This is a genomic window from Bacillus sp. AFS037270 (assembly GCF_002585305.1).
On record NZ_NUNF01000032.1, the window covers coordinates 1 to 115,343 of the forward strand.

The window sequence follows — 115,343 nt, forward strand, 5'->3', positions numbered from 1 at the left end:
TTTATTGAGGGAGGTTTGTTTAAGTGTAATTTTTCACAAATTGCATTTTTATTTTAAGTTAAGACAATTTTTCCAGGTTAATGCATCTTCCAGCAATTATCTATATCCTCTACACAGATTGACCCTACCATTAGGCAGGGGATGTATGTCTTTATCGTTTACCCCTTACGGAAATTCTACCGTTAAGTGAGAATTCTCGCTAGACCAAACGCAACTGCTGCTGCGAGTCCTCCAGTAATCATCGTTTGGACAGCACTCTTAATAGGTGAAGTTCCCGTGAACCTTCCTTTTACGTATCCAAAAATCATCAAGGCGATAAGTGTGACCATTACAGAAACCATTAATGCTGTTGCAGGATGCTTTAAGATAAAATAAGGGAACAGAGGGATTAACCCGCCGACAATATAAGAAACTGCAATGGTTATTGCACTGTTTCTTGCCCTGTAGGCTCCGGTTTCTCCAACCCTAATTCGAATCTCATCATAAAATCCACCCATTTTTCAGGGTTCTTTTTCATGGTTTCTGTAATAGATTTGATTTGTTCTTCTTCAAGTCCATATTCCCTGAAAATTTCGGATACTTCCTCTTCTTCGCGCTCCGGAAGGTCTATTACTTCGCGCTTTTCACGAGCAAGTTCAGATTCGTAATGTTCCGCATCCGTTTTTCCTGCCAAGTATCCGCCGAGCCCCATTGCAATTGACCCTGCTGCAATTTCAGCACCTCCTGCCGTGAGAATCAATGATGTTGTATCAATAGCACCAGACAAACCAGCAGCTAATGCAAACGGTACGGTTAATCCGTCTGACATACCAATTACAACATCCCGAACGAAGTCAGACCCAGAGAAATGTTCTTCTACGTGATGCAAGTGTTGATCCATTTTTTTCACCTCCATCTTTAACTGATCTAACACCAATATGCGCCTATTTTTGTAGTGCTATTGTTTTCATAACTCCTCCTAAAAAGAAAAATTTTTTTATAGTATTTACTGTCGCTTGTAAAAAATTCTACGAATAAAATGGGAACATTGATTGGTCTAATCCAATATCAAACTGGACTAGGGTAAAAGGAGAATGAAAAATGTTTGGTACGTTACTTGGAATGACTTAAAATTAACAGATTTCGTTAAATGAACCCACATTTTATTTGAAGAAGAGAAAAGCCTTGCTCCCAATCGAAGCAAGACATCCGTTAGCATAATAACTTCTATTATTTAATAGGAAATTCTTAAATTTAATAATCGTAACAAAAAAAATCTCAATAACGGCAACAGTTCATAATTAATCTGTTATGTTCCATGTATTTTAAGTATCTTCATCGGTTTTGTACTCTAAAATATCTCCAGGTTGACAATCCAAAGCCTTACATATCGCTTCTAACGTTGAAAAACGAATCGCTTTTGCTTTCCCGTTTTTCAAAATGGAAAGGTTCGCCATTGTCTTCCCAACCCTCTCCGAAAGTTCCGTTACGCTCATTTTCCTTTTAGCCAGCATCACGTCAATATTGATGATAATTGCCAAGTTAACCACCTCACACTATTAAATCATTTTCAGATATTATATCTACGACTTCATTCACAAGCCTTTGGAGGACACCAGCAAAGGTTGCGATCACACTCGAAGCAAAGGTGGAATAAAAACCCATTGCATCGACACCGGCCCTGTCACCTTCCATATATATAGCGACAAAGATGATTCCTGCTACAATAAAGGCACTTATTGTGATGGCACAGTATTTGTTAACCTTCAAAGCTTTAACAGATACTTCCGTGAAAGCCTTGTTCTGATCAATGTAAATGAAAAGTTTAAACACATTATACAATCCGCTGAAAAATGGAATAGACAATAAATAAGCAGATAGTAAAAAGGGATATTGCAAGTAAGCAGACTCTGGATGCGCTTTTGCATCTCTACTGGCTATCTCAGGCAGCCAAAATAGACTCATAGAAAGTACCACTATTCCAATAAGAAGAATAACTCCCTTTAGGAAAAACGTTGCCCCTTGGTTCATAGAAAAAACACCTCACTGATCAATGTTCATATGTTACTAAGCGTTTCATAGCAATTACCGTTATTTTTCTTTCGGTCAGCATCATATTGATTTGATTTTGCTATGTTCTCTACCTTAGACCGTTAGATCATTTTCTGATTTGATATCAATCGCTTCTTTTAAAAGCTTTTGGAGAACTGCAGCAAAAACGGCAATGACTAGTGAAACAAAAGGAACAACCATTCCGACAAAGATAGTACCAGGGGCGTCATCTATCTCCGCAAAAAGATAGAAGAGCGGCAAGACTAGCACATGTAAAATACTGATTGTGATGGCACATTGTTTGATTTTCTTTAAAGCAGTTACAGATAATTCGGAGAATGCTTTATTTTTGTCAATATAGCGTAATAGTTTGAACGACTGATACAAAGCAAAGTAAAAAGGAATTGCCGATGCATAAAAAACGATGGAAACGAGATATTTTATTATAAAAGCAAACCCTGGAAGCAATTTTGCTGCAACATTCCCTATCTCAGGCACTAAAAAGATGCACAAAGCAAGAACGGGGATTCCAATAAGAATATTAGCGATCTTTAAAAATAAAGTTGTTCCTCTTTTCATAAAAGCACCTCTCTAATTTATTGTTATTTGAATTTTAAACCAGTATTTATCGTTTTTCAATAAAATTTTATTAAATTAAATAAAGTTTTTGTTGTTATGGAAATGTTGATATTAGAAAAAAATGTGAATGGAGATAGGGGGAGGGGAGTTCTAAAAAGGGAAGAAGCGATGCTTCCTTTAAGCATCGCCCCTTTTACGTTAAATACCATTTTTCACCATGTTTCAAAATAGTTGTTTTTTAATAAAATCTATTAGTGAGTACTGTTAATTACATAGAATTATTAGTCAATGATTAAAACAAGTTTACCATTTCCTAAACCTTTTTCCAGCTGTTCAAAGCCCTGCGACGCTTGCTGGAGCGGCAAAGTTGTCCCAATAATTGGACGAAGTGCACCACTTGTTAGCATGCCGATGACACCATGTATGCTTTGTTCATATTCCTCTTTTGGTGCGTTCCAAAGAGCTGTGGCTAAAATATCACATTCCTTTTGCATGGCAAGACGTGGATTTATTTCTATTGAACCACGATTACCAATAATTACGATTTTACCAAATGGTGCAATTAGCTTTAAATCTGTTACTAAATTCTTATTTGCTAAAAACTCAATAATGACATCAGGTCCATTGCCACCGGTTAAGGCTAGCACATCTTCAATCGTTGCTTCTTTCACATGATCAATGACAAAATCTGCACCAGCTTCGTGCACCAATTTTTTACCCTCATGTCTACTTGCTGTTCCAATGACTTTAGCACTGTGGGATTTAGCCATTTGCACAGCCTGTAATCCAACTCCGCCACTGGCTCCATGAATAAGCACGGTTTGGCCAGGCTTCAGACAGGCACGTTGAAATAATGCACGATAGGCTGTTAATGCAGGTACGCCTAATGCTGCACCTTGTTCAAAAGATACATGGTCTGGTAATGGATGAACTAAGGTTGCGTCACATACTACTTTTTGTGCAAATGTGCCTGTACTATGACCTTTCATTAAGGAAGCAATAAATACTCGATCACCAACACGAACGTTTGTGACTTCTTCTCCAATCGCCTCCACAATCCCAGCACCGTCTAACCCTGGTGTATAAGGCAACTGAGGTATACTAAACGCATATGTACCTGTTAATGTGTAAGTATCACTCGGATTGACGCCCGCCGCATTTAAACGAACACATATCTCTCCCTTTCCAGCCACTACATCCTCTACGTCTGTATATACTAATTTCTCAGGTCCACCAAATTGTGTAACTTGAATTGCTTTCATGTTACCACCTCCTTATAGTTATTATATATCGAAAGAGTCCATTTACAGTAATATCTAGTTTTGGTCCTTTAGGTTAATATATATTTAAGTAAAGCCAAAAAAGTGGCAGGTAGAATTTAAGTGAGGTGTTCCTTGTTGTCAGAGAGTAGAATGAATCCTAAGGTTGATGAATTTTTAAGTAAAGCTAAAAAGTGGAAGGAAGAATATGAGAAGTTGAGACAAATCGTTCTTGACTGTGAGCTGACCGAAGAATATAAGTGGATGCATCCATGTTACACATTTGAGAAAAAAAACATCGTTTTAATCCATGGATTTAAAGAATATTGTGCGCTTTTATTTCACAAAGGGGCCTTATTAAAGGATGCAAAGGGGATACTAATCCAACAAACGGAGAATGTACAGGCGGCGCGCCAGATTCGGTTCACCAATGTTCAAGAAATAATTGCAATGGAGACCATTCTGAAAGATTATATTTATGAAGCCATTGAAGTGGAAAAAGCCGGTTTGGAAGTGAATTTTAAAAAGAATACAGATTACACTATTCCTGAAGAATTTCAAAATAAATTAGATGAGATCCCTGCCTTGAAAACTGCATTTGAAGCACTGACGCCGGGACGGCAAAGAGCATATATTCTTCATTTTTCTCAACCCAAACAATCCAAAACTCGAGTGACAAGAGTTGAAAAATATATGCCGCAAATTCTCAATGGAAAGGGATTAAATGATTAATGCTTTAAGACCACTAAGCCCGCAAATTAACCTTTGATCTTTTGGTCAAAGGTCTTTTTTGCTAGGATTTTTCTTTTTTTCAATAATAATAGAAATAGAGAAGCCCACGCTGAACATGATAAATAATAATGATCTAGTGTTTTAAAATTATATTAAAATTACTTTGTAATGAAATTATCATATTGCTGTGATGAGTCTGTCATACCTTTCTAGTATAGTGAACTTATCAAATCACACTAGGAGGAAACAATCATGCTAAAGAAATTTATCGTAGCCTTTACCATCTTAGCTTCTTGTGGCTCTTTGTTCGCCGCCAAGGGTGAAAAAGCGGAAGCAGCAACTTATAATTATCATACAGCAGCCATTTCAATTGCGAAATCAAATATCGGAGTTCCTTACCGATGGGGCGGGATTTCGCCAAGCGGATTTGACTGTTCAGGTCTTGTGAAGTACTCTTACGGAAAAGCGGGAAGAACACTAAATCGCACTGCAGCACAAATGTACTATGGAAACGGATATCGACCATCTAACTTGCAGATCGGTGATTTATTGTTCTATGGACCGAGTAAAGCAAGTGCCCCAACACATGTTGCCATCTATATCGGATACGGGAAAATGATCATGGCATCCTCCTCTAAAGGGGTTATTATCACCTACACAAGCAACCCATATTGGCATGCTAGATATATTGGAGCAAAGCGAGTATAAAGATCATTGGTGACGATGGTCTTTTGCTTTTTTTAGTCTTTTTCTTCCCTTTAAAAATTATCCTAAAATAGAATTTTTGTAGTAATTGACAATCTCGATGGTCAGAAAGCCCCTCTGATCAACTAACTCTGAGGGGCTTTTCATTATTAGATAGTTGGTTAGTCTTTGAAGAAGAATCTTTACCCAAAGCCAATATTAGAATCATTCCAATAATACAAGCTGTACCAACCCATTGGTAAAAACCAAAGGGTTCTTTTAACCAAAAGACCGTTGTTAAAACGGCAGCTAGTGGCTCTATGCTGCCTAGAAGACTGGATTCTTTAGGAGATAGACTTTGCAAACTTTCTATATAAAACCAAAATGCAAACATAGTACCAAATATGATTACGAAGACTAAATATGAATAAGCTTCTAGCGTTAAGCTTTTAAAGTCCATTTGCCAAGGCGGATGGATAAAACTTAACGCAATACCACCGATGATCATTGCCCATCCGACTATAACAAGTGAATCGTATTGTTTCAATAATGGAACGGCATATAGAGTATAAAATGCTAAAGCTATTCCAGATAAAACACCCCAAACGATGGCAAGAGTTGGCACAGATAATTGAGAGATTGATCCGTTTGTTAATAAGAAAAAACAACCAACTAAAGCCAGCGAAACAGTCAACAAATCATTTCGTGTTAAAACCGTTTGTTTACGGAAAAGTAAGTACACGATAATCATTACAGGTGCTAAATACTGTAAAAGTGTTGCAACAGCCGCATTTCCATGTTTAATGGAAGCCATATAGGTGTATTGAACCGCAAGCATACCGAGTAACCCGAAAATCATCAAATGAATCGCTATCCTTCGTGTTTTCCAGACACCAAGGATCTGGGAACGGTCTTTTCCGAAACATTGAACGGTTAAGAGTAAAAAACCAGCTATGAGCAATCGGATTGTTACCAGCCAATCTACATCGATTTGATAATGTTGAAAAAGCTTTTTTGCAACTGTGCCGCCGATTCCCCAAAATATTGCTCCCGTTATAACAAGAAAGATTCCCTTTCTTCTATTCATGTTAAATTCTCCACCTTTAAATATAAAAATAATATGATAATAATTTATATGATAAGTGAAAAATCCCTGAAATAATACCCGAATCGAATGAAAAAATATAAGTATATTGAGGTAACAATTTAGTTTTTTGAAAGTAGCCTGTGTTTTCTGGACACCGCAGAAAGGGTATTTTTTCCGTAATCCTTTTATGGAGGAAAGATTATTCGTGAATAAGTTACAACCTTTCTCACCAACTTAAGAGATATACAAACTAGAAGAAGGTGTATTATGGCGAAAAACGGTTACCGGTCATTCACGATCATTTCTTTAAGCATGGCATTATTACTAATGTCATCCTGTAGTCAGATACAAAGAAAAGAGGCAAACAATAAGAAAAACACTCCTCGTGAAGTCTTAGGTTTCTACACAGAACAGGAGGGAACATATCCAGGGTCTCAACCTACAGTGAACTCGCAATCCACCAATTTAAGCATCATTGCACCCTTTTGGTATAAGCTTGATGATAAGCGTCCAGGCAGTCTTATAGATTCCGTTACAGCAGATCATAAGAGAAAGGTTATTCAAAGTGCTCATAAAAAACATCTAAAGGTATATATGGTTGTACATAATCTCTTTTATGAAACCGTTGAGAAGGGCAAGCAGGCAGCAAGTAATGTAATCGCTAACGATAAAAACCGCAATGTTTTCATTCAGAACTTACGCAAAGAAATGAAGCAGTTTAAATATGACGGTATTAATATTGACATGGAAAATTTATTTTTGACTGACCGGGATTCCTTTAGTCTAATGATAAAGAAATTGTCGGATGCTCTGCATCGTGACGGGAAAATAGTTACGGTTTCAGTCCCAGCAAACACAGGTGATTCCCGTGCCAATCCCTGGTCTCCGTGGTTTGATTACGAAAAGCTTGGAATATACTCAGATCGGTTAATGATTATGACTTACGATGAACACAACCCAAGAACAGCACCCGGTTCCACAGCATCAGTCAATTGGACAGAAGCAACAATTCGTTATGCTTTGAAACATGGAGTACCACCATCAAAAATTTTACTTGGTATCGCTGGTTATGGATGGGACTGGGATACAACAGCAAAAAAAGCCGTGTATATCTCCTATGCACTGTTAATGGATCAGAAAACCAAATCTAAAGCTAAAGTTATTTGGGACGCCCGTTCGCAAACACCTCATTTCAATTACGTAGATGAAAAACATCATAGCCACCAGGTTTGGTTTGAGAATAGCTATAGTCTGCGGTTTAAGCTAAACCTTGTAGAAAAATATAACTTACGAGGAATCGGGATTTGGCGGCTCGGCTTAGAAGACCCCATGTACTGGACGACCATACCCGAGAAAATAAAAGTAAAAAAGTGATGGAATCGTCTTCCAAATCCTAAATTTAATAAAGAGGTTTTTTTAAAAGGGGATTTTTCAGTCCCCTCCAAAGTTATAATTCCATAGATGACAATGGTAAGAACAGCTTAATCCCCCGTTTATTAAATGGAAGTACTTTTAAGTCCGCAATCAGGTGACTGATGTACCCACCTATACAGGAATAGAAAACACCATGAATCTCAAGTGATGCCTCTAAATTGGAAGCAATAATCCCAAAGAAAACAACCCCTAAGATGGAATGGGTATAGCTGCGGTGTGAAGAAAAGGACGCAATGACAATGTAGATTCCAAGCAGAATTAACCATAGTTCGTCTAGTGAGAATCCTCCCAAAAGTATGGCAATCCCTGTAATGGTTAACATATGTTTTTGTTTAATTAAGGATGCAACCACTATAATCAAAATGCCGATTCCAATACCCAGCCATCGATCACCACTTGTTTTCTCAATGAAACTATAAAAAATCATCATCATTCCAATTATTAGGGCAGATAGCCGTATCACCTTATGAGACAAAGTAATTTTTCCACGAAGCTTACCGTCAATATCTAGATCAGGGATTAATCCTGAGACGCCTCCTAATCCAACAAACAAGAGTGTCGCTGTAGGAGAGGTTTGCAATGTATTAGCAACAATAAATCCTGTTATTGATCCAATAACTGCATGTGAGGTACCATTCAATTTAATTCCACCTTTAATAATCATAAATAGTTAAAATAAAAACAGACATTAACTATTTTACATCAAAACATCTGTTCTGTTTAGAAACTAAAATAGGTATTTAGTAGCTTTTTTCATTTGGATTAACCAAATCTTGTTTAATGTGTAAGAGTTGTCTTAATTTTCAAACTTATCAATAAAATTATTGTTTAATTCCAAGGGGGGAGTTATGTCGAATTAAAAGCTGGAGATATAAGTAGGTCCTTGCAAACGCTTTTGAAAAATGGTAATATATATAAGAATTATTTTTGTTCGGTGTAAAGGATTGTATAAGTAAAACTTTTCGTCTTGATGATCACTGAGAGCAAGGATAGTAATACACTGTGTGTTTTACACACTAGGAGGCAACAAAAATGGAAAATGGTAAAGTAAAATGGTTTAACAGCGAAAAAGGCTTCGGATTCATCGAACGTGAAGGTGGAGAAGACGTATTCGTTCATTTCTCAGCTATTCAAGGCGAAGGTTTTAAAACTTTAGAAGAAGGTCAAGCTGTGACTTTCGATGTTGAGCAAGGTCAACGTGGAGCTCAAGCAGCTAACGTTCGTAAAGCATAATAATACCAAACTCGGAGCAGGCTCTTTTTATAGAGTCTGTTTTTTATTTATTTATCAAAAAAAGGAGCCCTACTCACGAATGAGTAGGGCACATGTAAACAGTAAATCAAATGGTAATCAAAGTGTATCACATAATTACGAATTCTGCTAATTTCCATTGATAAACATTTAAAAGTGCTTTTGTACCTGATGGGAGCCAGTATTGGCTTAGAAAATAATATATTTTTTCTAAAATTAGATTAAACAATAATATTATTATGTTAACTATTTGAATTCAAAGAAGTGCTAAGTAAATTCCAACATGAGGAGATACCTAGCACTTTTTATTATTTATTTTCTGATTAAAGAGGGGCTTTGAAAAGCATATCCTATTCTACAGCTAATCTATTTACCTCACTAAAACCTGCGTTTTCTTAAATTTCATATGATGGACAAAGTTTTGCATTGCATCTGAGCAATCAATGTTGTCAAAGTTTAATTTGTTTAAAGACCGTTTGTCAATTTTAACAGAGAGAATCGTCATCTTTTTCAGATGGCCAGTGGTTGTATCCATAATGGTATCTGAGGCATGTATATAAACGGTATCCAAAGGGAGGAGGGCAAACATATCTCTTGAGATTCTAAATACACAGCTGCAAACATAATCCTGTTGGATATCGAAGTATTTACTCTTTGTCATTTGTTTTACGGATAATTTTCCCGTTTTTGTTAAAGATAACTGTTCCTTTGGAACAACTATATCACAATGTACCTCAAATTCTATCTCCATCATTTTCGGATCTTCTGCGAAGAACTCAAAGCCGCTCCCAAATTCCGTTAAGTCATCCAAAGGGTTAAATTCTTGAATGACTTCGAAGTAAGTATCAATTATCTTTTTGCCTAATCTTGGTATATTAGTTAATGCGTTTTTCGTTAGGTTATATATATTTGTTTATAACTATCCTTGAATTTACTAATTAGACTTATATAAACACGTTGGATATAATGTAAATAACAAAATAATCACAAAATTATAAAAAAACAGAATGTTATCCAGATTAAAGTTTATTCAGAAGGAAGTGGTAAGTCCTACCTATTTTTTTCTTATCAGACTAATGGAAAAAATTATATTAAAAAATACAGAATAGTTAGTATTTCCTATTCTAGGAATAATATTTAACAAATTAGATTAAGGAGGAAAATTATGTTAAGCCAAGAACAAAACGAAATTTTGACTCAAGTAGGACCTGATAAGCCAATGGGGCAGTTACTAAGAAGGTATTGGCATCCAATCGCTGTTAGTAGCGAAATTGAAAAAATTGGGACAACCAAGAGAGTAAAGATTCTAGGAGAAGAGCTTGTATTATACCGTGATAAATCCAATAAATTGGGACTCGTTGCTGACAAATGTGCACACAGAGGAGTATCTCTTGAATATGGTATTCCAACTGAATGTGGGATTCGTTGTCAATATCATGGGTGGGCTTATGATAGGACTGGCCAATGTATAGAACAACCTAATGAACCAGAATCTAGTACGTTTAAAAACAGAATTAAAATATCTGGATACATAGTAGAGGAATTAGGTGGTCTAGTATTTGCATATATGGGCCCAACACCTGCACCTGAATTACCTAAATGGGATTTGTTTGTTCGAGATAATGTCATTCGTACAGTTGGCTTTGCTAAAATACCATGCAATTGGTTGCAAATAATGGAAAACTCTTTGGATCCTACTCATTTGGAATGGTTACATGGCCATTATTTTCAACATGTATTTGAACAACAGGGTAGACCACAGAGTGATTGGAAAATTACAAAACACCATCTCAAAATTGGGTTTGATGAATTTGAGTGGGGAATTATTAAAAGACGAGTCCTCGAAGGACAAACAGAAGAAAATGAGGATTGGGCAATCGGTCACCCAATTGTTTTTCCAACGATGCTTCGTGTAGGAGACAGTGGGGCGCATTCGTTTCAAATTCGTGTTCCAATTGATGACGAAAATACCTTGCATTTTTGGTACACATGTTTTGTTCCTAAAGAAGGAGTTAAGGTGCCGGAAAATTATCAGATTACTTCATATGAATGTCCAATATATGATGACAATGGTAAATTTATTAATGATTATATTGATGGGCAAGACATGTTGGCATGGATCACGCAGGGTCCTGTTGCAGACAGAACTTCTGAACGTTTGGGAACTTCTGATAAAGGAATCATCATGTATCGTCAAATGTTGCAAAGAGAACTAAAAAAAATGGAAAATGGTGAAGATCCTAAATGTGTCATTCGAAATTCTAAAATAAATGATAATATTGAACTGCCTCAAGAAGAAAACAAATTTAGTGAGGGTGGTTTATTATCAGGAGTGGCTAAAGACTGGAATACCAGATATGCACCTAACCTTGATGAAATTATCGAGATATGTAAAGGTGGAAAGGTTTTCTCAGGGCTATAATAGTCAAAGAAGCTCCTTTGGATTTTAGAAGGAACTTCTTTGAAAGGAGATGTATGGTTTGAACAACATAAATAAATATAAAATAAGTTTAAAATACTGTCCAAATTGTGGAGAATCACTTTTGGATTCTAGAAGTCTATTAAATGAATATTGGGTATCCGATGATATTGCTTACTTTTGCTGGTGTAGCAAATGTTCATGGAGAGGTGAAATAGTAGAAATGAAAAGAGTGATTGCGCCTGAGCTAGCTAATAACTAAGGAAAGTAGGTAAAATGGTGAGTGATTCAATAAATGAATTAAAAGAAAAGGTTGCAATCTCTTGTAGAATTTTAGCCATAGAAGGATTAGTGGATGAAACTCTGGGACATGTTAGTGTTCGGATTCCAAATACAGATGAAATGTTAATTCGATGCCGTGGAGAAGAAGAAAATGGGTTAAGGTACACTACTTATGATGCAATTAGAAGAGTGGACTTTGATGGGAACAGTGAGGATCTACATGGAAATTATCAAATTCCTAAAGAACTATCCATCCATGGTGAAATCATGAAATCTCGGCCTGAAGTTGGTTGTGTTATTCATGCCCATCCACCTGCAGCTTTAATATGTGGTATTACTAATTTACCACTGCGCCCTATATTTGGTGCTTTTAACATTCCAGCAATGCGAATGGCCTTAGAAGGAATACCTGTTTTCCCTCGATCCTACCTTGTTACAAGACCTGAATTGGCTGCACCGATGATAGAACAAATGGGTAATAAGAATATTTGCTTAATGAAAGGCCATGGAATTACTGTAACTGGTGCAACCATCGAAGAGGCAACCATCAATGCTATAAACTTCAACACATTAGCGAAAATAACTTTAGAAGTAGCAAAAACTGGGCAGGAAGTACTTGAGATACCTGAAGAGGATATTGCAGAACTTCCTGATTTAGGAACGAAATTTAATGCGAAGTGGGTTTGGCGGTATTATGTAAAAAAGCTAGAAGAATCAGAGATAATGAATTGAGAGGAGATATTAAATGCCTTTACAAGATGGAATTTTCAACATAGGAATCGTAGGGTTGGGAATTGCTGGGGCGTCGATGATTCCTGATATATTAAAGCATCCAAAGGTAAGATTGACAGCCGCTTCAACTAGAAACGAAGAAAGATTGAAGAAATTTGCTCAAGATTACGATGTCGAAACCTATTCTTCTATAGATGATTTATGTAAGAGCCCTAATGTTGATGCGGTATACATTGCTACCCCAACTGAATTTCATAAAGAACATGTTAGGATTGCGGCTGCAGCAAAAAAACATATAATTGTAGAAAAACCGCTCGCAACCACTTTAGAAGAAGCGGATGAAATGATCCAAGCAGCTGAAGAAAATGGGGTTAAGTTAATTGTTGGACATTCCCACAGTTTTGAACCTCCCATTCAAAAAATGAAGGAAATTATCGATAGTGGTAAACTGGGAAGAGTTTTAATGATCCATAATTGGTACTTTAATGATTGGTTATACCGTCCAAGAACACCAGAGGAATTAAAATCGGAATTAGGCGGTGGAGTCACCTTCAGGCAAGGAGCACACCAATTTGACATCATTCGCTTGTTAGGTGGAGGGCAGGTAAGGAGTATCCGTGCAGTTACCGGTGTATGGGATTCAACTCGTCCAACCGAAGGCAATCATACAGTCTTTTTGGAGTTTGAGGATGGTACCGCTGCAACTGCTATTTACAATGGATATGATCATTTTCATACAACTGAATTGACATTTGACATTGGTGAAGGAGGGCCTTTAAAAAAGGCGGATATTTATGCACAATCCCGCCGAACCATAAAAAAAACAAGTTCCCAATCTGCAGAAGTAGCTTTAAAAGTAGCTGCAGGGTATGGGGGGACTCGGGCGAAAAACTATGAAAATACCGAAAAAAATCACCCATTCTTTGGATTGACCGTTGTTAGTTGCGAAAAAGGGGACATCCGTCAACATCCAGATGGTCTTATTGTATATGGAGAAGAAGAAAGATCTATTCTCCCTATTTCCAAAGAACAAACGGGTCGATTTAATGTAATTGATGAACTGTATCGATCTGTAGTGGAGAATGAATCACCGTTACATGATGGATATTGGGCTAAGGCTAATTTAGAAATTTGCATAAAAGCGATTCAATCATCAAAAGAGAGGAAAGAACTTACCCTGGACTATCAAGTTTCAGTAAATAGGGAAATAAAACATATCGTTTGATAAAGCATTAATTTTTTGAATGGTATAAAATCAAAATCTATAAATGGAAAAGAGGGATTATGTGAAATTTTCATTAGGGAAAATGTTAAGTACTGGTACGATAAGAGAACCAGAAGGCTGGATAAAAAAGTTTTTATTACTTTTAATATGTGGAATTTCAATCTTTCAATTTTATGTTGTTTTATTTTCTTCAATCGACCCATTTCTTCATAATTCTATTTTTATCACTTTTATGCTGGCTATTACATTCCTTGTATTTTCTTTCAATAGTATTAAAAAAGGAAATAAAGTACCATTTATAGATCTTCTAATTTCTTTAACACTAATAGGAATCGGGATTTTTATGACTGTTTACTCAGAGCGCTTTCTTACCCGTTGGCCTATGGCAGATCCATTAACTTTGATGGAAATGGTCGTAGGGGTTGTTATGCTTCTAATCGTGTTTGAAGTGACAAGGAGAACATTAGGTTTTGGTTTGCTTGTGATTGTAAGCGCTTTAGTTCTGTATGCATTCTTTGGGCATCTTATTTCTGGTCCTTTTGGACATAAACAGTTTACCCTCATGGAATTTGTAGACCAAATGGTTTATACGGTTAATGGAGTTTTTGGATCCATAGCCAGTGTGGCAGCAACTTTTGTATTCTTTTTTGTCCTTTTCGGAAATTTATTTAATGCTTCCGGTGGTGGAAACTTCTTTTATGCTCTGTCAAAAGCATTAACTGGACGAGTAGCAGGTGGTCCAGCAAAGGTAGCAGTCATTTCAAGTGGTCTGTATGGGTCAATTTCAGGTAGTCCAACCGCCGATGTTGCTACCACTGGCTCTTTCACTATACCCTCCATGAAAAGGGTGGGATACTCACCAACATATGCAGGGGCAATCGAAGCAACCGCCGCGACTGGTGGAAGCATACTTCCTCCTGTTATGGGATCAGCAGCATTTTTAATGGCTGAAATGACAGGTATTTCATACTCAGCGATTGCAATAGCGGCCCTTGTTCCTGGATTGTTATATTATTTGGCCATTTTCTGTCAGGTCCATTTCCAGGCTAAAAAATTGAAAATGGCTGGATATGAGGAAGAACACATACCGACTGTAAAAGCTGTAATGAAATCGATGGGACAATTTGTCATTCCTATTCTTGTTCTCGTTATATTTCTTGAACAAGGTTTCACTCCTGTATTAGGGGCAATTGCTGCATCCGTAGCAACAATCCTTGTAAGTTACTTAAAAAAGGAAACTCGTCTTACTCCTAGTAAACTATTTAATACCTTGATAGAAACCACTACTCGTATTTCACCATTAGTTGCTGTCTGTGCAGCAGCAGGGGTGGTTGCAGGGGTTATTCAAGTGACAGGCTTAGGAGGTAAATTTTCTGGTCTTATCCATGCAGCATCTGGAGGCAGTTTATTAATGACCATGGTGGTAACGATGATGGTGTGTGTAATTTTTGGTATGGGGATGCCTACCCCTGCTGCTTATGTTCTTACAGCCGTTTTAGCAGCCCCGATTATGATTGAAGTCGGAATCGATATGCTACAAGCTCATTTGTTTATTCTATATTATGCTTGCTTATCAGCGATTACTCCACCAGTTGCAGTTGCTGCTTATGCAGCAGCAGCCATCGCAGGGGCAAATCCAATGAAGATAGGTTTCTTGGCTTGTCGTTTAGGGCTAGTTGCTTTTATCATCCCATTTATGTTTGTTTACGATCCGTCACTGTTGCTAATTGGTTCACCAATAAAAATTAGCATTTCAGTTATAACAGCCATATTAGGTGTGATATCCCTAGCCGCTGGATTGGAAGGTTGGTTTGGCAAGACTCTAGAAAGATGGAAACAGTGGATTGTTGTAATCAGCAGTATCCTTCTTATTTACCCAAGTATTATAACTAGTATTATTGGTTTAATAGGTATTGTATTTACTTTAGTTCCAAACATACCTGATGTAGTTAAAGATTTCAAAGGTACTGGTAGATTCCAAGTAAAAGAGATTAACATGTTAAATTCAAAGATCGAAAGTTAAATTAGGAAAAGTTTAAATATAACAAACAAAGGGGAAATGAAAAGAATGAAAAAATTCTATCAATTTGTCAGCATTCTACTAGTTTTAATACTAGTTTTAGCAGGATGTGGAGGAAAGCCAACAAAGGAAGTCTCTTCAAAAGCAAAGACTAGTAGTAAAGGAGATATTAAGGTAACCATCGCTGGTGGATCGGCTGGTGGCCTATGGAGCACAATTGGTGAAGGATTAGGCGAATCAATTAAACGTTCTTATCCTAATTCAACCTTTACGTATCAACCTGGTCAGGATGGTGCGAATATCATGACAGTTATGACAGGTCAAGCAGAATTTGGAATTGTCAGTGCATCGGCAGCAAAATGGGCATATAAAGGGGAGAAGCCTTACACATCTAAAATGGATAAAGTGCGAACAGTTGCCTATCTACATTCCATGCCATACCATTTCGCAGTTAGTGAAGATTCAGGAATATCATCAATCGAACAAATTGTAAAAGAAAAGATGCCATTGGTAGCGGCTGTAAATACAAAAAATTCCCCAATGGAAATATCCAACCGCGTTGTTTTTAAAAGCTATGGAAGCAGCTATGAACAAATTGAAAAGAACGGGGGAAAGATTCAGTATTTAGCCGTTTCAAAAGCCAATGATCAGATTAAAGATAACAAGATGGATGGATCATTATCACCACTTCCAACACCTGCAGGTAACTTAATTGAATTGAATACAAGTAAGCCAATGAAAATATTACCTCTATCTGATAAAGCAATTAAAGCAATGGAAAAAGAACTTGCCGCCAAACCATATACCATAAAGGCTGGTACATATCCATTTGTAAAAAAGGATATACCTACAGCAGCAGTTGACACGATTTTGGTTACCAGTGCAGATGTACCAGATGATGTAGTGTATAAAGTAACTAAGGCAATCTATGAACATCTTGATTACCTTTACACGGTGCACAAGTCTTTTGAAGCGGTAACGAAAGACACAATTGCAGACGTACAGGGAGCTCCGATGCATCCAGGTGCAGAAAAGTTCTACAAGGAAGCAGGAATATTGAAAAAGTAAGCATTGCTTGGAAAAAACTGAAAAAAAGTCCGATCTGTCGAACAATAGAGATAACACTGAGGGAGTAAAAATATGAATGGTGCTCAGGCAGTCATTGAAACACTGCAACGTGAAGGAATAAAATATGTTTTTGGTTTACCAGGCACGACAATCATGCATTTAATTGATGCTTTATATGACAAAGATGAGATCCGCTATATATCAGTCCGTCATGAACAAATAGCTGCGTTCATGGCGGATGGATTTGCAAGATCAACAGGTACAATTGGTGTCTGTATGGCTTCAAGAGGCCCCGGTGCAGCAAACCTAACCATCGGCATTCATAATGCATACGCAGAGTCAGTTCCTATCTTAGCAATAATAGGGCAAGTTTCGGATGAAATTTACTATCGAGATGCCTTTGAAGAAATGGATCTTGTGAAATTTTTTGAACCTATCACAAAATGGTCAATTGAAATCCACCAAACGCCCAGAATTCCGGAATTACTGCAAAGAGGGATAAAAACAGCACTTTCAGGCAGACCAAGGCCTGTAGCTATTTCAATTCCGCTTGATGTTCAAATTAGTGAAATAAAAGAATTTTCGTTCAGGCCTGTTAATCGATTAAATCATCGTGTTATTGATGTAAACGGTATCAAACAAGCGGTTGAAATACTTAAAGACGCCAAGGATCCTGTGATCATTGCAGGTGGCGGGGTAGCGATTTCAAATGGGACAAATGAGTTGGTTCAGTTGGCAGAGCAGCTTGCCATCCCTGTAATAACCACTTGGAGAAAACCGAATGTCTTTCCGAATGATCATTCCCTTTATTTTGGGAATGTGGGACCAGGATGTGCCCCTGTTAGTTGGGAATTAATGAAAGAAGCGGATGTTATATTAGCCGTTGGTATGCATTTCTCGGAATTTTCAACGAATAGGTGGACAGCAATTTCGAAGAAAACAAAATTAATTCATATTGATATGGATGAAAATGAATTAGGGAAGATATACATTCCTGAGATAGGGTTATTGGGGGATGCAAAGGAGACCATGAAAGTAATCATTGACCAGTTGGACGGCTATACAGAAAAGATAGACAACCGGGCAAACTTCAACAAGTATTTACCTAATTATCTAGAGGAAACGAAGTTATCAGAGGTGACAAGCGATTGTCCTGTTTCCTCCATTTCTGCTCTCGAATCTATCAACCGTTTAATAAATGAAAAAGATGTCATTGTAGTGGAAGATGCAGCTACCTTCGGGCCATGGCTTACTCGTTATGGAAAATTTAAACCAGGTAACTTTTATGCAGCCGCGGGTGGATCCATGGGGTGGGGATTTCCTGCATCCATGGGGATTAAACTTGCTAATCCTGAAAGAATCGTTTTGAACGTCACAGGAGATGGAGCATTCTGGATGGTAGCTCAAGATTTAGAGACGGCAGTCAGAGAAAATATTCCTGTTGTCAATATTGTTTTAAATAATTTCTGTTTTGGTAATACAAGGGATAGGCAAAAAACAGCTCATGATGGGCGATATATAGGGATCCATTACAATAATATTGACTTTGCTGAATTTGCCCGTTTACTTGGTGCTTACGGCGAGCGGGTAGAATCTGCAGAACAATTAGACGGAGCAATAAATCGCGCAATCGCTTCTGGTAAACCTGCAATTATTGATGTCATCCAGGATCAATGGGAAGGATTGCCTCCAGGTGCAATACCGGCCACTGCTAGGTAATTGGTATAAGAGGATTACAGAATTGAAGAAATTTTAGTTGACTCGACGTTTAACTATATTAAGTATTAAACGTCGATTTCTTAAAACAGTTAATATTCCTAGTGTAAGGGGGTTATAGGAAATATGGAAAAGCGTATTCAAAATTTAGAATGAATAGAGATGGGGTAAATAAGAATGGGTGAAACGTTGGCATTACTTGCTTTAGTTTTATTTTCTTCTAACATTATTTTGACGAAGTTAGCAACTGCTCGACTAGATATTAATATTGGTTTTCTTATTTCTGTATGGGTAAATGTTCTTTTTGCTGCAGTTTTATTTTCAATCCAATTGTTTTTTTTTAATGAAGGCAAATTTGAATGGCATACAAAGGGATTTTTATTGTTTTTAACTGCAGGGTTTTTCAGTACCTATATGGGACGTTGGTTTTTCTTTGAAACTATTGATAGGTTAGGTCCCTCGCGTGCCAGTACATTTCAAGTAAGTAATCCTATGTTTACAACCATTATTGCATGGCTATTCATGGGGGAGAAATTAAGTTGGGTTGATTTGCTTTCAGTTGGTGTAATTTTATTTGGCTTGTTCTTAGTTTCCTATGTTGCGAAAAGTTCAGCAAAAAGAGAGATTGCAGCAAGTAAAGAAAGTTTAATGGTGCAGACTTCTAGGGAATCGTCGAAAATTTGGCTACTAAAATCAGGAATATTACTTGCTTTTTTGAGTTCCCTTTCCTATGCGATTGGAAACGTTCTTAGAGGAGCAGCCATTAAAAATTGGAATGAACCAATTCTAGGAGGGATCTTTGGTGCAGTGTTGGGCTTGATTCTGTTTTCGATAACCAATAAAAGTGCCCGTTCATTCTTGGGCCAGATTAAAGAGTCTGACCCAAAGGGCGTATTATTGTATGTCACAAGTGGTGTAATAACCATTTCAGCTCAAATCTCAGTCATTGCTTCTATGCGATATATTCCTATTTCTATTGCAAATCTTATAACAATGTCTACACCCGTTATTGTGACACCGATTAGTTTTTTCCTCTTTAAGAATCAAGAAGGTATTACCTACCGGACGCTAGCGGGGACAATTTTAGTACTTACAGGTATATTTTTAATCATTCTGGTTTAAATCATTTTTTGTTAGGTTTACAGTTGGTGATTTATTTCTACTGTTTCTTCTAAAATATAATTTATGAAATTCTCCATTGTAGGGGAAATATATGCTCCTTCTTTTATTATTAAATAATATTCTAGAGCGGGATGGTATTCATGAATTAATGGAACTGGTACTAATTCTCCGTTTGATAATTCCCTATCAATCGTTATTCGCGGCAGGAAGGCAATACCTAATTGGGAGATAACAGCCATTTTAATTGATTCAATATCATCAAGGCGCATATTGAATTTATATTCACTTGTATCTAATCCAAGCTTGCCAAGTTCGTTTTTAATAATTTCTCCATGAGAGGTCCTTGGTAAGGAGCCTACCAAAGGGGCTTTTTGTAACACATCCTGAACTGTTCCTTGCCATGTTGCCCACTGGGATCCCCCAGCACAAACTAAAGTCCAGTAATCCTTCCGTATTAGGTGTTTTTTAAAGTCAGAAGGAATGGTTTGATCCTTTGACCAAACGCCAAAACCAACATTTACTTTCTCGTCCAACACATATCGTGAAATTTTTTCTGTATTATCATAAGTTGTAGATAATTCGACATTAGGGTATCGCTGTATAAATTTTAGGATGAATTTAGGTAGTAAATAACGGCCAAATGGGCGATTACTACCAATAGCAATTTGTCCTGTTTCTCCGGAGACTAGTTCTTTAACGGATGAACGCAATCTTTTGTCAAGGCTAAGTAAATTTGATGCATACTGCGCGACATGTTTGCCAACACTAGTAAGCTCAATATTATTTCCTTTCCTTACAAATAACTTTGCACCCAATTTTTCTTCCAGGGATTTTATTTGTAGACTTAGAGCTGGTTGTGTCATATGTAGACTTCTTGCCGCTTGAGAATAACTGTGATGTTCCACTACACAACAAAACAATTGTAATTGATGCAGATTTAAAGGCATGTCCAATGTATCCTCATCTCCCGAATTTTTTCTATTAGACTTATAGTAAAAAATTTGTAAGTTATATATAAAAATATATATGTTTATCAATAAATTGATATTTTTATTATATCGGAAAGGTAAGTAGAAAACTATTTATATTTAAAATATTTTAAATATTTTAAATATAAATTCTGATTACTTTAAACACATTTTTTAGAAAAATAATAGAATTGCTGCTTTTTGAAACAGTTGAAAGACAGCAATCTGGTAGGAGGAAAATATGAGTACACTAGGAGAAACGATAGATAAAACAGAAATAGAAGATCTTAAAAACGAGCTATTACAAAGGGATTATCGGATGCTGATAGGAGGTCAATTGGTAGCTGCACAAGGCGGGGAAACATATGAAACCTACAGTCCTTCTACAGGGGAGCTCCTTGCTTCTATCCCATTTGCCCAAAGCACAGATGTTAATGCAGCGGTCGATTCGGCCAAAAAAGCTTTTGAATATTGGAGAAATATTCCTCCACTAAATCGGGCAAGGATGTTAAAAACATTGGTAAAAGAATTTAAGAAAAGAGCTCAACAATATGCTGTTCTTGATGCCATAAATGGAGGAAACCCGGTTACTGCAATGCTGTCAGATGTATTTAGTGCAGCAGAAATGATGGAATATGTCATTGGTATGGTTACTGAATTAAAAGGTGAGACCATCCCATCTTCTGGAATCAACTGGCATCTTACTCGTCGAGAACCATATGGGGTCATTGGAAAAATTATCCCTTACAATCATCCGATTATGTTTACAGCCGAAAAAATAGTTGCTCCTTTAATTGCAGGAAATACGGTTGTATTAAAAGCTCCAGATCAAGCTCCACTCTCATCCCTTCTTTTTGCAGAGATTTGTCAGTCTATCCTTCCGCCAGGCGTGGTTAATATCTTAACCGGGGATGGTCCGATTACTGGTAATGCTCTTGTTTGTCATCCTGATGTTAAGCGTATAGCACTTATTGGAAGTGTTGGGACAGGGAAAGCGATTTTAAAGTCAGCTGCTGATGTTGCAATTAAGCATGTTTCTTTGGAATTGGGTGGAAAGAATGCCATGATTGTTTATCCTGATGCTGATCTAGAAAAAGCAGTAGACGGTGCTGTAAGGGGTATGAACTTTATGTGGTGTCAAGGTCAGTCATGTGGTTCTACATCAAGATTATTTTTACATGAAGACATTCATGATGAATTTATTGAGCGATTAATTAGAAGAGTGGGTCAAATCAAGTTAGGATTGCCGATCGATCCTGAAACTGAAATGGGATGCCTTGTCTCACAGCAACAATTTGACAGAGTAATGGGATATATTAAATCAGGGTTAGAAGAAGGTGCAATGCTGAAGGCAGGGGGAGAAAAACCAAAGGGGCACATTTTTCAGAAAGGTCATTTTGTAGAACCAACTGTTTTTACAAACGTTACTGAGGATATGAAAATTTTTAAAGAGGAGATTTTTGGCCCTGTTCTATCCGTAATATGTTGGAATGAAAAAGAAGAAGTGATCCGACAAGCAAATGCTCTTCCTTATGGACTAACTGCGTCCATCTGGACCACCCATTTACCTACGGCATTTGATACTATTGATAGAATCGAAGCAGGATTTATCTGGGTTAATGGAAGTTCAAGGCATTTTCTAGGGGTGCCATATCAAGGATTTAAGGATAGTGGGATCGGGTCTGAAGAAGGTTTAGATGAGATCTTGAGTTATACACAAGTGAAAACTGTAAACATCATGATGGAGTAAAGAATTTTAGGGAGGTGGTGAAGCATAGATACGGTATTTTTAAACGAGTTCGTGGAGAAGTTTGGAAACAGGCTGGAAATTCTAAATAAGATAATCGAGTCATATGTAAGAGATTAAGATAGAATCATCCTTATTTGACGTTTTATTCCAATAAATTTATTGAAAGTAAAACGAGGTATAAAAAAGGTATCTGATTAATTAATAAAATCAAAAGGCCAATCCAGTAATTTGTAGATTGGCCTTTTAAAAATTGAAATTACCCTTTATAACTCGTATACTATGCTTGTTTCTATTTTACTACTTCAACAGTGGAAGGCCCAGATTCTTTTACCCGTAAAAGTTTATCAGAAACAATAAACAAAATTATCGATCCAGCCGCAATGATTAAACCAATCGCATGAAATACAAGGGATGGGGTGACCATTTCACCTATATAGCCAATAATCGCATATATAACAAACCCAAATATTGACGTTAGCGTATAAATCATACTGTTTACTCGGCCTTGGTAATGTGTTTCCACCTGTTCATGGATCAGCGTACTATACAGGGTACGTGCCTGTAGGAGGGTCGTTCCAAACAAGAGAAAAATAGCGCCTCCAGAAAAAATTCCTTGCATGAAAGGGATCAAGCCAAAGAAAACTCCCATCAGCAGCAGGCTGATCGACATAAAATGTTTCCTGCCAAACCAAGTAACCATAGTGGTTAAAGTTATTCCTCCAAGAATAGCTCCCCAGGCAAAAAAAGAATCTAGTAATCCCAAAATCTCTGGTCCCATTTTCATATCATTTCGAATCAAGGGGACACTAAGAATATTATAAATTTGAATCGTGAATTCTGTTACGGCAACCAAAACAGCCATTTTTAAAATCATTTTATTTTCCCTTACATACTGCATGCCATCCTTTAATTCACCGAAAAATGAGTCATATCCTTTTCCAATTTTTGATTTAGGATTGACAATCCCTTTTCGCGTAAAGTAGATAATAAAACTAGAAGCAAATGCAAGTATGGAGTTAGCTAGAATGGTATTGGCTCCCCCAATTAAGTGAAGCAAAAACCCGGCAATAACCGACCCAATCAGCATTCCTAATTGCATAGCTACACCGGCCATGGAGTTTGCCGATAGTAATTGATCTTTGGTTAGCATTTCCCTCATGAGCCCTTTTGAGGCAGGATAATATAAGCGGTCTGCTATGGACATTAGCAACGAAATGCCATATAGGACGGAGAGATGAAAGGTCCCTGTCAGTAAAAGAATCGGAACAGTAAGCAATAGAATCCCTTTTAAGAGTTGAATGACGACTACTATCAATCTTCTATCCCAATTATCTATTAACACCCCAATGAAGGGTGAGAGGATAATGACTGGTAAGGTTGACAAGGAGAACAACCAGCCCAAGGAAGAAGTTGATTCCGTTAGGTCCAGTACTAACCAAGACATGGTGAATAAGTGAATACCCAAACCAATGTTAGAAAGAGTATGACTGAATAGATAGAGAAAGAAAGGCCTGAACTTTATTAACTGGAACATACGATTACCTCTTCACTTTGCTCATCTTCTATGACAAATTGGATCTTGCTAAGTGCAAGCTGGGCATTACTCATGGCGAGATCTGTGTTTTCTCCTGTGGCCAGTACGCAAGCGGAACGGGAGAAGGAGTCTTTCATACCAGTAATCTTATTTCCTTGTTTTTGCAAGATTTCAACTCTTGCAACACCTGCTGTCGATTTAGCTTCTTCTTCACCTATTATTTCTTTCACCAGCCCAGACGTAGAAGGCGTTCCATACCAAATAGCGGCTGATTTTTTCATGTTTGGTGTTTGTGGAATTTCGTTTATGATGCTTTCACCCATCGCTTGTTTTGCCCATAAATCTAGTAAATCTACACCACTTGCCATATTGATTAACTCTGGAATATAGTCACCACCTAAGCGGGTATGTGTTTCTATGATTTTAGGACCATCTATCGTCAAAATGATTTCAGTGTGGCTTGGGCCATGCGTAATTCCGATAGAGGTGAGGGCGTGTTGAACAAATTCATGAATGGAGCGTTCATAATCAGAATAGACCCCTTGATATGGAAGTCGATGACCGACTTCAACGAAATGTTGTTCCTCTTTAAATTTTTCAGTGATACACATGATTTTGTGAATTCCGTTTTCTGAAAAGGCTTCAACACTAAATTCTTTTCCAGCTAAGTATTCTTCTACAATCATACCGGAGCCAAAATCAGCGGTTTGATACCAGCCTAACGCATGTTCTAATTCCTCCGCATTTTCTATTTTAGCTACACCAATACTTCCCCAGCCATCTACTGGTTTAAGAATAATAGGATAACCATGCTTTTGGGCGAAACTAGAAATCTCATCAGTTGTGTTAACAATGGCATTTTTTGTTTTATCAACACCATATTCTCTTAGGATGGACCTCATTAAGATTTTGTTGCGGGTTCTCTCGATCACCTTTGGTTCTAAATAAAATAATTGTAGTTCTAGCGCAATATAAGCTGCCTTTTCTTGATCCATTTCATGAAAGCAAGCTATGCCATCAAAAGGGTCAATGTTATGGAAGAAGGCAGCAATCTCCAGCCACTCATTCATACTATTATCTTTTGGCACACCAATGACACGATGGTAGGTACCATTCTCATTAGATTTAATTTCAGTCGATACGTTGATCAGTGTCATTTTTGCCCCCAATTTTTTTAACCGTTTGTGCATAATACTAAATCCACCAATTACCAAAATGTGTTTACCCATGTTTAATCAATACTCCCTTCATTTTTTGGTTTTCCGATTCTTTAATAAATTGTATAGGGTCCTTAATCCGTTCCGTTTCTGAGAAAGAGTAACACTCATTTCTAAATTGATGTTTTTTTATCTTTTGCGGGCATGACAAAGAAACCCCTTCTTGCATAGCAAATTTTTTCAACCATTCAAGTTTTAGACCTCGTTCAGAATCCCACTTTTGTAATTCTTCCATAGACATATTGTTTTGATTAGAGCGTAAAGCTTTAATAAATGCTTTTTTTTCTTTTAATATTTGATTAGAAGCAGTATCAATTTTAGCAATCAATGTATCACTTAGTTTTTGGTATTCAATTTTATTTAAATAACCTAAGTGAAATAGGCATTGATTGGCAGCTAAGATCAATTTTTCTCCTAATTCGTAAGGAAGTTTTTTACCAACAATCGTTACTGCAAGCTGACGCACCATTTTTTTCAAGGCATGACCAGCACCTTTGGAATCAAAAGTTGCCCCATCTACCAACAACGCAACAATTGATCTTATATGATTGATCCATAAATTCTTTTCGTAAAAAGACAAATCTGCAAAAAACTCATGGTTGTTGACGATATTCGTTAAGGGAGCAAAGAATTGATCCTGATAAAAAGTAGGAAGGCCTTCTCTTACAAAGGAAAGTCGTTCCATGAAAAAAGCACTATCTACGGATAGTGTGCCGTTTGATTCTATAAAACCAATAGAACCAATTGGAATAATACCATGCCGATAGGGGTAGAACATTTTCACATAATAGCCAGTAGGTCGACCGTTTCCTAAACTGGTTTCCAAACTTTGATTCCAACTAATCACACGATTCGAAGAAATACCTAGTGAAAGAACATCATTACGTAATCCAAGTTCATACGGTGCGAGGAAGATCAGTTTGCCTGGGTCGCCGTTAATGGCTTTGCAGACAAAATCGATAGCAAATCGTAAACCTTCTCGACCGTCAGTATCTCCGAACCGAAACATTGACAACATTACCTCAAATGATGTAGATAAGGGATACTTTCCAATCTCCTGCAGCCTTTTGCTCGAAAATATTCTTTGGGCGGCAACATAAGATGTAGGAGTATATTGTTTTTTTTCAAACAAATGCATGTGTGCCATTACCGCTGAGCCGATATAGTATGTGTCCTGGTTTTCTCTAACCAGGGACACTTCTGGCAGAACATTATAATTTCTTTCTTTTCCCAAACCAATAAACAATTCACGAATCAACTTTTCCACCTTCTTTTCTAAAATCCACTATAAGTGTCATTACATTTCCTGTTTCTTTTGTTCTTTGTTGTCTTGCTTGATTATTATCGTAAGGTTTGAACCTTACATGTTTATAAACGGTATCTTAAAAATGAGAAACAATAATCTTACAAACTTTACTAAATCTTAACTTTGCTGGCAGGGATAACCGGTTGGGTATGGAATCAATAATGGATGTTTATATAGAGAGGAGTAAGTTTATGGATGGAAGAGTGTTAATTATTGAGGATGATGATGCGATCGCAAGTATTATAGGGACGTATCTTAAGAAAGAGGGATTTCAAATAGAACGGGTTGATAATGGGTCTGATGCTGTAACGGTCGCGTCTACTGGTGAATGGGACTTAATATTACTTGATGTGATGCTTCCAGGATTGGATGGGTTTGAGATATGTATGAAGCTGCGTACTATGCGTATTGATGTACCGATCATTTTTCTTACTGCTCGTGGAGAAGAAGTGGATCAAGTCTTGGGGCTTGGTCTTGGGGCAGATGATTACATAACTAAGCCATTTTCAGGATTAGCGCTAACCGCAAGGGTGAAGGCGCATCTAAGACGTTATCGTGAATTAAAAGGAAACCAGAGCAACAATGAAACGGATGTTTTAAGATTCTCTGATCTAGAAATCGATCTTGGGGCATGTGTGGTCCGAAGGGAAGAACAAGAAATAACGTTATCGGCTAAAGAGTATGAATTACTCCGGTTCCTCCTATCTCGCCCAGGGCAAGTATTTACGAAGGAACAAATTTTCAGCAACGTTTGGAGTGATGGCTACTATACCACCGATGATAATACAGTAATGGTCCATATACGCCGTCTCCGTGAGAAAATAGAAATAGACCCGTCCAAACCTCGTTATATCATAACCGTACGTGGTCTCGGTTACCGCTTTGCAAAGGATGCTTAGGGGGCACTTAAACTTGTAAGCTTCTATTTAGGTTTATGTAAGATTGTCTCCTTATTATTAATCTAAAGGAGGTGTAATGATCCTATATGTTATGAAAGGAAAAAGTAAAAAAGGTATGCCCACGGCATACCTTAAATGTTATTTTACCAGAAAATAGGGAGCCACGGCCAAGTCCACTGGTCGTCATCGGGTTTACGATGCGATACTTTCCCTTCCGGTAAGTTAATTTGAAACTCAATATCGTATTCACTTTCTGATCCCTTATATGTAAGGTAAACCTGATAACTACGGTTTCCTAAATCGATAATAACACATTTGGATCGGTCAATTTCGTAACCAGATGCGCTTAACGCTTTTTCGCCTTCCTTAAAAGTAGGTGAGGAGAACAATAAAGCCTTGACTTGATTAATCTCACTTGGATTTTCCGCAGCAAACGCTGGACTTGCAATCATGCTTAATAGCAGGATGAGACAAATAACTAGTCGGTTTAAAGAAACCATATGATACCCCCATTTTGATATTTAAGAACTATTTGTTTGTTGGCCAATGTATATATTTTACAAGAAAACAAGGAAAATGTTAACAATTATCCATTTATATTGACCTATATTTTTATTAAATCGTTAATCTTCAAAAATAGGAGTTATCAATATGCTTAAAAAACTAAAAGTTAAGATGGTTTTCGTTTATATCGCTGCGGTTACATTGGCATCCGTCTTTTTCATTTTGTTTAGTCTCCTTTATTCTTATTATCGTGGTCCATCGATGGCATATAATCTCCTTTCTGATTTAAAAAATTCAACTCTGGAAAGAGTCGAAAAGATTGAAAAGGCTATACACAATAACAATGAACCCAGTATTCAAGATATCTATATGCCAAAAAAACTTTATCCTGGGGAACGAATTCAAGTGATTAAAATGAATGGCTCCGTTCTAGCTGATTCTGATCCGGGATTTAATAAAAACAAGGAAGATACGATCCCTTTGCAAGAAGCAGTGAATTATCTATACCTTTATTCCAAACAACTTTGGGAAGTGAAGTATGTAGATAAGTTACCTTATGTGGTTGAAATTAAAAAAGATGGACAGATTTGGGGGTTGTATATTATTACGATTCCTTCAAGTTCAATCCCTAACGTTGATCATATAACCTCACCGCCAGGCACCCTTTTTTGGGTGATAAGTCTACTTATAACGATAATACTGATTGGTTTTATCCTTCTTTCCGTTTACGGCAGAATTTTGGTGAATCCGATATTGAAGCTATCAAGCATTGTTGAACAATTTGCCCATGGAAATCTTAGCGCACGGGTAAATTTCTTTAAAAGAGGAGATGAAATAGGTACGCTTGGAAGGGATATAAACGTTATGGCAGATAATCTTCAAGAAGCGAATAGAAAGATTGAAGAGTTGGATAAAGCTCGTCGGTATATGGTAGCAGCTGCTTCTCATGACCTTCGTACACCACTTACAGCTGTTCTTGCCCATGCGGAAGCATTAGAAAATGGAATTACAGAAAACCCGCAACAATCGCTTTCCGTTATCCATAATAAAGGATTATTACTCAAAGGATTGATTGACGATCTATTCGAACTTGCATCTTTAGATGCACATCAAGAAGAATGGGAACGAGTTCGTTTGAATCTAACGGAATTAGTTCGACGGGAAGTAGTGGCTATTTTTCCTAAATTAGAGACGGCAGGTGTTGAGATAGATATCCATGTGCCTGAAGAGGAGTATTGGGTAAGCATCACTCCAGGGAAGATTGAGAGGGTAATCAGCAATTTTTTAGAAAACGCTCTGAAGTATGGTGCAAGTGGAAATTGGATCATGGTTCGTGTTTGTTCTCAAAACAATTGGGTGCGTGTGGAAGTAGCGGATCGTGGATCTGGTATATCTCCTGAAGAAATAGAACGGGTATTTGATCGTTTCTATCGTTCCGATACCGCGAGAACAAGTCGAATGGGGGGGAGTGGCCTAGGATTATCGATTGCACGTGAGATCATACTCCGTCACGATGGGAAAATCGGTGTAGATAGTCCTGAAGAAGGATATACATGCTTCTGGTTTGAATTACCTATGATATAAAGTGAAATAGGTTTTCCTGGACATAGAGATACATCGGTTGATTCCCATCTCGAGTTACCAATCGTATATAAAAATCTGACAGGTCTAAAAAAACTCGAATTAATCCCGTTTAAGCGTGCCATTGATAATGGGGCCTTTAGAAGAAGGTCAATCTATGCTTTCGATGTTGAGCAAGGTCAACGTGGAGCTTAAGCAGTAAACGTTCGTAAATATTAATAATAGCAACTCATGCAGGCTCTTTTTATTGAGTCTGTTTTTTTATTTAAAAATTTTATTTAAAAAGCATGGAACCCCACTCACGAATAATAGGGCACTTTTCTGAAATAAGAATTGCGCCCTTTATTTGGGGAAAAGCAGGAACAAAATTTGCGAAACAGAACAGTTGAAAAGGACAGGGGAGTGGAATATCGAGGTCCCTTTTTTAAGCCTTGTCATTTTATCGGTGCTCCTGGAGCATAGTAGTAAGGAGGCACTTTAAGCCATCCCCGTCTTTTCACAAGTTCTTTTAGTGTTGCTCCAAACGTCATATATTCCTGTAAATATTCAAGCCATATCAAGGTAACGTCATTTCGCGCGGATTGAATGATTGCATTTGCACAATAGGAAATTAAAATAACCATTTTAATATTAAGGCTGTTTGCAAGTTCATCATCCGTTAGCTTGACACCCAATGGAACATCGCTTGGGTTAGACTGAGGCTTGGACTCACTTAAGGGCGGAATGGGAACTCCCTCTGTTAACATAAAGGTAATAATTCGTTCTTTTTGTGATTTGAACATCTCTACGGCTTCATGGAAAGCTTTTCTTAATTCGGGGTCAGTTGTACTGTTAATCCCTGCTTCGGAATGAACTTGTTCATCTGCTAATTCGGAAAGATAGGACCAGCAGGACATGACCTCCCCCACATGTAATGGTGATTTGGGTTCATCATCAACAAATGATTGGATAACATTATTAACAGCTTTTATGACATCTGGCATACTCCTCACCTCACTTTTCGGTTTGTGGCAAACCTGCAGGATAATACGGTGGTGGAACCTTAAGCCATCCCCGTTTTCGCATCAATGATTTAAATGTTATTAAAAAAGTTATGTGTTCTTGTAAAAATACGGCGCACATCAGACTTACATCGCTGCGAAGGGATTGTGCCGCCGTTTCCGAACTGTTTGTAATCGCCATCGATATTTTTTTCTTAAGGCTGTTTGCAAGTTCGTTATCTGTCAGCTTAACACCCAATGGAACAGTATTCGGGTCAGAGATTGGTTTCGATTCACTCAGAGGTGGTAATGAAATCCCTTCTGACCGCATCAATGCCGAAATTCGCTCTTTCTGCGATTTTAACATGTTCACTGCTTCTTGGAGAGCTTTTCTCAATTCAGGGTCCGTTGTACTGTTAATTCCTGCTTCAGTCTGTACTTGTGTCTCGCCAACTAAAGCTAAGAATATCCAGCATCCCATAGCCTCGCCAATGTGAAGAGGCGTTTTATTCTCATCTTTAATAAAAGACTGAACTACACTTTTCAACGCTTCCAAAAGATCAGGCACATACTCCACCTTCCTCTCTTTTTTAAAATTCCCCTAAAGGGTAATTTTAATGCACAGAAGTACAGACCTTTTATTGTGTAAATCCTTTATTTCTTGCCTGATTGAAAAAGTAAGGACATCTGCTTGGCAAGAAATTGCGGTGTATAGGGCAAATCCTTACGTAACCACGCTGAAATCGTGCCGATTAGAGCCGAGGAACCGTGCCAAATAGCAATATCCCTTTGAATGCCTTTAGTAGCAAGCAAATTACTATCAATTCTCTCCGTTATCGTTTCAGTAATGATATTTAACAAACGCTCTGTAAAGATTGGAGTTCGTCTGGAACCAAGGACGACTTTATAAAATTTAGCATTCTCAGCAATATACTCAAGCAGAGTGACAAGCTTTAACCATCCGATATCATCAGCGGAATTTTGACTAGTTGTCGTACTCTTCAAAATTGACTCAATATCCTCGGCCATTTCTTGCGCCATTTTCTCGAGCATGTCTTGAATATCATCGTAATGGAGATAAAACGTAACTCGGTTGATAGTGGCGCGCTCTGCAATCCGATTAACCGTTATTTTATTGATTTCCATCTCCTGCAGCAAATCTATTAATGCATCCTTGATCAATTGGCGCGTACGAAGGATCCGAGGATCTACTCGTTGCTTTGCATTGTCTGACATGTCTAATCACCCTTCCTATTATTTGGTAATTTACAAAAACTTCAGTTCTGTCTATTATTTTCGGCTTTCACAACAAAATTCAAATAAACGATAACTAATTTACACTTCCTCAGAAATTGTCTGTTGTCAGACCAACGATCTCATTATAAAGTAATTTATACAATGTTGATTATTAAACACATTGTAAAAAAAGTCTACATTAAAAATAGAAAGGATAGAAGAGAATTGACTAATAATCATAAAACTGTCACAAATTCAATAAAAAAAGGACCTATCATGTTCATAATGATCCTTGGTGCTTTCATTGCAACCTTAAACCAAACACTCATGAGCGTCGCTACTCCTGAACTAATGGTCGAATTTAAAATCACAGCTGCAACAGCACAGTGGTTAACGACAGGTTACATGCTCGTGAACGGTGTCTTGATCCCCATTACCGCTTACTTTATGCAGCGGTTTACCACAAGACAGCTTTTTCAAGCTTCCATGTTTATCTTTTTAGCAGGGACCATCGTTTCTGCTATTGCAACGGGATTTCCTTTATTATTGACCGGACGAATGATTCAGGCGGCTGGTGCAGGAATTATCATGCCGCTCTTAACGAATGTCATTCTGACCATCTTTCCTCCCAACAAACGAGGAGCAGCCATGGGGATGGTCGGGCTTGCGATTATTTTCGCCCCAGCCATAGGGCCTACCATTGCCGGCTATATTATTGAAAACTACAAATGGGAAACGATGTTTTACGGTATGATTCCATTTGCTGTCATTGTCATTGTATTGGGATTCATTTATCTCCGAAATGTATCCGAACCAATCAAGACAAAACTCGATATCCAAAGTGTTGTCCTTTCTACCATTGGTTTCGGCGCATTACTCTATGGTTTCAGCCGAGCCGGAAGCCTAGGATGGTCAGATATTGAGGTACTAAGTACAATTGCTGTGGGCGTCTTGTCTCTTGCACTCTTTTCTTGGAGGGCGTTAAAGTCGCAAAATCCATTGCTCGATTTACGTGCATTCAAATACAATATGTTCTCGCTAACGACCATTATCAATATCGCGGTTACGATGGTGATGTATGCGGATATGATGCTGCTTCCGCTTTACCTTCAAAACGTCCGTGGTTACACAGCGATTGAGTCCGGTCTTCTCCTTCTTCCAGGAGCGCTAATCATGGGCTTCCTTATGCCTGTTACCGGCAAGCTGTTCGATCGCTTTGGTGCAAAATGGCTAGCGGTGATCGGAATGATTATTACCATTGCTACAACGATGGGCTTTACCAATTTGACGGACTCGACAAGTTACACCTACTTGGTTCTCATGTCAACAGGGCGACGTATTGGAATGGCCTTGATGATGATGCCTTTACAGACTGCTGGTTTGAATCAACTGCCGCAGCAGTTAAATGCACACGGAACAGCCATAAGCAATACCATTCGGCAAGTGGCGGGGGCCGTCGGTACGTCGCTTCTTGTTACCGTTATGTCGGACAGGACGAAAACACATCTGCAGGATTTGATTCCTACTGCAGCAGCTAAGGGCTTGACCCAAGCGCAGCTTATTAAGGAATCCACCATTCAGGGGATTAATGACGCCTACTTTGTCATTGTTGGGATCGGAATCATCGGATTACTTCTTTCCTTATTTATTAAGAAGGTTAAACAAGTTTCCGAAATAGAGTCCAAAGTTCATATGGAAAAGGCACAACAAAGAAAATTGGAGACAAACTAACGAAATCAACATTAATGTATGAAAAAGTGTGAAAGAGAATAGAAACTTGAATATTGTAAACATTTGGAGGAACGATATAAGACCGTCGAGATTTATCTTGACGGTTTTTTGATTTTTTAAAAGTTTGTAAATGGTTCGGAGTAAAAATTTAAAGTAAATATCTGCAACAATAAATGGCAATCCTTCATTATTAATAATAATGTTATTGAGATTAGATCATGTACATAGTCTCTAAGATGCGTATAACTTCTTCAGCAGGAAGTTTCATACCATCATTTATCCATTTCCGTACTATTTCAATCGTTCCTCCTGTTGTATAAGTGAAACAATATTCTAATTGAGTCTCATTAGCATTTGGGAACCGTTTTTTTTGTTCTTCAATTGTACTTACATAAGCAGATTTCAAAATGGTATTTAGTACATGCGAGCCATTTTTTTCATTAAATATTATTTTACAGAGCTCAATATTTTCAAGTATCAATTTAAAAATATCATTAAGTATATTTTTGATGGATTCGTCTCCTGAGATATTAATGGTACTCACCATTTTCTCCATCAGTTCTTCCTCGATACTTCTCATTAAATCAAATGGATCATTATAATATGAATAAAATGTTCCACGATTAATATCCGCTTCTTTACAAATATCGGTAACGGTAATTTTATTTAAGTTTTTTTCCTGAAGCAGCTTTAAAAAAGCATCGATAATTACTTTTTTACTATACAATGTTCTTCGGTTTCCTTTTATACCAACCATGTAATGCTCCTCCTAATGATAAATCAACTCACTTCAATGTGGTTTTTATTGAACAAAATTCAAAAAAATGTCTATTTAATAACACAAGTTTTCAAATTGATTATTGTTACTATGAATTAGATTTAATATACTTTTTTTACGCCATTAAATCAACAGAGTGTTTGAATAATAACTGGTTGTTTTATTGTAAGTATGAGTGAATATAAAAATTTTTAAATGATGATAACAGGGAGGATACAAGGTGAGAAAAATCATAAAAGGCCGTTGGGCTATATTCGCAATTTGGCTAATTGCGACGATAGTGCTTACTGTCATTCAACCAGACATCAATGCCATTCTTCGACAAAAGGGGCAGCAAGGAGCAAATAGCGAAAGCCCATCAGTCATCGCGGATAATATCTTAAAAAAGCTTGATACCGCAAAAGGAACCAACGACCTTATCGTTTTTTACGATAAAGATAAAATTTCTGAAGATGAAATGAACAAAATTGGTGATGTGCTCAAGGTTATTAGCGATAGTAGTCAAGAGCTAGGTGTTACAGATATGATTGATCCCTTTAGCATGCCGGATGCCAAAAGCTCTTTAGTTTCTAAAGATGGCACGACTCTATTGGTAAGCTATAAGCTTGATAAGAAATCAAGAGAAGTAGATGAGATAAAAAAAGAACTAGATAGCAAACTTAGTAAAGTACCTGTGGAATACTACTTAAGCGGTGAAGACTTCATCAATAATGATTATCTAAAAGCGTCTCAAAGTGGGGTAGAGAAGAGTGCTGCATTGACCGTTATCTTTATTTTAGTCGTACTAATCATCGCGTTTCGGTCAGTAGTTACTCCTTTGATATCCTTAGTGGCTGTTGCCTTTTCCTATCTTTGTTCCATGGGAATTGCAGCGCAATTAATTGATAAGGCTGGATTTCCGATTACAAGTCTTACGCAAATGCTCCTGGTACTGATCCTCTTTGGGATTGGTACGGATTACAACATCCTTCTTTTTAATCGCTTTAGGGAGGAATTATCCCATGGCCACTCTATAGAGGAGGCGATTGTCAACACCTATAAGACGGCGGGTAAAACGATTGCCTACAGTATTCTTACTGTATTTATTGCTTTCCTTGCACTCGTTTTTGCTGAATCGCCTATTTATAAATCTGGTGTTGTGGTGGTAATCGGTGTAACGATCCTATTGCTGGAAATTTTAACCCTAACACCTTTCATCATGAAAGTATTAGGTCAAAAACTTTTCTGGCCTTCCAAAAATGTTGGTGGACATAAGGAAAACAAGTTCTGGGGTAAGACATCTTCTTTTGCAACCAAGCATCCTATTTTACCAGTGATCATTATCCTTTTGATCATAGGACCAATGGTGTATTTACACGAAGAAAAGCTTAATTTTGATACCATTGGAGAACTTGGAAATAAATATCCTTCTTCTAAAGGCATTAATTTAGTTGCGGACCATTTTGGTAAAGGTCAGGCCATGCCTGCTACGGTTGTCATTGAAAATAGTAAAGCCCTTGATAATAATGAATCTCTTGCCGTAGTGGATAACATAACTGAAAGACTCAAGAGCATCAAAGGAGTTAAGCAGGTTTCTTCGGTCACACAACCTCTAGGAACGCAAATTGATGATTTTTACGTCGATAGTCAAATGGGGGCCGTTACGGATGGAATTTCAAAAACTCAAAATGGTGTGGATCAAATAAATGACGGATTAAAACTGGCTCAAGAAAAGCTTGGATCGGCAGACTTCTCGCAGGTCAGCCAAATGGTTGATGGAACGGCAAAGCTTCAAGATGGAATGGCTGCCTTAACCAATGGATTAAAGCAAATCCAAGCTGGTATTGATGATGGGGCAAATAATTCACAAACGATAAGTAATGGTATGGCTGCAATAGAAACGAATCTCTCAAAGATGAGCAGCGGCGTAGCCATGTTAGCTGATAATTATGGAAAAATGGAGGCTGGTTACAAAGAGATGGGAACCCATTACCAAGATGCTGCCCAAGCACTTCTTGGTGTGAAAAGTGCTCTCTCACAAATGCAATTAATGGTGGCTGCTCTAGGAAATAGTTATGCAGATTCAGAGAGTGATGCAAATTACCAAGCATTAAAGCAAACAATCAATCAGTTATCATCGTCTTTAAGTCCAATTACACCTGACGGAATAAAGGCATTAAATGAAAATTATAATGCGGTAACAGCTGGTTTTGGTACAGCAAATAAAAATCTTGCCACCATGGGCAGCGGTTTGTCCCAAATGGCAGATGGTTTGAAAAAACTTGAAAGCGGCCTTGGGAAAGCTTCCTCAGGAATAGGTACCATTGTCACGAATATGAATAATGTATCCGCTGGGCTTGGCCAAATGGAATCAGGACAGGAGCAGCTTGTTGCTGGTCTCAATGGTTTCAGTACTTTTGGACAAAAGCTATCAGATGTAAACGATGGGTTAAAGCAAATTTCTGACGGACTAGGACAGACAAATGGTTTCTTAACGCAATTTAAAACAAATAAAACCTTCTTTATTCCGAAAGAAGCGTTGACGGACAAAAACTTCAAAAAATCATTAGATGCGTTCATGTCCAATGATAGAAAAGTCACAAAGATGACAATCGTTTTGAAAGCTGATCCTTATTCCAAAGAAGCTTTAAGTACGATCAATAAAATAAATTCTACTGTTTCTGATGGACTTAAAGGCACTAGCCTTTCAAAAGCAAAGTCTGGTGTTTCAGGACCAAGTTCGACCACAAACGATATGAATAATATTCTGAGCCGGGATCTGAATAAAACAACAGCTATCGTGATTATCGGAGTATTACTTGTGCTGTTCTTTGTGATAAGATCTTTCTGGATTCCGGTTTTTATCACTGGTTCTCTTGTAGGAGCATACTATACAGCTATGTTCATGATCAATTATATTTTCATAGATTTGTTGGGGTATGAAGGAATATCTTCCTTCGTTCCATTCTTCTCTTTCATTATCATTGTAGCCTTGGGAGTGGACTATAGTATATTCCTTATGATGCGCTTTAAGGAATATCCTCAATTGTCGCAAAAAGAGGCCATCGTTCTGGCTTCTAGGCAGACTGGCGGGGTCATCATATCTGCAGTTATCATCCTTGGCGGGACCTTTGCTACACTTATGCCTTCCGGAATACTGCTATTGTTTGAATTGGCTATTGCGGTCATTACTGGCCTTGTAGTGCTTTGCTTTATCCTACTACCTGTTTTTTTGCCGGCGATGATCGCACTTCCAGATGCACTTAGAAATTTATTTTCAAGAAAAAAGGCGGATGGCTTAAATTTAGAGGAAAAAGTAATCTAAGTAAGAGCTAGAACACACTGCACCTCAATTGTTAGACTACTAACAGTTGGTGGTGCATTTTTTTATAAGTAATAATTAATCCTTAGTTAATTTGAAAACGAAAAACCTCTGTCAAAAGTATATAGACACTACTTTGACAGAGGTTATATTTTTGTTAGTTAATATTACATTCATTCAATTTCTACTACATATAATCATAAACGGAGTCTTCAAAATAGAGCCAGTGATAATATTCAATCTGTGGATCCGTCATGACGGCAATTTCTTTCTCATTGAATTTTTGTTTTTCTAATAAATGCTTCACTTTGAAATCTCTTTCAATTTGGCTCATTTGAAATCCTCCTTATTTATGAGAAGTAGCGAAGAGGCTACACTTTGAAAACGCTTTCCTTTTTCTTATTTCGATTATATATCTAAAAACAAGATTAAACCAATATTAATTTTAGATTGATTTTTAAGATTTAATACAACCCTTTTATTTTATGCTACTTAAGTCTCGTTGCAGCAATAAAAACAGGTAAAGATTAGTACATTTGTGGTGATGTATTTCTGTGGCTTCTGGTCCTGATTATGGTGTCCTGAATGAATTAAAGGATAATACTGTATATAATCCCATGATTTTGTTATACTTTTATGAAATAGGTGAGGGAAGAGGTACATATAGTGTCAAAATCAAAAATACAATTCTGGTTAATTCAAATATTACTTATCTTAACGATTATTTTCGTATCCACAAAGATTTCATTTATGTTTAAGCCCATAGGAGTGTTTTTCTCGACGGTTTTCTTTCCTATTTTGATAACCGGTTTCCTATATTTCCTTTTAAGTCCTTTGGTGAATTTTTTGGAACGTAAAAAGCTTCCAAGGATAGCGGCTATCCTGATCATATATGTTGGATTTGCAGGTCTTCTTGTTTTGGCAATAGGCAGTTTGGTTCCAACTGTGTCAAAACAGGCAACCGAACTAGCTAACAATTTACCAGTATTCGCCAACAAGACTACTGACTTTTTTAATAATGTAATCCATTCATCACAATTTAAAAACATAATGGTTCAGCAGAGTGAAATCATTGACTCGGTACAAAAACGGTTAATGGAATATGCGAATACACTGCCAAACAAACTGACGAACGGAATAAAGGGTTTCTTTGGTGTGGTCACCAATATCGCGATCATTCTCGTCACTGTCCCATTTTTATTATTTTACATGTTAAAGGATGGACATAAATTTCCAAAAGCCGTATCCAATTTTATTCCTGCCGATTACAGAGATGAGAGTCTAAAAATTTTAAAAGAAACAGGTGAGACGCTATCAGCTTACATCCAGGGGCAGGTGTTGGTGGCGCTCGCAGTCGGGACCTTGGCTTTTATTGGATTTTTAATCATTGGTATGCCGTACGCGTTAATCATGGCACTTATCATTTCTTTTACCAATATTATCCCTTATGTTGGACCAATCATTGGCGGTGCGCCCGCAGTGCTTATTGCTTTCTTTGATTCACCAACGAAGGCTTTATTAGTCATAGTCGTTATATTGGTTGCTCAGCAGATAGAAGGGAACTTCTTGTCACCTTTGATCTTAGGAAAAACATTGGATACGCACCCGGCAACGATTATTATTATTCTATTAGCTGCAGGTAATCTGGCAGGCGTACTTGGAATGGTTTTAGCGGTACCGACTTATGCGGTTTCAAAAGTCATTGTTTTAAATTTAGTCCGATTTTTGAGGGCGAGAAAAGCAGCGAATACAATAGAAGGAGTTTGAGTCCTGGACTCAGTTTTTCTTTGAAAAATTTAAATTATAAATAGCTAATGAGTCCTACCAAGAGTAATCGGTAGAAACATTTAAATACGATAATGATTTTATTACTGAAAAACAAGCAAAACAGGGAATTAAAATTAAATAGAATCAGCAAACAATTAGAAGTCTAAGTATTATGGACTTCTATTTTTTTACGCTGGGACTACTTATTTTAATTCGCCAATTTTTATCGTTCCAAGGGCATTTGTATATTTCGTTTTTTTTTGAAACACTTCTTCAAAATATGACATATGTATATTACATTATTGCTACTGACCTTGTTACAATTAATCATTATGAATACATAGGAGAGAAACTATTATGGCTAACACACACAATTTTAGCAAAGGCGAGGAAGTCGCAAATTCAATTACTCATGGTATAGGTGCTCTTCTTAGTATAGCAGCATTAATATTACTAATTGTATCTTCATCATTATACGGAAACGCTTGGCATATTGTCAGTTTCACTCTATTCGGTTCTACAATGTTCTTAATGTATACATCTTCTACACTGCTACATGCTTTCCCTGAAGGAAGCAGAGTTAAAGATTTATTTGAAATATTTGACCATTCTTCTATCTATTTTTTTATCGCTGGAACGTATACACCATTCCTGTTTTTAGTTGTTAAAGGTTGGCTAGGTTGGACTATTTTTGGTATTGTATGGGGGCTTGCGATCGGTGGAACTGTTTTTAAATCCTTTTTTGTAAAGAAATTTTTATTCACATCCACTGCGTTATACGTATTAATGGGTTGGTTAATTGTATTCGCTTGGGAACCTTTAACCAAACACATGCAGCATTCTGGTTTAACCTATTTATTTATAGGTGGGTTGTTATTTACTTTTGGATCTGTTTTCTACATTTGGAGGGGATTCAAATATCACCATGCCTTATGGCACCTTTTCGTCATAGCCGGAAGTATCATGCTCTATTTCAGTGTGCTAACACTTTTATATTGAAAATAGTACAATGTAAGTAGGGTCATTATTATATAAGTGCCTGAAGAAATAAATAAGCGATTGACCATTGAATCCAATTATGAAGGATTATAAAAATATTTAATATAATTAAATCTGGCTCAATAGGATAATAAAGGCCTATTTGAAAGCCTCTTTTGCTAGTCTTGGAAGTCTAAACAAAGCAAAAGAGGCTTTTTTTATGACATTGGAGCTTTGTCTAAATCATCATGGTCATTTCGGTTATCTCTTTTATATGTCAGGGGTTTACCTCCAAGTATAATTATTCTTATACCATTCGTTTACCCGGTTAACGAAATTAGAAGCATAGCCATCATTTCTAGAAAAACCATAAGCTGGTCAGCTTAATAATTATGGGGAAATGGTCTTTTTTTCATGATACCTCTTCATATTGAAAATACGTAAACAGTTTCTTCTGTACATGCTGCTCCCACTCTTCTAAGGGTGCGTCCATTTCCTTCAGGAGATGATAGGCATTGACCCATGCCTTCATTTCGGCGTTGATACGATAAGGACGGTTCGAAATCCATGAGTCGTAATCTAGGTTCCCCTCGATGTAGTCAATTAGATGCCCTGTCTCATGCGCAAGCGCATATAGGTTCTCTAGTTCCGCAACCGGTGGGACCGTCACTGTTAAATCCGGCTTAAAGCTCACCCGATTTTCAGTTGATAAGCGTACTCTTCCTCCCATGCTTTCCACTATGTCAATTAATGCGTTCATATACCTATTGATGTCAGGTCTGCCAATTAAAATCTGCATCTTTCTAGCCATCCTTTTTCTCTATTTGGATTCATCTTACCACATTTTAACTGAAATTCTTGATCACGGTTAAAAAATTATCTGTGTGAAATTAATGAATTTTTTAAAGAGGCCACCTCTTAAAAACGACTTTGAAGTCTTACTGTAATTTTAAGCCGAAAGGACAAATATTATGACACAGTTATTGTTAAATAGTCAAAAGTGGGAATCCGGGAACTGTCCTTTATCATAATGAAGTTCCTAGAATTCTTGATTAGTAGAATTTAGAAGTGAATGATACAAAATGATAGGGTATATAACTTATAAGATCGTAATAAGGAAGTGATTGATATGCGTTTCGAACGAGCACTATTAATTTATAACGGAAATGCCGGAAAAAAGGACATTAAACAGGCACTCGGGGTCTCGGTCCCAATTCTCTCATCGAGAATTTCAAATTTAATAATTGTACAAACGCAAAGAATCAACCATGCAAAGGAGCTTTGTGAGTTTCATGGACCGGAAGTTGATTTGGTCATTATCCTTGGAGGAGATGGTACGGTCCATGAATGTATCAACGGATTGTCAAACCTCGATCATCGCCCAATGATCGGTATACTGCCTGCTGGTACCTGTAATGATTTTTCAAGGTCCTTAATGATTGACCAGGATATCGCTATTGCTGCCGATCAAATCATCCATGGTGAATGCAAGCCAGTCGATGTTCTCAAAGTAAATGACCATTACTGTTTAAACTTTTGGGGCACCGGTTTGATTGCAGAAACCTCCAATAATATTAAACAAACGGAAAAAGATCATCTCGGTAAGATTAGTTATATGCTCAGCGCCATTCGGACGATAAAAAATATGGATCCATTTCACTATGTACTAGATATAGATGGGGAGAGCATGGAAGGAGAGGCACTATTAATTATTGCAGCCAATGGGAATTACATAGGAGCAAAGAGGATGCCATTTAATGCGATCAGTTATACTGATGGACTCGCAGATGTATTTATTATCAAACATACAAATATGACGTTGTTGAAAGAACTTTTCACCACAGATATTACGATTCAGAATAATGAGTTAAGCCAGGAAATGGACCATTACTCTGGACAATCAATCACCATTCATACACAAGAAAAACAGGATGTAGATATGGATGGAGAAGTGTATACCAAGACACCTAGTCATATTACCGTTCTTAAACATCATCTTCAAATGTTAAAACCAAATTAGAAACGGTTAGACAAGTGTTTGATCAATGGTCAACTATTTCTACAGGGCAGTGAGCAGCAAAGTTGTCTTATGGCAGCTTTTTTTTTGGATTAACGTGGATTTTAGAGTCCCCTTGAGCACTGATAATTTTAGATGGACATTCCCGTTAAGCAAATGGTAGCATGAAAATAATAAAGTAGAGAGGACGTTTATTGATTTGATTCAAACTGTGATTGTGACCCTTTTTCATGTAATGGTTCCTCTATCGATACCGGTTATTGCGGGGGCCATCCTTGGCCGATTTGCTCAGCTCGACACCAAGCCATTATTAATCCTTACATTATATTATTTAAGCCCAGCCATCATATTAGATACATTAATGACTGCCCGTGTATCTCATAGTGATATCTTTCAAACCCTTGCTTTTTCTTTGCTTAATCTTGTTATGCTTTGGGCTATTGCCACAAGTTTAAGTAAGCCTCTTCATTTTCCGGCTAATGAAAAGGCAGCCCTGGTCTTGGTGTCTTCCTTTACAAATAGTGTCAACTATGGGCTTCCACTTGTATTACTTGCTTTCGGGAAATTAGGGCTCGAAAAGGCATCTGTTTATGTTGTCATACAAATGATAATCGTCAATACAATCGGGGTTTATTTTGCGGCGCGCTCGCAATTTTCAATAAAAAACGCGGTGCGATCGGTATTTACCCTTCCCGCTATCTATGCTGCGATTCTTGCACTTGTCCTTCGCAGCTTACATCTGTCCTTACCGGGCGGAATGGCCAAAGGGGTTTCCATGATTGCAGATGCCTACTCTCCAGTTGTCATGGCTATATTAGGCGCCCAAATTGCAAGTGTAAAAATCGAAAAGTACGAATGGAACTCTCACCCCGCCTTTTGGACAGGGATGGCCGTTCGTTTGTTGATTTCTCCGGCGGTTGCTTTGGTTTGTTTATCTATCTTACAAATAAAAGGCTTATTGCAATCGATTCTATTTGTTTTGGCGTGTATGCCTGTAGCAGTGAATGCCGGCATTCTCGCGGAAAAATTTAATGCTTCACCCAATATTGTATCTAGGTGTATACTCTGGACCACACTTGTCTCTTTTATTATTTTGCCGTTTCTAATTGTAGCTATAAAGTGATAAAGGAAATGGTTTTTACTATTGATTTTAAAGGTTGATATTTTACTTGAATAAGGATCTTAAAAAAATAAGCAATCTTAGTCCTGTTAAGAATAGAAATACCAAGATTGCTTAGGAACCATATTAAAAGTATGAAATAATTCATAGGAGAGAAAAAATGCTCTAGAAGTACAAAGTTTTATGAAGGATATAAGTTCTACTATTATGCAAAAATGGCCTTTGTCAGTAAAAATAGAACAGATGGGGCAAGTAAGCAGCCTAAGCCAGTATAAAAAGTAGCCGTAACCGCTCCATAAGGAACAAGTCTTGGATCTGTTGCGGCCAACCCCCCTGCAACTCCACTCGTTGTTCCCATGATTCCGCCATATACCATGGCAGTACGCGGGTTATTTAATCCAATATATTTTGCAATAAATGGTGTGCCGATCATTGTCAAGATCGACTTTACCAGTCCTGCTGCGATGCTAAGGGTAATTACTTCAGAACTTGCACCAATGGCAGATCCTGTTACTGGTCCTACGATGTATGTAGCCGTGCCTGCACCAATGGTCGTTAAGCTAATAGCATCTCTGTATCCAAAGGCAAGTGCAATAATGACACCGACGACAAAAGAGAGAACCACGCCTACAAATAAGGATAAGACCCCGTTTACACCAGCCTTCTTTATTTCACTAAAATTGGCCCCAAAGGCGGTAGCAACAATAGCAAAGTCCCTGAGCATTCCGCCGCCCATTAGCCCAATTCCAGAAAAAAGGGTAATGTCTGATAACCCTTTTTCTCCTCCGGTAACCACTCCGCCGATGTAAGCGAGGACAAGACCAAGGGTAATGGCAATAGCAGACCCATGGATGCGCCCTCTGGTTAATTTGTTAGAGATAAAATAAGAGAGATACATAGTTAATCCAACAATGGCAAAGGTATGTAAAGTGAGGGAGATTGTGGAAGAATTAAAAAAATGCCCGGTAAGAGTAGATGTTCAAGTGGAAACCCCTGCCGGTGCCTTTTCATTAGTGGAGTACGCAAGGGGTTCGGGGCAGGTGTTAATAAAAACGATGTTCGGTCCAAAGTTGAGCAGCAATCCTTGGGTCGTATCTAATGCTTTTTCCTTATTAAAGTAATGGTCAGTATTCCTGTAAAATGTCCCTCGCAGTCCCGCCAATTAAAATCAGTGTTATCAACAGTTTAAGCAATTTTTGAACTGTGATTAGACAGTTATTTGAACCACTTAACTGTGAGAAAGTAATGATCGCTTTTTTTGTTTAATAGTTAAATGTGAAGAGTTTCCACGCCTATCGCCATATTTATTAAAAGAGATAAATGGAAGTATCTAAGAACTAAAACAGCTCCAAAAATCAAAAGAAGAACAGGCTGGAGAACTAGTCTCTCAGCTAAAGTAACACAATGATAGAATCGAGCATAAAAAGTAATAATCTCACTTTCTGATGGAAGGTGGGATTTTTCGTTATCAACGGAATTGACACCAATTGCTTAACACAATTGGTGTCAATTTCAATAGACTTTTGGAGCCATCAATTGTCATATTTACGTATAATACTTTCCTGTTTCTTCCAAATCCCTAATCGGAACGATTTGTCTTTCACTATGAATACCTCGTTCGGACACAACAGCCTTGTTTGATGGCTCATCGACACTCTCAATCCATACGGGAATTCCATGATAGTGTACGGCTACTTCTTGATCGGAAAACATGATTTCCTTCACACGATCCAAATTCATATGACCACCTCATCATTATCTTTTGCGATACCATAGGTTATATTCTTAATTTGTAAGAGTTATTTCCATAGGTAGCTTCAACCTAGTTTGATAATAGGGGTGAGTCATATAATGATTAAAATGGATACTGGCGATCTTTTGTTTGAATGGAAACCCATTTTGTAACTGTGAATTCTTCTACCACCCATGGGTTGCCAAACCGGCCTAATCCACTCGCTTTATTTCCCCCGAATGGAATATTTGGTGAGTCATTCACCGTCTGGTCGTTGATATGAGTCATGCCGCTATCAATTTGTAATGCCAGATTTTCCCCGTGTTTTAAGTCGCTAGTAAAAATGGCAGAACTTAATCCATACTCTGAATCGTTGGCGTAGGCAATGGCTTCTTCATCTGTCTCTGCTTTAATAATGGTAGCAATCGGAGCAAAAAGCTCGGTTTGCGCTAGCTTGCTCGAATTTTTAACATCTGTAAAAACATACGGTGTGAGGATGTTGCCAATCCTTTGTCCTTCCAAGGCGACCGTTACACCTTGTTTTTTAGCTTCTTCAATATACTGAAGTGCTTTTTCTAACTGTTGCTTATTCACCAATGGCCCGATGACGGTATTTGGATCACTTGGATTGCCAAATGGAAGCTGTTTGGCCCGTTCTACAAATTTGGCGACAAACTCGTCATATTTGTTTTTGTGAACAATGAAACGGTTGATTATCATGCAAATTTGGCCCTGATGGACAAATTTTCCAAAAATAGCTGCCTTCACAGCTTGGTCAATATCCGCATCAGATAGAACTATAAATGGGCTGTTTCCGCCAAGTTCAAGTGCAACCCGCTTTAAATTTTGACCGGCAATGGCTCCAATATGGCGTCCAACTGAAGTGGAACCAGTAAAACTGATAAGTTTCGAAATCGGGTTTGTCAACATGTCATCACCAATTTCGTTAATATCCGTTAAAATCACATTTAAAAGACCTTTAGGTAAACCAGCGTATTCAAACGCTTTTGCAATAATTGTACCGCCGGAGAGGGCAACTTGGATATCAGGTTTGTGGACAACACTATTTCCAAGTGCAATGGCCGGGGCTATTGTCCTCATTGATAAATTCATCGGAAAATTAAAAGGTGAAATGGAAGCAATCACGCCTAATGGCAGTCGGTGTATATGATTTAATTTGGCATTATCCGGACCTGGCACTTCTCGCACTTTACCGATTTCATCAGCAAATTTTATCGACTCCTCTAAAATTTCGATGGTTAGGTGGAATTCGATATTAGATTTTAACACGGTGCCGCCCGTCTCAAGGCCAATAGTTTTGACAATCTCCTCGCGGTTCCTGTTTAAATAATCCATTGCTTTGTGGAGAACTGCTCTTCTTTCTTCAACGGTTGACTTTGCCCATTGCCTCTGTGCTTCTTGGGCAATTTGAAATGCTTCATCCAACTGTTCTTTTGATGCTAGGCGAACGGAAGTAATGACTGAATCATCATATGGGTTCAAAATATCATAGGTTCTCTCACTTTGGCCTTCTGTCCATTCACCGTTGATAAAACTTTGATTTAACAACCCAACTGCTTGCATGAAAAAACTCCTCCCATCAATAAGCTAATAATCCCTCTAATATTGCAGCGCTTACAAAAGTGTTGTACGTGGCTATGTACAGTTAAACTATTTAAATATTCAACTGAATAGTGCGAATTCTAGCAACGATATTTTGGAAAGTAAACTCAATTGTTGCCATATATGCAACATTGTTAAAAAAATTAATACTTAGTCTAGCAAATTAGGAATCACTGACAGTTCATCGATTATTTTTTGTATGTTTTAATCAATTGCTTAATAAATGCATCCATCGTGTTGTCTATGAATAAATCTTTTTTATACACGATCCCTATCATTTTTCGGAAGTCACGATCCATGATCCGTATTTGCCTAATCTTGTCGTCGTGAATGGTAGAAAGATAGGACTTTGGTAGAATGGTGGCTAAGTCATGATTCTTTTTTACGAGTTGAAGCAGTGCCTCTACTGTCGAGAACTCAATTCTTGGTTGGATGGTGAAGCCCACCTTTTGACTCTCTTCCTCAAAAAAGTGACGCATGGTAAATTGATGGGGCAGCAGTGTCAGCGGATAGGTTTGCAAATCTTTTAACTGAATGGAATCGAACTCTGCAAGTTCATGAAGATGGGAAATGACTAAATAAAATTCCTCTTCAAAAAGTGGAATCGTTTCTAGCCGATTGTCTTCCTCCATTAAAAAGGTTACTCCCAAGTCTAATTGGTTCTGCAAAAGCCTATTGAAGGTTTCTTTTGTTCTCAAATCAATGATAGAAAGCTCGATTCCAGGATATTTTTCATGAAAGGATAAGACTGGAGATGTGAGTAGATGCCCTCCTGAACATCCAATCGACAATTTTCCCCGTAAAATCCCCCTCACGTCCTTTATTTTCGTACTTGCCTGTTCCAATTCAAAAAAGATCCGTTCGCAATGTTCCAATAGAATGTTTCCGGCATAGGTTAAACGTACTTTTTTTCCGGCCCGGCTGAACAGGGGGGTACCAAGCTGGGCTTCCAACAGCCGGATTTGTTGGCTCAATGTAGGCTGACTGATTCTTAATTTTTCTGCGGCTTTTGTAAAATGTAATTCCTGAGAAACGGTTACAAAATATTCTAATAGACGAAACTCCACTAGCTTCACATTCCCTTTTAATAGTTTATATCTATGATAATCATTAAAAATATTATATTGAACAATGAAAGGGTTTACAAATATAATGGCATTAAAGTTTTAAAAGTCTAAATATTCCCAATTGTTATTTTGGATTTAAATCGAAGGACAGGAGATGTGATTATGTCTAGTGAAAAAACATCTATGGCATTAGCTCAAGTAGAGGCCAAAAATTTAAAGTACACAACTTCCTCCGCTTTAATGGAGGCGCTTCAAGAATCAGGTGTTTCTTACATTTTCGCGAACTTAGGAAGTGACCATCCGGCAATTATAGAGAGTTGGGCGCAGGCTCAAATGGAAAATAAAGAATTCCCGCAAGTGATCATTTGCCCACATGAAATGGTTGCTTTAAGTGCAGCACATGGATTTGCACAGGTTAGCGGAAAACCGCAGGCTGTTTTTGTTCATGTCGAATGTGGAACCCAAAATATGGGTGGGGCCATACATAATGCGGCGAGAGGAAGAGTACCTGTATTTATACTTGCTGGGGCTTCACCATATACGCAGGAAGGAGAGCTTTTAGGTAGCCGGAATGAACATATTCACTGGCTCCAGGATGTGTTTGACCAGCGTGGGATTGTACGGGAATATGTGAAATATGACAATGAAATCCGGACAGGGAAAAATGTAAAGCAGGTGGTTCAGCGGGCGTTGCAAATAGCAGAGAGCGATCCAAAGGGACCCGTCTATTTAATGGCACCCCGTGAGGTGTTGGAAGCAGAAATTGAACCACCTGCAGTTGCTCATCGTGGCTGGAAACCACTTTCATCGTGTGCGATTGCACCAGACGATGTAGCAAAACTTTCCAAGAATCTAATCAAAGCGGAACATCCTTTAATTGTCACTTCCTACCTTGGCCGAAATACTGAAGCGGTTTCGGAGTTGGTCAAGCTTAGCGAGAAATTAGCGATTCCTGTATTGGAGTCCGTACCAAACTATGTGAATTTTCCCGCTGACCATCCGATGCATGTGGGGTATCAATGGAATGCTCCTGTGCAAAATGAATTATTAAGTCAAGCTGATTTTATTCTGGTCATTGATAGCGATATTCCTTGGATTCCGTTAGTCAATAAGCCGGCTGAAGGATGCGCGATCTCTTATATTGACGTAGATCCATTAAAAGAGAAAACACCACTTTGGTACATTCCGTCTGAAAGCTTCTTTAAAGCGGATTCATTAGTGGCTCTTCAGCAGTTGAATTCCTATATTGATAGTGTCAATGATATAAATCAAGTGAAAATTTCTGAGCGCTATCTCAAAATAGCTAATATCCATTCGAAACAAAGAAAGGAATGGAAAGTGAATGAGAATTTACAGAACCCAGACATCATTACACCCCAGTATTTAACAGCCTGTATTCGCGAGGCGATTGATGAAAACACGATTGTGATGACGGAGTCTATTACGAATTATGATGTTGTTTCCAAACACCTTCCACGGAATACGCCTGGAACGCTATTTGGAAGTGGGGCAAGCTCACTGGGTTGGCACGGTGGTGCCGCCATTGGTGCTAAGTTGGCAGCTCCGGAGAAAATGATTATCAATCTTACAGGAGATGGGACTTATATTTTCAGTAATCCGACACCTGTCCACTGGATCTCAAGAAAATATAACGTACCATTCTTAACGGTGATTTATAACAATCATGGCTGGGGGGCGCCTAGGATGTCAACATTGGGTGTACATCCAAATGGGATTGCCAGTCAAACCGATCAATTTTGGGTGAATTTCGACCCGGTCGCAGATTTATCGAAGGTAGCCGAAGCCGCTGGCGGAGCCTATGCTCAAATTATTGAAAAACCGGAAGAACTGATGGACGGCCTAGTCAAGGCAATCGAGATTGTCAAAAGCGGAAGATCGGCTGTATTAGATGTACGGCTGCAGAATGTGTCCCATCAGCAACTATAAGATCTGAACTTTTGTGTTCAAGTCTCTTCTAAAAGGGGTCAACAAGCAAATAAAAATGCCTATGTTTAAGGCTATATTTCCAAATATAAAGGGATATTCAAAAAAATCTATATTTAAAAATAAGGAGGATAACGCATGAAGAAAAAGGGTTGGCAGCGCTATCACACTATTTGGGCAATGCTGTTTTTAGGGTGGTTTGTTTCCTATATTGACCGGACAGCAACCGGACCTATCATTACATGGATGATTGACAATAAGGTGTCTTTCCTTTCAAATGTACCAAATCCACATGGACTAGGGGGATTAATCGGCAGTTTATTCTTTGCCGGTTTTATGATGAACCAATATCCTGGGGGTTCCATTGGGGATAAATTTGGGCACCGGACAGTTGTGGTTTTAAGTATTGTATGGGCAGGGATTACGACCCTATTCACAGGGTTTATCACGGGCTTAATCCTGTTTGTTCTTTTACGTGTGTTATTGGGATTGGGAGAAGGGGTCTTTTATTCGAATGACCGCTCCTATATTGTCTATCATTCACCGAAGGAAAAAGTCGGCCTTGGAATGGGGGTGGTCATAACCGGACTTTCGGTTGGACTAACTGTAGCGACTCTTGGTGTCCCCCTCCTTCTAAACGCGATGGAACCAGTGATGGGTAAAGAGGCATGGCGCTCCCCTTTTATCGTACTCGGTGTAATAACTTTAATCGCTTCACTCTTAATTTTTAAATATATGAAACCGTTATCTACATCTGTTCAGAAAATGAACCCAGAATCTCCGGCAGTCAAAGAAGTGTATGGAAGTGCCTTTCTGCTAATGTTGAAGTATGCAGCGGTTTTCGTTGTCATGATAATGGGCATTTACTTTGCTGCATTAAAAATGGGGTTATCCGATATTTCCATTGCTTTTATTTTAGTCTGCCTTTGTCCGCTCTTTATTGTTTTCCTATACAAGACTCGGAAATCCGAAATACGCCCTGTTTTAGCCAATAAAAACTTAATTTTCCTTTACGTATCCTTTATTCCGGTTATTTGGCACTTGTGGCTGTATGGTTATTGGTCGGTATCGATTGTAAAGGATTTTGGCGGCGGGGCACTCGTTGCTGCTGCGCTGGTTGCTTCTTTTAATGGTATTGCTGGAATTGTTGGCTTCCCAATCGGAGGAAAGATTTCCGATATGGTAGCCGGAACGGAAAATGGCCGGCGTAATGTCCTGGCCGTAGTGACAGCATTATTGACCGTTTCTATCTTTATATTTGCTGCCTATGTAATGACGGGTCATAACAATCCTGTCATCATGTCGATCATCCTTTTTGTATCTGGTTTATTCTTCTTTGCCCTTCAGCCAGTGTCGCATGCTTTGAATGCTGAAATTGCCCCTGAAAATAATCGTGGTGCAGCGTTTGGAATGTTTAATTTTATCTCGGAGATTGGAGCTGTTCTCTCTCCTGTAGTTTCAGGTGTTCTCCGTGATAGTACAGGAAGTTGGGGAGCGCCGCTGTTGTTGGATGGTGTTCTCCTTGCTGCCAGCTGTATCCTTGTTTTATGCGTCAACAGAGGAGTTTCCACGCAAATGAGCTTAACTGTTGAGAAATAAATCTTAAATTTAGCAGGATGAAAACGGCCTCGTCTTTTTCCAAAGGGAAAAGACAGGGGCTGGTTCATTTTTTAAAAGAATAGTAGGTGTGATATTACATAAACAGAAAAGCATAAATGATTTGTTAATGAGTAGCTATCGGCTCATTACCTAACCATGATCACGTTTTTCGCTTTAAAGTGAAGGAGGAGTAAATAAAATGCAATTCTTTAGAAAGACATTGGATGAAAAAGCGTTCCAGCTATTAAAAGAAAAAATGGAGCAAGGACTGTTGCCCCAGTGGGTTGTCACAGATCCGGATCTTTATGAACTGGAAATTGAAAAAATATATGGGCATACATGGCAATTTCTTGGACATGAATCGGAGTTAAAAGAGCCAGGCAGCTATGTGACAAGGTGGATGGTAAATGATCCTATTCTTCTCGTGAAAAATCGCAACGGTGAAATTAACGGATATCTTAATTCTTGTACACATCGTGGAACGCAGCTTTGCACGGCGGACCGGGGAAACAAAAAGTCTTTCACCTGTCCATATCATGGCTGGAGCTTTAATCTTGATGGGGATTTAATCGGCATCGTCGCCGGTAATAAAGTGTACGGTGAAGAAATGGATAAATCCGAGTGGGGACTACGTAAAGTCCCGCAGATTGGCAGTTACCAGGGGATGATTTTTGGAAACCTTGATCCAAATGCTGAAAGTCTTGAAGATTACTTAGGTGATATGAAATGGTATTTGGATATGATGATGGGTAGAAGTGATGGTGGAATGGAAGTTATCGGGCTGCCGCAGCGCTGGGTAGCAAAAGCGAATTGGAAGGCAACGGCGGAAAACTTTGCTGCTGACCCGTACCATGTCCAAACCACCCACCGCTCCACAGTTGAAATGGGAATTAGTCCAGAAGACCCGCTTTATGCAGGATATGGACACCAGGTTGTCATGGACCATGCACATGGAATAAATGTGATTACATCTAAAACCGGTGAAGTTAGAGTGCCATTTCAAGGAACTCCTGAATCAATGTGGCCGATGTTCAAGAAAAACGTAACTCCGGAACAATATGACATCCTTTCAAGAGTGACGGTTTTTGTTGGCGGCGTGTATCCAAATCTATCCTTTGTCAGTCCGATTCATGGGACGGAAGGGCATTTGCACAATTATTTGAATTTCCGGCTATGGAGACCGATAGGACCTGAAAAAGTAGAGGTATGGTGCTGGTTCTTTATTGATAAAGCGGCCCCAAAGGAATATAAGGAAGCAGCATATAAAGGTTATTTAGGATCGTTCGGTCCGACCGGAACTCTTGAGCAGGATGATACGGAAACATGGGCACGAATAGTCGAAGTAAGCAGTGGATTGATGATGCGGGATAAAGAATTAAGCTATAACAACGTTAGCAACTATTTAATGGGAATGAACCGGATTGAACCGGATGAAAATTTTCCTGGCCCTGGAACCGCCTATCCAACCTGTTATCTTGATGCCATTTCTAGAAAAATGCATGAAGAATGGCTTGAGTTAATTTCTAAGGATCTCTTTGTTAAGGAGGGAGTGTAAATGGATTCCAAGGTTCAAATGAGGATCTCTCCTCAGGTGGAATTAGAAATTACCCGTTTTCTTCATAAAGAGGCTTATTTTTTAGATCACCGAAAATATAAAGAATGGCTCGAATTGCTGGCTGATGAAATCGAATATCGTATGCCTCTGCGTGAAACGGTAGAAGGTGTTGGAGTTGATGACATTGCGAGTGATTCGTCCTTTTATGAAGAAACGAAGCTTTCACTTACTACACGGGTCAATCGGTTGTATACAAAATCAGCTTGGGTGGAAAATCCAGCAACACGGCAGCGTCATTTTATCTCAAACATTGTCGTTGAACCTACTGAGGATCCCAATGAATTTAAGGTCATTAGTTATTTTTTATATAAAAGGAGCAGAGGTTCTACACATGTAATAGAAGAATTGTTTGGTGAGAGAAATGATATTATCAGGATGGTTAATAATGAATATAAAATTGTTTCTCGGACCATTTTTCCTGATCAGGCTGTTATTACGACGATGAATATGAGTATGTTCTTATAGTTAGATTCCGAAAACTATTATTTTGTATTTTTTACTTAATGGTTTTTGAGAGGTCTCATAAATAGACTAAATCCGAAGTCTTGCTTTTTGCAAGCATTTCGGATTTTTTGTTATCAAAACAATCTGGAAGTCAATTATCATACATGAATAATAAAGGGAATGCACCCTGGGGGTGATTCCCTGTGAAATGTAGCTTGATTAAATCAAAGTGTCCGTTGGTTTATTACTTCAAATACAATTTAGTTGGATAAGCCCCACTAAAACAGGCGATACAGCGGCTGCTTGTGTCTGCTAAATCTACATCTACAGCCTCTAATAACCCTTCGGTACTTAAAAAGGCTAATGAATCTGCACCAATCACTTTTCCCATCGCACGTTCATGCTCATGTTTATTAGCAAATAGTTCCTCTTTTGTTGGCATATCCACTCCATAAAAACAAGGATTTTTGACCATAGGGGAACTTATTCGTACATGGACCTCCTTGGCACCTGCTTGACGAATCAATTGAACAATACGCTTACTTGTTGTTCCACGAACAATCGAATCATCAACAAGCACGACTCGCTTATCCTCAAGAATTTCCCTTACGGCACTTAATTTTAGACGAACGGCCAGTTCCCGCAATTCCTGGGTCGGTTCAATAAAAGAACGACCTGCGTAAGGGTTTTTGATGATACCCATTTCATAGGGAATACCCGATTGTTGAGCAAAACCCATGGCTGCAGGAACACTTGATTCCGGAACGGCCACAACCACATCTGCTTGGGTTGGATGTTCTTTTGCAAGGATTTGACCTAATTCTTTCCGGATGGATAAGACACTTCTTCCATGAATGACACTATCTGGACGGGCAAAATAAACAAATTCAAAGGAACATAGCGAAATATCGCCTTTTTCGGCAAATCGGCCTGTTTGAATACCCTTTTCATCAATGAGAAGCCATTCTCCCGGCTCGACATCCCTCCAAAACTTGGCATCAACCGCCTCTAAAGCACAGGTTTCGGAAGCGGCAATAATAGATTCACCAATTTTTCCGAGGCTTAGAGGTCGTAATCCATGTCGATCCAAGGCAACAAGCATTTGTTTATCTGTCATGATAAGCAAAGCGAATGAACCATCAATTCGCTTAAGCACTTCAGGTCCAGCTTTTTCAAAATATTTTTTACTGGAACGGGCAATCAGGTGAGCGATAATTTCCGTATCTGTTGTTGTCTGAAAAATGGCACCTTGTTGTTGGAGAACCTTCCGTTCGATAGCAGCATTCACCAGGTTCCCGTTATGGGCCACCGCCAAATCACCCTCACTATATTTAAAGACAAGGGGCTGTGCATTTTGCAGTAAACTAGCACCAGAAGTGGAATATCGTACATGACCTATGGCCATATTTCCACTTAATCCATCAAGAATCTCACGTGAAAATACTTGAGTAACTAACCCCATTCCTCTGTGATGCCTAAATGACTTCCCATCACTAGCCACGATTCCTGCGCTCTCCTGACCGCGGTGTTGAAGGGCATGAAGTCCGTAATAAGTTAAATCGGACGCTTTCGGATGATTAAAAACTCCAAATACCCCGCATTTCTCCTGCATTCCTGAATCCATTTGTCTTCCTCCCATAATTTCATTCCCTTATTTTTGGCAAAGGGGAAATTTCTATCCTTTTTTATTCATTTCCTAGTTCGCCTGTTTTGGCTGCTCAAAGCTTAAAAGTTTTTAGCTATTAATTAAAGGAGGGTGATTCAGGATAATCTAAAATCATTAAAGATTAAAAACACACAAGAATTTTTGTTGTTTGAAAGGGGAAAATGTTGTGAAAGTAATTAAACCCGGTTCAACAATTGGCATCCTAGGCGGAGGGCAATTAGGAAGGATGATTTCGATTGCCGGGAGAAACATGGGATATCGCTTTATTACCCTGGATCCGACACCGGACTCTCCATGTGGGCAATCAGCGGATCAACAAATAATAAGTTCCTTTTCTGATCTAAAGGCTGCTAAGGAATTAGCCGATTCCTCAGATGTTATTACCTACGAATTTGAAAACGTCGATTCAAATGTGACTTCCTTGTTAGAAAATACATCCTTTGTCCCACAAGGAAGTGAATTATTGCGAATAACACAAAACAGGATCCGTGAAAAGTCAATGTTGCATTCCTATGATGTGCCCGTGGCTCCTTTCTTGGTCATAGAATCCGAAAATGATATACATAAAGCTGTTGATTGTTTTGGTTTTCCTACCATAATGAAAACAGCTACCGGGGGCTACGATGGAAAAGGGCAATGGATCATAAAAAGCACGGATGATATTCCAAATGCGATTGAGACTTGGAAAAATGCGGGGAAAGACATGATTATTGAAAAGTTCATTCCCTTTTCGAAAGAATTATCGGTCATTGTTGCCCGAAATTTACAAGGGCAGACAAAGACTTTTCCAATTGCTGAAAATATACATGTAAATAATATTCTGCACCAGTCTATCGTTCCTGCAAGAATCACTGCTGAGCAACTAGAGAAAGCGGAAAAAATCTCACTAAAAGTGGCTGAGTCATTACAAGTTATCGGATTAATTGCTATAGAAATGTTTCTTACCAATGATGGTGAAATTATTGTGAATGAGTTAGCACCCAGACCACATAATTCTGGACATTATACAATGGATGCTTGTATAACATCGCAATTCGAACAGCATATACGGGCCATATGTGGACTGCCTTTAGGAGATACTACCCTCTTAAGCCCGATTATTATGGTGAATATTTTAGGTCAACATTTAAGTGAAGTGCTTACTAAAATCAATCAGCTTCCTCCAACAGCCAAGCTCCATTTATACGGTAAGAAGGAAAGTGTAGAAAATAGGAAAATGGGCCATATCAATTTTTTAGGTTCATCAATCGAACAAGTGGACCAGAGAATAAAGAATCTTAATATTTGGACCTAAAGGATCCGGATAGGCCGTATTATTATTTTCTTTTTAAAATTACTAAACAGGTGAATGAAGGAGTAACCCATAATGGAAAAACTAGAACAGCTTTATGAAGGAAAGGCGAAAAGAGTATTCAAAACTTCTGAACCAGAAACGTACTGGATTGAATATAAAGATGATGCGACTGCCTTTAATGGGGAGAAAAAAGCACAAATAGCCGGAAAGGGAACGCTAAATAACGAGATTAGTTCTATTTTCCTTAGTTTGCTGAAAGAAAAAGGGGTAGACAATCATTTTATTAAAAAAATTTCAGCAACAGAACAAATCGTTCAACAAGTCGAGATTATCCCCATTGAGGTGGTTGTTCGCAACATCGCGGCAGGATCACTGGCAAAAAGGCTTGGATGGGACGAAGGAAAGGAACTCCCGAAGATGATTGTGGAATTTTACTACAAAAATGATGAGCTTGGAGACCCTATGATTAACAATGATCATATTGACATTCTTGGGCTCGCTGCAGAACAGGAATTAGTTGAAATTCGAAAACAAGCTCTAAAAATCAATGAAATCCTAAAGGAATTCCTACAGACCAAAAATATTATCTTGGTGGATTTTAAATTAGAGTTTGGCAAAACCCCAGCAGGGACCATCATTTTAGCGGATGAAATCTCCCCGGATACGTGCCGATTTTGGGATGCCGATACAATGAAAAAGCTAGATAAAGATCGGTTTAGACGGGATTTAGGCAGCGTCGAAGAAGCATATCAAGAAATATTAAGGAGAATCGGGGGTAGTGTCAATGTTTAAAGCAACTGTATACGTAACGCTGAGAGAAAGTGTTTTAGATCCACAAGGGAATGCCGTTCAGGAGTCACTGCATTCACTTGGATATGAAGAGGTGGGAGATGTACGCATAGGGAAATACATGGAGCTAGAAATAAATAGTGATGATCAAAAAGCGGCAGAAGAACGAGTGAGGGATATGTGTGAGAAGCTATTAGCCAATACCGTGATTGAAGACTTTAGGTTTGACCTCAACAACATTGGAGGATAGGGGGAATTAAGTTGAACTTTGCTGTGCTGGTTTTTCCTGGTTCAAATTGTGATATTGATATGTATAAAGCGGTTTTAGATACGATAGAACAATCTGTCGAATATGTATGGCATCTAGAAACAGACCTATCGAAATATGATGCGATTCTTGTCCCAGGAGGATTCTCCTACGGGGATTATTTGCGGCCAGGTGCTGTCGCGAGTCTGTCTCCCGTCATGGAGCAGGTGAAAATAGCAGCGGAAGAAGGAAAATTGGTCCTTGGTGTTTGTAATGGATTTCAAATACTAACCGAAGCAGGGTTATTGCCAGGCGCTTTAAGAAGAAATCAACGTTTGAAATTTCATTGTGACACCATTGATTTAAAAGTAGAAAACAACCAAACTCCGTTCACATTAGAATATCAGGAAGGCGAAACGATTCGTATTCCCATTGCCCATGGCGATGGAAATTATTATTGTGACCAAGAGACATTGGAACAATTAGAGAAGAACAAACAAATTGTTTTCAGATATAAAGGGACCAATCCAAATGGTTCTATTTCTGAGATTGCAGGGGTGATCAACGAGAAAGGAAATGTTTTAGGATTAATGCCCCATCCGGAACGTGCCGTTCACAAATGGCTCGGAACTGATGACGGAAAACGGATGTTTTCATCTATTTTAAGTTACTGGAGGCAACAAAATGGTACAGCATAAAGAACCAACTCCCGAGCAAATCGCTCATCAAAAGGTCTACCGGGAAATGGGGTTAACGGACGAAGAGTTCGATAAAGTGATCGAGATTCTCGGGCGAAAACCTAATTATACGGAAACGGGAATATTTAGTGTCATGTGGTCCGAGCATTGCAGCTATAAAAATTCGAAGGTGGTCCTAAAGCGTTTTCCCACTTCAGGCCCGCATGTCTTGCAAGGTCCTGGAGAAGGGGCTGGAATTGTTGATATTGGTGATAACCAAGCAGTCGTGTTTAAAATTGAAAGCCACAATCATCCATCAGCCATTGAGCCTTATCAAGGTGCTGCGACGGGAGTTGGCGGGATCATTCGTGATGTTTTCTCCATGGGTGCACGTCCGATTGCCTTATTAAACTCACTTCGTTTTGGTGAACTTGATAATCCAAAAACGAAATATATTTTTGAAAATGTGGTCGCCGGTATTGCAGGATATGGTAACTGTATGGGCATTCCTACAGTTGGCGGGGAAATCTACTTTGATGCTTCCTATGAAGGCAATCCCCTTGTTAATGCCATGTGTGTCGGGTTAATTAACCATGATGAAATTCAAAAAGGAGTCGCTAAAGGGATTAATAACCCGGTTATTTATGTTGGAGCTGCCACCGGAAGAGATGGTATACATGGAGCAACCTTCGCATCCGAGGAGTTGAGTGAGAATTCAGAAGCAAAACGTCCAGCTGTTCAAGTAGGCGATCCGTTTATGGAAAAATTGCTGCTAGAAGCCACTCTTGAATTGATTTCCTCAGGTCATGTAGTAGGAATACAGGATATGGGGGCTGCAGGATTAACAAGCTCCAGTTCTGAAATGGCTAGTAAAGCGGGAAATGGCATTGAATTAAACCTAGACCTCGTTCCACAACGTGAAAAAGGCATGAGTGCCTATGAAATGATGCTGTCAGAATCCCAAGAAAGAATGCTGGTTGTCGCCAAAAGTGGAAAAGAAGAGGAAGTAAAAAAGATTTTTGACAAATGGGGACTTCACTCTGCTGTGATCGGCCGAGTGACAGATGATAATCATCTTCGATTACTCCACAAAGGAGAGGTCGTTGCGGAAATCCCGGCAGACAAACTGGCAGAAGATGCGCCGGTTTATTGTAAGCCCTCTAAAGAGGCTCCTTACTATGAACCATTTTCATCGATAGACCCAGCTGCAACCATTGAAGAGCCAAACGATTATAATTTGGTTTTAAAGCAGCTACTTGCCTCACCTACGATTGCCAGTAAAGAGTGGGTATATCAACAGTATGATTATATGGTGAGAACAAATACCGTCGTCATACCAGGATCGGATGCTGCTGTTGTTGCGATCCGAGGTACACGGAAAGCATTGGCGATGACGACGGATTGCAACGGAAGGTATGTGTATCTTGATCCGTTTGTTGGAGGAGCGATCGCAGTAGCAGAAGCGGCCCGTAATGTTGTTTGTTCCGGTGCAGAACCTTTAGCGATTACAGATAACTTGAATTTTGGGAGTCCAGAAAAACCAGAAATCTTCTGGCAGTTTGAAAAGGCGGCTGATGGCATTAGTGAAGCTTGCCGACAACTTAATACCCCGGTTATTGGCGGAAACGTTAGCCTCTATAACGAGACAAAAGGAGAAGCCATTTTTCCAACCCCAACGATAGGCATGGTTGGGCTCATGAAAGATATCGCTCACATAACAACACAGGAGTTTAAAAATGAAGGCGATGTAATCTTTTTAATTGGGGAAACCAAAGCAGAAATAGGCGGCTCTGAATACCAAAAAATAATGACAGGCAAGATCGAAGGACGTCCGCCGCAGTTAAACCTTGATTTAGAAAAGAAGATTCAAGCCTTTACCCTTAAGATCATTCAAGGAGGAATCGTAAAATCTGCTCATGATACGGCAGAAGGCGGTTTAGCAGTTGCAATAGCTGAAAGCTGTATTGGCGGAAAGTGGGGAGCAGAAATTCATTTAACGGATGAATTGCGTACGGACCTAAGTCTCTTTAGTGAAACTCAATCTCGAATCATTGTATCTGTGTCAGAGGAACACGTTGAAAAGATAAAGGAAATGGCCAATCAGCAAGAGGTATTGATAAAAGAAATCGGGAAAGTAAAGGGCAACGAATTTTCTATTTCTCATAATGGAAATAACGTCATCTCACAACCTGTTGCTTCATTGGATGCAGCCTGGCGGAATACTATTCCTGATATTATGCGTTCTGGATTACTAAAAAAGTTTAATATGCAGGAAATCTCTGCAAGTTTACCGTAAAGGAGTGAAACAGATGAGTGACGCGTACCGTCAAGCTGGAGTCAATATTGATGCGGGAAATGAAGCCGTTGAAAGAATGAAAAAACATGTAAAAAAAACTTTCCGTAAAGAGGTATTAACGGGACTAGGAGGGTTTGGGGCTTTATTTAAACCAGAGATTTCAGGGATAGAAGAACCTGTTTTTGTTTCAGGTACGGATGGAGTAGGGACTAAATTGAAGATTGCCTTTGCCATGGACAAACATGATACCATTGGAATCGATGCCGTTGCTATGTGTGTGAATGATGTAATCGTCCAAGGGGCCGAGCCTCTTTTTTTTCTAGACTATCTTGCCTGCGGTCAGATCGTACCGGAAAAAATTGAAGCCATCGTAAAAGGGATTGCAGATGGATGTGTACAGGCTGGGTGTGCGCTAATTGGCGGCGAGACAGCTGAGATGCCAGGTATGTACCAAGACGAGGAATATGACATCGCCGGCTTTACAGTAGGCATGGTGGATCAAAAACATCTTATTGATGGAAGCAAAGTAAAAGCTGGTCAGGTTCTCATTGGTTTAGCTTCGAGTGGTATACATAGCAACGGCTTTTCACTTGTCCGCAAGGTTCTATTAGAGGATGCCAAACTCTCATTAAGTGACTATGTTGATGAATTAGAATCTGAATTGGGAAGAGTGCTGCTTGCGCCAACCAAAATTTATGTGAAATCAGTCCTTTCAACTGTAAGGAAATTTCATGTCTCTGGTCTGGTGCATGTGACAGGCGGAGGCTTCTATGATAACATTCCACGAATTCTTCCCAAAGGCTTGCAGGCTGTAATTAACCATGAGTCATGGAAGGTCCCAAAAATTTTCTCCTTTATCCAAGATAGAGGCAATATATCCGATTATGATATGTTCCGAACCTTTAATATGGGAATTGGCATGATTTTAGTGGTAGATTCTAAAGACACCAAGACCATTTTAGAGCACCTACAAACGTTAGGTGAAACTGCGTACGAAATTGGTACCGTGCAAAGTGGTACTAATGATGTCGTTATTAAGAAGGAGTAGTTATGAAGATCGCCGTTTTTGCTTCTGGTACGGGTTCTAATTTTGCTGCGATTCTAGAATCCATTCAATCGAAAAAAATCATGAATGTTGAAGTGGTTTTACTAGTCAGTGATCGCCCAAAAGCCCTTGCAGTACAGAAAGCCAGGGATGAACGGATCCCTGTATTCACTTTTAATGCCAAAGACTATCCAAATAAACAAGTCTATGAAGAAGAGATACTTAACGAGTTAATAAAAAGGGAAGTTGCTTTTATCGTATTGGCTGGCTATATGAGACTGTTGGGTCCTGTTTTACTCCAGGCTTATGATCAAAAAATCATCAATATACATCCTTCGCTATTACCAGCTTTTGCAGGAAAAGATGCCATTGGTCAAGCGCTTGATTATGGGGTAAGGGTTACTGGGGTCACGGTTCATTATGTCGACGAAGGAATGGATACAGGACCGATTATCGACCAACGAGCAGTCACAATCGATCCGGATGAAACAAGAGAAACATTAACAAAAAAGATACAGGAGCAGGAGCATCGATTATTGCCAGAAGTAATCCAAAGACTGGCTTCTAGGCATCCATTTTAAAAACACTAGAGGTTAGGCATCACACTTAATAAATGTGTGGTGCCTCTTTCAATCTTTCCGGATTCAAAAAATTTAGTTATTTTTCCAATGGAACTTATATTCCTTATTAAGGTTACGAATACTAATTTCGTTTGCAGGATTTTTATGAAAAGGAGGAATTTTCCAATTGGTGAAACTGTTTGTATTCTTTGCAGTATTTTTACTTGTGATAGCTGGACATTTTTTTCCTTTACAAGCAATTGCTCAAAAGCTGGATAGTACGGTTCAATTACGCTTGCTTGAAACGACTGATGTACATATATTTTTGGCGAACTATGATTATTATCAGACAAAACAGGACAATAAGGTTGGTTTGGTGAAAACAGCAACTCTCATCAAACAGGCAAGAGATGAAGTGAAAAATTCAATGCTGTTTGATAATGGAGATGAAATTCAAGGGAATCCTTTGGGAGACTATATGGCAAAAAAGGGGTTAAAACCTGGTGAGGTTCATCCTGTTTACAGGTCCTTTAATCTGTTGGGATACGATGCCGCCACGGTTGGAAATCATGAGTTTAATTACGGCTTAGATTTTTTAAACGAAACACTCAATGACGCGAGAATGCCTGTGGTCAACGCCAATGTGTTTAAGGCCGGAACCAATCAGCCATATTTTAAACCGTATGTTATTTTAAAGAAAACTGTGATCGATAACGTGGGGAAAAAGCACACACTCAAGGTAGGCGTGGTTGGCTTTGTTTCGCCGCAAATTATGGAATGGGATAAGGGGAATTTAGAAGGAAAAGTGGAAACTAGATCAATTGTAGAGTCGGCAAAGAAATACGTCCCATTAATGAAGAAAGAGGGGGCTGATGTGATTGTAGCTCTGGCCCATACCGGAATTAGTGGTGAACCCTATCAGCCTGACATGGAGAATGCAGGTTATTATGTCACACAAATAAAGGACATTGATGCAGTATTCACAGGGCATCAGCATAATACCTTCCCGGGTCCTCTCTATAAGGATTTACCAAATACTAATCTGGAGAAAGGCACAATTAACGGGAAGCCGGTTGTAATGGCTGGGGCTTTCGGCAGCCATCTTGGTGTAATTGATCTTCAATTACAAAAACAGCGCGGCAAGTGGAAGGTGGTTGACAGTAAGGCTTCATTGCGGCCGATTGTAGATGCAAGTGGAAATTCTATTGTCCAAACCGACGAACAAATAATGGATAGCATCATGCCGGAGCATGAGGGCACGATCAAATATGTAAATCAACCTGTAGGTGAAACGACCGCTCCCATTATTAGCTATTTTGCACTCGTTCAAGATGATCCATCTGTACAGATTATTAATAATGCCCAAACGGATTATTTGGTGAAAAAACTAAAAGACCCTGCCTATAGTAAATATGCAGGAATACCGGTTCTTTCAGCGTCAGCGCCTTTTAAGGCAGGAGGGCGAGGGGGTCCAAGTTATTATACGGACATTCCTGCGGGAACATTGGCCATTAAAAATGTGGCTGACTTGTACTTGTACCCGAATACACTTCAGGCAAAATTGATCACTGGTGCACAGCTTAAAGAATGGCTGGAAATGAGTGCGGGGCAATTCAATCAAATTGATCCTGCTACCAGTGGGGAACACCAATTAATTAACTTAAGTTTTCCATCCTATAATTTTGATGTGATCGATGGAGTTCAGTACCAAATAGATATAACCAAGCCAGCTAAATATGATGGAAACGGGAATATGATTCACTCTGGTTCTAGTCGGATTATTAATTTGACTTTTCAAGGTAAGACAGTGGCAGATGATCAAAAGTTCGTTGTGGCGACGAATAATTACCGTGCAACCAGTACCACTTTCCCTGGAGTTAGTCAAGGTGAGATTGTGTTAAAGGCTCCAGATGAAAATCGGCAAATTGTCATGGACTATATACAAGCAGACAAATCTCTTAATCCAACTGCGGATCAAAATTGGTCACTAGCAAAATTTAAAGGCATGTCCATCCTTGTATTTGATTCATCACCAAATGCTCAAAAATATCTTGGACAATATCCAAACATAAAATACATGGGTCCCTCTACCGGAGGTTTTGCAAAGTATTCGATTAACTTGAACCAGTAACAATTGAAGTTTTTATTATGCGGCTGCTCAAGGAGAATTGCCCAAGTTCCCAAAAAAAGCTGTCCCAAAAAATATTTTGCGGACAGCTTTTTTATAGTGAAGTATGACAAATGTTATAAATAATAGTATCAGGATACAAATCACAATTCAAAATACAGAGAGGTTTGGTTTTCTCTGTATTCTTTTGGTGTAGATAATTTTATCTTAACAAAATTGCGATTGAATGAACGTATGTTTTCATATCCACAAAGATATGCAATCTCGGTAATATTTTTTTCCGTAGTACTTAACAAATAACAAGCATAGTTGATCCTGGTTTCATTTAGAAAATCTACAAAAGACGTTTTAACATGAGCATTAAAATATTTGGATAAATAATTATAACTGTAACCAAATGTCCCAGCCATACTGTTTAAAGAAATAGATTCCGTAAAGTGTTCCTGTATATAGGTTAAAATGGAATGGAGCAGCTCTGGTTCTTTTTGTACTTTAATGAGGGTTGTTTGTCTCATTAACTCTGATACTAATAAATAGAGACTTGCTTTTTGTTCTAGTAGATTTGAGTTAGTCGAAAAAAGTATCCTTGAAATAAGTGTTTTTGCCTCTAGTGATAGGTTGAAAACTGGGTTTTCTAGGGAGCTTTTTTCTATCATCCTTTGAAAAGTCGGTACAAAATCTGGAGAGAAGATACAAATTTTAGCTCGTGATTGTGAATTCGTAATAAATGAATGAATTTCATACGGTAATATTAGTAAAAATTGTCCAGTCTTCAAATGAAAACATCTTTGACTAATTATGACTTCCATTTCTCCTTCTACAACAAATACTAATTCAAAACATCGGTGGAGATGGCTTGGAAAGTTTAAATCAGTCGTCTCATAGTTAGTCATTAAATCATAATGCTGTGCTTCATAGATTAACATTTTATTATTGGTCCTTTTGAAAAAAAGTTAAATTTTGTCTAGGATTATATAAGTTTTTTCTTGTTGTGTCAAACCAAATAATGATAAATTTTTAAATAGTTAGAAAAATAAAAAATAGAGTTTAATCGCAAGTTTTTTGGTTGTAATTCTTAGAGTAATGGCATGAGCATCTATTAAATGGAGCACAAGAGACTATTAATCGCTTAATCTTATCACAATCAAATATAAAAAGGAGATAAGTATGGAAAATATTAGAATTGGAATGGTCGGCTATAAATTTATGGGTAAAGCACATAGTCATGCATACCGGGATCTTCCACTCTTTTTCCCAAACACAGTCCATCCTGAAATGAAGGTGATTTGTGGACGTGATCCTGAAGGTGTGGCGCTTGCAGCTAAGCAATTCGGCTGGGAGGAATATACCACTGACTGGAAAACTCTCTTAGACAGAGATGATATTGATTTAATAGATATAAATGCACCAAGTGATGTACATAAAGAAATAACGATTGCGGCTGCACAAGCAGGGAAACATGTTTTTTGCGAAAAACCGTTAGCGCTTACATTGGAGGACTCGAGAGAAATGCTTCAAGTGGTTGAAGCGGCTGGTGTTAAGCACATGGTTGGTTTTAATTATCGCTTTGCCCCTGCAGTCATGCTTGCTAAAAAACTTATTGACGAAGGGAACCTAGGAGAAATCTATCATTTCCGCGCTCATTTTTTACAGGATTGGCTCGTCGATCCAAACTTTCCATTAGCATGGAGACTACAGAAGGATGTTGCCGGTTCAGGTTCTCACGGAGATCTTGGTGCCCATCTGATTGATTTGGCGCATTATCTCATTGGGGATATGACAGAAGTGATTGGAATGAGCGAAACATTTATCAAAGAAAGACCAATTCCAACTCAAATGACAGGCTTATCAGCAAAAGGCAGTGATAGTGGTGAAAAAGGGGAAGTAACGGTTGATGATGCAACCCTATTCTTGGCTCGTTTTGCGAACGGAGCTCTAGGAAGCTTTGAAGCTACTCGTTTTGCTGCTGGACACCGCTGTACCAATTCATTTGAGATCAATGGCAGTAAAGGAAGTGTCGTCTTTGACTTTGAACGGATGAATGAACTGCAAGTTTATTTCGTGAATGACAGAGACGATGTTCAAGGTTTCCGCCGTGTCTTAGCGACTGACCCAACGCATGCATTTGCCGAAGCTTGGTGGCCGCCAGGACATACGATTGGTTATGAACATACGTTTATTCATGAAGTGGTTGAACTGATGGAGTCTTTCCGGGAAGACCGCCAGCCAGTTCCTAACTTCCGCGATGGCGTAAAGTGCCAAGAAGTTTTAGCAGCGGTTGATTTATCAATTGAAAAACGCCAATGGATCCGAATTTCTGACGTTTAAAATAAAATATCAAAGGAGTGCATGAGCTATGCAAAAAAAGGCATTAATCGTTTGGGGCGGATGGGATGGACATCAGCCAGAGCAGGTAGCAGAAATCTTTAAAGGAATCCTTGAGGAAGAGAATTTCCAAGTGGAGGTTTCCAATTCACTAGACTCATATGCAGATAAGGAGAAGTTAAAGTCCTTAGATCTAATCGTTCCTCACTGGACGATGGGACAAATTGAAAGAAAGTATGTCTTAAATATCTCTGAAGCAGTCGCAGCGGGTGTTGGCTTAGCCGGCTGCCACGGTGGCATGTGTGACTCTTTCCGTAACAATGTGGACTGGCAATTTATGACGGGCGGAAATTGGGTCGCTCATCCTGGTAATGATGGTGTGGAATACACAGTAAACATCAAGCATTCCTCTAGTCCGCTCTTAGAAGGGATCTCTGATTTTAAAGTTGCTAGTGAGCAATATTACCTTCATTACGACCCAGCTGTGGAAGTATTAGCGACTACTCGCTTTCCAGTATTTCATGGTCCGCATTCTGCCAACAAAGCAGTGGATATGCCAGTAGTATGGACAAAACGCTGGGGCCTTGGAAATGTATTTTATAATTCATTAGGCCATCAGGCAAACATCGTTGCCATGCCTGAAGTTTCGCTGATTATGCGACGCGGATTCCTATGGGCTGCTGAAGGAAAGAAACGGGCTGAAGAATTAGATGTAGATTCAATTTACGGAAATGTGCGTGCCTATACTGGCATGGGAGACAGTCAATAAGAAAGTGTTTAAGAATATTAAACTAGGAGGAGCTATCATGAAAAAGCTAAAGATCGGTATTATCGGTTGTGGAAATATTAGTTCTATTTATATGGAAAACTGTCAGAAGTTCCCTCACCTCGAACTGATTGCCTGTGCGGATTTAGATGTAGAGCGTGCACAATCCCAAGCTGAAAAGTTTGGTATTCCTAAAGCTTGTTCCGTGGAAGAATTGCTTTCTGACCAAGCGATTGAACTAGTTATCAATTTAACGATTCCAAAAGCACATGCCATTGTCTGCATCCAGGCACTTGAAGCAGGTAAGCATGTTTATACAGAAAAACCACTAGCTGTTACACGCGAGGAAGGAAGACAAATTTTAGAAACAGCCAAGAAGAAGAATCTCCTTGTTGGCAGTGCACCTGATACCTTCTTAGGTGCGGGTATTCAAACCGCCATTCATTTGATTGAACAAGGTGAAATCGGTGAACCGATTGGTGCTTCAGCCTTCATGATTTGCCGCGGTCACGAACATTGGCATCCAGATCCTGCCTTCTATTATGATACCGGCGGCGGACCGATGTTTGATATGGGACCCTATTACTTAACAGCATTGGTGGCTCTTTTAGGACCGATTAAACGAATTTCTGGATCCGTTCGGATTAGTTATCCGGAAAGAACGGTGCTTAGCCAGCCAAAAGCAGGTACTAAAATTGAAGTATCAACCCCAACGCACATTTCAGGTGTGATTGATTTTGCATCGGGGGTAATTGGAAACATTACAACAAGCTTTGATGCATTTGGCGGTACCTCTCTGCCTCCTATTGAAATTTATGGAAGTGAAGGGACTTTACTAGTACCTGATCCAAATACGTTCGGTGGTCCTGTCAAAATAAGAAAACGTGATGAAAATGAATTTAAAGAGGTTCCTCTAGCTTACGGGAACGCCCAAAACAGTAGAGGACTTGGTGTCGCTGATATGGCCAAAGCGATTCTCGAAGGTGGAAATTATCGAGCAAATGGCGATTTAGCGTATCATGTTTTAGAAGCGATGCATGGCTTCCATGATTCCTCGGATAATGGTAAACACTATCTAATGGAAAGTACATGTACGCGCCCTGAATCAGTTCCTTTTGAATTACAGGCTAAGTAGATCTAAAATCTTTTGGTAAACTTCAGAAGCTTCTCTGAAAATATTTATTAAATAAACCTATCAAACCCTTTTTTAGTATAGATGTTGGTAGACTAACTTGAAAAAATCTACTCGTTTCATTTTGAAATGAGTAGTTTTTCTTCATTTTTAGGCTCTGTTAAATGACATTGTTGTTTTTATACGCTGTTGATTGGAAATCAACAGCCAAATTTAACAGAGCCAGTTTTTTTAACCCCTTTGCAGTACTTATATTTTTGATAAATTCAAAATAGGAGGCCGATAATGAGTAAATTAAAGGCGATACAAGTTGGAACAGGAGGATTTGGAACCTCTTGGCTTGAAATATTGGATAATTTTCAAGAACTAGAGTTAGTAGCGGTAGTCGATGTCAATCAAGAAAATCTTGAAAATGCGAAAAAGTTTGTTAAGAATCCTTTAGTTGAATACTACACTGACCATTTAGAGGCCTTTGCAAAAAGTAAGGCGGATATTGCGGTGATTATCACACCACCACAAACACATAAAAAGCTTGCGCTTGATGCATTAGCCAATGACTTACATGTTTTTATGGAGAAACCAATCGCGCAAACCTTTGAAGATGCGAAAGAGTTACTCGAAAAATCCAATATCTACGAGAAATTTATTATGATCAGTCAAAATTATCGCTGGAGACCGGAGATACAAGCGGTTAAAAAGGCACTAGAAAAAGAGGTCATTGGCAAAGTAGAATACGTTGAATGGAACTTCCGCCGAGCTACCAATTTCGGAGGATGGAGGGATCAATATTCCGAGATTCTTATCGAGGATATGAGCATTCATCACTTTGATTTAATGAGATATCTACTAAATGTCAATCCTTCAGCGGTTTTTGCCAAAAGTATGAAGCCCTCCTGGAGTTGGTTTAACGGCAATAGTGCGGCTAGTCTAGTAATGGATTTTGAAGGAATTCTAATTAACTATTTTGGTAGTTGGGTAACAAGAGGGAAAGAAACACCATGGAATGGTGATTTTAAGTTGGTGGGGGAAAAGGGTATCATTGAACTAACGGATAATTGTCCTACGGTTTCGTTTGAAAATGGGCAAACCAAACAATTAGAAATAGAGCCAATGGAATATAAGGATCGTGAGTATTCTATCTATGAAATGGTATCAGCCATTAAACAAGGAAGAAAACCGGTAACCGTTCTTTCTGATAATATTCAAAGCTTTGCCGTTGTGGGAGCAGCTTTACTATCGATTAAACAAAACAAGGAAATTGATGTTCAAGATATTATTGAAATGAGGAGTGTGAAACTATGAAACTAGGTGTATTTGCAGTATTATTTTCAAAAATGTCTTTAGCAGAAATGTTAGATTACATTAAAGAAAGCGGCTTGGACACCGTTGAAATTGGTACAGGTGGATATGTGGGTAATGCTCATTGTAATCCTAGTGAATTATTAGCAAATCAATCTAAATTGGAACAATTTAAACAGGCATTTGAATCAAGAGGGATCAAGATTAGTGCCTTAAGCTGCCATGGAAATCCGCTCCATCCAAATACAGAAATTGGCTATGAACACCATGATGCTTTTGTCGATACAGTAAAGCTCGCGTCTATTTTGGGTGTAGAAAATGTGGTTACCTTCTCGGGTTGTCCGGGAGAGTCCGAGTATTCCCAACACCCAGTCTGGATCACGAATCCTTGGCCGGATGATTTTTCTAAGGTGGTACAGTGGCAATGGGAAAATAAAGTCATTCCTTATTGGAAGAAACAGGCTGAACTATTAGAAGAGTGTAATGTTCGCGTGGCTATAGAACCACACCCAGGATTTGTAGTTTATAACACAGAAACGGCACTGCGCCTGCGAAATGAGTGCGGTGATAGAATCGGTATCAACTTTGATCCTAGTCACTATTTCTGGCAAGGAATGGACCCAGTCGCCAGTATTAAGGCATTAGGAGATGCTATTGTCCATTTCCATGCGAAGGACACGAAGGTTGATAACCAAAATTGTCTTCTGAATGGGGTCCTAGACACAAAATCATACAAGGATATCGCGAATCGGTCTTGGGTATTTAGAACAGTTGGATATGGTCACGGAGAAGATGTATGGAGAGATATTATAAGTGCTCTTCAAGTGATTGGGTATCAAGGTGCCATTAGTATTGAACATGAGGATGGCCTCATGAGCGTTGAAGAAGGATTTAGTAAGGCGGTGTCGTTCTTGAAAGATATGGTAATTCAAGAGGGGGCCAAGGAATTATGGTGGGCCTAAAGAAAGAAGTTCGAATTGGGATGGTTGGTTATAAGTTCATGGGGAAGGACCATTCTCATGCCTATCAAGGTCTCTCTACCTTCTTTCAATTGGGGGTAAAGCCAGTTTTGCCACTGATGAAGATGGATTACAAGGGTTCAGGAAAATCAATTGCACAGAGGAACCACACCCTTTTGCGGGAGCCTATTGGCCTGCTGGGCATATTATTGGATACGAGCATACCTTTATCAATTTAATTGTTACTTTGATGAATGGAATGGAAAAAGGGGTATCACCTTCTCCAAATTTTGTTGATGGATATATTGCTCAAGCCATTATGGAGGCTGTTGAGAGGTCTTCGGAGTATAAGAGTTGGGAAAGAATTGATAATGTGAAGTAAAAATGATGGCTCCAACACGAGGTTGGAGCTATTTACTGGCGCCAAACGTCCCATAATCTTTAATCGTCAATTTTACATTATACTTGATAGGAACGTTACTAAATCTTTCATCCCAATCTTTTTTGACTTTTTCCCATAATTTTGGATGCTCTATTCTTAATTGGTTGCCAAACCCGGCAACGTCTGTTTGATATTCTTTTTGCATTTTGTCTGTTACATTGTGTACGAGATGCTTTACTTCTTTTTCAGCAGCCTTTTTTGTCCGGTTGAGAAATTTGTTATTAAAAGGATTTCCCTTCGCAACCCAATTTTCGGATAGACGTCCCTCCGATTCGATGTTGACATCAAAGGATATGTCTTCTCCTTTCACATGCGGTATGATTTTGCTATTCATTGTTTCTATCTCGTAAATAATGAGTTCTTTTGTCTCTTGATCAAAGCTTTTCACTACACCGCCTTTTCCTTTCCCAGTAATCCAAGTGATCCCCTCTAATTCCTCTTCATTCAAAAAACCAACTAGCTTTTTTGTCTTTCCATTGATCACCGCAGCACCCGCAAACTTAACTTCTCCGTTCGCGGAGACGACATTTTGCAGCAAAAAACTGGATTCCGACTGCATCTTGCCTGTTAATTTAGCCAGCGGCATAGGAGGCAAAATCCTTGTTGTTCTGGATTGACTCTCTGTCGTTTTAACTAAGCTAAACGCTGAAACTTCTCCCGGATTGTTTAATTCAAGCGCCTTACTGGCTCGTCCCTTGCTAATGATGACGAGACAGCTTGGTCTAATCTCATTATCACGGAGAAATTCATTAAGTAATCGGTCCAAGCTATATGTACGCAAAAGTTTCTCACCAATCACGATCACTTTCGTGTGTTGACTGGTAAAGTTCCCCTTTCCGTTCAATGGCAGTTCACGAATGATTTGGTGGATAGAATCTCCCGTATCAGAAATATTAAGGTATGTTTTTTGTTGTGTACCAGTACCTTTATTGCCCGCGCCGGTTGCTTGTGCGTTAATAAATTGGTGGGTCAGGGTGATGATGTTTCTTTTCGGATATCCTCCGCCCTGTTCCTCCAGCTCTTTCTCAGTGGCTGACTCCTTGCCTTTATCTAATGCGATACCGACCTCTAATCGAAGTTCTTCAATTTCGTGACTGCTCCAGCATCCTGTAAGAGACAGGAGTAGAAAAAGTGATAGCGAAACCAGAAGGAATTGTCTGCTTTTAAAGTTTTTCTTCATATTTTCTATCCTTCCATTTTGCGATGATAAGAAGCAGAATAGGAAGTACAGCAAATAAATACAACGCGGCATTCCCGATCATATCCCCGAGTTTAAATAGTTTATTGATCGTTTTAGGCACCATGGAAATGATGTAAATAAGCGGAAGCAAGCCATACATAAATCGATTAATCTTGCTTTGAAATAGTTGAGCCAGTCCCAAGGCAGCCGCATAATACATGATGGTAAAAGTGGCAAACATTTGCATGATCCAGATCACGAGTAACACAGACTCAAACCGTTCAAATAACAAACCGTGGATTTCAAAGCTTCGGATGAGATCAAGCGTTGGCCATGTTCTCGTGGTGACTCCATCGATGGATAGGGCTCCGATGACCATCACAACGGTAATGACGTAAAAGGCTAAGGGGATAGCTGTTCCAACGAGAACCGATTTTACGGCTTTGTTGGGCTGTTGCATAAACGCCAAAACAATCAGCATGATTTCAGGACCTGTATAGGCGAGAGCTGTTGTCTTGATCCCTTTTAGTACCGGTACGACTCCCAGCCCTAATATCGGACGCAGGTTATCAATCTCAAATAATTTAAAGCTTAGGAAGGCGACCAGCAAAAAAAAGATAACCGTAATAGGGAATATAATTTCAAACAGACGAGCAATTGGATTGATGCCGTCCATCATCAGGTAGAGGCTTATCCACATAAAAGGCATGACAATGGCCCAGGTGGGGGTGCCTTCTAGTAAGAAAAAACTTGTCACTTCCGCCATTGAACGAATTTGAAAGCTGGCTGAAAAAAGAAAATAACTTATAACGAGCAAACTAAGCAACCCGCCGACCCATTTCCCGACAATTTCCTTGTTGTATTGGTAAAATGTTTTTTCAGGGAATTGTTGGCATAATTTCACGATGATGATAGATGCTATCATCGTCATCAGTCCGCCTAAAATAACGGTGATCCAAATATCAGGTGTTTTTACTTTCTCAACGGCTGATCTCGGCAGGGTAAGAACCCCTGTTGCAAGTATCGTATTGGTGACGATCACAACCGTTTGTGGAGTGGTAATTTGGTCTTTGGGAATGCTCATCTTCCTGGAACAACTTCCTTTCATCGCGAGCTATCCTTTGCGGCCGGCATTTTTTGTATCCATTATTTTTGGACGGCGTTTCATCATCATAAGTGGCATGCGAACCATAAAATCTTTCCAATCCCTTAAGTAATAAGGCACAGGCGGACTGGTATAAGGGGTACCAAAACTCTTCAATTTGACTAAATGACTGCAAAGAAAAAGAAAAAACAGAATAATCCCGTACAATCCAAATATAGCCGCGCAAAACATGGCGACAAAACGGAGAATACGCAGCGTAATTCCCGTGCTATACTGTGGAATGGTAAAGGAGGAAATGGCGGTTACCGCCACGACAATTACCATAATCGGACTGATGATTCCTGCTTGTACGGCTGCTTCGCCAATGATTAGACCGCCGACAATCCCCATCGCGGGGCCAATCGGCTTGGGTAAGCGCAGCCCGGCTTCCCGCAAAATTTCGATGGCTACTTCCATAATCAATGCTTCTATAAGCGAAGGAAAGGGAACGCCCTGCCGCGTTCCTGAGATGGACATCGCCAGCTTGGTTGGGATCAATCCGGGATGAAACGAGATAAAGGCAATATATAATGCAGGGGTAAAAAGAGAAATAAAGGCTGCAAAAAAACGCAATAGGCGGACGAAGGTGCCAGAAATCCAACGTTCATAATAGTCCTCCGGCGATTGCAATAGCATGCTAAAGGTAACCGGAGCGATTAGAGCGAAGGGTGTCCCATCTAACAAAATCGCTACCCGTCCTTCCATTAAGGCACTGATAACGCGGTCAGGCCGCTCTGTATTCTGTATTTGCGGAAAAGGACTGAGATAATGATCTTCGATGAGCTGCTCGATATAGCCGGATTCGGCTACATGATCAATATCGATTTTGTTGATTCTTTTCTTAACCTCTTCTACTAATTGCGGGTCAGCAATCTCCTTCATATAGGCAACGACCAGTTCTTTTTTTGTCCGTTTTCCTACCTGGAATTTTGTTAAGGATAAGTTCTCGTTTTCACCATGACGCCGTAATAGGGCCGTATTATCGCTTAGGCTTTCCGTGAAACCTACTCGTGGACCTCTGACTAATCCCTCTGATACGGGATCTTCAATACTCCTTGTTTTTCCTTTCGCTGTACCAAGAATAAACGCGTCTGATGATCCATCCATCAAAAGAGCTGTCGAACCTGTTAGAACTTTTGTCATCACCTCTTTGATATGATGGGTTTCGTTTACTTCGCTAATGGAAAGAACTTGATTTTTTATCAACTCTGTTAAAAGGGTCCCTTTCTCATAAGCTGGCTGGTGGTTATATTCCTTTGAAAAATCAGCCATCAATGATTTCATAATATGAGTGTCGATCAGTTCCTTATCTGACAGCCCCTCTACATAAATGATGGCTGCACGAATGTTTGTACGCCCAATTTTAAATTCCCGTAAATGGACATCATCATGATCATCGATTTCTTTTCTGACAAGATCCAGATCATCGTTAAAATTACCGGTAAATGGAGCGGATAAATAGGGAGGGATAGTAGATTCCTGTGTATCGGCATTTCTTTTTGTTTTTTTGTACTTTAATTTCCGTGCTCTCATTTCGATCACTCATCCTCAGTTTGACGAATCCATTTAAAAAATCGTGAGATCGCGTATGGAATAATACATGCCATAAAAGCTTGCATAAAAACACTCCAGTCCGGAAGGTATGAAACAATTGCTTTCCACATTTCCATTCCCCCGTAAAAAATTTCATGTCAGCGAATAATTGATGATACTAGAAGCATGTGTCCGTCTAAAATGGTGATTAACTTAAAAGGTTATCATTTATTGGATTGCATGATTGCCAATTCAAGGAATATTACACCAATGCATATTTTTCCTCAGAATCTCTAATTCATACCTGGTTAATGGCGGAAAATGGTTTTAAATCAGCATAGGGTTGGAAGAAAGAACTTAATCTCATAAGTTGAAATGGCTGATAAGGCATCCTTTTTGGGTGCTTTTCTTATGTTTAATAAACAAATTCAAGAAAAGTGTAACGATAATAAAAATTATGTAAACTTATTAAAATGTCTTTACAGTAAAGAGGATTTTTTAACTTGGTTCCTTGATTCAAACACGTTTTATATAAATCGAAAAATGCATGTACTAATAGTCTTTTTGAGCCATTCACTTTAACCATTAACTTCGATAAGATAAATATTATAAAAAATTTAAGCACGATTGAGTAAACTCTTTAACTCAGTGAGGGAAAGGAGATCTTTGTGAACACAGATCAAGCTTTTGATTTTTTAAAAGCCGCGGGAGTTTCAGACGATATTTGTGTTGAAACGGTAAGACGTTGGCTGCGTGAGCGTAAAATTAAATACGAGGCTAAAGGTGCATTTCAACAAACAGACTATATACTTCAAAATACAGATCAAGCGATAAACTTATTAAATGATGCAGGTGTTGCTGCAAGTATGGGTATTCAAGTCGTTCAACGCTGGCTATATGAGGGTAAGATTCAAAAAGTAGGAAACGGAAATCAACTAACCGAATACATATCAAATGTAAAAAATCCTAAGCATTTAATCAAGCCACCTTCAGAGCAAGATAAACTAATCCGGGAATTAAAAGCTAAAGTAAAAGTTCAGGATGACCATATAAAAGAGTTAGAGGAGCTCCATAAATCGTCAGTCAGGACTATCATTCAGCAAAGAAATAAATTACAAAAAGAAATCCTCAACTTAGAACTTGAAAAAAATGAATTACAAAAGGAAATGAGAAAAGTATTAAAAGAGAATATTGAACTGAATAGCGAATTGTTATACTTAAAAGAAAAACTTTCTAAACAAGGGAAAAAAGTTCCTGATAGGACCCAGGCCACACCACCAGCACAAAGACTTGATTTTCGCCAAAAATTAGGGCTATCAAAAACGGCGAGTGAAAAGGAAGTTTTAACAAGATATAAAAAACTATTAAAAATAACCCACCCAGATCAAGGCGGCAACGCAGTAGTCTTTCATTATGTCAAAACGGATTATGATCAATTTAAAAATAGTTTGCAAGAATAATGGCCTATAAGATGAGGTTAAATATGGACATTCAATCAAAATGGAACAATAAACATCGGGAACGGATGGAACAACGCACCGAACCTGCATCGAATGCTAGATTAATGAAGCTAGCGGCTTATCTAAATGGTGGCAATGCACTTGATCTTGCCTGCGGTCTAGGAGGAAACAGTTTGTTTCTTTCTCGAAGGGGTTATAACGTACAAGCTATCGATATTTCAGATGTTGCGATTGCTTATTTACAGGACCAGGCTGCAAAAAATAATTTCCCAATCGATGCAAGGATGGCAGATCTTACTACACTGGACCAACACAGCTGGGACAACCAATCCTTTGACATGATTGTTGTCACCTATTACCTAGATCGAACGCTTTTTCCTATGATAAAAAAGATCCTTAAAGCAGGTGGTTACTTTTTCATGGAGACCTATTATCAGACACCCAACACTGTGAAACAAGGAGTATCAGATCAGTATAAGCTGAAGCCTAAAGAGTTGTTAAATGAGTTCGGGGAATGGCAAGTTCTTTATTATGAAGAAAACGAACACGAGGGAAGGCAAACCATCTTTTGTAGAAAATAATAGCGGTTGGAAGAAGGCACTGTCCTAAGTATGAGGATGGTGCCTATTTTAGTTTCCAGACAGAATTACCGGTTTTATCAAATTATTATATGATTTTTGTGTTAATTTGTTAGGTTTTAAGATTCGTTTAATTTCGATAAGATGTATTCAAATAGTAAGGAGGAGGTCAAATGAAAACGATTTTTAAGAAAGCGGATACATTGGTGCTAGAATCCCAAATGGATACGTTGATTCCAAGAAATAAGAAAAGGGGCTTTTGGAATGTGTTTTTGCAGCAAAAATATTTATATATGATGTCCATCCCTTTTGTTATTCTGGTTATCATCTTTAATTACTTGCCATTATGGGGCTGGACAATGGCTTTTCAAAATTATAAGCCAGGAATCTCATTTTCAGAACAGGAGTGGGTCGGGTTTAAAAATTTTGCCGAACTGTTCTCTGACGACAGGTTTTACTTAGTACTTCGTAATACACTTGCGATGAGTATCTTGGGATTAGTTGTCGGATTCGTGTTTCCCATTATGTTTGCTGTTCTATTAAATGAAGTGAGATTATCCTATTTTAAAAGAACGGTCCAAACCATCACTTATTTACCACACTTTGTTTCATGGGTTGTTGTTGCGGGGATTATCACGAAAATGCTCTCCATTGATGGCGGAGTTGTCAATGAACTATTAGTAAATTGGGGTATTATTGATAAACCAATTCAATTTATGGCAAAAGGTGAATATTTCTGGGGAATTGTTGTTGCATCTGATTTATGGAAGGAAATGGGCTGGAATGCTATTATCTTTTTAGCAGCGATAGCAGGAATCGATTCACAGTTATATGAAGCAGCAAAAGTTGATGGAGCAGGCAGATGGAGACAAATTTGGCATGTAACCCTGCCGGGAATTCGCCCGACTATTTTAGTTCTATTAATTCTATCGATTGGACATTTAACAAGCATCGGCTTTGAAAAGCAATTTTTATTAGGAAATTCCTTAACGGTAGATTATTCAGAGGTACTTGATCTGTATGCATTAAACTACGGTATTGGCTTAGGACGTTTCTCTTATGGCACGGCAATAGGGATCTTTAATTCAGTGATTAGTATTATCCTGCTGCTTATTGCCAATGGAATCTTTAAGCGCTTTTCAAATCAAAGTGTTATGTAAGGGGGGAGTGTACTTTGGCGAAGACAGTTTCATATGGTAGACAAAAAAACTACGATCGGCTATTTGATATTGGAAATTTTATTTTTCTTACGGTGGTTGCGATAGTTACAGTTTATCCCTTTTTAAACGTACTGGCTATTTCATTAAACGACTCCATCGATACGGTTCGCGGTGGGATTCATATTTGGCCGCGGGAATTCACATTAGACAATTACCGTGAAATATTTAAATACGATAATTTAATTACTGGTTTTATCAATTCGGCTACTCGGACTGTTATTGGAACGATTCTTGGTGTTTTATCCTCTGCTATGGTTGCGTTTACATTAAGCAGAGCCGATTTTCAGGGCCGAAAAGTGATTTCAACGATTATTGTACTTACGATGTATTTTTCAGGCGGTTTAATTCCCGGCTATATGTTAATAAGAGATTTAGGGATGATTAACACCTATTGGGTTTATATCATTCCTGGTATTGTAAACGCTTTTAATATCATTATTGTACGTTCTTTTATGGATGGGCTTCCTTACTCGCTGCAAGAATCGGCAAAAATTGATGGAGCAAATGATTTTACGATATTTTGGAAGATTATTATGCCCCTTTGTAAGCCCGTACTTGCAACCGTCGCCCTGTTTGTAGCAGTTGGTCAATGGAATTCATGGTATGATACCTATTTATTTAACAGTCAAAACCCAGCCTTAACGACTTTACAATATGAATTAATGAAAATTTTACAAAATACAAATTTGGGGGCTACGGATCCAAATGCCATGAAGGGATTATCAAAGGATCAAATGGCTCAGTTCGTTTCACCTGAATCTATTAAAATGGCGATTACTATCGTAACAGTTGTTCCTATCCTGATTGTGTATCCATTTGTTCAAAAACATTTTGTACAAGGGATGACGATCGGAGCCGTTAAAAGCTAGGATAATAAAAAATTTTGGAAAGTGTTTGTTACCAGAGTAATCTGTAAAACAATAATAAACGATATTAGGAGGTAAAGTATGAAGCGCACTAGTAGATTTATCTTTTTATCAGTCCTCATTTTTATGCTGGTCATCACTGGCTGCAGCAAAGAAACATCCAAAGAAAAAGTAACTAAAAATAAGGATGGACAAGTGGAACTAACATTATTTAGTGCCGATCCAAACTCGCAATGGGATAATATGGAGAGCCCCGTAAGTAAAGTTATTAAAGAAAAAACAGGTGTGACCGTTAAACCTGAATTTGATGTAAACGGTGGTACTCAAAAGATTTCATTAATGGTAGCTAGTGGTGAATACCCTGATTTAATTTTCCCTAAAGGTAGTGCAGGAACGTTAGTGGAAGCAGGTGCCCTAATTGACCTTACAGATTTAATTAACAAATACGCACCAAACCTTAAGAAAATTTATGGTGACTATTTTAGCCGATTAAAGTGGAGCAATGATGACAAATCCATTTATATTTTACCAACAAGTTCGATAGATACACAGTACTTTAGTCCAAGTCATGGTGTAGGACTTCAGAACTCAGTTGTAAAAGAACTTGGTTATCCACAAATCAAGACACTAAAAGATGTTGAAAATGCGGTAAAAGCCTACAAAGAAAAATATCCAAAAATTGATGGACAAGACACAATTGGTTTATCTTTACTTGCAGATGACTGGCGCATAATGATTTCAACCACAAACCCTGCTTTCTGGGCAACTGGTGCCTCAGACGATGGTGAATATTACATTGATCCTAAAACCTATAAAGCAACTATGCACTATAAACGTCCAGATGAGAGAGAATATTTCCGCTGGTTAAACCATATGAACGATATTGGCTTACTTGACCCTGAAAGTTTTGTTCAAAAATATGACCAATATATCGCAAAACTATCTTCTGGCCGTGTCCTTGCTATTACCGATGATGATTGGGAGTTCGCAGAAGCCCAACGTGCATTGAAGGAACAAGGAAAGGCTGACAGAATGTTTGGTATGTACCCTGCGACTCTTACGGGTGATATGAAACAAGCAAACTTCCAAAGCAGCGGATACTTAGCTGGCTGGGGAATCGGGATTACAAAAGACTGTAAAGATCCTGTAGCTGCTATTAAATTCTTAGATTTCTTAGCTTCAGATGAAGGACAAATTCTTCAGAACTGGGGTATTGAAGGGAAAAACTATACTATTGAAAATGGCAAACGTGTAATTCCTGCTGATGAAATGCAAAAACGTAATACGGATGCTAACTATGTAAAGAAGACTGGTATTGGCGTATTAAAAGGCTGGGCACCTTCATATGGTGATGGTGTAACGGATGAAAGTGGTCAAACTTATACGATCGCATCACCAGAACAAGTAAAAGATTCATACACAGACGTAGAGAAGGAAGTATTGAAAAACTATGGTGTTGAAATGTGGAGAGATCTTTATCCGAAAGCTGAAGAGTTCACTGTAAAACCTTGGGGTGCCTCTTATAATATCCAAGTTGCAAGTGATTCGGAATTAGCTCTAATTGAGAAAAAAGCACTGGATATTGTGAAAAAGCGTATTCCTGAGGCGATTCTTGCAAAACCATCTCAGTTCGACAAAATCTATGATACTTTCCTTAAAGACCTCGATGCTGCTGGAGTAGAAAAAGCAGAAAAAGAGCGTACAAAGCTAATCAAAGATAGAGTTGAGCTCTGGAAATAATCATGTCATAAAGGAGACCCAGCATGCTTGGGTCTCTCTTCAAGAATAATACGAGGTGTGTGAAGAATAATGAAATTTACAGATGGAAACTGGCAAATTCGTGAAGGCTTTGAGTTAATTTCTGGTGTACAATTTTTCAAAGCCATTCAACAAAATAATAGATTAAAAGTTCTTGTTGGACCAAGGGATCTCTCCGCCCGGGGCGGCCAATTGGATACACCGTTACTAACGGTAGAGTTCTCTTCTCCCCAAGAAGATAGCATCCGTGTAAAAGTTTATCACCATAAAGGTGTTAAAAAACGCGGTCCGGAATTTGAATTAAATGAGCAGCAAGGACCGGTATCCATTTCGGACACAGAAAAGGAAATTATTTTTACTAGCGGTAAAACCAGTGCGATACTAACAAAACAGGGTCCATGGGGAGTCGAGTACCAATATAATGGAAAAAAAATGACGGCCAGCAGCTTTAAAGCTATGTCCCATATAACCGATTCAAATAAAACTACTTATATGCGTGAAGAACTGAATCTAGGAGTGGGCGAATATATATACGGTTTAGGGGAGCGATTTACTTCATTTATCAAAAATGGTCAAAGTGTAGATATTTGGAATAAAGATGGTGGAACAAGTTCGGAGCAATCTTATAAAAACATACCATTTTATCTTTCAAATAAAGGATATGGCGTGTTTATCAATCATCCTGAAAATGTATCTCTGGAGGTTGCCTCTGAAAAGGTTTCAAAGGTTCAATTCAGTGTAAAAGGTGAATCACTCGAATATATCATCATTGGCGGCAAAAATTTAAAAGAAGTCATTAGCAATTATACAAGTTTAACAGGAAAACCTGCACTTCCGCCAGCTTGGTCCTTCGGCTTATGGTTATCAACCTCCTTTACAACAAATTATGATGAAAATACTGTTAATAGTTTCGTAGAAGGAATGAGTGAACGAGATATTCCATTATCGGTTTTCCACTACGATTGCTTCTGGATGGAGGCGCTTCATTGGACAGACTTTGAATGGGATAAGAGTATGTTCCCAGACCCTGCCGGGATGCTCAAGCGCTTAAAAGAAAAAGGGCTGAAGATTTGTGTCTGGATTAATCCATATATTGCCCAAGAATCCATTCTTTTTGATGAAGCGGTAGAAAATGGTTATCTATTGAAAAAAGCTAATGGTGACGTTTGGCAATGGGATAAATGGCAGCCGGGAATGGGCGTCGTCGACTTCACGAATCCTGCAGCATGTGAATGGTTTGCAAGTCATTTACGTCGATTAGTGGCTATGGGAGTAGATGCATTTAAGACAGACTTTGGTGAACGGATTCCAACAGATGTCGTTTATTTTGATGGTTCTGATCCGGAAAAAATGCATAATTACTATACCTTCCTTTATAACAAAGTTGTTCATAATGTGTTAAAAGATCAGTTAGGGGAGGGCGAAGCGACATTGTTTGCACGTTCTGCTACGGCGGGTGGTCAGCAGTTCCCTGTTCATTGGGGCGGTGATTGTGATGCATCTTATGAGTCAATGGCAGAAAGCATTCGTGGAGGGCTGTCCTTAGGATTAACTGGTTTTGGTTTCTGGAGTCATGATATTGGCGGTTTTGAAAGTACGGCACCAACAGATCTTTTCAAGCGTTGGCTTGCCTTCGGATTACTATCCAGCCATAGCCGTTTGCATGGCAGCAACTCATACCGTGTGCCATGGGCATATGACGAAGAAGCATCTGATGTTGCGCGTTTCTTTACAAAATTAAAATGCAGTTTAATGCCATATATTTATAATTCTGCCACAGATTCTGCTGTCACTGGTCTGCCTATGATGAGAGCGATGATTTTAGAGTTCCCAAAAGATCCAGCGGTTGAAACGCTTGACAGACAATATATGTTGGGTGACTCTCTACTTGTTGCCCCAGTGTTTAATGAAGAAGGGGAAGCATCATTCTACTTGCCAGAAGGCAAATGGACTCATTTATTATCAAATGAGCAGGTGGAGGGCGGTACCTGGAGACTAGAAGAAAACGATTATTTTAGTCTTCCTTTATATGTGCGGCCAAACTCGATTGTCGCATTTGGCGGAGTAAATTCAAAGCCTGACTATGATTATGCTGATGGGGTGAACCTTCATTTATTTAATCTAGACGATGAAAAAACAGCAAATTGCATAGTTCGTAATATGTCTGCTGAAGCAGAATTGGAGGTTTCTATAAGCCGCGAAGACAACAAGCTATTTGTTTCTACAAATACTAATGTAGGAAAACCATGGAGTCTAGTGGTTCGTGGTATTAAGGAAGTTTTAGAGGTTACCGATGGTGCGGTTGAAACCACTGAACTGGGTGTCAAAATTACGCCTGAAAGAGGAGTAAAAAGATTTACTATTATTCTATAAAATATAGACAGCATCTACTTTTTTAAAGGTACAATTCAATTAAGTACTTTCCGTTTTTGGTTAGTAAATAACATACACCCTAACCTCGGAGGTATCCTCCCGAGGTTAGGGTGTATAAAAAACGGTATAAATGGAGGTTAACATGATTACCACCAATCAAAAGATCTGGAAGCTATGGTATGACAAGCCTGCAGCCAAGTGGGAGGAAGCATTGCCGCTCGGGAATGGACGGCTTGGCGCTATGGTTTTTGGGGGCATTCAGAATGAACGAATTCAATTGAATGAAGACACCCTTTGGTCTGGTACGGTACAAGATAAAACTAATTATGAAGCTTATGATTATTTACATGAAGCGAGACAACTTATATTTGAGGGGAAATATGCTGAAGCAGAGCAGCTGATAGAGGCAAACATGGTCGGTGAGGATGGTGAGGCTTACCAGCCGCTTGGCGACTTGTATATCGACCATCATTTTAATGGGACAGCTTCAAACTACAAACGAGAATTGAGTTTAAACACTGGGATAGCAAAAACGGAGTACAATGTAGATGAAGCTCATTACACACGGGAAACGTTTATTAGTTATCCCCATCAAGTACTTGCGGTGAAGATCCAGGCCAATCAGCCTTCCATTCATATTAGCGCTTATTTAGGCTCATTACTTCAACATACGATCGATGAAGCAGCAAATCAAGTAACTCTCCGTGGGCGAAGCCCAATATCCGTTAAAGTCCCAAATCAAATAGAATATGACGAACATGAAGGAATACAATTTATTGTCTGTCTTCAGGCTATTACAAATGAGGGAACCATAACTATTCAAAATAACAAAATCGAGATTAGCGATACAGATTCCGTCATTCTCTTATTAACAGCCAACACTAATTTCACGGAGTTCAATGAAAAACCTGACCCGAATCTTGAAAAAATGTCAGGTGAAGCCTATCAACGGCTGAAAACGGCCGCGCAATCAACATTTGTCCAATTGTTGGACCATCATATTCAAGATCACAGTCAGTTATTTAGTCGGATGGACATTCATTTAGGAGAATCACATCACAATCACTTACCAACGGATGTAAGGCTGCAACAGTATAAAATTGAAAAAAATGATCTAGAATTGGAAGCGCTATACTTCCAGTATGGAAGATATTTGCTGCTGACAAGTTCCCGTCCGGGTACACAAGCAGCAAACTTACAAGGGATATGGAACCCATCTGTACAGCCACCTTGGAATTCTAATTACACAACCAACATTAATGTTGAAATGAATTATTGGCCTGCAGAAGTATGTAATTTAAGTGAGTGCCATCAGCCATTATTTACTATGATTGAAGATTTAAGCCAATCTGGGGAGAAGACCGCTTCAGGACTGTATGGTGCAAGAGGGTGGGCTGTTCACCATAATGTTGATCTCTGGCGGATGTCTACACCTTCGTCGGGACAAGCCTCATGGGCATTCTGGCCTCTCGCCGGGGCATGGTTAACAAGTCATTTATGGGAACATTACCTCTTTACTCGGGACCTTTCATTCTTAAGAGATAAGGCATATTCCTTAATGAAAGGGGCGGCTGAGTTCTATCTTGATTGGTTAATCGAAGGTCCTAATGGTTATCTCGTAACGAATCCATCTACTTCACCGGAGAATAAGTTTTTAACAAATGAGGGACAGCCTTGTAGTGTTTCGTTTGCTTCGACGATGGACATGACACTAATAAGGGAATTGTTCTCTAATTTTATCGAAGCCTGCGGCCTGTTATCTATCGATGAAGAGTTTTGTGAACAAGTAAAGGCTGCCAAGAAACGATTAGTTCCCTTTCGAATCAATGATAAGGGCCGTATTCAGGAATGGTTTGAGGATTTTCCAGAGTATGAGCCAGGGCATCGGCATCTTTCCCATCTATATGGTTTATATCCAGGGAATCAAATCAACCCTATCCAGACAGCAGAATTAATGCATGCGGCAAGGAAATCTTTGGAGGCTCGGATAGAAAAAGGCGGAGGCCATACGGGCTGGAGCTGTGCATGGCTGATTAACCTCTTTGCCCGCCTTCAGGACGGAGAACAGGCCTATTTATACATTCAGACCTTATTAGCCCGTTCTACCCATGCGAATCTTTTTGATGATCATCCTCCCTTTCAAATCGATGGGAACTTCGGCGGTACTGCCGGTATTGCTGAAATGCTGGTCCAAAGCCATTTAGGCGGTATTGACTTACTACCGGCATTGCCAAAGAAATGGCCTAGCGGTTATATCAGGGGAATAAGGGCTAGGGGCGGATATATCATACATGTAGAGTGGGAGAATTACCGTTTGAAAAAGGCGGAAATTGTGTCGACACGTCAAGGAGAGTGTCAGGTACGATACTTCCATGCACCACTAAAAATTACGAAATCCGACGGTACAGTGTTAGAGCATCCACAAACTTTTTTTATGGAAGAAAATGAGAAGATAATGATTACGATTCACTCTATGTAGTAAAAAGAAATATAAATTTGAATTAATAGAATTACCCAGTTAATGCTGCAGCAAACATAGAACAGGATAACTAAAACTATAAATTTACAAATGAAGACCTGTTTCGGCAGGTTTTTTAATATATCTTCAACACTATATGAATCTAGTGTATAATTTAAATAATCACCAAATTTACATATTATTCCTCATGGCGGTGGGCCTTTGTTGAAATATTTTATCAAAAAATTTAATGACCGTAACATACATTCAAAGCTGGTATTTTCATTTTTTGTGGCAGTCATTATCCCTTTGCTTCTTGTTGGATTTTATTTGACGCATGAACTTAGGACTAAGGCATTAAACGATGCCATTAGTGAATCAGCCGCCAATATTGAGAGGGTAAAGAAACGAACAGCCGAAACATTGGAATCAGCTATTTATGTGGCCAACAATCTAACATTAGACCAACAATTAAAGGAGCTTGTAAATACGAGGTATAGCACTAGACAGCAAGTCGTGGAGGCCTACCGAGGGTATACAGCATTCAAAACATCTCTCAATAATTTTGATGAACTATCTAATATTCGTTTATATGTGGACAATTCCACCATGCTGAATAATTGGGAGTTTATGCCGGCAGAGGACTCCATTAAGAATACCTTTTGGTATAAGTCGGCGGACAAGGCAAATGGGCTTAATGGATGGTTTTATATGCCAGATGAGACCAAAAAAAGCCGTATGTATTTAAGCCTGGTTCGGAAAATTAATTATTTTGATTATAAGACAAGCTCGACTTTAGTTATCGATGTCAATACAGATAACCTAAATACGATCCTAAATCAAGAAAGTTCACCCATCATGATTGTCGATGATAACAATAATGTTGTGGTCTCCAACCGGAAAAGTTTTATCGGAAAGAAGTTAGATCATATCATTAAAACGGACCAAAGGCTTATAGGAAACAAGGGCTCCATTCGTGGGAAAGTGAATGGCCAACAATCAGAGATAGTGGTAGATTTATTGCTTCCTGACACAAGCCTAAATGAACTAAAGTTTGTATCGGTTATTCCTAACGATACGATATTAGCTGATGCAAATAGCTTTGTATACCTTGGAGTTACGGTTATTTTTATTAGCTTTGTAATCGCTGTCATTTTGATTTATCTCTTCTCCCAATTAATTTCTCATCGCATTGTTACCCTGAGTAATCAAATTAATGTGGTTGCAGAAGGAAATTTAGATGAAGTGATACACGTTGAGGGCAGTGATGAGATTGGGTTACTTTCTAACCAGTTGAGTCGAATGGTCAAAAATATTAAAGATCTCATCACGGAGCTAGAAAAAATGCATCTTGAGAAAAATATTTTGGAGAAACGACAGCAGGAAATGAAGCTAAAAATGATGGCCAGCCAGATTAATCCACATTTCTTGTTTAATGCTTTAGAATCCATTCGTATGAAGGCCCATATAAAAGGTGAAAAGGAAATTTCCAGTGTTGTAAAGCAATTAGGAAAGTTAATGAGAAAAAGTATAGAAGTTTCTGCCGAAATGATTTATTTAAAGAAAGAAATCGAAATGGTAGTCTCCTATTTAGAAATCCAAAAGTTTCGATATGAAGACCGACTTGAATATGAGTTAGACATAGATCCAGTATCGGAGAGCCTTTTAATTCACCCGTTAATTATCCAGCCTTTAGTAGAAAATGCTGTCATCCATGGATTAGAAGATAAGGGGAAAGGCGGAAAGGTAAGTGTCATAACCAGGGTCTTTGATAACCATTTACAAGTCCGAGTAAAGGATAATGGAACGGGAATTAGTAAGGAGAAAATCGAGGCAATTCATAGAACACTAAACGATATCGATGACAGCAAGGAAAACAGAATTGGATTAATGAATGTTCATCAAAGATTATGTTTGACCTTTGGCAATAGCAGCGGACTTGTTATAGAGAGTGAAGTTGGCAAGGGGACATGTATTTCGTTCAGCATACCAAAAGGGGGAAACGAATATGTTTAGTGTTTTAATTGTTGATGATGAACCACTGATTCGTGATGGCTTAAAAAGCTTAATACCTTGGTCTGATCATGGTTTCCAAGTAGTGGATACAGCCGTTGATGGATACGATGCACTAGAAAAACTAAAAAAACATTCCATAGACTTGATGATTATAGATATTCGAATGCCAGGAATGGATGGAATACAATTAATTGAAGCGATTAGGATGACAAATTCTAACATACATTTTATTATCCTAAGTGGTTATGCAGACTTTGATTATGCACAAAAAGCCATCCGCTTTAATGTGACTGGATATTTATTAAAGCCAATTGATGAAGACGAACTTATAGAGATATTAGGGCCTCTAAAAGCTAAGATGGACAAGACTAAGGAAATCATACAATTACAAAGTCACAACCTTTCCTTTCATAAAGACAACCTGCTGAAAGGATTGTTAAATACAGAAGACGCGACGGAACATCTTGATGTACAATCTAAAGTTGAACAACTTAAACTAGATTGGAAAAAGTTTACCTTGGTTTTAATAAAAGAACGGAATTCTACCAAACCAGAGGCCACTCCCCTAAACTCTCTAAAAGAGAAACTCGAAACTACATTTGAACCGCAAAAAGGAATGGTATTTTCTACTGAACATTATTTAGGTATTTTGTTAAAGGAATCCGTAAAAACAGAAGAAAGTCAAAAAAATCTTTATGAAACCATCTCAAAAACAGCTAATAAGATAAGTATTATTATTAGTATAAGTGAAGAATTTAGTAATATCTATGAGGTTAAACATGCGTTTCATGAAACTAAATCCTTATTGGATCAACAATTCTTTTACAAAGAGAATTGTATCTTAAAAAAGGATTCGGAAGTATTCATTAAGGGAAATCAACCGACTAGCATAGAGATTTTACATAATGATTTCCCTTTACAAGACTATTCTGAAAAAATCTATTATGCAATTGATATTGCTAATATAGAGGCACTTTCAGAAAGGATCCTGGAAGCAGCACAAGTAATGGTCAACTTACATTTTACAGAAGAAGAAATCAAAAAGAGATTTATTCAGTTAGTTACGAATCTTTTAAGTAAATGTTCTGTGGCTAAGACTGGCCTTCAACGGGTAATAACGGAGGTCTCAATAAATGTGGTCGATATCCAAAATCAACCTAATTTTCAGTCACTTATTGGTTATATCAATAAAATCTTCAAGGAAATTATCGGAAATTTAGATGTAGGGGATCAAACGGTTCAAATTAAAAAGTTAGTAGATTTTATTCATCGTAATTATCATCAGAATCTAAAGCTAGACACCCTTGCTGATTTATTTAATTATAATAGTGCCTATTTGGGAAAACTATTTAAAAATTATACAGGGAATTATTTTAATACGTACCTTGATATAGTTAGAATGGAAAATGCCAAAGCCTTACTTTCTCAGGGGTATAAGGTTTATCAGGTAGCAGAACAGGTAGGATATACAAATGTCGATTATTTCCATAATAAGTTTAAAAAGTATATAGGTATGTCTCCAACAACTTATCGAAAAAAGGAAAAAACAGAAAATGCCCTTTAACTAACTTTTGAAAAGAAGCAACTCAAAGAAATCCTAGAATGGTTTAAAAATTAATGAGGAAAGTTAGCAGGGGGACCAAACAGTGGGTATAAAAAATCCACTGTTTTTTATATCTTTGAATTTTGTTAAAGGCATTCCTTTTATTGTTTATTACTTTTTCTGAGCCAGCCACTCGGAAACAATCTTTGCTTGATCAGGCGAAATGACGCCAGAAGGCATCGCATTTCTTCCATGGTTAATGATATTCTCGATTTCACTTTGTGAATATTTAGATCCAATTACGCGGTGGCTCAAAAGGAGTCAGATAGAACTTGTGCTTTATTTTTATTATCGAATATCTTTAAGTCGAGTTATTTTTCTTGACGATAAAAAAGGGGTGGGAGTATGATGGTTACGTTATTTAATACAGGTTACTTATTATTACCTTATATAGAAAAGTTTTTTTCAATAAATGAACTTTGAGGGATGTGTAAAAATGGTGGAAGTTACTTTGATGATTCATTACAGAGGAAAAAATTATTTAACAAATGTAATGGTTGAGAAGGGCACACCTGAAAAACAAATTTTAAAGATTGCAAAGGAACAAATTAAGAAACAAAGGTTAAATTAAGTAGGCAAGTTTCATATCTCAAGGTCTTGAATGAAAGGGGCAAAACTACCTTGAATGAGAAAAAAGCAGTCGGAGAAAAAGCGGCCGATTATGTAAAAGATGGAATGGTCATTGGACTTGGGACGGGTTCAACTGTATTTTATACGATCACTAAACTAGGAAGATTAGTTCAACAAGGTCTCTCAATAAAAGGCATCCCAACTTCCTTGCAGACAGAGAAATTGGCTAGAGAGTTAGGTATTCCATTGGCTTCGTTTAAAGAAATAGACCATATTGATGTGGCGATAGATGGAGCTGATGAAGTAACCCCTGAATTAGACCTTATTAAAGGCGGCGGAGGTGCCCTTTTAAGAGAGAAAATCATCGCGAAAGCAGCTAATACATTTATTGTTGTCGCCGACTCACAAAAACTAGTCGATACATTAGGAGCCTTCCCACTTCCCGTAGAAGTGGTGCCTTTTGGCATGGAAATGACACAAAAATATTTGGAAGTGCTTGGCGGTTCACCAAAGCTGCGGCAACACAATGGAAGTCCCTATCAAACAGATAATGGGAATTATATTTTTGACTGCAGCTTCCAAAAGATTACCCATCCTGGTGAGTTAGAAAGAGACCTGAATCTCATACCTGGTGTTGTGGATAATGGGTTATTTGTTGGAATGGCTGACATCGTCATTACCTTAAATGGACAAAAGGAAATTGACATTAATAGGCGAAAATAAATCGGGTTTGAATTAGGGAAAATAAATCAGTAGTACAATTTATAGATAATTTTTTCAATTAAGAGGAGAAACAAAAATGGAATCAATGACTTTTGTATTATTTGGAGCAACGGGCGATTTAGCAAAGAGAAAAATATACCCGGCTCTTTATAATTTATATATAGATCAAAAGCTGCCAAAACGCATTTCCTTTATTGGACTTGGCAGAGGTAATTTAACACATCTTGATTTTCAAGAAAAAGTAAAAGAATCTATCGTAGAGTACTCACGCCGCTTAGAGCATGAAGCGAGTCAAATGGGGGATTTTCTAAAGGATTTTCGTTTCAGTACATTAGATGTCAAACAACCAGAGGATTATCAAAAACTACTCAAATTGATCAAGGAAAGAGAAGAAGAACTGCAAATTGCGGAAAATCGCATGTTTTACCTGTCAGTTGCACCAGAATTCTTCGATACCATTGCGCTGAATATTAAACATAGCGGACTAGGTGCAACAAAGGGATGGAAACGATTAATCATCGAAAAACCATTTGGACATGACCTTCAGTCAGCTAGAGAGCTTAATGAAAAACTTAGCAGGGCCTTCGAAGAAGAAGAGATTTTTCGAATCGACCATTACCTAGGAAAGCCAATGGTTCAGAACCTCGAAGCGCTTGAATTTGCAAACCCCGTCCTACAGTCGATCTGGAATAAAGATCATATAGCGAATGTTCAAATTACTGCTAGCGAAACGGTTGGAGTTGAAAAAAGAGCAGGTTATTACGATCAGGTGGGTGCTATTCGCGACATGGTACAAAATCATATGCTGCAAATGCTCATGATGACCGCGATGAACTTGCCTTACAAGGTAAATGCCGCTGAGATCAGAAATGAAAAACGTAAGGTAATGGAAGCCCTCCGCCCGGTAAGTAAAGAAAATGCTCAATTTCACATTGTTCGTGGACAGTATGCTTCTGGAGAGATGGATGGGAAATTAGTAGCGGGCTATTGTGAGGAGCCGGGAGTAAATCCTTCTTCTCAAACAGATACATTTGTAGCTGCACGTTTATGGATTGATAATCCACTTTGGAGTGATGTTCCATTCTATATCCGGACTGGAAAAAGAATGAAAGAAAAGTCTACTCGCATCGTTATCGAATTTAAAAACAGCTTAAAACTTGTTTATAACCAAGATGAACAAAAAGTAGAGCCTAATTTATTAATCATTGAAATCAGCCCAGATGAAAATGTTACGCTGCAGTTGAATAGTAAGAATCCATTAAACGGGAAAATAAAACCTGTAAGGATAAATTTTTCTTGTGAAGATTCGAAGCACAAGGGATTAGGTATTCCTGAAGCTTACGAAAGACTGATTTATGATGCGGTAATCGGGGATTCTACTTTCTTTGCACATTGGAAAGAGGTTGAATTATCTTGGGAGTGGGTGCAGCCAATCCTGAATGCTTTTGAGGAAAATCGATTGCCTCTTCATGAATACTGGGCTGGTTCCTTTGGGCCTGAAGCCGCAGATTCCCTAATAGAAGAAAATGGGTTCAAATGGTGGTTGGACAATAGTCAAGAAAGCAAAGAGATCGCACATCAGAATTAAAGAAGCTCTAGGAGGAAAATGAGATGACACAAAATATTGATAACTTGGCGGTAACAACGATTCGGACCTTATCCATTGATGCGGTCAATGCGGCCAATTCTGGCCATCCGGGTCTCCCGATGGGGGCAGCACCAATGGCCTATGCATTATGGGCGAACCATTTGAATCATAATCCCAAAAATCCACACTGGTTTAACCGTGACCGATTCGTTTTATCTGCCGGTCATGGTTCCAGCTTATTATACAGCATGCTACATGTATTTGGGTATGATGTATCGATGGATGATTTGAAGAACTTCAGAAAATTGAATAGTAAAACCCCAGGCCATCCCGAATTCGGTCATACGCCTGGTGTTGAAGCGACGACTGGTCCATTAGGACAAGGGATTGCCAATGCTGTAGGGATGGCTATGGCGGAAGCCCATCTAGCAGCCAAATTTAATAAAGAAGGATTTCCTGTAATTGATCATTATACCTATGCATTAGTGGGGGACGGCGACCTAATGGAAGGGGTTTCCTACGAAGCGATGTCAATGGCAGGGCATATGAAGCTAGGAAAGCTGGTAGTGTTATATGATTCCAATGATATCTCCCTTGATGGTGAATTGAACGTTTCCTTCTCTGAAGATGTCAAAAAAAGAGCAGAAGCTGCCCACTGGGACTATCTAAGAGTTGAAGATGGCAACGATATTGAGGCCATTACAAAGGCGATCCAATCGGCAAAACAAAATACGGACCAGCCAAGTTTGATCGAAATCAGAACAATCATTGGTTTCGGTAGTCCGAAAGTAGCAGGAACTAATAAAGCTCATGGTGCACCGCTTGGAGCAGAAGAAGGTAAAGTGACGAAACAGGCCTATAACTGGCTTTATGAAGAGGATTTCTACGTTCCAGATGAAGTAAAAGCCCATTTTGAACAATTACAGCGTAAGGGGATCGAAACAGAACAAAGCTGGAACCAATTATTTGATTCTTATCAAAAAGAGAATCCAGAATTGGCAGAACAGTTAACTAATGCGATTTCCGGAAAAGTCCTCATTGATGCCAACGATATTTTAACGTTTGATAGTGGCAAAGCGGTATCAACGCGTGTTGCCAGCGGGGATGCCATTAACCATTTTGTGAAATCCGTCCCAGCCATTTTTGGAGGCAGCGCAGACCTTTCTCACTCTACGATGACTGAGATTAAAGGGGAACAAATTTACGCTGTTGAATCTTACGGTGCTCGTAATGTTTATTTCGGTGTCCGCGAGCATGCAATGGGTGCCGCAGCAAACGGGATGGCTTATCATGGCGGATTAAAGCCTTTTGTTAGTACATTCTTTGTATTCAATGATTATCTTCGTCCTTCTATTCGCTTAGCGGCTCTATCAAAACTTCCGGTTATCTATGTGTTTACACATGATTCCATCGCAGTTGGGGAAGATGGTCCAACACACGAGCCAGTGGAACATTTAGCTGCTCTTCGTGCGATCCCTGGCCTAACTGTGATTAGACCAACAGATGCAAATGAAACAGCAAGTGCCTGGGCCTATGCTCTTCAACAAACAGAAGGACCAGTCGCCTTGGTTCTAAGCCGTCAAAACTTACCGGTATATAATGAAACGCAGGCTAATCTAGACAAGGTATCTAAGGGTGCTTATGTATTAACCGAAACCAATTCGAACCCTAATGTAATCTTAATGGCCACAGGCTCTGAGGTCTCCTTGGCTGTTAATGCAAAGACCGAGCTTGAAAAAGAAGATATTTCAGTTCGGATTGTCGCAATGCCAAGCTGGGAATTGTTTAACAAGCAATCAGCTGATTACAAAGAGGCTGTGCTCCCTTCTTCGGTGACAAAACGTGTGGCAATCGAAATGGGGATCCGATTAGGATGGGAACGCTATGTTGGTTTTGAAGGAAAAGTCCTTTCGATTGAGTCCTTCGGTGCCTCAGGAGATGGTGCATCCGTCATGAAACATTTTGGCTTTACGACTGAAAATGTCGTTCATATCACCAAAGCCGTTTTAAATAAGTAAAAAAAGCTGGGGGAATATATCATGAAAGTAGGATTAATTGGTCTAGGAAAAATGGGTTTTAACCTAGGACAAAATCTAATCGAACACAACCATGAAGTAGTAGCATTCGATGTAAACCCTAGTGCTGTTGAGGATATGAAAAAACAAGGTGCAGCAGGCGTTTCAAGCTTTAAAGAACTTGTTCAATCGTTAAATCAGCCAAGAATTCTTTGGATAATGGTTCCACACGCACATGTGGATTCCGTGATTGGTGAAATTCTCCCGTTTTTAAATGAAGGAGATATTGTCATTGAAGCAGGGAATTCCCATTATAAAGAATCTACCCAACGTTATAACGAATTGAAGGGAATTGGGGTTCATTTTATGGATGCTGGTACTTCAGGCGGTATGGAAGGTGCACGGCACGGGGCTTGCTATATGGTTGGCGGTGATCCTGAGGCTTGGGAAATCGTTGAGCCTCTTTTTAGAGATACATCCGTACAAAATGGATATCTTTACGCTGGTAAAGCCGGCAGCGGCCACTTCCTAAAGATGGTTCATAATGGAATTGAATATGCCATGATGGCTGCGATAGGGGAAGGATTTGAAGTCCTTGAGAAAAGTGATTTCAATTACGATTATGAAAAAGTAGCCAGAGTTTGGAATAACGGTTCTGTCATCCGCTCCTGGCTGATGGAATTAACAGAAAATGCTTTCTCAAAATATCCGAATTTGGATGAAATTAAAGGGATTATGCATTCTTCTGGTGAAGGGAAATGGACAGTTGAAACAGCCCTTGACCTTCAAACTGCGACTCCCGTTATTGCTCTTTCATTAATGATGCGTTATCGTTCTTTAGAGAATGACACCTTTACAGGAAAAGTGGTAGCCGCCTTAAGAAATCAATTTGGTGGACATGCGGTCGAAAAAGAGTCAAAATAAGAGGGTATAATATGAATTGGAGGAAATGAAATGAAATTTTTTATCGACACTGCAAATTTAGACGAAATTAAAAAGGCATATAAAATCGGGGTTTTATCAGGTGTTACTACAAACCCTTCCTTGGTTGCTAAAGAGGGAGTTAAATTTGAAGATCGTATTGCTGAAATTTTAAATGCTGTTCCAGAAGTTGAGTCTGTTTCTGCAGAAGTAACTCCAAACGCTTTAACAGCTGAACAAATGATTGCAGAAGCAAACGAACTCATCAAAATTAATGGCGGAGATAAAAATATCACCATTAAACTTCCAATGACATTGGATGGGTTAGAGGCATGCCGCTACCTTACTAAAAAAGGTGTTAAAACAAATGTTACCCTTATTTTTACTGTCAACCAAGCGTTATTGGCAGCACGTGCTGGCGCAACCTATGTTTCCCCATTCTTGGGCCGTTTAGATGATATTAGCGAAGATGGTGTACAACTTGTTGCAAAAATTGCTGAATTGTTCCGTGTTCAAAATTTAAATTCACAAATCATTGCAGCATCCGTTCGTCACCCAGACCATGTTACTCGTGTAGCATTAGCTGGCGCTCATATTGCAACCATTCCATTTAAAGTAATTGAGCAATTATCAAAACACCCATTAACTGATCAAGGTATTGAAAAGTTTGCTGCTGATTGGAAAAATGCTCTTTAATTATTATTAAAAAGCCAAAAGGGTTAGAGATCTTTTAAAAAGACTTCTAACCCTTTTGCTTTTATTGTATTACACATATCCTTTCTTTTATGATGATTACCTAATCAAAAAGAGACAAAACGAGACATCTGTCTCGTTTTGTCTCTTTTTTTGTTCGTTCATTTTTGTTGAATGTTGAAATGGTCCGGTTTAAATTCTTGGCATGGTTCTTGCAACTATAAAAGTTGTAATCAATTTTATCGGGGAGGTTGAAATAATGAGAACGTTGGAAAGCAAAGATGTAGCTTTAACTAAGGAAAAAGCACAGTGGATGTATCAAAAAATGTTAGAAATCCGTAAATTTGAGGATAGGGTCCATGAGCTATTTGCCCAAGGAATCTTGCCTGGATTTGTTCACTTATATGCTGGAGAAGAGGCAGTAGCCGTTGGGGTTTGTGCCCATTTAAATGATAAAGATAGTATTACAAGCACCCATCGCGGACATGGGCACTGTATTGCAAAAGGCTGCGATTTAAACGGTATGATGGCTGAAATTTATGGGAAAGTTACGGGGTTATGTAAAGGAAAAGGAGGATCCATGCATATTGCGGACCTTGACAAAGGGATGCTTGGGGCAAATGGAATTGTTGGCGGCGGATTTCCACTCGTATGCGGTTCAGCTCTAACTGCCAAGTATAAAAAGACAGATAATGTAAGCGTTTGCTTCTTTGGCGACGGTGCTCAAAACCACGGGACATTCCATGAAGGAATAAATCTAGCTGCCATTTGGAAGCTTCCAGTTGTTTTCGTTGCAGAAAATAATGGTTATGCAGAAGCTACACCATTTTCATACGCATCCAGCTGTAAATCAATTGTGGATCGTGCGATTGGTTATAACATTCCTGGGATTAAGGTTGACGGAAAGGATGTTTTGGCTGTTTACCAGGCGGCGGAAGAAGCGGTTCAAAGAGCGCGGCGTGGTGAAGGCCCAACCTTAATTGAGTGTGTGACTTATCGTAATTACGGACACTTTGAGGGAGATGCCCAGAAATACAAAACAGAGCATGAAAAAACAGAGCATAAGCAAGAAAAAGACGCCATTCTTTTATTTAGAAATCATTTATTAAATGAGCAGCTTATGGCTGAAAAAGAATTAATTTCGTTAGAAGAATCTGTCCAAGAAGCTGTTAACCAAGCGGTGAAATTTAGTGAAGAGAGTCCATATCCAAGTCCCTCGGAATTGTTAACCGATGTCTACGTTTCCTATTAATTAATGGAAACTTGTAGAAGGGGAACTAAAAAATAATTTCTGATTTTTCAATTAAAAGGAGGAATCAATCATGACTAGAAAATTGAGTATGTCAGCCGCCATAAATGAGGCGATGAAACTTGCAATGCGTAAGGACGAGAATGTCATTCTAATGGGTGAGGATGTTGCTGGTGGAGCTCAGGTCGATCACTTGCAAGATGAAGATGCATGGGGAGGTGTACTTGGGGTCACCAAAGGGCTTGTTCAGGAATTTGGACGTGAGAGAATACTAGATACACCGATTACCGAAGCAGGTTATATGGGTGCGGCAATGGCCGCAGCATCTACTGGTCTACGACCAATTGCAGAGTTAATGTTTAATGACTTTATCGGAAGCTGTTTAGATGAAGTATTAAATCAGGGAGCAAAGTTTCGCTATATGTTTGGCGGCAAGGCGCAGGTTCCAGTTACAATTCGGACTATGCACGGGGCTGGATTTAGAGCGGCTGCCCAGCATTCGCAAAGTCTTTATGCATTGTTTACGGCCATTCCTGGCGTGAAAGTGGTTGTTCCATCCACGCCATATGAGGCAAAAGGATTATTACTTGCTGCGATTGAAGACAACGACCCGGTCATCTTTTTTGAAGATAAGACTCTTTATAATATGACAGGTGATGTTCCAGAAGATTATTATACAATCCCATTAGGAAAAGCAGATATCAAGCGGGAGGGAACGGACGTCACGATAGTAGCTATCGGTAAACAGGTTCATACCGCATTAGAGGCGTCTTCACAACTATCTGCTAAAGGAATTGAAGTAGAAATTGTGGACCCTCGCAGTCTATCACCATTGGATGAAAGAACAATACTTACCTCTGTAGAAAAAACTAACCGTTTAATCGTCATTGATGAAGCTAATCCAAGATGTAGCATCGCTACGGATATTGCGGCACTTGTGGCGGATAAGGGTTTCGATTATCTAGATGCACCAATTAAACGCATTACCGCACCACATACTCCAGTGCCGTTCTCTCCTGCACTTGAAGATCTTTATTTGCCTACACCAGAGAGAGTAGTTAGGGTAGTAACAGAGCTAGTAGGTGCACCATTAGAAGTGTAAAGGGGAAGGGGAGACAAGGAATGGCAGTAGAAGTAGTCATGCCGAAACTGGGAATGGCCATGAAAGAAGGAACGGTTTCCTTATGGAACAAGGGAGTCGGGGATTCAGTTGAAAAGGGAGAACCTATTGCTAGCGTCAATTCAGAGAAAATTGAAATTGACGTAGAATCTCCAGCAGAGGGAACAGTATTGAAAATTACTGTTCCCGAGGGAGAAGGGGTACCGCCTGGAACTGTCATTTGTTTTATTGGGAAACCTGGTGAAGAAGTAGCTGTGGGGCAGGCTTTAGTCCCTGTACAAAAGCCTGAAGTGGAAAATGAGGCTTCTGCAAACAAACCTTCGGAATCAATACCAGCCAGAAAAGCAGGAGAACGAGTGAAAATTTCCCCAATTGCTAAAAAGATGGCTGAGGCAGCTAACCTTAATATTGAGGAAATCCAGGGTTCAGGACCTGGAGGAAGGATTACCAAAGAGGACGTTCAGGATGCATTAAAGAAGTCATCTATTCAGAAGAAAGAAAAAAGTGAAGAAAAACCGGTGGGATTGCAAGAAGAGACACAACAAGTAACTGTCAGCGGAATCCGTAAGGTTATTGCCGCACGTATGTACGATAGTTTACAAAAAACCGCTCAGTTAACCATAAATATGAAAATAGATGTAACTGAACTCATTGCTTTACAAAAACAAACAGCCGAAACCATTAAAAATCGTTATGATCAAAAATTAACATTGACCGACTATATCGCACGAGCAGTTGTCCTTTCACTTCAGCAGCATCAGCAAATGAACAGTGCATTGATTGACGATAAAATTCATTTGTTTAAGTCTGTTCATCTTGGTATGGCCGTTGCGCTGGATAGAGGCTTGGTTGTTCCGGTTATTCGTAATGCCGATACTCACAAGTTGATTGATTTGTCACGAACTATTAAAGAGCTGGCGAAAAAGGCAAGACAAGGGCAGCTTTCGAATGAAGAGATGCAGGGTTCCACGTTTACGATTAGTAATTTGGGTTCCTATGGTGTCGAACACTTTACACCAGTCTTAAATCCACCTGAAACAGGAATTCTAGGTGTGGGGGCTGTTTATGACACTCCAAGTTTTGTGGGTGATAAGGTAGAGCGAAGAAGCATTCTTCCGCTCAGTCTGACCTTTGACCACCGTGTGCTGGATGGTGCTCCGGCGGCAGCGTTTTTACAAACTGTGAAACAGTACTTAGAAGAGCCAATAACCATGCTTTTATAGAAAGAAGGGATTGCCTTGGCATCGATTGCCATTATTGGTGGTGGTCCTGCTGGATATGTGGCTGCGATTACTGCAGCCCAGCAGGGGCAAGAAGTAACAATCATTGATCAAGGACCGCTAGGAGGAACTTGCTTAAATGAAGGATGTATGCCCACAAAGTCACTGTTAGAAAGTGCGGAGGTATACAGTAAGGTTAAACATGCGGGTGATTTTGGAATACGGCTTCCGTCTGGTCAATTAGAGATTGATTGGAATGCTGTCCTGCTTCGTAAAAATAATATTGTTTCAACACTTGTACAAGGGATTCAATATTTAATGAGGAAAAATAAAGTAAAAGTCATTAAAGGTGCTGGCTCTTTCGTCACTGACCGTGTTATAAGGGTTGATACTGGCGGGAAACAAGTAGATGTAACAGCGGACAAGGTAATCATCGCTGCAGGTTCTGACCCCATTTCATTACCATTTGCTTCTTTTGACGGAAATTGGGTCATTCATAGTAGTCAGGCGATGTCGCTTCCGTCGATCCCATCGTCTTTACTGATTGTCGGCGGAGGTGTAATAGGCTGCGAGTTTGCTAGCATTTATAGCAGATTGGGAACAAAAGTCACCATTGTTGAGATGGCTGATCAGCTGCTTCCAGGAGAAGATGAAGATGTCGCCTTGATCTTACATAAGCAGTTGGAAAGTGATGGTGTAACAATTTATCCTTCCACCGCACTAAAGGAATTGAATTCAGAACAAAAGTCAGCCTATTTTAAAAACGAAAATGGTTTGCATGAGGTTCAAGCAGATTACGTCCTTGTGTCGATCGGTCGTAAGCCGCGAGTGAATCATTTAGGTCTTGAGAAAATTGGAATTGATTTTTCAAGAAAAGGCATTACGGTTAATCATCAAATGCAAACGAATATTCCCAATATATATGCATGCGGAGATATCATCGGAGGTATACAGCTTGCCCATGTGGCCTTTCATGAAGGAGCAGTGGCTGCTTTAAATGCTTGCGGACTAGAATCTCAAGTAAATTATCGTGCTGTACCCCGCTGTATCTATACATCTCCTGAAATTGCAGGGGTAGGGTTAACAGAAAAACAGGCAAGGGAACAGTATGGCGATATAAGGGTAGGAGAATTTCCGTTTTCTGCTAATGGAAAGGCGCTTATAGCTAACGAACGGAACGGGAAAGTTAAGGTGTTAATTGAACCACAATTTGGTGAAATCCTTGGTGTCTCCATTGTCGGTCCCCACGCTACGGAACTAATTGGACAAGGTACGGTCATGCTCCATGCTGAATTAACAACAGAAACAATGGAAAATTTCATCGCTGCCCATCCAAGTCTTTCTGAAGCAGTCCATGAAGCATTACTTAGTGCAGTTGGCCACGCTGTACATGTTTAAAAGTAAGTTTAATCAGAAATTTCTACGAATTTTGCTAAACTTCGCGTTTGTTGCGCGAAGTTTATTTTTTTAAATTTTCTTTACACTATGAGCTATTTGTTGAAAGCGAATTCATGGTTTACTATAATTGAATTGTGCCCTAAACCTCATTCTATAAAACTACTTCTTTAACTCCTATCACCTTCGCTAGATGTAAAAACAAGAAATCTATCTCAAATCTAATTCGAATTTTTGGCCATGATTAGAGGAGGTTCCATGAATACTACCTTATATTTAGATGCGTGGAAGCGTTTTGTCAAAGAGGACGTTCTTGATACAGCTCGGATAAACAAACTAATTTTAGAATCTTGGTACCGCTGTAAGGAAGAAAAGGTAAACCCATATTTAAATAGAGGCCGGAATTTATTAACTGAAAAGCAATTACATACTATAAAAAATAAGAATTCTATGTTGATAGAAATAGCATCTCCATATTTAAACAAGATTGATCAAGCGATAAAAGAATCAGGAATGATGGCATTATTGGTCGATCCAGATGGATATGTACTATCATTAACTGGAAATGAAAAAACCTTAAATGATGCCAGGAAAATTAATTTTGTTGAAGGGGTGCGATGGACCGAGTGTGAAGTAGGTACTAACGCGATTGGGACGGCATTACAAACTAAAGAAGCCGTTATTATTAATGGTGCTGAGCATTATTCCGTAGCTTCTCATCAATGGAGCTGTTCCGCAACTCCTATCTTTGATGATAGTAGGAACTTAATGGGGGTTATTGATGTATCATGCCCGATTAATTATTCCCATCCTTTTATGCTTGGGATGGTTACCTCGGTTGCTTATGCAATTGAAAAAGAAATAAGCAGGAGGTACTATCAAAAAGAATTAGAACTTATTCAACAGGCGACTCAATTATCTGAGTCACATCCAAATCAGCTCTTCATCGTATGTAATCAAAAACAAATGATAGTAGCGGCTAGCAAATCATTTCGAGAAAGAAGCCCTCAGTCTATTGGCATGAATCTCTTTGACATTACACATAACGGGTACCAGATTGATTTTGAGATGCCGTTCCTATCAAAAGAAGGCAATTGCTTATTAGGAAGCTGCTTTTATTTATCAGAGCTGCCAGCTTCTAATCGCCAGACTTTGTTTACTTCCTCTATCCCATCAACTCCCTTTGTATTTAAAGGTGAATGTGGAACAAGTGAGGCTTTTCAAAACACACTAAAAAAGGTAAAACTCGTAGCTCCAACAGATGCGACCGTGTTTATCTCAGGCGAAACCGGGTCAGGGAAAGAACTGATTGCACAGGCAATCCATGACAACAGTCCGCGAAAGAATGGTCCTTTTATCTCATTAAATTGTGGTGCCATTCCAAAGGACTTAATGGAAAGTGAGCTTTTTGGCTATGTAGAGGGAGCATTTACCGGGGCAAGACGGAAGGGCTATAAAGGAAAATTCGAACAGGCCCATAAGGGAACCATTTTTCTAGATGAAATCGGTGAAATCCCTCATACGATGCAAGTTGCTTTATTGAGAGTGCTTCAGGAAAGAAAGATTACTCCTCTAGGCAGTACGAAGGAAGTTCCATTGGATGTACGTGTTATAACAGCTACACACCGTAACATATTGGAACTTGTAAGAGATGGGGATTTTCGAGAGGATTTATATTATCGTTTGAACGTGTACCCGATCGATGTCCCTCCATTAAGAAACAGAAAAGAAGATATCCCATATATCATTAGGCATATTTGTCAAAAGAATAATTGGAACAACATTCACATAGACGATTTATTAACTAGATTAAGAGACTATGAATGGCCAGGAAACATTAGAGAATTAACGAATATTCTCGAGCGATTGAACATCATGTTACATGATAATCAGGATGGTATGGACATTTTAGTTAACTCGATTGAAGTATTAAGGATAAACTATCCTTCCATTCCTCCAGCCATGGAACAAGAGGATGTCGAGGACGATGAGAAACAGTTAACCGCACGTGAGAAAATACAAAGAGATATAATGTTGGATGCATTAAAAAAGACAAAAGGAAATGTGACTGCAGCAGCAAAATTAGTCGACATCCCAAGAAGTACTTTTTATAAAAGACTTCAAAAGTTTGGATTGTAAGGTGAAAAAAATAGCACAATAGTGTGTGCTATTTTTTATGGTTGAAGATTTAGATTGACCAAATAATCTTTTAACTAGATAGTAGTAATATAGGTTCAAAATTGGAATGGAGGGAAGTAGTAGATGCATCTTGACACAAAACTATGCGAAATACTCGGTATTACCAATCCTATTATCCAAGCGGGAATGGCTGGAGGTCCGACGACAGTAGAGCTTGTTGCGAGTGTTTCGAACTCTGGCGGTTTAGGAACCTTGGGTGCTGCCTATATGAAGCCAGAAGGAATCAGGGCAGCTATTCGGAAAATTAAGGAGCAAACCTCAAAACCATTTGCTGTAAATTTGTTTTGTACAGATTGGCAAGATCAATATGATGGGGTTGAAGAGTCACAGAAGGTTCTAAATGTGATTCGAGAAAAGCTAGGGCTGGAGTATTTGAACAAAAAAGTTGAAACCAACAACTTTTTTGAGGAACAGTTTGAAGTTCTAATCCAAGAAAAAGTACCCGTCATTTCTACCGCTTTTGGTATACTTCCTCGAGACAAAATGGCAAAAGTCAAGGAGCAAGGAATTAAGGTTACATCGATGGTCACGACGGTTCGTGAGGCACAACTGGCCGAGAAAGAGGGGGCAGATATCATTATTGCCCAGGGAAGTGATGCTGGTGGGCATCGAGGTACTTTTGAAATTGAAAAAAACACGCTTGGTGCCACAATCGGAACGTTTTCTCTTGTCCCGCAGGTAGTTGATGCAGTTTCAGTCCCGGTGGTCGCGGCCGGAGGAATCATGGATAGCCGCGGCCTTGTCGCTGCATTAGCCTTAGGGGCACAAGGAGTTCAGATGGGAACAGCATTTTTAACGACGGTGGAGTCGGGAGCGCATCCAGTTTATAAGGAAGCACTTGTGAAAAGCACGGAAGAAAGTACGGTTATTACTAAAGTTTTTTCGGGTCGTCCAGCGAGGGGAATTAAGAATGCTTTTATTCAAGCATACCAAGATGCGAATGTTAGTCCTGCTGATTTTCCAACTCAAAATACGCTGACGAGTGATATTCGTAAGGAAGCCGCTTTACAAAATAATCCGGAGTTTATGTCGTTATGGGCGGGCCAGGGGACAAGACTGTTACAAAATGAGATACCTGCGGAGAAACTGATAAGTGACTTGGTGGCAGGGGCAAAAAGGATACTTTCATAAAGCAGTAGGGAACCTCAATATAAATTTTGAGGTTCTCTTTTTTCTTCTAACAAGAAATTATACGGTTAATTGAGGAATTTTCCTTTTTAACTTAAGTGGATTTTATAAGAAAATTAATAAATGTGGGTCCTGTAGGAGGAATTCAACAAATTAGGAACTAAATTCTACGAAGTTGGGGAGTAATTCTACCATTAATAATTTTTTTCTACAAATCAAAGCTTGGATTCAACAATAATTGGAAAATATTTACCACTTTAATAATTGAAAGGTCTTAATTCAACGTAATTCAAGATTTATTCTCCAAAATCCAACGCTTATTCTACAATAAATGGAAATAAGTGTTACCGGATATGGTTTCCGTCTGGAGGAATTGAAGTAAAAAAAAACCAATTGACAAACCGACAGTCGGTTTGTAAAATAAAAATTGTAAAATATGGAAATTAAAAAGGGGTGTTCGGAACGTGAAAGTTTCGTCCAAAAGGAAATTAATCCAAATGATTGCTGTCAGTTTGATTGTCAATGGTGCCATACCTGTAATAGTCTATAATCTTCTCAAAGACTATTATTCAAGCTTTGTCTCCTTGTTAATTGCCACCTTAATTCCACTAGGGGATAATCTATACCATATCGTGAAATATAAAAAAGCCGATTCCTTTGGGCTATTTATGCTGACCGGCTTCATCTTAAGTCTACTGGCATTTGTCCTCGGTGGAAACGAAAGGCTCATTTTATTAAGGGAATCAATGGTCACCGGTTTATTAGGACTCATTTTTATTGCCTCCCTATTCTTTTCTAAACCATTAATTTATCACTTTGCGATAAAATTTACGTCTGAAGATGAATCCCAACAGAAAGGCAAATTCGAGAAAAACTGGGAAATCCCTTATTTCCGATCTGTACTAAGAATCATGACAGCCATTTGGGGCATCGCTTTAGTGGGCGAGGCCATCGTGAAGACCATCCTTGTTTATGAACTTTCAATAACCGCCTTTTTAGCCATCTCACAACTTGTTTTTTATAGTATCATTGGGGCCGCCATTATATTTACCATTGTGTACCGTCGATATGCGAAAGTACGGTTAGATAAATTGACTCATATTCAGTAAATACTCCTAGATTTAGTAAAGAAGGTAATCATATGACAAATTCAGCCATCTACAATAATCAAAGCTTTCAACACATCCTGGCCATCACCGAAGAAATCATACTTGAAAAAGGCTGCCGTAATACCACCTTGAAGGACATTATCGAAAGATCCGGGTTGTCAAAAGGGGCCATTTACCATTATGTCGAGAGTAAGGATGAATTATTTGGGCTCATTCTAAAATCCAAGATTGAAGAAATGAATGAAACCTTTCACCAGGCCATTACGCAATCCATTAAAGACGAAACCACTGAGAATAAAAGTTTTAGTGTGGTCAGTCAATTTTTTAACTCCAGGCAAGATCCCTATGATACAGGAAACTTAATTTTTATCTATTTATTAAGCCAGGATAACGAAAAGGTTAAAAAGATCCTCCAGGATATTTTTCAATATACGAAAGAAATAGGAACCAAATGGATCAAAATGGGGCAGGAGAATGGAGTAATACCTGCAAATATTGACGCTGAAAAAATGTCTACTTTGATGATGACATTTTCATATGGAATACGGGTCACCCAAATCTTATCCGCAGATGAAAAGGATAAGGTGAATATGAATGATATTTTTAAAGTGATAAGTAAGAGTTTAACCTAATCCCCTAGTGATGGGGGACTTATTCTTACAAACATACCGACGGTCGGTTTTTATAATTATTGAGGTGACATTTATGGTCATTCAAGAAATGGGACTGAAAGAGTTGAAAGAAGTCCTTCAATTTTATCGAGAGATTTCATCTGATTTAAGGAAAAAGCGCATCCATCAGTGGGACAGATACTACCCTAACCGTTTTATTATTAAAGCAGATTTAAAGAAAGGAAATCTGTATGGCATCCTATCAGACAAAAAATTAATCGGTGCTGTTGTCGTAGATACAAACCAAAGCAAAAAATATCAAGAACTTAACTGGGAGGATAGGGAGGGGAACCCTTTGGTTATTCATCGTTTAGCCGTTCATCCTTTAAACCAAGGCAAGGGATATGGAAAACAGCTGCTCCAATTTGCCGAAGAATATGCCGTTATAAATGGATATACCAGTATTCGTCTTGATGTCTTTAGTGTAAATGATGGGGCCGTCAAGATGTATGAACGAGCAGGTTATCAAGAAAGAGGAAATGTCCGCTATCCATTCCGATCAGCTCCGTATAAATGCTATGAAAAAATGATAGGGGGAGTATAGAACATGAAAAATGGAAGGTTTACTGTAGGATCGATGTATGGTGTGATTGGTTTGTTTATGATTTATATTTTTTGGATGTTCCTCCTTAATGGGGTTGAGCATGCTCCAATGGTAAAAGGGAAGATGGAAGACCCCCATTTCTCTGTGTCGAAGTGGAAATGGTTTTTCTATCCTCATATTCTATTAGGGACGATTTCACTTGCGATTGGACCGTTTCAAATGACAAAGTTAAGTAGGAAAAAACCAGGGCTTCATAAAGTGCTTGGTAAAGTGTATGCGGTGGCCATTTTTATTAATATTCTAATGGTTCCCTATCTTACCCTATCTGCAACTGGCGGCCTGGGGTCATCAATTGCCTTTCTTGTTCTTAACTTCTTCTGGCTGTGGACGACTTCAATAGGGGTTATCAAAGCAGCTCAGCGAAAAATAAGTGCCCATAAGGAATGGATTCTCCGCAGTTATGCGATTACATGGGTGTTTGTCACCTTTCGGATTGTCATAATTCCACTTTCAATCTTTCTAGGTCCATCTTTATCTTTTCCTCTTGCAGTCTACATTGGGATTAGTATTAACCTATTTTTTGTGGAATGGCGAAACCGGAGAAATAAAAACTTACCAAAAAACAGGAAAATCCGAACGGTCGACCCACTTGTTAAATGAATCTTTAATCTTTTAGTCAAAAATACAAAAATTTTTTCAATAAAAGTAGAGTTGCAGAGTAAACTTTTTCTTATGGTATTTTAATATACTCTTTGCCATTTAAGGTGTTTAAAAATAAACTTGAATCCCTATGAACAATTCCATAGGGATTTTTTATGCTCTTTTAAACAGAAACATTATAAAACCCTAATTAAAAGCTGGTTCCCTGTTTAGTCCTAGAAAAATAGTTGTGTTAGAAAATGTGACGTTAAAAATAAGAAGGTATATATCAGATTTGTTCGGTCAATTTGTTATTTTAGTATAAAAATTATTTGTAAGAAATTCTAACAAAGTGTTGAGGGGTAAACTTTTTATTTAAAATTTTGTAAATGTTTTCAATGTAAAAGTGATTGTAAAAAAATATTTTTTTATCATTTTCCTATTTACGAAAGAAAAGACGAGGTATATAATCTGTATTAAATTAACATTAAGTGGAACTGGTGGAAGAAAAAATCAACTAAACCTAACATTAATGTTAAATTTTCTTACATACCTCTTAGAAATTACACAATTTACAGAACCAGCTCAACAAGATCGATTACATTGTTTTACTACTTACTTAATTTCTCACCCCTATGTATGAACGAAAACACACTCTTAATCCCAGTAACAGATCTGCCAACGGTTTTTAACTTCTACTAATTTATATGGTAGAAGATCTTTGTAAATATCAATCCACTTAAGGGGGTGAGAGGTAAAAGATACTTTTTTTTTATCTCTATATATCTGAATATTAAGCAAATTAAAAAACAAGGGGGCAATGTGATGAGAGGAAATGGAAGTATTTTCAAAAGTTTAGTAGCGATGTTGGTATTAATTTTAGTATTAAGTGCCTGCAGCAGTGAATCTAGTACGACCACTTCAACTGAAGAAGCCTCTACAAAGGAAACGGGAAAGCCTACATACGGTGGGACGTTAGTCAGAGCAGATATATATGGTGATCCACAAAACCTGGATCCGGCTATTCGCTCACATGGAACGAATACTTCAATGATTACCTGGAACATATTTGAACCTCTTGTTCGCTACGATGCGGTAAAAGGTAAGTTCCTTCCAGCGAATGCGGAAAGCTGGGACATTAGCTCAGATGGAAAGCTCTATTCCTTTACCTTAAGAAAGGGAGTGAAATTCCACAACGGACGAGAAGTTACAGCTGAAGATTTTAAATACACATTAGAAAGAGTGCTTGCTCCCAAAACAGCTTCGCCAAATGCCGGTAGTCTAACAGGAATTGCCGGCAGCCAAGAATTTATGGCTGGAACCAGTAAAGAAGTAACAGGGATTAAAGTGGTTGATCCTACAAAGTTAGAAATTACTCTTTCAAAACCAGATAACACCTTCTTAACGATCATGTCCTTACCATTTACAGGTGCTGTGCCAAAAGAAGTAGTCGAAGAAAAAGGAGAGAAATTTGGTCAGGAGCCAGTTGGCGCAGGACCATTCAAATTCTCGAAGTGGGTAAGAGATAGCGAGATAGATTTAGTTGCAAACGAGGACTATTACGCTGGTAAGCCTTACTTAGAAAAAGTTGTTTATAAAATCATGATGGATCAAACGGCCCGCGACAACGCGTTTGCTTCCAACCAAATTGATATGATGGTTTTAGGTGATGCACAGTATAAGCGTTATGCGACAGACCCGACATTTAAGTCCCAAATTGTCGAAGTGCCAGAATTATTTACTCGAAATATGAAATTTAATCTTGAGAAAAAGGGACCATGGCAAGATGTTCGTGTCCGTCAAGCTATTAACTATGCGATTGATCGTGACACGATTATCGGTTCTGTTATCCAGGGCAAAGCCTATTCTGCTCTTGGAGTACTTCCAACTTCGATTCAAGGCTTTAACAAAGGGGTTACAACTTATAAATATAATCCTGCCAAGGCCAAAAAATTGCTTGCAGACGCTGGCTACTCTGGTGGTTTCACATTAAATATCTTAACCACTTCACATCCAGCTTTTGGATTACCAGCTGTTGAAGCATTAAGCGGATATCTAGAAAAAGTAGGAATTAAAGTGAAGACAGAGCAAGTTGATTTTGCTACATTAACCGATCGATTAAATAGCGGTGATTATGAAGTGGCGATGTCCTCAAACGGCGGTTCTACCAATCCAGTTGAATATTTAAGCCGCTATTTCCATTCGAAAAATGATGGAGCCTCTGGAAATACGAGTCATTATAACAACCCTGCGGTAGATGTTTTACTGGATAAAGCTAGTGAGACGACTGACGACAAGGAAATGATTACCGACATCCAAAAGGCGGAGGATTTAATCGTCAAGGATGCACCATGGTGGTTCTTTAACTACAATAAAGCCGTTATTGTGCATCAGAAGTGGATTAAGGGCTTGCAGCCTGTACCGACCGATATCGATTATCAAGATCTGACAAAGGTGTGGGTAGATGAAATCCAAGAATAATTGAGGGAGGAAGCAGAATGTTGGGATACACGGTTCGCCGCTTACTAGAAGCCATTCCAATCTGGATTGCGATTACGCTGATTGTATTTATCTTAATGAATATTATCCCCGGCGACCCGGTGGCGCAATTAATGGATGCACGCTCAGGTGCCCTGGATAAACATGTGATTGAACAAATAAGGGAAGAGTGGGGTCTGAATGACCCTCTCGCCCTTCAATATCTGAATTTTCTAAAAGGAGCAGTTGTTGGGGATTTCGGGACCTCCTATCAAACACGCAGTGGAGTTACTGAGTTATTGTTGGAACGTATTCCTGTAACAGTCAGTATTACGGTATTGGGTTTACTCATGGCGATTGTGGTGGGAATTACGATTGGAGTCATTGGAGCTTACAAACGTGGTACTTGGATCGATTCTCTCGTGAGTTCTTTCTCCGTTTCGGGGGTCTCTATTCCTTCCTTCTTTTTAGGATTGATCTTAATGTATATCTTTGCCGTAAAGTTTAAGATCCTGCCGTCTTCGGGGTACCAAGCAGGAGAATTAAAATTTTTAATCCTTCCGGCTGCGACCCTTGGATTGGCAGTAAGTGGTGTGATTGCTCGCATCACCCGATCGTCGATGATTGATGTATTGAAGCATGACTTTATCACCACAGCTTATTCCAAAGGAATCTCCTCACTAAGAATTACGGTGTTGCATGCGTTGAAAAATGCACTGCCGCCCATCATGACGATTATCGGTGTTCAAATGGGACTTTTGCTTTCAGGTGCCGTTATTACCGAAACGATTTTCGGTCTCCCAGGGGTTGGCCGGCTGATGATTGACAGCATTTTGCAACGGGATTTGCCGACCGTCCAAGGCTGCGTTGTCTTTATTGCCACTGTCTTTTTACTAGTAAACTTATTGACAGACCTTTGTTGCCGCTGGATTGATCCGAGAATTAAGATTGAAGCTTAACTCCACATGACCTCCATCGCTCATTAGTAGAGATGGAGGACTAAAACAAGACTAAAGGAGATGATTGTATGGAAACTGTTGAAACAACGGTTTTAGAGCAAACGTCCACTTTTCCAAGGCAGAAAGCAAATAAGAGAAGCATGAGGCTTTCGTTTTCTATGGTCGGGATTGGTTTTGCCGGAATTATCTTATTAGGTACAATAACGGCTCCTCTTATTACACACTATAATCCGATTACCAATGACCTGACGCAGGTGTTACAGGCCCCAAGTGCAGCTCACTGGTTTGGTACTGATCATTTAGGGCGTGATTTGTTTACCCGAGTATTGTATGGCGGTCAAAAATCATTACTTATTGCCATTGCAGTGCAGCTGATGGCAGTGCTGATTGGAACGATGTTAGGACTGTTTTCTGGTTACTTTGGCGGGAAAACCGATAAGGTGATTATGGCCATTACAAATATCATATTTAGTTTCCCAGGACTATTGTTCGCCATCGCGATTATGGCAGCGCTTGGACCAAGTGTATTTAATCTGATTCTTGCTTTGGGGCTTGTCAGCTGGCCAGAAATATGCCGGTTAGTTCGCTCACAAACACTTTCGTTAAAGGAACGGGAATTTGTTGAGGGAGGTCACGCCCTTGGTGCAAGTGTAAGCCGGATTCTTTTTCGGTATATCCTGCCAAACTGTTACGGAAATATAGCGGTGCTCATGACACTTGGGATGGCGACAACCATTCTTGCTGAATCTAGTCTAAGTTTTCTTGGGCTAGGAGTGCAGCCGCCAGATCCTAGCTGGGGTTCCATGGTCAATCAAGGAAAAGATTATATGTTCTTTGCCCCGTGGTATTTGTTTACTCCAGGCATTGTGATGTTTGTCACGATTTTAGGGATTAATTTACTTGGCGATGTTCTTCGCGATTACTTTGATCCGAAAATGAAATCATCTAAATAAGAAAGGGGTCGGATCTACTATGTCTACTCTCTTAGATGTCCGAGATTTACGTGTCGGTTTTCAGAAAAATGGTGAAATCACTGATGTATTAAAAGGTGTTAATTTTTCACTTAACAAAGGGGAAAGTCTTGGAATCGTAGGAGAGTCAGGCTGCGGTAAAAGCATGACTTCCTTGGCAATCATGGGCTTGTTAAAAAACAAGGGTTTGATTGCAACAAAAGGCGAAATTTTATGGGAAGGAGATAATCTGTTAACTAATACAAATCAAGACTGGAGGCGTCTGCGCGGGAATGATATCGCGATGATTTTTCAAGAACCGATGACGGCTCTAAACCCGCTAATAACGATTGGCAAGCAAATTACCGAACAAATTCTTGCTCATCAATCGATCAGTAAAAAGGAGGCGAACGAGAAAGCCATCGAGATGTTGAAGCTTGTTGGGATTCCATCTCCTGAACAGAGAATGAAAGCCTATCCGCATGAATTATCTGGTGGGATGAGGCAGAGGGCTATGATTGCGATGGCGTTATCCTGTGAACCAAGGTTACTGATTGCGGATGAACCAACAACAGCCCTCGATGTAACGATACAGGCACAAATATTGGACCTTTTATCCATGGTCATGAAAAAAATGGATATGTCGTTGATTTTGATTACACACGATTTAGGAGTGGTCGCCAATTATTGTGAAAAAGTGATTGTGATGTACGCCGGAAAGGTAATGGAAGAAGCGACTAAGGATCAATTATTTGCTGAACCGCTTCACCCGTATACCAAAGGCCTTCTTCAATCGGTTATGTCCATTGAAGAACAAAGTGAACGGATTTATTCGATTCCAGGCCGGGTTCCATTACCGGATGAGCAGGTAAAAGGCTGTGTGTTTCACGATCGCTGTACATACGCGATCCATCAATGTTCTAGCCAAGAACCACCGCTGATGAGCTTAGAAGATGGACGGAAGGTCAGTTGTTTCCGCCATAAAGAAATCCTGGAAGGGGGAGGCGTGTAATGTCGACAGTTGTAGCTGAAAAAGAGCCTTTAATGGAAATTAGTCATCTTAAAAAATACTTTCCTATTAAACAAGGATTATTTAATCGCATCAAGGGTCAGGCACCTCCGGTTGTGAAGGCCGTAGATGATGTGAACTTTACCATTTATAAAGGAGAGACTCTGGCACTTGTTGGGGAGTCCGGCTGTGGAAAAAGTACAACAGGGCGCTCCTTATTGCGGTTAATTGAACCAACCGATGGCAAAGTGCTTTTTGAAGGGAAAAATATTCTTGAACATTCAAGTCAGGAACTAAAGAAAGCCAGAAGGGAGATGCAAATTGTCTTTCAAGATCCTTATGCTTCCCTTCATCCTCGGATGACAGTGGCTGAAATCATCGCTGAACCCCTCCATATACATAAGGTTGGGACAATGGCGGAACGGGGGAAAAGAGTCGAGAGTTTAATGGAAACCGTGGGTCTTTCTTCCAGAATGAAGAATCGGTATCCACATGAATTTTCAGGCGGACAAAGGCAGCGAATAGGCATCGCCAAGGCCCTGGCACTTAATCCGAAGCTTGTCATTTGTGATGAGCCAGTATCTGCTCTTGATGTATCCGTCCAAGCACAGGTCATTAACTTGTTTAAAGACCTCCAGAAGGAATTCCATTTAACGTACTTATTTATTTCTCACGATCTAAGTGTTGTAAAGCACATTTCTGATCGTGTGGGCGTCATGTATCTAGGGAAGTTGGTAGAAATCGCTAAAACAGAGGATCTTTTTAATCGGCCTAAACATCCTTATACCAAAGCGCTATTATCGGCAAGACCTATGATTCATGATAAGGATCAAATGGAGCGGATTGTACTTGAAGGGGAGCTGCCAACCCCTCTGAATCCCCCAAGTGGCTGCCGTTTCCATACACGTTGTCCTTTTAAAACGGAAAGATGTGTGGTTGAGGAGCCTAACATTAAAGATATGGGAGACGGTCATCAACTTGCTTGTCATTTAATATAAGAAGAGAATTTTTTTAGGTTAATAGTGCACTTTCAGGAGGTCTAAAGGTATATATCGGCGGTTCTTTAACGGATATCGGTCATTTCAAACGGAATATCAGCGATTTCGGCAAAAAGCAGGCTTAATAAGAAAGGATCAACTATGACCAGAAAGTCGTTTTATTTATTATCTTTCATTATGTTGCTATCAATGACAGGGTATGGTGTCGTTCTTCCAGCGTTGCCATATTTGGCCGACAACTTAGGCCTGAGTTCCTTTCAAATGGGAAGTTTGATTACTGGCTGGGCGTTAACTCAATTCCTTGTGGTACCGTTTTGGGGGAGGCTTATTGACCGCATCGGCCGAAAACCTGTATTGCTGATTGGTTTGTTTGGATTTGGGATTGCCTTTTTATTGATGGTTTTTGCTGAATCTTACGGGCAGCTCCTTGTTATTCGGATCATTGGTGCGATGTTGTCGAGCGGAACACAGCCTGCTGCTCTGGCACTGGTAATTGATTCAAATGAAAAGGAAAAAAGGAGCAAGGCCCTTGCCAATATGGGAGCTGCTAATGCCCTTGGTTTCCTTTGCGGTCCAACCGTAGGCGGGATTTTTTCCCCGATGGGATTGCATGCGCCCTTTATTGCAGCCGGAATACTTAGTCTGAGTACCATTCCATTTGTACATTTTCTCTTGAGTGAGCCGGAGCAGAAGAATCAAAAGCTAAAGGAGGTTTCCTTTAAGGATACGTTAAAGCATATGGTGAAGCCGGGCTATCGTAATCTGCTGCTGATTACCTTTGGTTTAGCCGTTTCAACTTCTAGTTTGTTTGGGGTCTTAGGCTACTTTATGATTGACCGATTTCAATCCTCTGCCAGCGAAACAGGGCTTGCCTTTAGTGCTCAATCACTGTCATCTGTCGTTATTCAAATGTTATTCATGGGTTTCATTCTATCGAAACTTCATGAAGTGTCTATTACGAAAATAGGGTTACTAATAGAGATTATCGGGTTTGCCTGTATCGCATTTTCTGTTACCACTTGGATGGTTTTCGCGGGCTGTTTATTGGTTGGGGCAGGGCAGGCCATCGCAAGACCAACGATTATCTCGCTAATATCAAAGTTGGAATCTGTTGGGCAAGGGACGGTGATGGGATTTCAGCAATCCATGGATAGCCTTGGAAGAAGTGTTGGACCGCTTTTTGCCGGCTGGATCTTCATGTTCCACCCTTCAGCACCGTTTGTTTTTTCATCCTGTATTTGCTTGGTCCTCTTTGTGTTTATCGTACTCAATCTCAAAAAAGAAAGTCATTCTTATATACGAGAAAAGGAGACGGGAAATGAATATCTTGCTAAACAATAAGATCGTTCCAAGAGAGTGCTTTACAGTAGACTTAGAGGATCGAGGCTTTCAATTTGGCGATGGGATCTACGAGGTTATTCGAATCTATGATGGAGTCTTCTTCGAATGGGAGGCACATCTTGAAAGGTTAGTACGGAGTGCCAAAGAACTGATGCTCCCATTGCCGGCAGCCATTAATACACTCTATCAAAATCTTCAGCTGCTTGTGAAAGACAGTAAAGTTACCAATGGTACTGTCTATATCCAAGTGACCCGCGGTACAGCTCCCAGGTTCCATGCATTTCCGAAAAAAACGGAGCCAACGTTAGTGGCGTATGTACGCGAAATGGAGCGGCCGCTCGGACAAATGAGAAGCGGAATAAAAGTCGTTACTGCTGAGGATATCCGTTGGTTAAGAGTAGATATCAAGAGTCTTAATTTACTAGGCAATGTTTTGGCCAAACAAAAAGCGGTTGAACAGGGCGGAGCGGAAGCGATACTAATCCGGGACGGGATTGTGACAGAAGGAAGCAGTTCGAATCTGTTTGCAATCAAAGGCAAGCAATGCTTTACACACCCAGCCAATCACTTGATTTTAAATGGAATCACTCGTCAAGTGGTGCTTCGTTTGCTGAAAAATACCGATTTAATTTTACAAGAAACTCCATTTACTTTGGATGAATTATTGGAAATGGATGA

At 39.0% G+C, this 115,343-nt stretch carries 101 protein-coding genes and 1 pseudogene (1 of these 102 running past the window's edge); 72 read left to right on the forward strand and 30 right to left on the reverse strand.

Going from position 1 to position 115,343, the window contains the following annotated elements; translation table 11 throughout:
• Window positions 1-182 precede the first annotated feature (182 nt).
• The 6 genes from COD92_RS32850 to COD92_RS15790 form a co-directional block, all read right to left on the reverse strand.
• On the reverse strand, window positions 183-497 hold the full coding sequence (locus COD92_RS32850; RefSeq protein ID WP_255286704.1) for a VIT1/CCC1 transporter family protein: 315 nt from the start codon (window positions 495-497) through the stop codon (window positions 183-185).
• Entirely contained in the window at window positions 422-880 is a 459-nt protein-coding gene (locus COD92_RS15770; protein ID WP_255286705.1) for a VIT1/CCC1 transporter family protein, read from the reverse strand. Before COD92_RS15770 ends, COD92_RS32850 begins: the two co-directional genes overlap by 76 nt.
• Before the next feature lie 424 nt (window positions 881-1,304).
• Window positions 1,305-1,520, reverse strand: a complete 216-nt coding sequence (locus COD92_RS15775) for a helix-turn-helix domain-containing protein (protein WP_098531403.1) — start codon at window positions 1,518-1,520, stop codon at window positions 1,305-1,307.
• 10 nt (window positions 1,521-1,530) lie between these two features.
• A complete protein-coding gene (locus tag COD92_RS15780) occupies window positions 1,531-2,010 on the reverse strand; it encodes a DUF2975 domain-containing protein (protein WP_098531404.1) in 480 nt (159 codons plus the stop codon).
• A 114-nt stretch (window positions 2,011-2,124) separates the two neighbouring features.
• The gene (locus COD92_RS15785; RefSeq protein ID WP_098531405.1) at window positions 2,125-2,610 is read right to left on the reverse strand and encodes a DUF2975 domain-containing protein; all 486 of its coding nucleotides are present in this window, start codon (window positions 2,608-2,610) and stop codon (window positions 2,125-2,127) included.
• A gap of 281 nt (window positions 2,611-2,891) precedes the next feature.
• A complete protein-coding gene (locus COD92_RS15790; protein ID WP_098531406.1) occupies window positions 2,892-3,872 on the reverse strand; it encodes an NADPH:quinone reductase in 981 nt (326 codons plus the stop codon).
• A 135-nt stretch (window positions 3,873-4,007) separates the two neighbouring features.
• Here COD92_RS15790 and COD92_RS15795 point away from each other — a divergent pair, with 135 nt between their 5' ends.
• Together COD92_RS15795 and COD92_RS15800 are read left to right on the forward strand one after the other, a co-directional pair.
• On the forward strand, window positions 4,008-4,601 hold the full coding sequence (locus tag COD92_RS15795; protein WP_098531407.1) for a YdeI/OmpD-associated family protein: 594 nt from the start codon (window positions 4,008-4,010) through the stop codon (window positions 4,599-4,601).
• Between the two features lie 252 nt (window positions 4,602-4,853).
• Window positions 4,854-5,309, forward strand: coding sequence for a C40 family peptidase (locus COD92_RS15800; protein WP_098531408.1), 456 nt, complete (start codon window positions 4,854-4,856; stop codon window positions 5,307-5,309).
• Between the two features lie 118 nt (window positions 5,310-5,427).
• Here the strand turns inward: COD92_RS15800 and COD92_RS15805 are convergent, their stop codons facing one another.
• Complete coding sequence (locus tag COD92_RS15805) at window positions 5,428-6,372, reverse strand: DMT family transporter (RefSeq protein WP_098531409.1); 945 nt, start codon at window positions 6,370-6,372, stop codon at window positions 5,428-5,430.
• A 267-nt stretch (window positions 6,373-6,639) separates the two neighbouring features.
• On the opposite strand from COD92_RS15805, the gene COD92_RS15810 reads away from it, so the two are divergent.
• Window positions 6,640-7,746: a glycosyl hydrolase family 18 protein gene (locus COD92_RS15810; protein WP_098531410.1), complete on the forward strand. Its 1,107-nt coding sequence runs from the start codon at window positions 6,640-6,642 to the stop codon at window positions 7,744-7,746.
• Between the two features lie 73 nt (window positions 7,747-7,819).
• On the opposite strand, the gene COD92_RS15815 is transcribed toward COD92_RS15810, so the two are convergent.
• Window positions 7,820-8,446 carry a metal-dependent hydrolase gene (locus COD92_RS15815; protein WP_098531411.1) on the reverse strand — a complete coding sequence of 209 codons (627 nt, stop codon included), beginning with the start codon at window positions 8,444-8,446 and terminating at the stop codon, window positions 7,820-7,822.
• A 392-nt stretch (window positions 8,447-8,838) separates the two neighbouring features.
• Between COD92_RS15815 and COD92_RS15820 the strand changes: the two genes are divergently transcribed.
• Entirely contained in the window at window positions 8,839-9,039 is a 201-nt protein-coding gene (locus tag COD92_RS15820; RefSeq protein ID WP_026574136.1) for a cold-shock protein, read from the forward strand.
• Between the two features lie 388 nt (window positions 9,040-9,427).
• Here the strand turns inward: COD92_RS15820 and COD92_RS15825 are convergent, their stop codons facing one another.
• A complete protein-coding gene (locus tag COD92_RS15825; RefSeq protein ID WP_176541270.1) occupies window positions 9,428-9,868 on the reverse strand; it encodes a hypothetical protein in 441 nt (146 codons plus the stop codon).
• 354 nt (window positions 9,869-10,222) lie between these two features.
• Here COD92_RS15825 and COD92_RS15830 point away from each other — a divergent pair, with 354 nt between their 5' ends.
• The 7 genes from COD92_RS15830 (at window position 10,223) to COD92_RS15860 (ending at window position 19,641) form a co-directional block, all read left to right on the forward strand.
• Complete coding sequence (locus COD92_RS15830; RefSeq protein ID WP_255286706.1) at window positions 10,223-11,479, forward strand: aromatic ring-hydroxylating dioxygenase subunit alpha; 1,257 nt, start codon at window positions 10,223-10,225, stop codon at window positions 11,477-11,479.
• 276 nt (window positions 11,480-11,755) lie between these two features.
• Entirely contained in the window at window positions 11,756-12,490 is a 735-nt protein-coding gene (phtC, locus tag COD92_RS15835; protein WP_176541271.1) for a 3,4-dihydroxyphthalate decarboxylase, read from the forward strand.
• A 13-nt stretch (window positions 12,491-12,503) separates the two neighbouring features.
• A complete protein-coding gene (locus COD92_RS15840) occupies window positions 12,504-13,715 on the forward strand; it encodes a Gfo/Idh/MocA family protein (RefSeq protein WP_098531414.1) in 1,212 nt (403 codons plus the stop codon).
• A gap of 61 nt (window positions 13,716-13,776) precedes the next feature.
• Window positions 13,777-15,738 (forward strand): TRAP transporter permease, encoded by a 1,962-nt coding sequence (locus tag COD92_RS15845; RefSeq protein WP_176541272.1) that lies wholly within the window; start codon window positions 13,777-13,779, stop codon window positions 15,736-15,738.
• 45 nt (window positions 15,739-15,783) lie between these two features.
• Window positions 15,784-16,803, forward strand: coding sequence for a TAXI family TRAP transporter solute-binding subunit (locus tag COD92_RS15850; RefSeq protein ID WP_176541273.1), 1,020 nt, complete (start codon window positions 15,784-15,786; stop codon window positions 16,801-16,803).
• A gap of 72 nt (window positions 16,804-16,875) precedes the next feature.
• Window positions 16,876-18,522, forward strand: a complete 1,647-nt coding sequence (locus COD92_RS15855; RefSeq protein ID WP_098531417.1) for a thiamine pyrophosphate-binding protein — start codon at window positions 16,876-16,878, stop codon at window positions 18,520-18,522.
• Between the two features lie 186 nt (window positions 18,523-18,708).
• On the forward strand, window positions 18,709-19,641 hold the full coding sequence (locus COD92_RS15860) for a DMT family transporter (RefSeq protein WP_176550447.1): 933 nt from the start codon (window positions 18,709-18,711) through the stop codon (window positions 19,639-19,641).
• Between the two features lie 17 nt (window positions 19,642-19,658).
• Here COD92_RS15860 and COD92_RS15865 read toward each other — a convergent pair whose 3' ends face one another.
• Entirely contained in the window at window positions 19,659-20,588 is a 930-nt protein-coding gene (locus COD92_RS15865; protein ID WP_098531419.1) for a LysR family transcriptional regulator, read from the reverse strand.
• A 262-nt stretch (window positions 20,589-20,850) separates the two neighbouring features.
• Between COD92_RS15865 and COD92_RS15870 the strand changes: the two genes are divergently transcribed.
• Window positions 20,851-22,359 (forward strand): aldehyde dehydrogenase family protein, encoded by a 1,509-nt coding sequence (locus COD92_RS15870; protein WP_218011296.1) that lies wholly within the window; start codon window positions 20,851-20,853, stop codon window positions 22,357-22,359.
• A 289-nt stretch (window positions 22,360-22,648) separates the two neighbouring features.
• Here COD92_RS15870 and COD92_RS15875 read toward each other — a convergent pair whose 3' ends face one another.
• From COD92_RS15875 to COD92_RS15885, 3 genes are read right to left on the reverse strand one after another with little or no spacing between them, the layout of a single operon-like run.
• Window positions 22,649-23,893 carry an MFS transporter gene (locus COD92_RS15875; RefSeq protein ID WP_098531420.1) on the reverse strand — a complete coding sequence of 415 codons (1,245 nt, stop codon included), beginning with the start codon at window positions 23,891-23,893 and terminating at the stop codon, window positions 22,649-22,651.
• Window positions 23,881-25,122: an ATP-grasp domain-containing protein gene (locus COD92_RS15880; RefSeq protein WP_098531421.1), complete on the reverse strand. Its 1,242-nt coding sequence runs from the start codon at window positions 25,120-25,122 to the stop codon at window positions 23,881-23,883. The genes COD92_RS15875 and COD92_RS15880 overlap by 13 nt, the downstream gene beginning before the upstream one ends.
• Window positions 25,115-26,368: a hypothetical protein gene (locus COD92_RS15885; protein WP_098531422.1), complete on the reverse strand. Its 1,254-nt coding sequence runs from the start codon at window positions 26,366-26,368 to the stop codon at window positions 25,115-25,117. The genes COD92_RS15880 and COD92_RS15885 overlap by 8 nt, the downstream gene beginning before the upstream one ends.
• Window positions 26,369-26,607: 239 nt before the next feature.
• Between COD92_RS15885 and COD92_RS15890 the strand changes: the two genes are divergently transcribed.
• Window positions 26,608-27,315 carry a response regulator transcription factor gene (locus COD92_RS15890; RefSeq protein WP_098531423.1) on the forward strand — a complete coding sequence of 236 codons (708 nt, stop codon included), beginning with the start codon at window positions 26,608-26,610 and terminating at the stop codon, window positions 27,313-27,315.
• Between the two features lie 143 nt (window positions 27,316-27,458).
• On the opposite strand, the gene COD92_RS15895 is transcribed toward COD92_RS15890, so the two are convergent.
• Window positions 27,459-27,815, reverse strand: a complete 357-nt coding sequence (locus tag COD92_RS15895) for a hypothetical protein (protein ID WP_098531424.1) — start codon at window positions 27,813-27,815, stop codon at window positions 27,459-27,461.
• Window positions 27,816-27,966: 151 nt separating this feature from the next.
• Between COD92_RS15895 and COD92_RS15900 the strand changes: the two genes are divergently transcribed.
• Both COD92_RS15900 and COD92_RS31595 read left to right on the forward strand, forming a co-directional pair.
• The gene (locus tag COD92_RS15900; protein ID WP_098531425.1) at window positions 27,967-29,403 is read left to right on the forward strand and encodes a sensor histidine kinase; all 1,437 of its coding nucleotides are present in this window, start codon (window positions 27,967-27,969) and stop codon (window positions 29,401-29,403) included.
• A 12-nt stretch (window positions 29,404-29,415) separates the two neighbouring features.
• Window positions 29,416-29,538: pseudogene (locus COD92_RS31595) on the forward strand (glycoside hydrolase family 3 N-terminal domain-containing protein); the annotation flags it as partial.
• Between the two features lie 296 nt (window positions 29,539-29,834).
• On the opposite strand, the gene COD92_RS15905 reads toward COD92_RS31595, so the two are convergent.
• The 3 genes from COD92_RS15905 to COD92_RS15915 all read right to left on the reverse strand — a co-directional run bounded on the left by COD92_RS15905 (window position 29,835) and on the right by COD92_RS15915 (window position 31,616).
• A complete protein-coding gene (locus COD92_RS15905; protein ID WP_098531426.1) occupies window positions 29,835-30,383 on the reverse strand; it encodes a DUF3231 family protein in 549 nt (182 codons plus the stop codon).
• A 10-nt stretch (window positions 30,384-30,393) separates the two neighbouring features.
• Window positions 30,394-30,948, reverse strand: coding sequence for a DUF3231 family protein (locus COD92_RS15910; protein WP_098531427.1), 555 nt, complete (start codon window positions 30,946-30,948; stop codon window positions 30,394-30,396).
• Between the two features lie 86 nt (window positions 30,949-31,034).
• Window positions 31,035-31,616, reverse strand: a complete 582-nt coding sequence (locus COD92_RS15915) for a TetR/AcrR family transcriptional regulator (protein WP_098531428.1) — start codon at window positions 31,614-31,616, stop codon at window positions 31,035-31,037.
• Between the two features lie 276 nt (window positions 31,617-31,892).
• On the opposite strand from COD92_RS15915, the gene COD92_RS15920 reads away from it, so the two are divergent.
• A complete protein-coding gene (locus tag COD92_RS15920) occupies window positions 31,893-33,347 on the forward strand; it encodes a DHA2 family efflux MFS transporter permease subunit (RefSeq protein WP_255286707.1) in 1,455 nt (484 codons plus the stop codon).
• Window positions 33,348-33,558: 211 nt separating this feature from the next.
• On the opposite strand, the gene COD92_RS15925 is transcribed toward COD92_RS15920, so the two are convergent.
• On the reverse strand, window positions 33,559-34,104 hold the full coding sequence (locus COD92_RS15925; RefSeq protein ID WP_098531429.1) for a TetR/AcrR family transcriptional regulator: 546 nt from the start codon (window positions 34,102-34,104) through the stop codon (window positions 33,559-33,561).
• Window positions 34,105-34,345: 241 nt separating this feature from the next.
• On the opposite strand from COD92_RS15925, the gene COD92_RS15930 reads away from it, so the two are divergent.
• A complete protein-coding gene (locus COD92_RS15930) occupies window positions 34,346-37,429 on the forward strand; it encodes an MMPL family transporter (RefSeq protein ID WP_098531430.1) in 3,084 nt (1,027 codons plus the stop codon).
• A gap of 184 nt (window positions 37,430-37,613) precedes the next feature.
• On the opposite strand, the gene COD92_RS31600 is transcribed toward COD92_RS15930, so the two are convergent.
• Window positions 37,614-37,760: a BH0509 family protein gene (locus COD92_RS31600; protein WP_141561112.1), complete on the reverse strand. Its 147-nt coding sequence runs from the start codon at window positions 37,758-37,760 to the stop codon at window positions 37,614-37,616.
• Between the two features lie 332 nt (window positions 37,761-38,092).
• Between COD92_RS31600 and COD92_RS15935 the strand changes: the two genes are divergently transcribed.
• Together COD92_RS15935 and trhA are read left to right on the forward strand one after the other, a co-directional pair.
• Window positions 38,093-39,193, forward strand: coding sequence for an AI-2E family transporter (locus tag COD92_RS15935; protein WP_098531431.1), 1,101 nt, complete (start codon window positions 38,093-38,095; stop codon window positions 39,191-39,193).
• A 357-nt stretch (window positions 39,194-39,550) separates the two neighbouring features.
• A complete protein-coding gene (gene trhA, locus COD92_RS15940; RefSeq protein ID WP_098531432.1) occupies window positions 39,551-40,192 on the forward strand; it encodes a PAQR family membrane homeostasis protein TrhA in 642 nt (213 codons plus the stop codon).
• Between the two features lie 391 nt (window positions 40,193-40,583).
• Here the strand turns inward: trhA and COD92_RS15945 are convergent, their stop codons facing one another.
• Window positions 40,584-40,970 carry a hypothetical protein gene (locus COD92_RS15945; RefSeq protein ID WP_098531433.1) on the reverse strand — a complete coding sequence of 129 codons (387 nt, stop codon included), beginning with the start codon at window positions 40,968-40,970 and terminating at the stop codon, window positions 40,584-40,586.
• A gap of 330 nt (window positions 40,971-41,300) precedes the next feature.
• On the opposite strand from COD92_RS15945, the gene COD92_RS15950 reads away from it, so the two are divergent.
• A complete protein-coding gene (locus COD92_RS15950) occupies window positions 41,301-42,191 on the forward strand; it encodes a diacylglycerol/lipid kinase family protein (RefSeq protein ID WP_098531434.1) in 891 nt (296 codons plus the stop codon).
• A gap of 196 nt (window positions 42,192-42,387) precedes the next feature.
• Entirely contained in the window at window positions 42,388-43,311 is a 924-nt protein-coding gene (locus COD92_RS15955; protein ID WP_098531435.1) for an AEC family transporter, read from the forward strand.
• Between the two features lie 202 nt (window positions 43,312-43,513).
• On the opposite strand, the gene madM is transcribed toward COD92_RS15955, so the two are convergent.
• Complete coding sequence (madM, locus tag COD92_RS15960; protein ID WP_255286714.1) at window positions 43,514-44,248, reverse strand: malonate transporter subunit MadM; 735 nt, start codon at window positions 44,246-44,248, stop codon at window positions 43,514-43,516.
• Between the two features lies 1 nt (window position 44,249).
• On the opposite strand from madM, the gene COD92_RS15965 reads away from it, so the two are divergent.
• Window positions 44,250-44,429, forward strand: coding sequence for a phosphoribosyl-dephospho-CoA transferase MdcG domain-containing protein (locus tag COD92_RS15965; protein WP_255286708.1), 180 nt, complete (start codon window positions 44,250-44,252; stop codon window positions 44,427-44,429).
• Window positions 44,430-44,853: 424 nt separating this feature from the next.
• Here COD92_RS15965 and COD92_RS15970 read toward each other — a convergent pair whose 3' ends face one another.
• The 3 genes from COD92_RS15970 to COD92_RS15980 form a co-directional block, all read right to left on the reverse strand.
• Window positions 44,854-45,048: an H-type small acid-soluble spore protein gene (locus COD92_RS15970; protein ID WP_098531438.1), complete on the reverse strand. Its 195-nt coding sequence runs from the start codon at window positions 45,046-45,048 to the stop codon at window positions 44,854-44,856.
• 115 nt (window positions 45,049-45,163) lie between these two features.
• Entirely contained in the window at window positions 45,164-46,624 is a 1,461-nt protein-coding gene (locus COD92_RS15975; protein ID WP_098531439.1) for an aldehyde dehydrogenase family protein, read from the reverse strand.
• A 227-nt stretch (window positions 46,625-46,851) separates the two neighbouring features.
• Window positions 46,852-47,730 carry a LysR family transcriptional regulator gene (locus COD92_RS15980; protein WP_098531440.1) on the reverse strand — a complete coding sequence of 293 codons (879 nt, stop codon included), beginning with the start codon at window positions 47,728-47,730 and terminating at the stop codon, window positions 46,852-46,854.
• A 162-nt stretch (window positions 47,731-47,892) separates the two neighbouring features.
• Here COD92_RS15980 and COD92_RS15985 point away from each other — a divergent pair, with 162 nt between their 5' ends.
• The 4 genes from COD92_RS15985 (at window position 47,893) to COD92_RS16000 (ending at window position 53,353) form a co-directional block, all read left to right on the forward strand.
• The gene (locus COD92_RS15985; RefSeq protein ID WP_098531441.1) at window positions 47,893-49,677 is read left to right on the forward strand and encodes a thiamine pyrophosphate-requiring protein; all 1,785 of its coding nucleotides are present in this window, start codon (window positions 47,893-47,895) and stop codon (window positions 49,675-49,677) included.
• Between the two features lie 135 nt (window positions 49,678-49,812).
• The gene (locus COD92_RS15990) at window positions 49,813-51,273 is read left to right on the forward strand and encodes an MFS transporter (protein WP_098531442.1); all 1,461 of its coding nucleotides are present in this window, start codon (window positions 49,813-49,815) and stop codon (window positions 51,271-51,273) included.
• A gap of 199 nt (window positions 51,274-51,472) precedes the next feature.
• Window positions 51,473-52,828, forward strand: a complete 1,356-nt coding sequence (locus COD92_RS15995) for an aromatic ring-hydroxylating oxygenase subunit alpha (RefSeq protein ID WP_098531443.1) — start codon at window positions 51,473-51,475, stop codon at window positions 52,826-52,828.
• Window positions 52,829-53,353: a 3-phenylpropionate/cinnamic acid dioxygenase subunit beta gene (locus tag COD92_RS16000; RefSeq protein WP_176541275.1), complete on the forward strand. Its 525-nt coding sequence runs from the start codon at window positions 52,829-52,831 to the stop codon at window positions 53,351-53,353.
• A 223-nt stretch (window positions 53,354-53,576) separates the two neighbouring features.
• Here COD92_RS16000 and purF read toward each other — a convergent pair whose 3' ends face one another.
• Entirely contained in the window at window positions 53,577-54,956 is a 1,380-nt protein-coding gene (purF, locus tag COD92_RS16005) for an amidophosphoribosyltransferase (RefSeq protein WP_098531444.1), read from the reverse strand.
• A gap of 208 nt (window positions 54,957-55,164) precedes the next feature.
• Here purF and purK point away from each other — a divergent pair, with 208 nt between their 5' ends.
• The 8 genes from purK to COD92_RS16045 all read left to right on the forward strand — a co-directional run bounded on the left by purK (window position 55,165) and on the right by COD92_RS16045 (window position 64,037).
• On the forward strand, window positions 55,165-56,292 hold the full coding sequence (purK, locus tag COD92_RS16010; RefSeq protein ID WP_255286709.1) for a 5-(carboxyamino)imidazole ribonucleotide synthase: 1,128 nt from the start codon (window positions 55,165-55,167) through the stop codon (window positions 56,290-56,292).
• Window positions 56,293-56,364: 72 nt separating this feature from the next.
• Complete coding sequence (gene purC / locus COD92_RS16015) at window positions 56,365-57,084, forward strand: phosphoribosylaminoimidazolesuccinocarboxamide synthase (RefSeq protein WP_098531446.1); 720 nt, start codon at window positions 56,365-56,367, stop codon at window positions 57,082-57,084.
• Window positions 57,077-57,331 carry a phosphoribosylformylglycinamidine synthase subunit PurS gene (purS, locus tag COD92_RS16020; RefSeq protein WP_098531447.1) on the forward strand — a complete coding sequence of 85 codons (255 nt, stop codon included), beginning with the start codon at window positions 57,077-57,079 and terminating at the stop codon, window positions 57,329-57,331. Before purC ends, purS begins: the two co-directional genes overlap by 8 nt.
• 11 nt (window positions 57,332-57,342) lie before the next feature.
• The gene (purQ, locus tag COD92_RS16025; protein ID WP_098531448.1) at window positions 57,343-58,026 is read left to right on the forward strand and encodes a phosphoribosylformylglycinamidine synthase subunit PurQ; all 684 of its coding nucleotides are present in this window, start codon (window positions 57,343-57,345) and stop codon (window positions 58,024-58,026) included.
• Complete coding sequence (purL, locus tag COD92_RS16030; protein ID WP_098531449.1) at window positions 58,013-60,301, forward strand: phosphoribosylformylglycinamidine synthase subunit PurL; 2,289 nt, start codon at window positions 58,013-58,015, stop codon at window positions 60,299-60,301. The genes purQ and purL overlap by 14 nt, the downstream gene beginning before the upstream one ends.
• Window positions 60,302-60,314: 13 nt before the next feature.
• Entirely contained in the window at window positions 60,315-61,349 is a 1,035-nt protein-coding gene (gene purM / locus COD92_RS16035; protein WP_098531450.1) for a phosphoribosylformylglycinamidine cyclo-ligase, read from the forward strand.
• A gap of 2 nt (window positions 61,350-61,351) precedes the next feature.
• Window positions 61,352-61,927, forward strand: coding sequence for a phosphoribosylglycinamide formyltransferase (gene purN, locus COD92_RS16040; RefSeq protein ID WP_098531451.1), 576 nt, complete (start codon window positions 61,352-61,354; stop codon window positions 61,925-61,927).
• A 169-nt stretch (window positions 61,928-62,096) separates the two neighbouring features.
• On the forward strand, window positions 62,097-64,037 hold the full coding sequence (locus COD92_RS16045) for a bifunctional 2',3'-cyclic-nucleotide 2'-phosphodiesterase/3'-nucleotidase (RefSeq protein ID WP_255286715.1): 1,941 nt from the start codon (window positions 62,097-62,099) through the stop codon (window positions 64,035-64,037).
• Window positions 64,038-64,177: 140 nt separating this feature from the next.
• Here COD92_RS16045 and COD92_RS16050 read toward each other — a convergent pair whose 3' ends face one another.
• Window positions 64,178-64,960, reverse strand: coding sequence for a helix-turn-helix domain-containing protein (locus COD92_RS16050; protein WP_098531453.1), 783 nt, complete (start codon window positions 64,958-64,960; stop codon window positions 64,178-64,180).
• Window positions 64,961-65,201: 241 nt separating this feature from the next.
• On the opposite strand from COD92_RS16050, the gene COD92_RS16055 reads away from it, so the two are divergent.
• The 6 genes from COD92_RS16055 (at window position 65,202) to COD92_RS32035 (ending at window position 70,754) form a co-directional block, all read left to right on the forward strand.
• Window positions 65,202-66,362 (forward strand): Gfo/Idh/MocA family protein, encoded by a 1,161-nt coding sequence (locus COD92_RS16055; RefSeq protein ID WP_098531454.1) that lies wholly within the window; start codon window positions 65,202-65,204, stop codon window positions 66,360-66,362.
• 28 nt (window positions 66,363-66,390) lie between these two features.
• On the forward strand, window positions 66,391-67,128 hold the full coding sequence (locus COD92_RS16060) for a ThuA domain-containing protein (RefSeq protein ID WP_098531455.1): 738 nt from the start codon (window positions 66,391-66,393) through the stop codon (window positions 67,126-67,128).
• Window positions 67,129-67,165: 37 nt separating this feature from the next.
• A complete protein-coding gene (locus COD92_RS16065) occupies window positions 67,166-68,260 on the forward strand; it encodes a Gfo/Idh/MocA family protein (RefSeq protein WP_176541277.1) in 1,095 nt (364 codons plus the stop codon).
• Window positions 68,261-68,542: 282 nt separating this feature from the next.
• On the forward strand, window positions 68,543-69,559 hold the full coding sequence (locus COD92_RS16070) for a Gfo/Idh/MocA family protein (RefSeq protein ID WP_098531456.1): 1,017 nt from the start codon (window positions 68,543-68,545) through the stop codon (window positions 69,557-69,559).
• Window positions 69,556-70,518 (forward strand): sugar phosphate isomerase/epimerase family protein, encoded by a 963-nt coding sequence (locus tag COD92_RS16075; RefSeq protein WP_098531457.1) that lies wholly within the window; start codon window positions 69,556-69,558, stop codon window positions 70,516-70,518. The genes COD92_RS16070 and COD92_RS16075 overlap by 4 nt, the downstream gene beginning before the upstream one ends.
• Complete coding sequence (locus COD92_RS32035) at window positions 70,506-70,754, forward strand: hypothetical protein (RefSeq protein ID WP_176541278.1); 249 nt, start codon at window positions 70,506-70,508, stop codon at window positions 70,752-70,754. The genes COD92_RS16075 and COD92_RS32035 overlap by 13 nt, the downstream gene beginning before the upstream one ends.
• 171 nt (window positions 70,755-70,925) lie before the next feature.
• Here COD92_RS32035 and COD92_RS16085 read toward each other — a convergent pair whose 3' ends face one another.
• The 4 genes from COD92_RS16085 to COD92_RS32855 are packed head-to-tail and all read right to left on the reverse strand — an operon-like array spanning window position 70,926 to window position 74,945.
• The gene (locus tag COD92_RS16085; protein WP_098531458.1) at window positions 70,926-72,137 is read right to left on the reverse strand and encodes a Ger(x)C family spore germination protein; all 1,212 of its coding nucleotides are present in this window, start codon (window positions 72,135-72,137) and stop codon (window positions 70,926-70,928) included.
• Window positions 72,121-73,245, reverse strand: coding sequence for a spore germination protein (locus COD92_RS16090; protein ID WP_255295279.1), 1,125 nt, complete (start codon window positions 73,243-73,245; stop codon window positions 72,121-72,123). Before COD92_RS16090 ends, COD92_RS16085 begins: the two co-directional genes overlap by 17 nt.
• Before the next feature lie 6 nt (window positions 73,246-73,251).
• Window positions 73,252-74,814 carry a spore germination protein gene (locus COD92_RS16095; RefSeq protein ID WP_098531459.1) on the reverse strand — a complete coding sequence of 521 codons (1,563 nt, stop codon included), beginning with the start codon at window positions 74,812-74,814 and terminating at the stop codon, window positions 73,252-73,254.
• A gap of 5 nt (window positions 74,815-74,819) precedes the next feature.
• Window positions 74,820-74,945, reverse strand: coding sequence for a hypothetical protein (locus COD92_RS32855; RefSeq protein ID WP_098531460.1), 126 nt, complete (start codon window positions 74,943-74,945; stop codon window positions 74,820-74,822).
• Between the two features lie 537 nt (window positions 74,946-75,482).
• Between COD92_RS32855 and COD92_RS16105 the strand changes: the two genes are divergently transcribed.
• The 32 genes from COD92_RS16105 to dat all read left to right on the forward strand — a co-directional run.
• Window positions 75,483-76,274 carry a hypothetical protein gene (locus COD92_RS16105; RefSeq protein ID WP_098531461.1) on the forward strand — a complete coding sequence of 264 codons (792 nt, stop codon included), beginning with the start codon at window positions 75,483-75,485 and terminating at the stop codon, window positions 76,272-76,274.
• Between the two features lie 23 nt (window positions 76,275-76,297).
• Window positions 76,298-76,855: a class I SAM-dependent methyltransferase gene (locus COD92_RS16110; protein WP_176541279.1), complete on the forward strand. Its 558-nt coding sequence runs from the start codon at window positions 76,298-76,300 to the stop codon at window positions 76,853-76,855.
• Window positions 76,856-77,073: 218 nt separating this feature from the next.
• Complete coding sequence (locus COD92_RS16115) at window positions 77,074-78,012, forward strand: ABC transporter permease (RefSeq protein ID WP_255286716.1); 939 nt, start codon at window positions 77,074-77,076, stop codon at window positions 78,010-78,012.
• Between the two features lie 14 nt (window positions 78,013-78,026).
• Window positions 78,027-78,941, forward strand: coding sequence for a carbohydrate ABC transporter permease (locus COD92_RS16120; protein WP_098531464.1), 915 nt, complete (start codon window positions 78,027-78,029; stop codon window positions 78,939-78,941).
• Between the two features lie 78 nt (window positions 78,942-79,019).
• Window positions 79,020-80,678, forward strand: a complete 1,659-nt coding sequence (locus COD92_RS16125; RefSeq protein ID WP_098531465.1) for an ABC transporter substrate-binding protein — start codon at window positions 79,020-79,022, stop codon at window positions 80,676-80,678.
• A gap of 69 nt (window positions 80,679-80,747) precedes the next feature.
• Window positions 80,748-83,069: an alpha-xylosidase gene (gene yicI, locus COD92_RS16130; RefSeq protein WP_098531466.1), complete on the forward strand. Its 2,322-nt coding sequence runs from the start codon at window positions 80,748-80,750 to the stop codon at window positions 83,067-83,069.
• A 142-nt stretch (window positions 83,070-83,211) separates the two neighbouring features.
• A complete protein-coding gene (locus COD92_RS16135) occupies window positions 83,212-85,548 on the forward strand; it encodes a glycoside hydrolase family 95 protein (RefSeq protein ID WP_098531467.1) in 2,337 nt (778 codons plus the stop codon).
• A gap of 204 nt (window positions 85,549-85,752) precedes the next feature.
• Window positions 85,753-87,543 carry a sensor histidine kinase gene (locus COD92_RS16140; protein ID WP_098531468.1) on the forward strand — a complete coding sequence of 597 codons (1,791 nt, stop codon included), beginning with the start codon at window positions 85,753-85,755 and terminating at the stop codon, window positions 87,541-87,543.
• Complete coding sequence (locus COD92_RS16145; protein WP_098531469.1) at window positions 87,536-89,107, forward strand: response regulator transcription factor; 1,572 nt, start codon at window positions 87,536-87,538, stop codon at window positions 89,105-89,107. Before COD92_RS16140 ends, COD92_RS16145 begins: the two co-directional genes overlap by 8 nt.
• Before the next feature lie 475 nt (window positions 89,108-89,582).
• Complete coding sequence (locus COD92_RS16150) at window positions 89,583-89,717, forward strand: BA3454 family stress response protein (RefSeq protein WP_098531470.1); 135 nt, start codon at window positions 89,583-89,585, stop codon at window positions 89,715-89,717.
• A gap of 50 nt (window positions 89,718-89,767) precedes the next feature.
• Window positions 89,768-90,439 carry a ribose-5-phosphate isomerase RpiA gene (gene rpiA, locus COD92_RS16155; protein ID WP_098531471.1) on the forward strand — a complete coding sequence of 224 codons (672 nt, stop codon included), beginning with the start codon at window positions 89,768-89,770 and terminating at the stop codon, window positions 90,437-90,439.
• 76 nt (window positions 90,440-90,515) lie between these two features.
• Window positions 90,516-92,027, forward strand: coding sequence for a glucose-6-phosphate dehydrogenase (gene zwf / locus COD92_RS16160; RefSeq protein ID WP_098531472.1), 1,512 nt, complete (start codon window positions 90,516-90,518; stop codon window positions 92,025-92,027).
• A 23-nt stretch (window positions 92,028-92,050) separates the two neighbouring features.
• Window positions 92,051-94,045, forward strand: coding sequence for a transketolase (gene tkt / locus COD92_RS16165; RefSeq protein WP_098531473.1), 1,995 nt, complete (start codon window positions 92,051-92,053; stop codon window positions 94,043-94,045).
• A gap of 21 nt (window positions 94,046-94,066) precedes the next feature.
• Entirely contained in the window at window positions 94,067-94,966 is a 900-nt protein-coding gene (gene gnd, locus COD92_RS16170) for a phosphogluconate dehydrogenase (NAD(+)-dependent, decarboxylating) (protein ID WP_098531474.1), read from the forward strand.
• A 30-nt stretch (window positions 94,967-94,996) separates the two neighbouring features.
• A complete protein-coding gene (gene fsa, locus COD92_RS16175) occupies window positions 94,997-95,659 on the forward strand; it encodes a fructose-6-phosphate aldolase (protein WP_098531475.1) in 663 nt (220 codons plus the stop codon).
• Between the two features lie 256 nt (window positions 95,660-95,915).
• Window positions 95,916-96,908 (forward strand): thiamine pyrophosphate-dependent dehydrogenase E1 component subunit alpha, encoded by a 993-nt coding sequence (locus COD92_RS16180; RefSeq protein WP_098531476.1) that lies wholly within the window; start codon window positions 95,916-95,918, stop codon window positions 96,906-96,908.
• 70 nt (window positions 96,909-96,978) lie between these two features.
• On the forward strand, window positions 96,979-98,007 hold the full coding sequence (locus COD92_RS16185) for an alpha-ketoacid dehydrogenase subunit beta (protein ID WP_098531477.1): 1,029 nt from the start codon (window positions 96,979-96,981) through the stop codon (window positions 98,005-98,007).
• A 20-nt stretch (window positions 98,008-98,027) separates the two neighbouring features.
• Window positions 98,028-99,248, forward strand: a complete 1,221-nt coding sequence (locus tag COD92_RS16190; RefSeq protein WP_098531478.1) for a dihydrolipoamide acetyltransferase family protein — start codon at window positions 98,028-98,030, stop codon at window positions 99,246-99,248.
• A 15-nt stretch (window positions 99,249-99,263) separates the two neighbouring features.
• Complete coding sequence (gene lpdA, locus COD92_RS16195) at window positions 99,264-100,643, forward strand: dihydrolipoyl dehydrogenase (RefSeq protein ID WP_098531479.1); 1,380 nt, start codon at window positions 99,264-99,266, stop codon at window positions 100,641-100,643.
• A 255-nt stretch (window positions 100,644-100,898) separates the two neighbouring features.
• Window positions 100,899-102,779, forward strand: a complete 1,881-nt coding sequence (locus tag COD92_RS16200) for a sigma-54-dependent Fis family transcriptional regulator (protein WP_098531480.1) — start codon at window positions 100,899-100,901, stop codon at window positions 102,777-102,779.
• Window positions 102,780-102,902: 123 nt separating this feature from the next.
• Window positions 102,903-103,970 (forward strand): NAD(P)H-dependent flavin oxidoreductase, encoded by a 1,068-nt coding sequence (locus COD92_RS16205; protein ID WP_098531481.1) that lies wholly within the window; start codon window positions 102,903-102,905, stop codon window positions 103,968-103,970.
• 461 nt (window positions 103,971-104,431) lie between these two features.
• Window positions 104,432-105,076: a VC0807 family protein gene (locus COD92_RS16210; RefSeq protein ID WP_098531482.1), complete on the forward strand. Its 645-nt coding sequence runs from the start codon at window positions 104,432-104,434 to the stop codon at window positions 105,074-105,076.
• Between the two features lie 32 nt (window positions 105,077-105,108).
• Entirely contained in the window at window positions 105,109-105,708 is a 600-nt protein-coding gene (locus COD92_RS16215; protein WP_098531483.1) for a TetR/AcrR family transcriptional regulator, read from the forward strand.
• Window positions 105,709-105,781: 73 nt separating this feature from the next.
• Window positions 105,782-106,291, forward strand: coding sequence for a GNAT family N-acetyltransferase (locus COD92_RS16220; protein WP_098531484.1), 510 nt, complete (start codon window positions 105,782-105,784; stop codon window positions 106,289-106,291).
• Between the two features lie 3 nt (window positions 106,292-106,294).
• A complete protein-coding gene (locus COD92_RS16225) occupies window positions 106,295-106,951 on the forward strand; it encodes a DUF2306 domain-containing protein (RefSeq protein ID WP_098531485.1) in 657 nt (218 codons plus the stop codon).
• 804 nt (window positions 106,952-107,755) lie between these two features.
• Complete coding sequence (locus COD92_RS16230) at window positions 107,756-109,411, forward strand: ABC transporter substrate-binding protein (protein WP_098531486.1); 1,656 nt, start codon at window positions 107,756-107,758, stop codon at window positions 109,409-109,411.
• Window positions 109,412-109,428: 17 nt separating this feature from the next.
• On the forward strand, window positions 109,429-110,367 hold the full coding sequence (locus tag COD92_RS16235) for an ABC transporter permease (protein ID WP_098531487.1): 939 nt from the start codon (window positions 109,429-109,431) through the stop codon (window positions 110,365-110,367).
• Window positions 110,368-110,435: 68 nt separating this feature from the next.
• A complete protein-coding gene (locus COD92_RS16240) occupies window positions 110,436-111,320 on the forward strand; it encodes an ABC transporter permease (RefSeq protein ID WP_098531488.1) in 885 nt (294 codons plus the stop codon).
• 19 nt (window positions 111,321-111,339) lie between these two features.
• A complete protein-coding gene (locus COD92_RS16245) occupies window positions 111,340-112,329 on the forward strand; it encodes an ABC transporter ATP-binding protein (RefSeq protein ID WP_098531489.1) in 990 nt (329 codons plus the stop codon).
• Entirely contained in the window at window positions 112,329-113,324 is a 996-nt protein-coding gene (locus tag COD92_RS16250; RefSeq protein ID WP_098531490.1) for an ABC transporter ATP-binding protein, read from the forward strand. Before COD92_RS16245 ends, COD92_RS16250 begins: the two co-directional genes overlap by 1 nt.
• Before the next feature lie 102 nt (window positions 113,325-113,426).
• Window positions 113,427-114,665 (forward strand): MFS transporter, encoded by a 1,239-nt coding sequence (locus COD92_RS16255; RefSeq protein ID WP_255286717.1) that lies wholly within the window; start codon window positions 113,427-113,429, stop codon window positions 114,663-114,665.
• Window positions 114,643-115,343, forward strand: the 5' portion of a protein-coding gene (gene dat, locus COD92_RS16260; RefSeq protein ID WP_098531492.1) for a D-amino-acid transaminase. Its footprint extends 145 nt past the window's final position; 701 of the gene's 846 nt are visible here — the first part of the coding sequence; the start codon lies at window positions 114,643-114,645; its stop codon lies beyond the right edge, outside the window. The genes COD92_RS16255 and dat overlap by 23 nt, the downstream gene beginning before the upstream one ends.

What these genes read in the sequence shown, in the direction of transcription:
- gnd (WP_098531474.1), top strand. Translation starts at nt 94,067, where the DNA reads ATGAAAGTAGGATTAATTGGTCTAGGAAAAATGGGTTTTAACCTAGGA.
- COD92_RS15945 (WP_098531433.1), bottom strand. Translation starts at nt 40,970, where the DNA reads ATGCAGATTTTAATTGGCAGACCTGACATCAATAGGTATATGAACGCA.
- COD92_RS15840 (WP_098531414.1), top strand. Translation starts at nt 12,504, where the DNA reads ATGCCTTTACAAGATGGAATTTTCAACATAGGAATCGTAGGGTTGGGA.
- COD92_RS16055 (WP_098531454.1), top strand. Translation starts at nt 65,202, where the DNA reads ATGGAAAATATTAGAATTGGAATGGTCGGCTATAAATTTATGGGTAAA.
- COD92_RS15855 (WP_098531417.1), top strand. Translation starts at nt 16,876, where the DNA reads ATGAATGGTGCTCAGGCAGTCATTGAAACACTGCAACGTGAAGGAATA.
- COD92_RS16000 (WP_176541275.1), top strand. Translation starts at nt 52,829, where the DNA reads ATGGATTCCAAGGTTCAAATGAGGATCTCTCCTCAGGTGGAATTAGAA.
- purF (WP_098531444.1), bottom strand. Translation starts at nt 54,956, where the DNA reads ATGGATTCAGGAATGCAGGAGAAATGCGGGGTATTTGGAGTTTTTAAT.
- COD92_RS15800 (WP_098531408.1), top strand. Translation starts at nt 4,854, where the DNA reads ATGCTAAAGAAATTTATCGTAGCCTTTACCATCTTAGCTTCTTGTGGC.
- COD92_RS15805 (WP_098531409.1), bottom strand. Translation starts at nt 6,372, where the DNA reads ATGAATAGAAGAAAGGGAATCTTTCTTGTTATAACGGGAGCAATATTT.
- COD92_RS16085 (WP_098531458.1), bottom strand. Translation starts at nt 72,137, where the DNA reads ATGAAGAAAAACTTTAAAAGCAGACAATTCCTTCTGGTTTCGCTATCA.
- COD92_RS16205 (WP_098531481.1), top strand. Translation starts at nt 102,903, where the DNA reads ATGCATCTTGACACAAAACTATGCGAAATACTCGGTATTACCAATCCT.
- COD92_RS15865 (WP_098531419.1), bottom strand. Translation starts at nt 20,588, where the DNA reads ATGCCTTTAAATCTGCATCAATTACAATTGTTTTGTTGTGTAGTGGAA.
- COD92_RS15810 (WP_098531410.1), top strand. Translation starts at nt 6,640, where the DNA reads ATGGCGAAAAACGGTTACCGGTCATTCACGATCATTTCTTTAAGCATG.
- COD92_RS16060 (WP_098531455.1), top strand. Translation starts at nt 66,391, where the DNA reads ATGCAAAAAAAGGCATTAATCGTTTGGGGCGGATGGGATGGACATCAG.
- COD92_RS15950 (WP_098531434.1), top strand. Translation starts at nt 41,301, where the DNA reads ATGCGTTTCGAACGAGCACTATTAATTTATAACGGAAATGCCGGAAAA.
- COD92_RS16125 (WP_098531465.1), top strand. Translation starts at nt 79,020, where the DNA reads ATGAAGCGCACTAGTAGATTTATCTTTTTATCAGTCCTCATTTTTATG.
- COD92_RS16250 (WP_098531490.1), top strand. Translation starts at nt 112,329, where the DNA reads ATGTCGACAGTTGTAGCTGAAAAAGAGCCTTTAATGGAAATTAGTCAT.
- COD92_RS16230 (WP_098531486.1), top strand. Translation starts at nt 107,756, where the DNA reads ATGAGAGGAAATGGAAGTATTTTCAAAAGTTTAGTAGCGATGTTGGTA.
- COD92_RS32850 (WP_255286704.1), bottom strand. Translation starts at nt 497, where the DNA reads ATGGGTGGATTTTATGATGAGATTCGAATTAGGGTTGGAGAAACCGGA.
- purC (WP_098531446.1), top strand. Translation starts at nt 56,365, where the DNA reads ATGGAAAAACTAGAACAGCTTTATGAAGGAAAGGCGAAAAGAGTATTC.
- COD92_RS15905 (WP_098531426.1), bottom strand. Translation starts at nt 30,383, where the DNA reads ATGCCAGATGTCATAAAAGCTGTTAATAATGTTATCCAATCATTTGTT.
- COD92_RS15880 (WP_098531421.1), bottom strand. Translation starts at nt 25,122, where the DNA reads ATGGGTAAACACATTTTGGTAATTGGTGGATTTAGTATTATGCACAAA.
- COD92_RS15790 (WP_098531406.1), bottom strand. Translation starts at nt 3,872, where the DNA reads ATGAAAGCAATTCAAGTTACACAATTTGGTGGACCTGAGAAATTAGTA.
- COD92_RS16050 (WP_098531453.1), bottom strand. Translation starts at nt 64,960, where the DNA reads ATGTTAATCTATGAAGCACAGCATTATGATTTAATGACTAACTATGAG.
- COD92_RS16090 (WP_255295279.1), bottom strand. Translation starts at nt 73,245, where the DNA reads ATGAAAGGAAGTTGTTCCAGGAAGATGAGCATTCCCAAAGACCAAATT.
- purS (WP_098531447.1), top strand. Translation starts at nt 57,077, where the DNA reads ATGTTTAAAGCAACTGTATACGTAACGCTGAGAGAAAGTGTTTTAGAT.
- COD92_RS15970 (WP_098531438.1), bottom strand. Translation starts at nt 45,048, where the DNA reads ATGAATTTGGATCGTGTGAAGGAAATCATGTTTTCCGATCAAGAAGTA.
- COD92_RS15785 (WP_098531405.1), bottom strand. Translation starts at nt 2,610, where the DNA reads ATGAAAAGAGGAACAACTTTATTTTTAAAGATCGCTAATATTCTTATT.
- COD92_RS15990 (WP_098531442.1), top strand. Translation starts at nt 49,813, where the DNA reads ATGAAGAAAAAGGGTTGGCAGCGCTATCACACTATTTGGGCAATGCTG.
- COD92_RS16200 (WP_098531480.1), top strand. Translation starts at nt 100,899, where the DNA reads ATGAATACTACCTTATATTTAGATGCGTGGAAGCGTTTTGTCAAAGAG.
- trhA (WP_098531432.1), top strand. Translation starts at nt 39,551, where the DNA reads ATGGCTAACACACACAATTTTAGCAAAGGCGAGGAAGTCGCAAATTCA.
- tkt (WP_098531473.1), top strand. Translation starts at nt 92,051, where the DNA reads ATGACACAAAATATTGATAACTTGGCGGTAACAACGATTCGGACCTTA.
- purN (WP_098531451.1), top strand. Translation starts at nt 61,352, where the DNA reads ATGAAGATCGCCGTTTTTGCTTCTGGTACGGGTTCTAATTTTGCTGCG.
- COD92_RS16220 (WP_098531484.1), top strand. Translation starts at nt 105,782, where the DNA reads ATGGTCATTCAAGAAATGGGACTGAAAGAGTTGAAAGAAGTCCTTCAA.
- COD92_RS15820 (WP_026574136.1), top strand. Translation starts at nt 8,839, where the DNA reads ATGGAAAATGGTAAAGTAAAATGGTTTAACAGCGAAAAAGGCTTCGGA.
- fsa (WP_098531475.1), top strand. Translation starts at nt 94,997, where the DNA reads ATGAAATTTTTTATCGACACTGCAAATTTAGACGAAATTAAAAAGGCA.
- COD92_RS16150 (WP_098531470.1), top strand. Translation starts at nt 89,583, where the DNA reads ATGGTGGAAGTTACTTTGATGATTCATTACAGAGGAAAAAATTATTTA.
- COD92_RS16180 (WP_098531476.1), top strand. Translation starts at nt 95,916, where the DNA reads ATGAGAACGTTGGAAAGCAAAGATGTAGCTTTAACTAAGGAAAAAGCA.
- COD92_RS15985 (WP_098531441.1), top strand. Translation starts at nt 47,893, where the DNA reads ATGTCTAGTGAAAAAACATCTATGGCATTAGCTCAAGTAGAGGCCAAA.
- COD92_RS15895 (WP_098531424.1), bottom strand. Translation starts at nt 27,815, where the DNA reads ATGGTTTCTTTAAACCGACTAGTTATTTGTCTCATCCTGCTATTAAGC.
- COD92_RS16245 (WP_098531489.1), top strand. Translation starts at nt 111,340, where the DNA reads ATGTCTACTCTCTTAGATGTCCGAGATTTACGTGTCGGTTTTCAGAAA.
- COD92_RS16145 (WP_098531469.1), top strand. Translation starts at nt 87,536, where the DNA reads ATGTTTAGTGTTTTAATTGTTGATGATGAACCACTGATTCGTGATGGC.
- COD92_RS16225 (WP_098531485.1), top strand. Translation starts at nt 106,295, where the DNA reads ATGAAAAATGGAAGGTTTACTGTAGGATCGATGTATGGTGTGATTGGT.
- COD92_RS15915 (WP_098531428.1), bottom strand. Translation starts at nt 31,616, where the DNA reads ATGTCAGACAATGCAAAGCAACGAGTAGATCCTCGGATCCTTCGTACG.
- COD92_RS15770 (WP_255286705.1), bottom strand. Translation starts at nt 880, where the DNA reads ATGGATCAACACTTGCATCACGTAGAAGAACATTTCTCTGGGTCTGAC.
- COD92_RS15995 (WP_098531443.1), top strand. Translation starts at nt 51,473, where the DNA reads ATGCAATTCTTTAGAAAGACATTGGATGAAAAAGCGTTCCAGCTATTA.
- COD92_RS15830 (WP_255286706.1), top strand. Translation starts at nt 10,223, where the DNA reads ATGTTAAGCCAAGAACAAAACGAAATTTTGACTCAAGTAGGACCTGAT.
- COD92_RS16240 (WP_098531488.1), top strand. Translation starts at nt 110,436, where the DNA reads ATGGAAACTGTTGAAACAACGGTTTTAGAGCAAACGTCCACTTTTCCA.
- COD92_RS15925 (WP_098531429.1), bottom strand. Translation starts at nt 34,104, where the DNA reads ATGGTTGGTATAAAAGGAAACCGAAGAACATTGTATAGTAAAAAAGTA.
- COD92_RS15890 (WP_098531423.1), top strand. Translation starts at nt 26,608, where the DNA reads ATGGATGGAAGAGTGTTAATTATTGAGGATGATGATGCGATCGCAAGT.
- COD92_RS15850 (WP_176541273.1), top strand. Translation starts at nt 15,784, where the DNA reads ATGAAAAAATTCTATCAATTTGTCAGCATTCTACTAGTTTTAATACTA.
- COD92_RS16095 (WP_098531459.1), bottom strand. Translation starts at nt 74,814, where the DNA reads ATGAGAGCACGGAAATTAAAGTACAAAAAAACAAAAAGAAATGCCGAT.
- COD92_RS16215 (WP_098531483.1), top strand. Translation starts at nt 105,109, where the DNA reads ATGACAAATTCAGCCATCTACAATAATCAAAGCTTTCAACACATCCTG.
- COD92_RS16070 (WP_098531456.1), top strand. Translation starts at nt 68,543, where the DNA reads ATGAGTAAATTAAAGGCGATACAAGTTGGAACAGGAGGATTTGGAACC.
- COD92_RS31600 (WP_141561112.1), bottom strand. Translation starts at nt 37,760, where the DNA reads ATGAGCCAAATTGAAAGAGATTTCAAAGTGAAGCATTTATTAGAAAAA.
- COD92_RS16115 (WP_255286716.1), top strand. Translation starts at nt 77,074, where the DNA reads ATGGATACGTTGATTCCAAGAAATAAGAAAAGGGGCTTTTGGAATGTG.
- COD92_RS15780 (WP_098531404.1), bottom strand. Translation starts at nt 2,010, where the DNA reads ATGAACCAAGGGGCAACGTTTTTCCTAAAGGGAGTTATTCTTCTTATT.
- COD92_RS15920 (WP_255286707.1), top strand. Translation starts at nt 31,893, where the DNA reads ATGTTCATAATGATCCTTGGTGCTTTCATTGCAACCTTAAACCAAACA.
- COD92_RS15875 (WP_098531420.1), bottom strand. Translation starts at nt 23,893, where the DNA reads ATGTTCCAGTTAATAAAGTTCAGGCCTTTCTTTCTCTATCTATTCAGT.
- COD92_RS16235 (WP_098531487.1), top strand. Translation starts at nt 109,429, where the DNA reads ATGTTGGGATACACGGTTCGCCGCTTACTAGAAGCCATTCCAATCTGG.
- yicI (WP_098531466.1), top strand. Translation starts at nt 80,748, where the DNA reads ATGAAATTTACAGATGGAAACTGGCAAATTCGTGAAGGCTTTGAGTTA.
- COD92_RS16065 (WP_176541277.1), top strand. Translation starts at nt 67,166, where the DNA reads ATGAAAAAGCTAAAGATCGGTATTATCGGTTGTGGAAATATTAGTTCT.
- COD92_RS15900 (WP_098531425.1), top strand. Translation starts at nt 27,967, where the DNA reads ATGCTTAAAAAACTAAAAGTTAAGATGGTTTTCGTTTATATCGCTGCG.
- COD92_RS32855 (WP_098531460.1), bottom strand. Translation starts at nt 74,945, where the DNA reads ATGTGGAAAGCAATTGTTTCATACCTTCCGGACTGGAGTGTTTTTATG.
- purL (WP_098531449.1), top strand. Translation starts at nt 58,013, where the DNA reads ATGGTACAGCATAAAGAACCAACTCCCGAGCAAATCGCTCATCAAAAG.
- COD92_RS16135 (WP_098531467.1), top strand. Translation starts at nt 83,212, where the DNA reads ATGATTACCACCAATCAAAAGATCTGGAAGCTATGGTATGACAAGCCT.
- COD92_RS32035 (WP_176541278.1), top strand. Translation starts at nt 70,506, where the DNA reads ATGGTGGGCCTAAAGAAAGAAGTTCGAATTGGGATGGTTGGTTATAAG.
- COD92_RS15975 (WP_098531439.1), bottom strand. Translation starts at nt 46,624, where the DNA reads ATGCAAGCAGTTGGGTTGTTAAATCAAAGTTTTATCAACGGTGAATGG.
- purM (WP_098531450.1), top strand. Translation starts at nt 60,315, where the DNA reads ATGAGTGACGCGTACCGTCAAGCTGGAGTCAATATTGATGCGGGAAAT.
- COD92_RS15870 (WP_218011296.1), top strand. Translation starts at nt 20,851, where the DNA reads ATGAGTACACTAGGAGAAACGATAGATAAAACAGAAATAGAAGATCTT.
- COD92_RS16110 (WP_176541279.1), top strand. Translation starts at nt 76,298, where the DNA reads ATGGACATTCAATCAAAATGGAACAATAAACATCGGGAACGGATGGAA.
- zwf (WP_098531472.1), top strand. Translation starts at nt 90,516, where the DNA reads ATGGAATCAATGACTTTTGTATTATTTGGAGCAACGGGCGATTTAGCA.
- COD92_RS16185 (WP_098531477.1), top strand. Translation starts at nt 96,979, where the DNA reads ATGACTAGAAAATTGAGTATGTCAGCCGCCATAAATGAGGCGATGAAA.
- COD92_RS16075 (WP_098531457.1), top strand. Translation starts at nt 69,556, where the DNA reads ATGAAACTAGGTGTATTTGCAGTATTATTTTCAAAAATGTCTTTAGCA.
- COD92_RS16190 (WP_098531478.1), top strand. Translation starts at nt 98,028, where the DNA reads ATGGCAGTAGAAGTAGTCATGCCGAAACTGGGAATGGCCATGAAAGAA.